97 protein-coding genes, 1 tRNA gene, 4 pseudogenes and 3 riboswitches (1 of these 105 cut by a window edge) are annotated in these 112,308 nt (G+C 66.1%); of the genes and pseudogenes, 57 read left to right on the top strand and 45 right to left on the bottom strand.

From position 1 onward, the window contains the following. Positions 1 to 198: 198 nt before the first annotated feature. The 5 genes and pseudogenes from SNOV_RS24400 to SNOV_RS24130 all read left to right on the top strand — a co-directional run. Positions 199 to 366 (top strand): annotated as a pseudogene (locus SNOV_RS24400) (hypothetical protein); the annotation flags it as partial. A gap of 1 nt (position 367) precedes the next feature. Further along, positions 368 to 451, top strand: a complete 84-nt coding sequence (locus tag SNOV_RS24395) for a hypothetical protein (RefSeq protein ID WP_417872112.1) — start codon at positions 368 to 370, stop codon at positions 449 to 451. Positions 452 to 836: 385 nt separating this feature from the next. Next, positions 837 to 1,691: a helix-turn-helix transcriptional regulator gene (locus SNOV_RS13300; protein WP_013167467.1), complete on the top strand. Its 855-nt coding sequence runs from the start codon at positions 837 to 839 to the stop codon at positions 1,689 to 1,691. Between the two features lie 630 nt (positions 1,692 to 2,321). Further along, positions 2,322 to 3,137, top strand: coding sequence for a sulfotransferase family protein (locus SNOV_RS13295; RefSeq protein ID WP_013167466.1), 816 nt, complete (start codon positions 2,322 to 2,324; stop codon positions 3,135 to 3,137). Between the two features lie 107 nt (positions 3,138 to 3,244). Next, on the top strand, positions 3,245 to 9,637 hold the full coding sequence (locus SNOV_RS24130; RefSeq protein WP_041782266.1) for an autotransporter domain-containing protein: 6,393 nt from the start codon (positions 3,245 to 3,247) through the stop codon (positions 9,635 to 9,637). Positions 9,638 to 10,311: 674 nt separating this feature from the next. Here the strand turns inward: SNOV_RS24130 and SNOV_RS13285 are convergent. The 3 genes and pseudogenes from SNOV_RS13285 to SNOV_RS13280 all read right to left on the bottom strand — a co-directional run bounded on the left by SNOV_RS13285 (position 10,312) and on the right by SNOV_RS13280 (position 13,436). Next, positions 10,312 to 12,566, bottom strand: a pseudogene (locus SNOV_RS13285) (hypothetical protein). Between the two features lie 359 nt (positions 12,567 to 12,925). Beyond that, complete coding sequence (locus SNOV_RS23495) at positions 12,926 to 13,201, bottom strand: hypothetical protein (RefSeq protein ID WP_144295989.1); 276 nt, start codon at positions 13,199 to 13,201, stop codon at positions 12,926 to 12,928. 19 nt (positions 13,202 to 13,220) lie between these two features. After that, positions 13,221 to 13,436 (bottom strand): helix-turn-helix domain-containing protein, encoded by a 216-nt coding sequence (locus SNOV_RS13280; RefSeq protein ID WP_013167464.1) that lies wholly within the window; start codon positions 13,434 to 13,436, stop codon positions 13,221 to 13,223. Between the two features lie 158 nt (positions 13,437 to 13,594). Here SNOV_RS13280 and SNOV_RS13275 point away from each other — a divergent pair, with 158 nt between their 5' ends. After that, the gene (locus SNOV_RS13275) at positions 13,595 to 14,260 is read left to right on the top strand and encodes a hypothetical protein (protein ID WP_041782264.1); all 666 of its coding nucleotides are present in this window, start codon (positions 13,595 to 13,597) and stop codon (positions 14,258 to 14,260) included. Here the strand turns inward: SNOV_RS13275 and SNOV_RS23005 are convergent. Continuing rightward, positions 14,250 to 14,552, bottom strand: a pseudogene (locus tag SNOV_RS23005) (HNH endonuclease); the annotation flags it as partial. The gene SNOV_RS13275 and the pseudogene SNOV_RS23005 overlap by 11 nt on opposite strands. A gap of 138 nt (positions 14,553 to 14,690) precedes the next feature. On the opposite strand from SNOV_RS23005, the gene SNOV_RS23000 reads away from it, so the two are divergent. The 6 genes from SNOV_RS23000 to SNOV_RS13245 all read left to right on the top strand — a co-directional run bounded on the left by SNOV_RS23000 (position 14,691) and on the right by SNOV_RS13245 (position 23,995). Next, on the top strand, positions 14,691 to 15,542 hold the full coding sequence (locus tag SNOV_RS23000) for an HNH endonuclease (RefSeq protein WP_210160634.1): 852 nt from the start codon (positions 14,691 to 14,693) through the stop codon (positions 15,540 to 15,542). A gap of 228 nt (positions 15,543 to 15,770) precedes the next feature. Next, positions 15,771 to 18,413 (top strand): type I restriction endonuclease subunit R, encoded by a 2,643-nt coding sequence (locus SNOV_RS13265; RefSeq protein ID WP_210160633.1) that lies wholly within the window; start codon positions 15,771 to 15,773, stop codon positions 18,411 to 18,413. Continuing rightward, positions 18,413 to 19,933, top strand: coding sequence for a restriction endonuclease subunit S (locus tag SNOV_RS22660; RefSeq protein ID WP_013167461.1), 1,521 nt, complete (start codon positions 18,413 to 18,415; stop codon positions 19,931 to 19,933). Before SNOV_RS13265 ends, SNOV_RS22660 begins: the two co-directional genes overlap by 1 nt. After that, positions 19,930 to 21,609 carry a DUF262 domain-containing protein gene (locus SNOV_RS13255; RefSeq protein ID WP_013167460.1) on the top strand — a complete coding sequence of 560 codons (1,680 nt, stop codon included), beginning with the start codon at positions 19,930 to 19,932 and terminating at the stop codon, positions 21,607 to 21,609. Before SNOV_RS22660 ends, SNOV_RS13255 begins: the two co-directional genes overlap by 4 nt. 7 nt (positions 21,610 to 21,616) lie before the next feature. After that, positions 21,617 to 23,065, top strand: a complete 1,449-nt coding sequence (locus tag SNOV_RS13250) for a class I SAM-dependent DNA methyltransferase (RefSeq protein ID WP_013167459.1) — start codon at positions 21,617 to 21,619, stop codon at positions 23,063 to 23,065. A gap of 558 nt (positions 23,066 to 23,623) precedes the next feature. Continuing rightward, a complete protein-coding gene (locus SNOV_RS13245; protein WP_013167458.1) occupies positions 23,624 to 23,995 on the top strand; it encodes a helix-turn-helix domain-containing protein in 372 nt (123 codons plus the stop codon). Positions 23,996 to 24,075: 80 nt separating this feature from the next. Here SNOV_RS13245 and SNOV_RS22995 read toward each other — a convergent pair whose 3' ends face one another. Further along, complete coding sequence (locus tag SNOV_RS22995) at positions 24,076 to 24,321, bottom strand: helix-turn-helix transcriptional regulator (RefSeq protein ID WP_013167457.1); 246 nt, start codon at positions 24,319 to 24,321, stop codon at positions 24,076 to 24,078. A gap of 371 nt (positions 24,322 to 24,692) precedes the next feature. On the opposite strand from SNOV_RS22995, the gene SNOV_RS24125 reads away from it, so the two are divergent. Beyond that, complete coding sequence (locus tag SNOV_RS24125; protein ID WP_244412754.1) at positions 24,693 to 25,106, top strand: hypothetical protein; 414 nt, start codon at positions 24,693 to 24,695, stop codon at positions 25,104 to 25,106. Positions 25,107 to 25,566: 460 nt separating this feature from the next. On the opposite strand, the gene SNOV_RS22655 is transcribed toward SNOV_RS24125, so the two are convergent. From SNOV_RS22655 to SNOV_RS13225, 3 genes are all read right to left on the bottom strand, one after another. Beyond that, positions 25,567 to 26,193, bottom strand: a complete 627-nt coding sequence (locus SNOV_RS22655) for an NYN domain-containing protein (protein ID WP_013167455.1) — start codon at positions 26,191 to 26,193, stop codon at positions 25,567 to 25,569. Between the two features lie 136 nt (positions 26,194 to 26,329). Next, positions 26,330 to 26,764 carry a hypothetical protein gene (locus SNOV_RS23490; RefSeq protein ID WP_013167454.1) on the bottom strand — a complete coding sequence of 145 codons (435 nt, stop codon included), beginning with the start codon at positions 26,762 to 26,764 and terminating at the stop codon, positions 26,330 to 26,332. A 450-nt stretch (positions 26,765 to 27,214) separates the two neighbouring features. Beyond that, positions 27,215 to 28,093 carry an IS1595 family transposase gene (locus SNOV_RS13225; protein WP_013167453.1) on the bottom strand — a complete coding sequence of 293 codons (879 nt, stop codon included), beginning with the start codon at positions 28,091 to 28,093 and terminating at the stop codon, positions 27,215 to 27,217. Positions 28,094 to 28,498: 405 nt separating this feature from the next. On the opposite strand from SNOV_RS13225, the gene SNOV_RS13220 reads away from it, so the two are divergent. The 8 genes from SNOV_RS13220 to SNOV_RS13185 are packed head-to-tail and all read left to right on the top strand — an operon-like array spanning position 28,499 to position 39,020. Next, positions 28,499 to 29,104, top strand: coding sequence for a restriction endonuclease subunit S domain-containing protein (locus tag SNOV_RS13220; RefSeq protein ID WP_013167451.1), 606 nt, complete (start codon positions 28,499 to 28,501; stop codon positions 29,102 to 29,104). Next, positions 29,101 to 30,618 carry a type I restriction-modification system subunit M gene (locus SNOV_RS13215; RefSeq protein ID WP_013167450.1) on the top strand — a complete coding sequence of 506 codons (1,518 nt, stop codon included), beginning with the start codon at positions 29,101 to 29,103 and terminating at the stop codon, positions 30,616 to 30,618. Before SNOV_RS13220 ends, SNOV_RS13215 begins: the two co-directional genes overlap by 4 nt. Beyond that, on the top strand, positions 30,611 to 31,636 hold the full coding sequence (locus tag SNOV_RS13210; protein WP_013167449.1) for a virulence RhuM family protein: 1,026 nt from the start codon (positions 30,611 to 30,613) through the stop codon (positions 31,634 to 31,636). The genes SNOV_RS13215 and SNOV_RS13210 overlap by 8 nt, the downstream gene beginning before the upstream one ends. Beyond that, positions 31,560 to 32,807, top strand: coding sequence for a restriction endonuclease subunit S (locus SNOV_RS22650; RefSeq protein ID WP_081440976.1), 1,248 nt, complete (start codon positions 31,560 to 31,562; stop codon positions 32,805 to 32,807). Before SNOV_RS13210 ends, SNOV_RS22650 begins: the two co-directional genes overlap by 77 nt. After that, positions 32,807 to 34,234, top strand: coding sequence for a Shedu immune nuclease family protein (locus SNOV_RS13200; protein WP_013167447.1), 1,428 nt, complete (start codon positions 32,807 to 32,809; stop codon positions 34,232 to 34,234). Before SNOV_RS22650 ends, SNOV_RS13200 begins: the two co-directional genes overlap by 1 nt. Positions 34,235 to 34,267: 33 nt before the next feature. Further along, positions 34,268 to 35,095, top strand: coding sequence for an HAD family hydrolase (locus SNOV_RS13195; RefSeq protein ID WP_244412752.1), 828 nt, complete (start codon positions 34,268 to 34,270; stop codon positions 35,093 to 35,095). Beyond that, positions 35,092 to 38,307, top strand: coding sequence for a type I restriction endonuclease subunit R (locus tag SNOV_RS13190; RefSeq protein ID WP_013167445.1), 3,216 nt, complete (start codon positions 35,092 to 35,094; stop codon positions 38,305 to 38,307). The genes SNOV_RS13195 and SNOV_RS13190 overlap by 4 nt, the downstream gene beginning before the upstream one ends. Beyond that, positions 38,304 to 39,020, top strand: coding sequence for a M48 family metallopeptidase (locus SNOV_RS13185; protein WP_013167444.1), 717 nt, complete (start codon positions 38,304 to 38,306; stop codon positions 39,018 to 39,020). Before SNOV_RS13190 ends, SNOV_RS13185 begins: the two co-directional genes overlap by 4 nt. A 67-nt stretch (positions 39,021 to 39,087) precedes the next feature. On the opposite strand, the gene SNOV_RS13180 is transcribed toward SNOV_RS13185, so the two are convergent. After that, positions 39,088 to 39,357 (bottom strand): conjugal transfer protein TraD, encoded by a 270-nt coding sequence (locus tag SNOV_RS13180; RefSeq protein WP_013167443.1) that lies wholly within the window; start codon positions 39,355 to 39,357, stop codon positions 39,088 to 39,090. Position 39,358: 1 nt separating this feature from the next. Continuing rightward, positions 39,359 to 39,685: a conjugal transfer protein TraD gene (locus SNOV_RS13175; protein ID WP_013167442.1), complete on the bottom strand. Its 327-nt coding sequence runs from the start codon at positions 39,683 to 39,685 to the stop codon at positions 39,359 to 39,361. A gap of 172 nt (positions 39,686 to 39,857) precedes the next feature. Between SNOV_RS13175 and traA the strand changes: the two genes are divergently transcribed. Continuing rightward, on the top strand, positions 39,858 to 42,815 hold the full coding sequence (gene traA / locus SNOV_RS13170) for a Ti-type conjugative transfer relaxase TraA (protein WP_013167441.1): 2,958 nt from the start codon (positions 39,858 to 39,860) through the stop codon (positions 42,813 to 42,815). Between the two features lie 129 nt (positions 42,816 to 42,944). Next, the gene (locus SNOV_RS13165; RefSeq protein ID WP_013167440.1) at positions 42,945 to 43,148 is read left to right on the top strand and encodes a helix-turn-helix transcriptional regulator; all 204 of its coding nucleotides are present in this window, start codon (positions 42,945 to 42,947) and stop codon (positions 43,146 to 43,148) included. A 195-nt stretch (positions 43,149 to 43,343) separates the two neighbouring features. Here SNOV_RS13165 and SNOV_RS22990 read toward each other — a convergent pair whose 3' ends face one another. Beyond that, positions 43,344 to 44,540 carry a tyrosine-type recombinase/integrase gene (locus SNOV_RS22990; protein ID WP_244413003.1) on the bottom strand — a complete coding sequence of 399 codons (1,197 nt, stop codon included), beginning with the start codon at positions 44,538 to 44,540 and terminating at the stop codon, positions 43,344 to 43,346. A gap of 283 nt (positions 44,541 to 44,823) precedes the next feature. On the opposite strand from SNOV_RS22990, the gene SNOV_RS23685 reads away from it, so the two are divergent. The 6 genes and pseudogenes from SNOV_RS23685 to bhcD all read left to right on the top strand — a co-directional run bounded on the left by SNOV_RS23685 (position 44,824) and on the right by bhcD (position 48,745). Further along, positions 44,824 to 44,902 (top strand) — tRNA-Ser (locus SNOV_RS23685). Continuing rightward, a complete protein-coding gene (locus SNOV_RS13160; protein ID WP_049785730.1) occupies positions 44,894 to 45,418 on the top strand; it encodes a type 2 periplasmic-binding domain-containing protein in 525 nt (174 codons plus the stop codon). The genes SNOV_RS23685 and SNOV_RS13160 overlap by 9 nt, the downstream gene beginning before the upstream one ends. A 17-nt stretch (positions 45,419 to 45,435) precedes the next feature. Continuing rightward, positions 45,436 to 45,588 (top strand): annotated as a pseudogene (locus SNOV_RS22985) (NAD(P)-binding domain-containing protein); the annotation flags it as partial. Positions 45,589 to 45,619: 31 nt separating this feature from the next. Then, positions 45,620 to 46,570: a beta-hydroxyaspartate dehydratase BhcB gene (bhcB, locus tag SNOV_RS13155; RefSeq protein ID WP_013167436.1), complete on the top strand. Its 951-nt coding sequence runs from the start codon at positions 45,620 to 45,622 to the stop codon at positions 46,568 to 46,570. 37 nt (positions 46,571 to 46,607) lie between these two features. After that, complete coding sequence (bhcC, locus tag SNOV_RS13150; protein WP_013167435.1) at positions 46,608 to 47,783, top strand: 3-hydroxy-D-aspartate aldolase BhcC; 1,176 nt, start codon at positions 46,608 to 46,610, stop codon at positions 47,781 to 47,783. Next, positions 47,783 to 48,745: an iminosuccinate reductase BhcD gene (gene bhcD, locus SNOV_RS13145; protein WP_013167434.1), complete on the top strand. Its 963-nt coding sequence runs from the start codon at positions 47,783 to 47,785 to the stop codon at positions 48,743 to 48,745. The genes bhcC and bhcD overlap by 1 nt, the downstream gene beginning before the upstream one ends. Positions 48,746 to 49,108: 363 nt before the next feature. On the opposite strand, the gene SNOV_RS13140 is transcribed toward bhcD, so the two are convergent. The 10 genes from SNOV_RS13140 to SNOV_RS13095 form a co-directional block, all read right to left on the bottom strand. Further along, positions 49,109 to 49,543: a lipid-binding SYLF domain-containing protein gene (locus tag SNOV_RS13140; protein WP_013167433.1), complete on the bottom strand. Its 435-nt coding sequence runs from the start codon at positions 49,541 to 49,543 to the stop codon at positions 49,109 to 49,111. A gap of 230 nt (positions 49,544 to 49,773) precedes the next feature. Further along, positions 49,774 to 50,724 carry a LysR family transcriptional regulator gene (locus SNOV_RS13135; RefSeq protein ID WP_013167432.1) on the bottom strand — a complete coding sequence of 317 codons (951 nt, stop codon included), beginning with the start codon at positions 50,722 to 50,724 and terminating at the stop codon, positions 49,774 to 49,776. 99 nt (positions 50,725 to 50,823) lie between these two features. Further along, complete coding sequence (locus SNOV_RS13130) at positions 50,824 to 51,498, bottom strand: DUF1028 domain-containing protein (RefSeq protein WP_013167431.1); 675 nt, start codon at positions 51,496 to 51,498, stop codon at positions 50,824 to 50,826. A 19-nt stretch (positions 51,499 to 51,517) separates the two neighbouring features. Beyond that, positions 51,518 to 51,931: a RidA family protein gene (locus SNOV_RS13125; protein ID WP_013167430.1), complete on the bottom strand. Its 414-nt coding sequence runs from the start codon at positions 51,929 to 51,931 to the stop codon at positions 51,518 to 51,520. 76 nt (positions 51,932 to 52,007) lie between these two features. After that, positions 52,008 to 53,528 carry a 4-hydroxyphenylacetate 3-hydroxylase family protein gene (locus SNOV_RS13120; RefSeq protein ID WP_013167429.1) on the bottom strand — a complete coding sequence of 507 codons (1,521 nt, stop codon included), beginning with the start codon at positions 53,526 to 53,528 and terminating at the stop codon, positions 52,008 to 52,010. Positions 53,529 to 53,728: 200 nt separating this feature from the next. Then, the gene (gene argE, locus SNOV_RS13115; RefSeq protein ID WP_013167428.1) at positions 53,729 to 54,877 is read right to left on the bottom strand and encodes an acetylornithine deacetylase; all 1,149 of its coding nucleotides are present in this window, start codon (positions 54,875 to 54,877) and stop codon (positions 53,729 to 53,731) included. Continuing rightward, complete coding sequence (locus tag SNOV_RS13110; RefSeq protein WP_013167427.1) at positions 54,874 to 55,572, bottom strand: ABC transporter ATP-binding protein; 699 nt, start codon at positions 55,570 to 55,572, stop codon at positions 54,874 to 54,876. Before SNOV_RS13110 ends, argE begins: the two co-directional genes overlap by 4 nt. Then, entirely contained in the window at positions 55,559 to 56,371 is an 813-nt protein-coding gene (locus tag SNOV_RS13105) for an ABC transporter ATP-binding protein (RefSeq protein WP_013167426.1), read from the bottom strand. The genes SNOV_RS13110 and SNOV_RS13105 overlap by 14 nt, the downstream gene beginning before the upstream one ends. Positions 56,372 to 56,373: 2 nt before the next feature. After that, complete coding sequence (locus SNOV_RS13100) at positions 56,374 to 57,549, bottom strand: branched-chain amino acid ABC transporter permease (RefSeq protein ID WP_013167425.1); 1,176 nt, start codon at positions 57,547 to 57,549, stop codon at positions 56,374 to 56,376. Next, positions 57,549 to 58,466, bottom strand: coding sequence for a branched-chain amino acid ABC transporter permease (locus SNOV_RS13095; RefSeq protein ID WP_013167424.1), 918 nt, complete (start codon positions 58,464 to 58,466; stop codon positions 57,549 to 57,551). The genes SNOV_RS13100 and SNOV_RS13095 overlap by 1 nt, the downstream gene beginning before the upstream one ends. A 305-nt stretch (positions 58,467 to 58,771) precedes the next feature. Here SNOV_RS13095 and SNOV_RS13090 point away from each other — a divergent pair, with 305 nt between their 5' ends. The 3 genes from SNOV_RS13090 (at position 58,772) to SNOV_RS13080 (ending at position 62,761) form a co-directional block, all read left to right on the top strand. Next, positions 58,772 to 59,935: a branched-chain amino acid ABC transporter substrate-binding protein gene (locus SNOV_RS13090; RefSeq protein WP_013167423.1), complete on the top strand. Its 1,164-nt coding sequence runs from the start codon at positions 58,772 to 58,774 to the stop codon at positions 59,933 to 59,935. Between the two features lie 252 nt (positions 59,936 to 60,187). After that, positions 60,188 to 61,474 carry a flavin-containing monooxygenase gene (locus tag SNOV_RS13085; protein ID WP_013167422.1) on the top strand — a complete coding sequence of 429 codons (1,287 nt, stop codon included), beginning with the start codon at positions 60,188 to 60,190 and terminating at the stop codon, positions 61,472 to 61,474. 171 nt (positions 61,475 to 61,645) lie between these two features. Beyond that, positions 61,646 to 62,761, top strand: a complete 1,116-nt coding sequence (locus tag SNOV_RS13080; RefSeq protein ID WP_013167421.1) for a PLP-dependent cysteine synthase family protein — start codon at positions 61,646 to 61,648, stop codon at positions 62,759 to 62,761. A 42-nt stretch (positions 62,762 to 62,803) separates the two neighbouring features. On the opposite strand, the gene SNOV_RS13075 is transcribed toward SNOV_RS13080, so the two are convergent. Continuing rightward, positions 62,804 to 63,709 (bottom strand): DUF3313 domain-containing protein, encoded by a 906-nt coding sequence (locus SNOV_RS13075; RefSeq protein WP_013167420.1) that lies wholly within the window; start codon positions 63,707 to 63,709, stop codon positions 62,804 to 62,806. Between the two features lie 539 nt (positions 63,710 to 64,248). Here SNOV_RS13075 and SNOV_RS13070 point away from each other — a divergent pair. Together SNOV_RS13070 and SNOV_RS13065 are read left to right on the top strand one after the other, a co-directional pair. Beyond that, positions 64,249 to 64,974: a response regulator gene (locus tag SNOV_RS13070; protein WP_041782257.1), complete on the top strand. Its 726-nt coding sequence runs from the start codon at positions 64,249 to 64,251 to the stop codon at positions 64,972 to 64,974. Next, positions 64,971 to 66,203, top strand: a complete 1,233-nt coding sequence (locus tag SNOV_RS13065) for an ATP-binding protein (protein ID WP_013167417.1) — start codon at positions 64,971 to 64,973, stop codon at positions 66,201 to 66,203. The genes SNOV_RS13070 and SNOV_RS13065 overlap by 4 nt, the downstream gene beginning before the upstream one ends. A gap of 41 nt (positions 66,204 to 66,244) precedes the next feature. On the opposite strand, the gene SNOV_RS13060 is transcribed toward SNOV_RS13065, so the two are convergent. Then, positions 66,245 to 67,564, bottom strand: a complete 1,320-nt coding sequence (locus tag SNOV_RS13060; RefSeq protein ID WP_013167416.1) for a PQQ-dependent sugar dehydrogenase — start codon at positions 67,562 to 67,564, stop codon at positions 66,245 to 66,247. Positions 67,565 to 67,773: 209 nt separating this feature from the next. Here SNOV_RS13060 and SNOV_RS13055 point away from each other — a divergent pair, with 209 nt between their 5' ends. Then, the gene (locus tag SNOV_RS13055) at positions 67,774 to 69,375 is read left to right on the top strand and encodes a DHA2 family efflux MFS transporter permease subunit (RefSeq protein WP_081440975.1); all 1,602 of its coding nucleotides are present in this window, start codon (positions 67,774 to 67,776) and stop codon (positions 69,373 to 69,375) included. A 163-nt stretch (positions 69,376 to 69,538) separates the two neighbouring features. Further along, positions 69,539 to 69,934 carry a PRC-barrel domain-containing protein gene (locus SNOV_RS13050; RefSeq protein ID WP_013167414.1) on the top strand — a complete coding sequence of 132 codons (396 nt, stop codon included), beginning with the start codon at positions 69,539 to 69,541 and terminating at the stop codon, positions 69,932 to 69,934. A gap of 149 nt (positions 69,935 to 70,083) precedes the next feature. On the opposite strand, the gene SNOV_RS22980 is transcribed toward SNOV_RS13050, so the two are convergent. After that, positions 70,084 to 70,368 carry a hypothetical protein gene (locus SNOV_RS22980; protein WP_013167413.1) on the bottom strand — a complete coding sequence of 95 codons (285 nt, stop codon included), beginning with the start codon at positions 70,366 to 70,368 and terminating at the stop codon, positions 70,084 to 70,086. 338 nt (positions 70,369 to 70,706) lie between these two features. Between SNOV_RS22980 and SNOV_RS13045 the strand changes: the two genes are divergently transcribed. From SNOV_RS13045 to SNOV_RS13030, 4 genes are all read left to right on the top strand, one after another. After that, positions 70,707 to 71,246: a TRAP transporter small permease subunit gene (locus SNOV_RS13045; RefSeq protein WP_013167412.1), complete on the top strand. Its 540-nt coding sequence runs from the start codon at positions 70,707 to 70,709 to the stop codon at positions 71,244 to 71,246. A 60-nt stretch (positions 71,247 to 71,306) separates the two neighbouring features. Then, complete coding sequence (locus SNOV_RS13040; RefSeq protein ID WP_013167411.1) at positions 71,307 to 72,719, top strand: TRAP transporter large permease; 1,413 nt, start codon at positions 71,307 to 71,309, stop codon at positions 72,717 to 72,719. A gap of 366 nt (positions 72,720 to 73,085) precedes the next feature. Next, positions 73,086 to 74,339, top strand: coding sequence for a multidrug effflux MFS transporter (locus tag SNOV_RS13035; protein ID WP_013167410.1), 1,254 nt, complete (start codon positions 73,086 to 73,088; stop codon positions 74,337 to 74,339). A gap of 111 nt (positions 74,340 to 74,450) precedes the next feature. Then, entirely contained in the window at positions 74,451 to 74,858 is a 408-nt protein-coding gene (locus SNOV_RS13030) for a DUF1236 domain-containing protein (protein ID WP_013167409.1), read from the top strand. 71 nt (positions 74,859 to 74,929) lie between these two features. Here the strand turns inward: SNOV_RS13030 and SNOV_RS13025 are convergent, their stop codons facing one another. Next, complete coding sequence (locus tag SNOV_RS13025) at positions 74,930 to 75,478, bottom strand: NUDIX hydrolase (RefSeq protein WP_013167408.1); 549 nt, start codon at positions 75,476 to 75,478, stop codon at positions 74,930 to 74,932. A gap of 73 nt (positions 75,479 to 75,551) precedes the next feature. Here SNOV_RS13025 and SNOV_RS13020 point away from each other — a divergent pair, with 73 nt between their 5' ends. Next, positions 75,552 to 75,950, top strand: a complete 399-nt coding sequence (locus SNOV_RS13020) for an MAPEG family protein (protein WP_013167407.1) — start codon at positions 75,552 to 75,554, stop codon at positions 75,948 to 75,950. Positions 75,951 to 75,964: 14 nt separating this feature from the next. Continuing rightward, the gene (locus tag SNOV_RS13015; RefSeq protein WP_013167406.1) at positions 75,965 to 76,531 is read left to right on the top strand and encodes an RBBP9/YdeN family alpha/beta hydrolase; all 567 of its coding nucleotides are present in this window, start codon (positions 75,965 to 75,967) and stop codon (positions 76,529 to 76,531) included. A gap of 119 nt (positions 76,532 to 76,650) precedes the next feature. On the opposite strand, the gene SNOV_RS13010 is transcribed toward SNOV_RS13015, so the two are convergent. After that, a complete protein-coding gene (locus tag SNOV_RS13010) occupies positions 76,651 to 76,857 on the bottom strand; it encodes a hypothetical protein (RefSeq protein ID WP_013167405.1) in 207 nt (68 codons plus the stop codon). Positions 76,858 to 76,950: 93 nt separating this feature from the next. Further along, positions 76,951 to 77,733: a phosphatase PAP2 family protein gene (locus SNOV_RS13005; protein ID WP_013167404.1), complete on the bottom strand. Its 783-nt coding sequence runs from the start codon at positions 77,731 to 77,733 to the stop codon at positions 76,951 to 76,953. Between the two features lie 327 nt (positions 77,734 to 78,060). Here SNOV_RS13005 and SNOV_RS13000 point away from each other — a divergent pair, with 327 nt between their 5' ends. The 6 genes from SNOV_RS13000 to SNOV_RS22645 all read left to right on the top strand — a co-directional run bounded on the left by SNOV_RS13000 (position 78,061) and on the right by SNOV_RS22645 (position 84,058). Continuing rightward, the gene (locus SNOV_RS13000; protein ID WP_013167403.1) at positions 78,061 to 80,370 is read left to right on the top strand and encodes an MHYT domain-containing protein; all 2,310 of its coding nucleotides are present in this window, start codon (positions 78,061 to 78,063) and stop codon (positions 80,368 to 80,370) included. A gap of 249 nt (positions 80,371 to 80,619) precedes the next feature. Further along, positions 80,620 to 80,737, top strand: a riboswitch (TPP riboswitch). Continuing rightward, positions 80,727 to 81,782, top strand: coding sequence for an FAD-dependent oxidoreductase (locus tag SNOV_RS12995; protein WP_335328985.1), 1,056 nt, complete (start codon positions 80,727 to 80,729; stop codon positions 81,780 to 81,782). It overlaps the preceding riboswitch by 11 nt. Then, positions 81,760 to 81,957: a sulfur carrier protein ThiS gene (thiS, locus tag SNOV_RS12990; RefSeq protein WP_013167401.1), complete on the top strand. Its 198-nt coding sequence runs from the start codon at positions 81,760 to 81,762 to the stop codon at positions 81,955 to 81,957. Before SNOV_RS12995 ends, thiS begins: the two co-directional genes overlap by 23 nt. Before the next feature lie 16 nt (positions 81,958 to 81,973). Continuing rightward, a complete protein-coding gene (locus SNOV_RS12985; RefSeq protein WP_013167400.1) occupies positions 81,974 to 82,789 on the top strand; it encodes a thiazole synthase in 816 nt (271 codons plus the stop codon). 8 nt (positions 82,790 to 82,797) lie between these two features. Next, positions 82,798 to 83,403 (top strand): thiamine phosphate synthase, encoded by a 606-nt coding sequence (locus tag SNOV_RS12980; RefSeq protein WP_013167399.1) that lies wholly within the window; start codon positions 82,798 to 82,800, stop codon positions 83,401 to 83,403. 223 nt (positions 83,404 to 83,626) lie between these two features. Beyond that, entirely contained in the window at positions 83,627 to 84,058 is a 432-nt protein-coding gene (locus SNOV_RS22645; protein ID WP_013167397.1) for a YybH family protein, read from the top strand. On the opposite strand, the gene SNOV_RS12970 is transcribed toward SNOV_RS22645, so the two are convergent. The 5 genes from SNOV_RS12970 to SNOV_RS12950 all read right to left on the bottom strand — a co-directional run bounded on the left by SNOV_RS12970 (position 84,046) and on the right by SNOV_RS12950 (position 89,647). After that, positions 84,046 to 84,597: a DUF2087 domain-containing protein gene (locus tag SNOV_RS12970; protein ID WP_013167396.1), complete on the bottom strand. Its 552-nt coding sequence runs from the start codon at positions 84,595 to 84,597 to the stop codon at positions 84,046 to 84,048. The genes SNOV_RS22645 and SNOV_RS12970 overlap by 13 nt on opposite strands. A gap of 375 nt (positions 84,598 to 84,972) precedes the next feature. Next, positions 84,973 to 86,343 carry an NAD(P)H-dependent oxidoreductase gene (locus SNOV_RS12965; RefSeq protein ID WP_013167395.1) on the bottom strand — a complete coding sequence of 457 codons (1,371 nt, stop codon included), beginning with the start codon at positions 86,341 to 86,343 and terminating at the stop codon, positions 84,973 to 84,975. 380 nt (positions 86,344 to 86,723) lie between these two features. Beyond that, entirely contained in the window at positions 86,724 to 87,959 is a 1,236-nt protein-coding gene (locus SNOV_RS12960; RefSeq protein ID WP_013167394.1) for a coiled-coil domain-containing protein, read from the bottom strand. A 144-nt stretch (positions 87,960 to 88,103) separates the two neighbouring features. Beyond that, positions 88,104 to 88,670, bottom strand: a complete 567-nt coding sequence (locus SNOV_RS12955) for a DUF1134 domain-containing protein (RefSeq protein ID WP_013167393.1) — start codon at positions 88,668 to 88,670, stop codon at positions 88,104 to 88,106. 149 nt (positions 88,671 to 88,819) lie between these two features. Continuing rightward, positions 88,820 to 89,647, bottom strand: a complete 828-nt coding sequence (locus SNOV_RS12950; protein ID WP_013167392.1) for a 3'(2'),5'-bisphosphate nucleotidase CysQ family protein — start codon at positions 89,645 to 89,647, stop codon at positions 88,820 to 88,822. Between the two features lie 136 nt (positions 89,648 to 89,783). Here SNOV_RS12950 and chpT point away from each other — a divergent pair, with 136 nt between their 5' ends. From chpT to copM, 4 genes are all read left to right on the top strand, one after another. Next, on the top strand, positions 89,784 to 90,431 hold the full coding sequence (chpT, locus tag SNOV_RS12945; protein ID WP_013167391.1) for a histidine phosphotransferase ChpT: 648 nt from the start codon (positions 89,784 to 89,786) through the stop codon (positions 90,429 to 90,431). A 123-nt stretch (positions 90,432 to 90,554) separates the two neighbouring features. Further along, positions 90,555 to 91,766, top strand: coding sequence for a chemotaxis protein CheW (locus SNOV_RS12940; protein WP_013167390.1), 1,212 nt, complete (start codon positions 90,555 to 90,557; stop codon positions 91,764 to 91,766). Positions 91,767 to 92,013: 247 nt separating this feature from the next. Then, the gene (locus SNOV_RS12935) at positions 92,014 to 92,424 is read left to right on the top strand and encodes a hypothetical protein (RefSeq protein WP_013167389.1); all 411 of its coding nucleotides are present in this window, start codon (positions 92,014 to 92,016) and stop codon (positions 92,422 to 92,424) included. 309 nt (positions 92,425 to 92,733) lie between these two features. After that, the gene (gene copM / locus SNOV_RS12930) at positions 92,734 to 93,045 is read left to right on the top strand and encodes a CopM family metallochaperone (protein WP_049785828.1); all 312 of its coding nucleotides are present in this window, start codon (positions 92,734 to 92,736) and stop codon (positions 93,043 to 93,045) included. A 350-nt stretch (positions 93,046 to 93,395) separates the two neighbouring features. Here copM and ctrA read toward each other — a convergent pair whose 3' ends face one another. Continuing rightward, complete coding sequence (gene ctrA, locus SNOV_RS12925; protein ID WP_013167387.1) at positions 93,396 to 94,097, bottom strand: response regulator transcription factor CtrA; 702 nt, start codon at positions 94,095 to 94,097, stop codon at positions 93,396 to 93,398. A 520-nt stretch (positions 94,098 to 94,617) separates the two neighbouring features. Between ctrA and SNOV_RS12920 the strand changes: the two genes are divergently transcribed. Beyond that, positions 94,618 to 95,016: a flagellar export protein FliJ gene (locus SNOV_RS12920; RefSeq protein ID WP_013167386.1), complete on the top strand. Its 399-nt coding sequence runs from the start codon at positions 94,618 to 94,620 to the stop codon at positions 95,014 to 95,016. A 3-nt stretch (positions 95,017 to 95,019) separates the two neighbouring features. Here SNOV_RS12920 and SNOV_RS12915 read toward each other — a convergent pair whose 3' ends face one another. Next, positions 95,020 to 95,634, bottom strand: a complete 615-nt coding sequence (locus SNOV_RS12915) for a GNAT family N-acetyltransferase (RefSeq protein ID WP_013167385.1) — start codon at positions 95,632 to 95,634, stop codon at positions 95,020 to 95,022. A gap of 265 nt (positions 95,635 to 95,899) precedes the next feature. On the opposite strand from SNOV_RS12915, the gene SNOV_RS12910 reads away from it, so the two are divergent. Further along, positions 95,900 to 97,000 (top strand): sulfate/molybdate ABC transporter ATP-binding protein, encoded by a 1,101-nt coding sequence (locus SNOV_RS12910; RefSeq protein ID WP_013167384.1) that lies wholly within the window; start codon positions 95,900 to 95,902, stop codon positions 96,998 to 97,000. 151 nt (positions 97,001 to 97,151) lie between these two features. Here the strand turns inward: SNOV_RS12910 and tmpT are convergent, their stop codons facing one another. The 4 genes from tmpT to recQ form a co-directional block, all read right to left on the bottom strand. Then, positions 97,152 to 97,790 (bottom strand): thiopurine S-methyltransferase, encoded by a 639-nt coding sequence (gene tmpT / locus SNOV_RS12905; RefSeq protein ID WP_013167383.1) that lies wholly within the window; start codon positions 97,788 to 97,790, stop codon positions 97,152 to 97,154. 92 nt (positions 97,791 to 97,882) lie between these two features. Continuing rightward, a complete protein-coding gene (locus tag SNOV_RS12900; RefSeq protein ID WP_013167382.1) occupies positions 97,883 to 98,845 on the bottom strand; it encodes a YVTN family beta-propeller repeat protein in 963 nt (320 codons plus the stop codon). Between the two features lie 335 nt (positions 98,846 to 99,180). After that, positions 99,181 to 99,723, bottom strand: coding sequence for an SRPBCC family protein (locus SNOV_RS12895; protein ID WP_013167381.1), 543 nt, complete (start codon positions 99,721 to 99,723; stop codon positions 99,181 to 99,183). A gap of 127 nt (positions 99,724 to 99,850) precedes the next feature. Beyond that, the gene (gene recQ, locus SNOV_RS12890) at positions 99,851 to 101,686 is read right to left on the bottom strand and encodes a DNA helicase RecQ (protein ID WP_013167380.1); all 1,836 of its coding nucleotides are present in this window, start codon (positions 101,684 to 101,686) and stop codon (positions 99,851 to 99,853) included. Positions 101,687 to 101,822: 136 nt separating this feature from the next. Here recQ and cbiB point away from each other — a divergent pair, with 136 nt between their 5' ends. Next, positions 101,823 to 102,797: an adenosylcobinamide-phosphate synthase CbiB gene (cbiB, locus tag SNOV_RS12885; RefSeq protein WP_013167379.1), complete on the top strand. Its 975-nt coding sequence runs from the start codon at positions 101,823 to 101,825 to the stop codon at positions 102,795 to 102,797. Positions 102,798 to 102,875: 78 nt separating this feature from the next. Here the strand turns inward: cbiB and SNOV_RS12880 are convergent, their stop codons facing one another. From SNOV_RS12880 to SNOV_RS12850, 7 genes are all read right to left on the bottom strand, one after another. Further along, complete coding sequence (locus SNOV_RS12880) at positions 102,876 to 104,345, bottom strand: cobyric acid synthase (RefSeq protein WP_013167378.1); 1,470 nt, start codon at positions 104,343 to 104,345, stop codon at positions 102,876 to 102,878. Positions 104,346 to 104,370: 25 nt separating this feature from the next. Further along, positions 104,371 to 104,622 carry an NINE protein gene (locus SNOV_RS12875; RefSeq protein ID WP_013167377.1) on the bottom strand — a complete coding sequence of 84 codons (252 nt, stop codon included), beginning with the start codon at positions 104,620 to 104,622 and terminating at the stop codon, positions 104,371 to 104,373. Positions 104,623 to 104,865: 243 nt separating this feature from the next. After that, positions 104,866 to 105,480: a cob(I)yrinic acid a,c-diamide adenosyltransferase gene (gene cobO, locus SNOV_RS12870; protein WP_013167376.1), complete on the bottom strand. Its 615-nt coding sequence runs from the start codon at positions 105,478 to 105,480 to the stop codon at positions 104,866 to 104,868. Then, positions 105,477 to 105,983, bottom strand: coding sequence for a bifunctional adenosylcobinamide kinase/adenosylcobinamide-phosphate guanylyltransferase (cobU, locus tag SNOV_RS12865; protein WP_013167375.1), 507 nt, complete (start codon positions 105,981 to 105,983; stop codon positions 105,477 to 105,479). Before cobU ends, cobO begins: the two co-directional genes overlap by 4 nt. A 16-nt stretch (positions 105,984 to 105,999) precedes the next feature. Next, positions 106,000 to 106,617 carry a HupE/UreJ family protein gene (locus tag SNOV_RS12860; RefSeq protein WP_013167374.1) on the bottom strand — a complete coding sequence of 206 codons (618 nt, stop codon included), beginning with the start codon at positions 106,615 to 106,617 and terminating at the stop codon, positions 106,000 to 106,002. Between the two features lie 53 nt (positions 106,618 to 106,670). Next, positions 106,671 to 107,384 carry a CbtA family protein gene (locus SNOV_RS12855; RefSeq protein WP_013167373.1) on the bottom strand — a complete coding sequence of 238 codons (714 nt, stop codon included), beginning with the start codon at positions 107,382 to 107,384 and terminating at the stop codon, positions 106,671 to 106,673. A gap of 19 nt (positions 107,385 to 107,403) precedes the next feature. Next, on the bottom strand, positions 107,404 to 107,589 hold the full coding sequence (locus tag SNOV_RS12850; protein WP_013167372.1) for a CbtB domain-containing protein: 186 nt from the start codon (positions 107,587 to 107,589) through the stop codon (positions 107,404 to 107,406). Positions 107,590 to 107,621: 32 nt separating this feature from the next. Next, positions 107,622 to 107,838, bottom strand: a riboswitch (cobalamin riboswitch). A 66-nt stretch (positions 107,839 to 107,904) separates the two neighbouring features. Further along, positions 107,905 to 108,111, top strand: a riboswitch (cobalamin riboswitch). 108 nt (positions 108,112 to 108,219) lie between these two features. On the opposite strand from SNOV_RS12850, the gene cobW reads away from it, so the two are divergent. Next, positions 108,220 to 109,278: a cobalamin biosynthesis protein CobW gene (gene cobW / locus SNOV_RS12845; protein ID WP_013167371.1), complete on the top strand. Its 1,059-nt coding sequence runs from the start codon at positions 108,220 to 108,222 to the stop codon at positions 109,276 to 109,278. Between the two features lie 155 nt (positions 109,279 to 109,433). Continuing rightward, positions 109,434 to 112,308 carry the 5' portion of a cobaltochelatase subunit CobN gene (cobN, locus tag SNOV_RS12840; protein WP_013167370.1) on the top strand. The gene runs 608 nt beyond the window's last position, so 2,875 of the gene's 3,483 nt are visible here — the first part of the coding sequence; it begins with the start codon at positions 109,434 to 109,436; its stop codon lies off the right edge, out of view.

Genomic DNA, 112,308 nt, shown 5'->3' with positions numbered 1-112,308 from the left:
GGGAATGCCCTCCAGAGCCGGCATCTCCGGCTCTGGAGCTAGAAAATGAGGCTTCGCCCACCAACAGACATTCTCGATGTCGGCTATGGGCCAGTGTCTGCCTTGGTCGCTCATCGGCGGTAGGTCCGCTTCTCGTTTGAAGTCCCCAATAGCGGGCAGTCTCCCACCGGCCCCAAACCAGTCATCAATTCCTTGACGATGGGGCCGCCACGATCTGTAAATGCAAGGATCAAGCACATCCGAGGAGCCAGAGACTTACAACCTTTGACAATCCGCGTGGCGCGCCCAAGTGATAATTTAAAAGACCTTCGCCAATTTTACTGTTCCGGTCTTGGGCTCGAATTGCTATACGAGTTCACGGGGCACGATGGTTTATTGGGATCAAAATGGGAAAATCTTCGAAGACCCTGATGGTTACAGGATAGTCCTACAACACGCTGCTCGGGATTAGGCCCCGCTGACCGCCGCTGGCGCTTGTCGCAGATTCAACTCATCCGCCGTGCCGGTTCCAGCGTGCTACCGATACCGTTTCTATGACATCGAGCAGATGCTTGCTTCTTTCCGGTATCGTCCCAAGCGCCGCTGATCGGCGCCCCAATTGATCTTATCTGGCTTCCGCGCCGCGGGAGCCTTGGAGCCCACGATGTGACGCCGGGATCGAACGCGTCGGAACTGCGGGCTTCACAATTCCGGCGATTTCTTCCGATGCTCGCCATTTTCACCCCAGGCAATCAATCGGCGTTCCCGGCCTCGCCGGAAGACACAAAAATTTCGCGCCTGCTCTGGTCTTGCCGTAGCATGCGGACCGGTAAGCGTTCCGATGGGATGATGATGCAATGCGGCTGCGAGATCAGGCCATCACTCGGAAGAGTGAAGCGAACGAGGCGGATCTCCCGGGCGAGATCATCAAGCTCTACGAGGCGGAGGCCGATCTGATCAGCCTGCCCGAAGTTCTGTTCGCCGGCGTTGGCCGCCTGATCGACGCCGATGTCGTGACCTATTCCGAATTTCATCACGCCAGCGGAGAGTTCCGCTCGCTGCTATCGATCGAGGACGACCCTTCGCGGCGCGCCGAGGCGATGGCCGCTTTCGCCCGCCACATGAACAGCCACGATTTCTGGCGCTGCCATCCGGCCTTCTTCGGCGAGCGGGCGCTACGTGAATCGGACTTCTTCGGCGAGGAGGAGTTCGCGACCCTGCCGATCGCGCGCGAGGTGTTCCTGCCTTCCAGGGCCCGGCGCATCATGTCGATCGTCATGCAGAACGAGGACTATGTGCTGACCATCTCCGGGCACCGCGTGATCGGACGCGCCGCGTTCAGCGACCGGCAGCGGGATTTATTGGAAGCCTACCGGGCGCACGTTCTGCGCAGCTACCGGCAGGCCTGCGACCGCACGCTCGCCTCGATGACGCCCACCGACCGGCTGCGCATCGCCTTTCCCGAGCTCACTCCGCGCCAGCTCGAAGTGGCGTCCTGGGTCGCCAGGGGCAAGTCAAACGAGGATATCGCGACGATCCTCGATGTCGGCATCGAGACGATCAAGGCGCATGTAAAGGCGATCCACGCCAAGATCGGCGCCGACGGACGCCTTGCCATCGCCGTGATGGCGCATACCGTCCCGCCCTTCACGCGCATGCCGCCCTTGTGGCGGATCGGTGAGAAAGTCTGGGGCGGACATCCGCCAGTGTGAACGGCAAGTTGGGGCGACCATGACGCGCCAAAGGACCAAACTGCTGCCGCGGTAGCCGCCCTGCACGAGGGACGTGTGGATGTTCTCTATGTGGCGTCCGGCATAGGCGGGCGGACGATCACGGGGGGGCTCGCCGGAGGAGAGTCCCATGGACGCTTCCGGACATCCACCAGCACACGGCCTGCCATCTGTCCACTACAGCAGCGGATGATCGAGAACATGACCGTCCGCCGGTTTAGCGAGCACACCAAGCGGGACTATGTCCGCCAGGTCGCGGAGTTCACCGCCTACCGCCGCGCGAAGCGCGGCGGCCTCGCGGGCGCGCTCGACATTTCCTCTCTTACTCCTTCGGGGAATGGCCTATCCCGGCGACAGCATCGCATCATCCGCATACCGGGGTGCACACGAACCTGCATGTCGCGGCATGGTCGCGACGCGCGAAAGGTCTTGTGCCGCCGGACTGAGGGCAGGTTGTTTGCTTGGGGTTGGAATGGTGCAATTCGCAGCAATTCGTGGTCAGCGGAAGAACCGGGAGCGTCACCGTCGAGGGCCAGGCACTGTATCGCCGTTCGCCTTTTATGCCTGAGCCGTGACTCCGGTTAGGTGGAAGCAATCGGCACGCGAGGCGGCATGCAGCACGGCATCCATTTCATCTCGGGCCTGCCGCGGGCGGGCTCGACACTGCTGGCTGGCATCCTGCGCCAGAATCCGGGCGTCCATGCCGCCATGAGCAGTCCGGTCGGCGCCCTGTTCACCGCCCTGCTCCGGCAGATGAGCCAGGAGAACGAGTTCGCCCTGTTCATCACGGAGGCGCAGCGCGAGGCCATCCTCGCCGGCCTTTTCGAAAACTATTACCGGGACATCCAGGCTTCAAAGCTGGTGTTCGACACCAATCGCCTGTGGTGCAGCAAGCTGCCGGCGCTGGCGGCGCTGTTCCCGGACGCGAAGGTGATCGCCTGCGTGCGCGACATACACTGGGTGCTCGACAGCCTAGAGCGGCTGGTCCGGCGCAACAAGTTCGAGCCGTCCAAGATCTTCAGCTTCGAGCCCGGCGGCACGGTCTACAACCGGGTGGACGGGCTGCTCGGCATGAACGGCATGGTCGGCTTCGCCTATAACGCGCTGAAGGAAGCCTATTTCGGCGAGCAGGCCGACCGGCTCATGTTGCTGACCTACGAAACGCTGACGCGTGAGCCGGCCAGGGCCATGGCGGCGGTCTACGACTTCATCGGCCAGCCGCCATTCGCCCACGACTTCGATCACGTCGACTACGCGGAGGAGGAGCTGGACGCGCGGCTCGGCACGCCGGGCCTGCATCGCGTCGCCGCCAGGGTGCAGCACGTCGAGCGGCAGACGATCCTGCCGCCCGACCTGGTCCGCCGTGTCGAGAACGATGCGTTCTGGAGCGACACCAAGCGCAATCTGCGCGGCGTGCGGGTCGTCTAGTGGTGGCAGCGCGGCCCAAGCCTCACTTGGACCGGCCAGACGTTCCGATCGCCCCCACGCGTGGGCGGATTGACACTGCGGTTCGCCAGGCACGGTTCCTAAAATCCTTGCGCGATCCTCCCGGCCGTGCGCGCCGGCTGAGATGGGCGCTCATCGGCACGACGGCGCTGGTTGCCGTCGCTTTGGTGGGGACTCTGCTCGTCGTGCCAGCGACGCCGGTCTTTGCCGATGGCGGCGCCGGCGGCGCCAGCAGCGACGGCAACCCCGGCGCCCCCGGGGGCGCCGACAGCGTGACAGGCGCCGGCGTCGACGGCTCCACCTACGCCAATAACGGCTATGGCGGCGCCGGCGGTGGCGGCGGTGGTGCCGGCGTCAGCGGTGGCTATGGTGGCACCGGCAGTTATGACGGCACCGATGGCAGCCCCGGCGCTGGCGGCCTTCCGGGTGCCGCCGGCGGCGGCACCGGCGGGAATGGCGGCGGCGGCAAGGGCGGCGCGGGCGGCGGCGGCGGTGGGGGCGGGGCGCACGGCTTTTACGGGAGCACGCTGCCGGGCGGCGATGCGACCGGCGGCAATGGCGGCAATGGCGGCGAGGGCAGCGGCGCGGTTTTTTATCACAAGGGCGGCGGCGGCGGCGGCGGCGCCGGTGGCTTCGGCGCGGTCGTCACCGGTTCGGGTTACCTCGGCCAGATCACCGGCGACATCACCGGCGGCAATGGCGGCACCGGCGGTTACGGCGCGGGTGTCGACTCCGGTTACGGCGGCGGGGGCGGTACCGGCGGTATCGGCCTCGTGCTCACTGGGACCAGCCAGGTCGGGATTGGCGCGTCCTCGACCATTACCGGCGGCTCCGGCGGCTCCGGCGGCTCCGCCAACACGGATACCAGCGCCAGCAGCGGAAGCGGCGGGGTCGGCGTCTACTCATCTACCGGCGCCACGATCACCAATGGCGGTTCCATCAGCGGTGGCACCGGCGGTGCTGGCATCGACGGCGGCAATGGCGGCTACGGCGCGGGCGGCGGTGGCGGTGGCACCGGCGTCTGGCTCTCGGGCACTGGAGCCACCCTGACCAATAACCTCACGATCACCGGCGGGACCGGGGGCACCGGCGGCGACGGTGGGTACGGCGGCATCGGTCGCGGTGGCGACATCGGCACTCCGGGCGGTGCCGGCGGCAGCGGCGGCGCCGGCATGCTGCTTTCGGGCACTGGCGCCACCCTGACCAACAACGGCACGATCAACGGCGGCGATGGCGGTATCGGAGGCAACGGCAACTACGCCGGGAGCCGCGGCGGTGATGGCGGCGATGGCGGCGCCGGCGGCATCGGCGTCTCGCTCTCCGGCACGGGCGCCACCCTGACCAATGGCGGCACGATCAATGGCGGCACCGGTGCCGACGGCGGCAGCGGCGGCTACGGCCCCGACGGAAATGGCGGCGGTGGCGGCCCCGGTGCCGGCGGCGCCGGCGTCTCGCTCGCCAATGGCGCCACACTGATCAATTACGGCACGATCAACGGCGGCGGCAGCGCCCTCGCGCCAGGCACCGGCGTGTCGGTGAATGGTGGCACCGTGATCAACGGCGGCACGATCAACGGCGGCACGAGCCCGCTTCTCCCCAGCTACCACGTTGATGCCATCACTTTCGCAGGCAGCGGCAACCGGCTGGAACTGCGTGACGGCTTCGACATCCAGGGCAATGTGAACGCCAATAGCGGAACCGACGACACGCTGGCGCTGGGCGGGACGTTGAACGGGACCTTCGCGGTCGGCGCGATCGGTGCGACCCAGCAATATCAGGGCTTCGAGAATTACGAGAAGACGGGGACCAGCACCTGGACGCTGACGGGCACGACGGGCGCCGTCACTCCCTGGACGATCAGCCAGGGAACGCTGTCGATCTCCGCCGACGCCAATCTCGGCGACCCCTCCGGCGGGCTCACCTTCGACGGCGGCGTGCTCGAGAACAGCTCCAGTTTCACCACCGCGCGCGCCATCTCCCTGGAAGCCGACGGCGGCGCGCTGCAGATCGGTGCCGACCTGACGGTGAGCGGCGTCATCTCCGGTGCCGGCGCGCTCACCAAGGCGGGCAGCGGCACCCTGACGCTCACCAGCGCCAACAGCTACACCGGCGGCACGACCATCAACGCGGGCACGCTGCAGATCGGCGACGGCGGCACGGCGGGCTGGATCCTCGGCGATGTCGCCAACAACGGCGTGCTCGCCTTCGACCGCTCGGACGGCGTCACCTTTGCTGGCGCCATCTCCGGCAGTGGCGCCCTTCAGCAGAACGGCACCGGCACCGCCATCCTCACCGGCGCCAGCACCTACAGCGGCGCGACGAGCGTCAATGCCGGGACGCTGATCGTGAACGGCTCGCTCGGCGCCGGCACGGTGAGCGTCGCCAATGGCGCCACGCTCAGCGGCTCCGGCAGCGTCGGCGGTGCGGTGACCGTGCAGAATGGCGGCACCCTCGCCGGTACGCATGGAGCGACGCTGGGCATGGGCGCCCTCGCGCTCAGCGCGACCTCGAACGTCGATGTCGTGCTTGGCAGTCCGAGCGGCACCCTGTTCGACGTTAACGGCGACGTGACGCTCGACGGCACGCTCGACATCACCGGCGCCCCCGGCCTGGGCACGGGCGTGTATCACCTGATCGAGTACGACGGCACGCTTACCGACAACGGGCTGGCGCTGGGAAGCGTGCCGCTCGATTTCACGACCGCGATCAACATCGCCACCGCCCAGCAGGTGAACCTCACGGTCTATGCCGATCCGACCAAGACGCAGTTCTGGCAGGGCGGCTCGACCCCGGTCGGGGGCAGCGGCACCTGGAACGCCACCAATACCAACTGGCTGAACGCCGATGGCAGCATGTCGACGCTCTGGGGCGGGGTGCAGGGGATTTTCCACGGCACGCCCGGCATCGTGACGGTGGAAGGCACGCAGGCCTTCGAGAGCCTCGAATTCGTTGTCGACGGCTACAAGCTGGTCGCCGGCAGCGGCGGCGCGCTGGCGCCCACGGGTATGGCGGACCTGTGGGCCGAAGGCACGCGGACCACCGCAACCCTCGCCACCCCGATCATCGGCACGGGCGGCATCGTCAAGATCGGGGCCGGCACCATCGTGCTGACAGCGAACAACACCTACACCGGTGGCACGGTCATCAACGCGGGCACGCTGTCGGTGTCGGCCGACAATAATCTCGGCGCGGCGACCGGCGGCGTGGCCTTCGACGGCGGCACGCTGGGGAACACGGCGGCCTTCACGACCGGGCGCGCCATCACGCTGAACGGTGGCGGCGGCACCTTGCGCACCACCGCCGATCTCACCGCCTCCGGCGTCATCTCCGGTGCCGGTGCGCTCACCAAGACAGGTGCCGGAACGCTGACGCTCACCGGAACCAACAGCTACACTGGCGGTACGACAATCAATTCGGGGACGCTGCAGATCGGCGACGGCGGCACGTCGGGCTCGATCGTCGGCGATGTCGTCAATAACGGCGTGCTGGCCTTCAACCTGTCCAATACGCTCGCCTTTGCCGGCGTCATCTCCGGCAGCGGCGCCCTTCAGCAGAACGGTACGGGCATCACCATCCTCACCGGCGCCAGCACTTACAGCGGTGCGACGAGCGTCAACGCCGGGACGCTCAACATTGCCGGCTCGATCGGCGCGGGCGCGGTGAGCGTCGCCAATGGTGCCACGCTGACCGGCACCGGCAGCATTGGCGGCGCGGTGACCGTGCAGAACGGCGGCACCCTCGCCGGGGCGAGCGGAGCGACGCTGGGCATGGGCGCACTGGCGCTCAACACGACCTCGAACGTCAATGTCGTGCTCGGCGCGCCGGGTGGCACCCTGTTCGACGTCGCCGGCGACGTGACCCTCGACGGCACGCTCGACATCACGGGCACCGCAGACCTTGGCACTGGCGTGTATCACCTGATCGAATATGGCGGCAGCCTCACCGACAACGGGCTGGCGCTCGGAAGCGTGCCGCTCGATTTCACGACCGCGATCAACACCGCCACCGCCCAGCAGGTGAACCTCACGGTCTATGCCGATCCCACCAAGACGCAGTTCTGGCAGGGCGGCTCGACCCCGGTCGGGGGCAGCGGCACCTGGAACGCCGCCAATACCAACTGGCTGAACGCCGACGGCAGCATGTCGACGCTCTGGGGCGGGGTGCAGGGAATTTTCCACGGCACGCCCGGCATCGTGACGGTGGAGGGCACGCAGGCCTTCAAGAGCCTGGAATTTGTCGTCGACGGCTACAGCCTCGTCGCCGGCAGCGGCGGGGCACTGGCGCCGACGGGCATGGCGGACCTGTGGGCCGAAGGCACGCGGACCACCGCAACCCTCGCCATCCCGATCGTCGGCACGGGCGGCATCGTCAAGATCGGCGCCGGCACCATCGTGCTCGCGGCGGACAACAGCTACACCGGCGGCACGGTCATCAAGGCCGGCACGCTACAGCTTGGCAACGGCGGTACGTCGGGCTGGATTCTCGGCGATGTGCTGAACAATGGTGTGCTTGCCTTCGACCGTTCGGACGACGTCACCTTCGCCGGCGTCGTTTCCGGTACCGGCGCGCTTGCCAAGATTGGCGACGGCAGTCTGACCCTCACGGGCGCCAACGCCTACACCGGCGGCACAACCATCGGCGCGGGGACGCTGCAGATCGGCGACGGCGGCACGTCGGGCTCGATCGCCGGCGATGTCGTCAACAACGGCGTGCTGGCCATCGACCTGTCCACCACACTCACCCTGGATGGCGCCATCTCCGGCAACGGCGCCCTGCAGCAGAACGGCACGGGCACCACGATCCTCACCGGCGCCAGCACCTATACCGGCAGCACGACCGTCAGTAGCGGTGCGCTGATCGTGAACGGCTCGATCGGCGCGTCGAGCCTGCTCACGGTCGATGCCGGCAGTCTCATAGGCGGCACCGGCACGCTGCCCGCGACCATGATCAACGGCGGCACGCTGGCGCCCGGCAATTCGATCGGGACGATCAGCGTGCAGGGCAATCTCGCTCTGTCGAGCGCGGCGACCCAGCAGATCGAAGTCTCCGCGACCGCCGCCGACCGCACCGATGTCAGCGGCACGGCAACGCTCGGCGGCACCGTGCAGGTGGCGGCCACGCCCGACGATTACGGGCTCCACGCCAGCTACATCATCCTTCATGCCGACGGCGGCGTGAACGGGGCCGAGACGCTGTCGGCGACGGTCAACTCCGTGTTCCTCGATCCGACGCTCAGCTTCGACGCCAACAATGTGTTCCTCAATCTCACGCAACTGCCGTTCAACTCGATGGCGTGGACGCCGAACCAGCGCGCGGTCGCCGATGCGCTGCAGGTAAGCGGCACCCGCAGCGCGCTTGGCGCCGCGGTGTTCAATCAGATTACCGGCGCAGGCGCCCGGCAAGCCTTCGATGCGCTGTCGGGCGAGGTGCATGCGAGCGCAGCAGGCGTGATGCTCGACGAGTCGCGCTACCTTCGCGACGCCGTGCTCGGGCGCGCGCGGCAGGCCTACGGTGATATCTCCGGCCCGCTGGCGGCGCTTGCGCCTGAGGTGGCGGCCGTCACCTTTGCGCCGGCGGCGCCGCAAGGCTCCGCCGCGCTCGGCTACGGGGCAGCCGGCGCGCAGCCCGTGGCGCCACCCCCGAGTCCCGATGGGCCCGTGTCCGCGACCTGGGCGCAGGCGATCGGCGCCTGGGGACGGCTCGACGGCGACGGCAATGCCGCCACTCTCGACAGTAGCGTCGGCGGCCTCATCAGCGGGTTCGACGTCACCTTCGCCGACAGCTGGCGGCTCGGCCTTGCCGCCGGCTATACCCAGACCTCGCTGGACGTGGATGCCCGCAATTCCTCGGCCTCCGTCGGCAATATCCATCTCGCGCTCTATGGCGGCACCCGGCAGGGCCCGTGGGGCCTGCGCGGGGGCGCCGCCTATACGTGGCACCAGCTCGACACCTCGCGCTCGGTCACCTTCCCGGGCTTTGCCGAGCTCGCGACCGCGGACTACGCCGCCGGCACCGCGCAGCTGTTCGGCGAGGTGGGCTATGCCATCACGCTCGGCGACGCCGCGCTCGAGCCGTTCGCCAGCGTCGCCTATGTCAACCTGCGCACCGGCGGCTTCACCGAGACGGGCGGCGTCGCCGCGCTCAGCGCCGCCGATCAGTCGCTGGACGCGACCTTCACCACGCTCGGCCTGCGCGGCTCCGCTCTGCTCGGCGTGGCGAACGGCGTGGCGGTGACCGCGCGCGGCACACTCGGCTGGCGGCACGCTTTCGGCGACGTGACGCCGGAGCTAACGTTTGCCTTGAGCGGCGACGTGCCATTCACCATCGCCGGCGTGCCGATCGCGCGCGACGCGGCGGTGGTGGAGGCGGGCCTCGACATAGCCATCAGCCCCGATGCCAGGCTCGGCATCGGCTATTCAGGTCAGCTCGCCGGCGATGCCGAAGATCACGGCGTACGCGGCAACTTCGTCTTGAGGTTCTGAAAGACGGGACGGCTCTGCAAAACGTCGAATACCCGGAATTCAAGGCGGATATTCAAGCGACGACAGTCGGCTCGTGTCGGTCTCGGTCAAGGCGAGCCGACCAGCGGGGTTGCGGCGCTGCGCGGCAATCCTGCCCATGAGGAGCAAAGACCATGACGACCGCTACAATCGAAACGGCCGCCGCAACGCGTCGTGAGCGGCGAGACGGTTTCATTCCGCTCAACAAGCATCCGCGCAACGCCCAGAAAGAAGGCCCGCATAGCGAGGCGTCTGTCAAAGCAAAGAAGTTGCGGAAGCCTGGAGGCGCGGACTGTGAACCGTCTCGAAACAGTTGGGGAATTCGTCTCTCGGCTGTCGGCGGTGAAGTGAGCTGTACGCCATTCGACGTGCTGCGCTCGCTAGCACTATCCGATGACCGGACGTTCCGAACGACTGCATCGGGTCAGTTTCGGCCTCGGACATTCATCGGCGACATGTCGGCTTCTCGTTTTGAAGTCCCTGATAGCGGACAGTCTGCCACCGGCCCCGATTGCACCGTTCCCCTCCTGAGTGAGCGGCTCGTCAATCTGCCCCTACGGCGCTTCCGGCCCTGCTGCTGAAGCGGATTGCCAACGTGGGAACACGCCATCGCGTAGCGCGGGCGGCGAGAGATTCGCACATCAGGCGTTCTACCCTCACGCCGCTGCCCACACCTTGTTGAGAATCTGGGCCGCGAGAGCCGCCTTGTCCTGCGGCAGGAATCGGCCGTAGTGCTTGGCGACCATCTCGGGGGTGTCCTGGATGGCATAGCTCGCCTGCTCATAGGAGCCGGTCTTCTTCAGGATGTGAGTCGCGAGCACGTCGCGGACATTGTGCGGGCCGTGCGGCAGGAGGCCCTTGATGGCGCCGCGGCCGGTATAGGGGTTGTGGATGCCATAGCGCTGGATGGCCAGACGCCAGGCCTCGTAGAAGGTGTTTTGGCAGTACGCGGCATCCTTGCTGGTGGGCTTTACCGTCTTGACGAACAGCGTGCCCGGATCGGCGGCATGCTTCAGCAGCACCCGCTGGTGCCGGTCGATATAGGCCTCCAGATAGCGATAGAGCTCGCCGAGGTCCGGCAGGATCAGCCGGAACGGCTTGCTGCCGAAGAAGGACGAGTTCGCGTTCTTGAAGGCGACAGAGGGGATAAGCACCTCCCATCGCGCTCGCTCCAGCGCAACTCGCCGCGCTTCATCTCCGCGAGGCGGCGCTCCGAGGTCGGCAGCCGGCCGCGCGGACAGACGAGGAGTTGACGCAGGTTCTTCTGCCGCAGCCCGAGATGCAGGCCGAGCCGCAGCATGAGGAAGGCTCGCACCGCCTCGGCCGCCGCGCGCGGGTAGCGTTTTTCGTCCGGCATCAGCCGCAGGATCTCCTCGGTGATCTTGCGATACTCCGCGACAGGGCTCTCTGCCTCCAGAACCGCGATGATCGGCTCGAAGGGATCACGGTGGATGCGGGCCACGCGCTGGACCTCCCGCGCGCGGGCGAGGCCGTGGCGATGCATCTGCTCGCAGGCCGCGTCCCAGTCAGCACGGGCCGTGGCAACGTCGTGCTCGGTGATCAGATTGGGAATAGGGCGGATGCGTTCCGCCAACTGCGGGCTCTGCCGCAGCCAGCCTGTCTCGGCGCGGGTGAGCGCGGCAGCGATCCGCAGCATGTCGACTTCCCACGCGGTGTAGAAGCCGCGCCGACGCTCCCGCCATTGGATGTACCAATCCCACACGATCGGGAAGACCAGAAGACCGAAGCTCAGGTTTTCTAGCGGCACGCCGAAGCCATGGACCGCGCCGCTGGGTGACGCGGCCAGCGCGCCGAACATCAATCCGAGATGTTCGACCTTTTGCGACGCCGTCTCTTCACCCCAGACACCGCTGCGCTGATAGCCAAACGCTGTCAGCGTCGCCGTCTTGAAGCGGACGAGATCGGCCATCTCCTCGGCCAGCTGGGGCGGCGCATCTAGCGCCACACTCGCGAGGTCCGGGTCCGGCAGCGATCCATCCTCCTCCCGGCAAAACCGGTACAGCCCGCGCGGCCGGGAGGATTGGTCGAGCAGGCCGGGAAAGCGGATCGAGTAGCGCTGCTTCATGGCGGCAGCCTGGAAGCGCCGATAGTCGGTCGTTCCCGAAATCACCACGCGCTGTACCCACTCAAGGATCTCCTCCCTCTCCTTCAACGGGCGCCGATCAAAATCATGCGGCAGGTGCCAGGCGAGGCGTCGTCGCTCCGCGCGGCTGATGCCGGCAATGGTCCCCGCTGATGTGCAGCGGTTTCCATTCGGCAGCTTCGAGCGGAAGTAGCCCGGCGGCAGGCGGTAGCGCCGCTCGATGAGCTCCAGCGCCGCGAGGCTTCGCGAGGCGCGCGGCACCTTCACGCCGCGGCGCCACAGGTTGAGTGCCGTAGCATCGACCTGAGCCGCGCTCGCCTCAAGGACACGGGCGAGATGCTTCGCCGTATCGCCGTGGCGGCGCATGTGAAGATCGAGCGCATCGGCGAATGACGGCGGGTCCGTCCAGGGCCGGCCTTCGCTCTCGGGGAACTCGACAATGGGCTTCGCCCGAGGGCCGCGTCGGCGCGGCGCAGCGTCGAGCCGCTCAGCACCACGCTGAAGCGTGCACCTCTCCGAGCCGGACGGTTGCCGGCGCGCCGCGGCACGCTTCACCGTGACGTGGCCGCGGCGCGCCAACTCACGACGTAAGGCATCAAGGCCGGGCGCAAGCACGGGGCCGGCGCGCTGCAGATCGGCGTAATCCACATCACAGGCGTGAGCGATCGCGTGCCAGTCATAATCGCGCTCCGTCAGGGGTGGCGGCACGCGCGCGGCGAGGAGATCAAGGAGCCAGTTCTGGAACAGGTCGGCGTCGCGGGGCGACAGGACGGTCGTGGCACGCTGCTGGCAGAACTTCACCAACATGCGCGCGAAGCTCGTACGGGGCATCGGCGGTCAGTGCAGGCACGTTGTGGAGAGGCGACTCGCCTCGGTCAGGGGCGGCGTTCTGCCGAGAAGCCGTTCGCTCTGCTACGCCTCAGAAGTGGCAGGCCTCGCGATCCAAAACCAAGAGGCGATGGTCCGCAGGCCGGCATCAGACGGCAACAATGTGCGGCTAATCGTTCAGCCAACAAGATTCCAGATAAGCCCACACATTGCTCTAGAGCGGCGCAATGTGTTGAGATCAGATAAATAATGAGCAAACGCAACGACCCAACCGCCGCGCAATGTGTGCGCTTTTATCCTGCCATCAAGCTCCCTCGCTCCGTCGGGCCTAGACTAGATCACGTCACATCGCTGCGATACGTCGACAGAGCGACAGAAAACACGCCGTGGGCGCCGAGCACCATCGACTTTACCTCAAGCTCTCCGAAGCTACGACGCCTGACTGTTGCATCGGCCGCCGCGTGGGCAGCGACGTTGCCATTCATCGCGATGCCTCGCGCGAAGCGGCTGTCGGTGACGCGCAACCGAAGCACGTAAGAGCTGCGGTCGCGTTGCACAGAACCTGCAAAGGAACTGCAGCCGAACCGCGCTGAAGCCGCAGCGATCTTGCGCAAGAATTACGCTCGCGGAGGGCTATTCCGACTCTGACGGCTTGCGGAAGCGCACACCGGCGCCGCCGCCATTTTCCGGAATGAACTCAATGCCGGCGGCTTCGAGCGCCGCTTGAAGACGCTCAACCGTTGCCGCTTTCAATGCCTCGCCGCGCTCGAAACGGGTCACGGTTTGTGTGGAAACGGCAGCCTGGTTCGCCAAATCGCGCACGCCCAAGCCGAGAGCGGCGCGGGCCATTTTGCATTGCGCAGCATTCATATGAATCACGACACTGTAGTGATTTTTGATTGCTGTTGATTCATGTCGTCGCTATCCTTCTGCGCCTTAAGCGGCCGGACACGTGTTTGCCCCACGTATCCGGCCTGACCACAACCAAGCTGCGTGGAGCTCGGATCATGGCTGATTCTGAGATTAGCATGAGTCTGTCCCGACCATCCCGGAGGGACCTTCTCTCTGCCGCCCTGGCGACGGTCGGCGGCTCTTCCTTCAACAGTTCGGCTGCAGCCGCGCCGCAGGATGGCGGCGCGACAGATGCCGCCATCGGCGCGTGGAAGGCGTGGCGGGCAGCGCATCGGCGCACGCTCGCTCTCTGCCGGAAACAGCAACGTCTGGAGTCCGAACTCGCGCGGGAGATCGGCTTTCCGCAGGTAGTTTTTGTTGCGGCCGAGTTGCGGTCTGCGGTCCGCATCAGCTCTCTGCGGCAGTTCGACGAGCTTGCGGCCGATCTGCCGTCACTTTGCTCCCGACGCGACGAAGCCGCTGCCGCGCTGCGCGCACATCAGCAGCGGTGGGACGACGCAGATCGCGCCATCGGCTACTCCGTTACCCGGCAGCAAGAGGAGGCGGCTTCCGGCGATGAGGAGCGCCTGATTGCAATGCTCTTTGCAGCGGACGCCAGTTCTCTGGGTGGCCTCTCAGCGAAGCTCGACGTTCTGATCGCAGTCGGAGCCGATGGCGCCGAAGGGCGGCACTTTCCCTGGCCCGAGCTGCGGCGCATCCGCAGGGATGTTGCGCGCTTGATGCAGTTGCGGCGTCACGATGCCGTCGGCTTCACTGCTTGAGGCAGTGCTCACGATGCCAAAGCAGGAAGTGGGGATGCGGACGCTCGAACGCCCGTTGCGGGGCAATTGCGCGTCCGCTCCAATTGATGAAGGCGCGCACGCCATCGGGATCGTTGGCGTGCCGGGAAACCAGCACGTCGCGATCGTCCGTCAGACTGATGAGCCCGCGATCAAACATCCAATGCGCCGTACCTGACAGAGCCAGTCCATTGCTGACGATATCCTGGCCGTTCGTCCGAACCGGCTGAATATGCGCAGCCGCGACCTTGGCCCGCCCGGTGCACGCGATGAGACATGTCCGTTGTCATATGCGATCGAATTGGCCACGCTGATACCTCTCATCTGTACCGAGGTGTCATACGTGCCCGCATTCTGGCTGACTTATAAGCCGCTCAGCAGTGCCGCTCCTAGGGGATGGCCGCCGGAACAAATGGACAGGCTGGTCAGCAACTTCCAAGCTGACAGCAATGGCGCAACGCCTTTGTGGAGGATAGCGTCATCGAAAGCCGCTTCTGTCGGCGATCGTGTTTACTTGTTCCAACAAGGGTCCGGTCCGAGAGGGGTTTTCGGGATCGGCGAACTTATCGAGGCTCCCCGTAGACAGCCAGATCCCACCGACATTGATGCGGGGGTTACCGAGCGCGCCCGAATAAGGCTTATGCATCTCGTAAACCCAAGGAGCGGGTTCCTGCTCGATTACGACGCAATAGCGGACATCATTCCTCAGTCTTTGTTAGATGCTCAGCAAAGCGGCAATCGCGTGCCCGAGGAAGTCTCGCGAGAGCTTGAAAATCGACTTGCGCCCATCGCCGGCGCCGCTCGGCCCCTTGGTGCGCATGATGCCGACGCCTCTGAATTTGACCCCAGCAGCGTCAATGATGATCAAGAAAGAGCTCTTCGCGCCATCCGGATCCGCAGAGGGCAGCCAGCCTTCCGCGAGGCTCTCATGTCTGCCTATGGAGGAAAATGCGCAATAACAGGCTGCGCCGTTGAACATGTATTAGAAGCTGCACATATTTATCCCTACGCAGGTCGAACAACAAACCACCCATCGAATGGATTGCTTCTGCGAGCCGATCTCCACACATTATTTGATTGCTATCTGATAGCCATTGAACCCACCACGAGAGAGGTGGTGGTGGCAGAGGAACTGAGAAGCTCCCCTTACATGAAGTTGGCCGGGCGCCGATTGCGCACACCGCGCGATGTGACCAGCACCGCGTCCAAACGCAGCCTTGAAATGAGGTATGCGGCCTTCAAGGCCAAGGGTCGCTTATCGTAGGCATCTGTCTCACTTGCAGCGTGATTGGCGCCTCCACAACGTCCTAGCGGAGTATCGAATGAAACTCGCGGCGACATTGCCAGCGAGGTCGATACCGCTCACATTGCTTCGAGTTTCACGTCACATTGCGTCATGCTCGAATCAGCATTTCATCCAGAAGATCAGGCCCGATCGTTGATCGATCGGCGGCTTCTTGCGGCTGGGTGGCTTGTTCAGTCAAAAGCGGAGATGAATCTGGGCGCGGGCCTAGGCATCGCGGTGCGCGAATTCCAGACCGCCTCCGGCCCCGTTGATTATGGGCTCTTTGTTGATCGCCGGCTCTGTGGCGTTGTCGAAGCCAAGGCCCAGGGAACCACGCTGTCCGGATTTGCCGAGCAAGCAGCCCGATACATCGCGGATGCGCCCAAGCACCTCATCCGCGAGGAGGGGCAAGTTCGCTTCGAATATGTTGCGTCCGGAACGGAAACGCTGTTTCGCGATCACAGCGATCCTGCGCCCGTGTCGCGCCGCGTCTTCTGGTTTCATCGCCCGGAAACCCTGGACCTGTGGCTGAAGCAGTCCCTCACATCGCGCGCCCGGCTCCAGATCTTGCCGGAAGTGGTGACGGACGGTTTGCGTGCGTGTCAGATCGACGCCGTAATGGCGCTAGAACGGAGCTTGGCAGAAAACCGTCTTCGGGCGCTGGTGCAAATGGCAACCGGTGCGGGCAAGACATTCACCGCTTGCACACTGAGTTGTCGTCTGCTCGCCCATGCCGGGTTCAAACGTATCCTGTTCCTGGCGGATCGCGCCAACCTCGTGCGCCAGACGCGGGACGAGTTTCTCGCCTACCGCCCACCAGGAACGGGTCGGTCCTTCTCGGAACTCTACAATGTCCAGAAGCTTGGCGCCGCCGGCCTCGACAAGGATGCACAAGTGGTCGTCGCCACCATCCAGCGTGTCTACTCGGTGCTGGCCGGACGCGAAATGGCCGAGGATGAGGAAGAGGTGTCGAGCTTCGAGGTCGGGGGCGCAGATGCCGAACGGCTGGTGAGCTATAATCCGGCGCTTCCAATCGAGAGCTTCGATCTTGTGATCACGGATGAGTGCCACCGCTCGATCTATGGGACGTGGCGCCAGGTGCTGGAATATTTCGACGCTTTCACCGTCGGCCTTACCGCCACACCCTCCCTGCACACGCTCGGCTTCTTCGGCCGGAATCTCGTGGCGCAATATCCCTATGAGCGCTCGGTCGTCGATGGCGTGAATGTTGGCTTCGAGATTTTCCGTATCCGGACGGAGATAGGGGAGCGCGGCGCCACAGTGAAGGCCGGCTACGATCTCCCGGTGCGCGACAAGCGCACGCGCGCGCAGCGCTACGAGACGCTGTCGGAGGATTTCAGCTACACGCCCGAGCAGATTGATCGCTCCGTGCTGGTGCCGAACCAGATCCGCACCGTGCTGGAAACCTACCGTGACACGCTCTTCACCGAGCTTTTTCCGTCCCGCCGCGAAGTGCCGAAAACCCTGATCTTTGCCAAGGACGATCACCACGCCGAGGAGATCGTAACCCTCGTTCGCGAGGTGTTTGGCAAGGGAAATGACTTCGCCAAGAAGATCACCTACCGCACCGATGGCGCAGACCCCGAGTCGCTGATCCGCTCCTTCCGCAACGATTATAACCCCCGCATCGCGGTCACAGTGGACATGATCGCGACCGGCACGGACGTGAAGCCGATCGAGGTGCTGATCTTCTTCCGCGACGTAAGGTCGGAACTCTATTTCGAACAGATGAAGGGGCGCGGTGCGCGGACCATCTCCCCCGAAAAGCTGCGCGAGGTGACGCCCGACGCCGAGGCGAAGACCCGCTTCGTGCTGATCGACGCGGTCGGCGTATCGGAAAGCCTGAAGACCGTCTCGCAGCCGCTGGAGCGCGACCGCGTCATCTCCTTCGACCGGTTGATTGACGACGTTGCTGCCGGGCGTCGCGATGATGATGCCTTCACGACGCTGGCCGCGCGGCTGGCGGCGCTGGACAGGCGCATCGGCGACAAGGACCGTGCGGCGATCGTGAAGGCGTCGGGCGGAATCGATCTCGCGGGGCTTGCCGCACGGCTGCTTGATGCGGTGGACCCGGATGCGCTCGCCGAGCGTGTGCCGAAGGACGCCCCCGAGGCCGAGCAGCGCAGGGCGCGCGAAGCGGCGAAGGACGCCGCCGCCATTGCGTTCGATGATCCCGTGCTGCGACGGCTGCTGAAGGATGTGAAAGCCTCTGCCGATATCCGCATCGACACCATCTCGACCGATGCCGTGACCTCCTCCGGTTGGGACGCGAGCCGCGCCGGCGAGACGGTCGACAAGTTCCAGCGCTTCCTGGAGGAGCGGCGCGACGAACTCGCGGCGCTTCAGATCCTGTACCGACTCCCCTATGCGCAGCGGCGCCTCACCTATGAGGCGCTGGACGATTTGCGCCAGGCGCTAAAGCGGCCGCCCTGGCTCCTTGAGCCCATCGACATCTGGCGGGCTTACAGGCGCATCGCTTCGGACAAGGTGCGCGGCAATCCGGCGGGCACGCTAGCCGACATCGTCATGCTGGTGCGCTACGCGATCGGTGAGGCCGACACGCTGGAGCCGCTGCCCGCGCTCGTCGCCGGGCGGTTCAATTTGTGGCTCGGGCGTGAGGAAAAGGCCGGGCGCAGCTATACCGACGCGCAGAAGGCTTGGCTGGTGGCGATTCGCGACCATCTCGCCGTCAATATTGAGATCGGCATCGGGGACCTGATGGAAGCGCCTGAATTTTCCGCCCGCGGCGGCCTCATCCAGGCACGTGCACTGTTTGGCACCCGGCTGCCCGCGCTGCTTGATGACCTGACCGACGCGCTGGTTGCGTGATGGACGCGTGGACGCCGAATAGCGCCGGCCTGGCCCAGGATGAGCCGTGGGAGTTGCCTGAGGGGTGGGCTTGGGTTCCGCTCAAGATGCTCAGCAATTTCATCGGTCGCGGTCGAGGGCCGACCTACGTTGAGGCTGGCGGCGTCCCTGTCGTGAATCAGAAATGCATAAGATGGCACCGGCTTGAACCGCGCCATTTAAAGCTAACGTCTCGCGACGCCTTTGACCGGCTACCGCCGGAACTCTACATCAGAGCGGGAGATCTCCTTTGGAACTCGACCGGCACAGGAACTATAGGTCGTGCGCTCATTTACGACGGTTCGATTGCCGAGCTAACGGTCGACTCCCATGTCACCATTGTTCGCCCTTCATCGATTGACCCCGCCTATCTTGGCCACTTCGTCGAAACATCGCGAGTGCAACACCTCGTCGTCGACGGCCATGTTGGTTCGACCAACCAGCAGGAATTGCCGCGGTCGTTCGTTGAAGAACTTATTGTCCCTCTCGCTCCCCTCGCCGAACAGCGCCGCATCGTCGCCCGCATCGATGGGCTGTTTGCCGAGATTGCGGAGGGTGAGGCAGCACTGGAGGAGGCGCGCAGGGGGCTCGACACCTTCCGCCGAGCCGTGCTGAAAGCGGCCGTAACCGGCGAATTGACGAAGGATTGGCGCGAGAGGAACCCTGTCGCCGAAACCGGTCACGACCTCGTCGCCCGTATGCGCGGTTCCATGTCAAAGAACAAACGTCTGCGGACGGCGTGGACTCCCCGCACGGATTTGCCAGAATTGCCCGACACTTGGGCGTGGTGTGCTGTTCATGAAGCAGGTGATGTGCAGTTGGGAAGGCAGCGCGCGCCGCAGCACCACACGGGGGCGCACATGCGTCCCTACCTGCGCGTCGCCAATGTGCTCGAAGACAGGCTAGACCTTTCGGACGTGAAACTGATGAACTTCACTCCGGAGGAGTTCGAAACCTTCGCACTGAAGGCGGGTGACGTCTTGCTCAACGAAGGTCAGGCCCCCGACCTCCTCGGCAGACCAGCCATGTATCGAGGAGAAATCGAGGGCTGCTGCTTTCAGAAAACACTTCTGCGTTTTCGAGCCAGCGAGCTGGTTGACGAGAATTTCGCGCTGCTTGTCTTCCGACATTATATGCATTCGGGGCGCTTCAAGCGTGAAAGCCGGATCACCACAAACATCGGACATCTGACGCAGGTGCGGTTCGTTGAAATGGAGTTTCCTATCCCGCCCCCCGCCGAGGTAGCCGTAATCCTACGCCGCGTCTCCGAAGCGCTCGCCGCCAGCGCCGACACACTGGCCATGCTGGACGCGGAAGCCGCCGACGCCGCGCGGCTGAAACAGTCAATCCTCAAGGCCGCCTTCGAAGGCCACCTCGTGCCGCAAGACCCGGCCGATGAGCCAGCGAGCGCTATGCTGGCGCGGTTGCGGGCCGCAAACCCACCTGTCGCGCGCATCAGGCGCGGGCGGCGCAAAACTGTTTCTGAGAAGGCCAAGTCATGACCCGCCACACGATTGAAGCCAGCGAGAAGCCGATCCTCGACATTTTCTGCGACAAGTACCTGTTCCGCATTCCGTCCTATCAGCGGCCCTATGCCTGGACGACGGAGCAGACCAGCGAGCTGCTCGATGACATCATCACCGCGTGTGGCGAAGGTGGTGACGTCGCGAATGCAAGTCCGTATTTCCTTGGCAGCATTGTTCTCATCAAGGATCCGCAGAAGCCGGAGGCCGATGTCGTCGACGGCCAGCAGCGGCTGACGACGCTGACGATTCTGCTCAGCGTGCTCCGAGACCTGTCAGCGCCGAAGATTGGCGCGGCCATTCATAACTACATCTGCCAAACCGGCGATCCTATCAAGGGCACTTGCGACGTTTTCCGTCTCACGCCGCGCGATCGCGACGCGGAGTTCTTCCGTGCGAACATTCAGGCAGAAGCAGGGACGAATGCACTTCCTGACGTTCGTCAGTTCCGGGATGCCCGCGCCCGCATGATCGAGAACGCGACATTTCTGCGCGGTCGGCTTAAGGACTCATCTGAAGAGAGTCTTCGACGCCTCACCATGTATATTGCGCAGCGCTGCTATCTGGTAATCGTCGCGGCTTCCGATCAGGAATCCGCCTTCCGGATTTTCTCGGTTCTCAATTCACGCGGTCTCGATCTTTCGCCGGCCGACATTCTGAAGGCTGAGATCATCGGGGCGCTGCCGGTAGGCAAGCAGGATGCCTACACCGCGCAGTGGGAGGACATTGAGGACGAACTCGGTCGCTCACGTTTCGCCGAACTCTTCGGCCATATCCGCATGATTCATCGTAAACAGAAAATGCAGGGAACGCTGATCGCCGAATTCCGCGAGTTCGTGCCCACGCGCAAGGACCCGGCGAAGTTCATCGAAAACGAACTGTCGCCCTATGCCGACGCCTATGAAGAGATCACGGATAGAGCGTTCGAGAGCTACAAGCATGCTGACGAGATAAATCGACAGCTGACGCATCTTTCCAGGCTCGACAATTTTGATTGGCAGCCGCCCGCGATTGAAGTGATCGCCAAACGCCGTAGCGATCCCGATTTCATTCTTCGCTTTCTTTCCGATCTTGAACGGCTCGCTTATGGCCTGTTCCTTATGCGGAGTGATCCGTCCGACCGCATCCGCCGTTACGGGCGGCTGCTTGGCTGGATCCAGACTGGCGATGACCTCTTTAGCGATGCATCGCCGCTGCAACTTGACGATGCCGAAAAGAAGGCTGTCCGAAGGAGCCTGGACGGGGACATCTACACGGTGACGCGCATCAGGTTGCCGCTTCTGCTTCGGCTTGATGAGCTGCTCTCAGGTGGCAGCGCCGTCTACAGCTCGCCAATCATGACCGTGGAGCACGTCCTTCCTCAGAATCCCAAGGCAGGAAGCCATTGGCTAACCGACTTTCCGACCGAGAGTGATCGCGATCTGTGGGTTCACAAATTGGCCAACCTCGTAATACTGACGCGGCGCAAAAACTCTCAGGCCGGAAATCTCGATTTTCAGGATAAGAAATCCAAGTATTTTTCGATGAAAAATGGCGTTTCGAATTTTGCATTGACAAGCAAAGTCCTCGCTGAAAGCGAGTGGACTATCGACACGCTCAAGCGTCGACAGAATGAACTGATTGGCGCTATTGAAAAGCTTTGGCGTCTGGCGTGAGGACAACATGAACGCCCAATCCCTCGTCGCCAAGGTCTGGAACTTCGCGCATGTGCTGCGCGATCAGGGTGTGTCTTATCAGGCCTATATCAGTCAGATTTCCTATCTTCTGTTCCTCAAGATGGATGAGGAGCGCGTCACTCTTATCGGCGAAGCCTCGATGCTGCCGGACGGCTCGCGCTGGGACAACATCAAGGGTTTGTCGGGCGAGGCATTGAATTCCGCCTATGTGAAACTGCTCGGCACGCTTTCAAAGCAGGGCGGCATCATCGGCGCCATCTTTCTCAAGGCGCAAAACGAGATCCAAGACCCAGCCAAGCTGAAGCGGCTCGTGGGCCTGATCGACAGCGAAACCTGGCTCGGCCTGCCGGTCGATGTGAAGGGTGACATTTATGAGGGCCTGCTCGCTCGCAACGCTGAGGATGTGAAATCCGGCGCCGGACAGTACTTTACCCCACGTGCCGTGATCGACGCCATGGTCGAGGTGGTCGATCCTGAACCCCAGCAGACTGTTCATGACCCGGCATGCGGCACTGCAGGATTCCTGCTCGCTGCGTGGGAGCATATGAAAAAGCATCCGCGCGCGCAGGACAAGGCGACCTATCTGGCGCTTAAGAACAAGTTCTCGGGCGTCGACATCGTGCCGGAGGTGGTGCGTCTCGCCGCGATGAATCTCTATTTGCACGGAATTACAGGCGTCGATTCCATTGTCGAGGCAAAGGATGCTCTGCTCGGAGCGGGCGGTAAGAGCTACGACATCATCCTTACCAATCCACCTTTCGGCAGAAAGCAGAGCTACCGGATCGTCCGCGACGACGGCGAGATCGACAACGAGCGCGAGGATTACGACCGACAGGATTTTTTCGTCACTACCTCGAACAAGCAGTTGAACTTTCTTCAGCACATCATGACCGTGCTGGCTCCGGATGGCGAAGCCGCTGTGGTGTTGCCTGACAATGTGCTGTTCGAGGGGGGCGCAGGCGAAACGATCCGTCGCCGGCTGCTGCGTAATTTTGACTTTCACACGCTGCTGCGTCTGCCCACCGGGATCTTCTACAAGCAGGGCGTGAAGGCGAATGTGCTCTTCTTCGACAAGAAGCCTCCGTCCGACGAAGCGGCCACTAGAGATTTGTGGATTTATGATCTGCGAACCAATCAGCGCTTCACGCTGAAAGAGCGCCCAATGGTGCGAGCCGATCTCGACGATTTCGTCCAGTGCTATCGGCCGGGTCGGATTTTCGAGCGTGAGGAAAGTGAGAGGTTCAGGCGCTTCCCGCTTGATGCATTGCTCGCCCGCGACAAGGTCAATCTCGATATCTTCTGGTTGAAGGACAACACGCTGGATGATCCCGATCTGCTCCCGTCGCCGGACGAGGTTGCGGCTGAGGTAGTAGAGAGCCTTGAGGTCGCGCTTGATCGCTTTCGGGGCGTGGCCAAGCAATTGGGACAGGCATAGTCAGATCTCAAGGAGCGCGGCGAACTAAACTAACGCAATTTCAATGACATACGTGTTCGCAGTTTCACCTCGATCGGCGCGCCAGCAACCTCAAGGGTTTGCTCTGTACTGGGCTAAAGTTCTCCATTTTCGTTGTCGAATTCGTTGTCATTTGTTTGCGATGGGTCGCGCCTGCCCTTGCGTTGGCGCGCGAGCCGTGTGCTGCAGCTGGTATATCCGAGGGCGGCAAATAGCGATTTTTCCAAGGATGGGCTCGTGGGTTCGAATCCCATTCGCCCGCCTCATGTTCTGGACAGGTGCGCGCGTGAGCGAGTTGCTTGCGCGCGGCTGTCCGATTTTCAGCTCGATGCCGGCATCGTCGCCATTCGAACCTTGAAGCGGTGACGCTTCAGTGTACGCGAGATGCCAGTCCCTCTGGCCTTGGTGACCGATATCGCGGACCATGTGCGGGACGCTTACCTCTCGCCTCTTCTGACCGCTGCTATGGCACCTTCATTTCGCCGAAGGCGGGTAGGTTCGATTATCCGAGTTGCCCCGTGTGGGCCAAGGAGGGCCGCCATGAATAACCAGATAATCACCACCCCGTCTGGCGACCGTCTGGTTGTCCTGCCGGAGGCCGACTATCAGGCGCTCGTCGCCGCCGCTGAAGATGCCGCCGACATCGTGGCCGTGTGCCGTTTCAAGGAGCGCCTCGCCAGCGGTGAAGAAGGGCTCGTGCCCGCTGCCATTGTCGATCGACTTGTGGCCGGCGAGAATGCCATCCGCGTTTGGCGGGAGCACCGTGGCCTGTCCGCTAGTTCGCTCGCCGAGAAAGCCGGCATTGCGCGAGCCTTCCTATCGCAGATCGAGACCGGGAACCGCGACGGCACCGTGGCAACGCTCAAGAAGATCGCCGATGCCCTGTTGGTGACGGTCGACGACCTGATTTGAGTGACTGGCCGCGGTCGGCAGGGCGTGGTCTAGCTCATCCGCCAAGGATCTGCGGCCTCGAAAATGCGCCACAGACGCGGTCAATCAGATGCTGATGGCTTGCGGAAGCGCGCACCCGCACCGCCGCCATTCTCCGGAATGAACTCGATGCCGGAGGCTTCGAGCGACAGTGCGAGCGCCTGGATGATCGATGCAGATATGGAGCCTGAACCTCGCTCAAACTGCACGATCGTGCGCAATCCGACCTTTGATAAGTCAGCCAAATCCTGCTGCGAGATATCAAGCAACGCCCGCGCGGCACGGACTTGAGCTGGCGTAACCTTCATCAATCAACACGTCTCGTTTGCGCAAAATGCGCAGATATGCCCATAATGAGAAGCGGCTGAGCGAGTGCTGACACACTCACCCAGCCTAACCACAACCCTAGCTGCTTGGAGCTCGGATCATGGCTGATTCTGAGATTACCACGAGTCTGTCCCGGCCATCCCGGAGGGACGTTCTCTCTGCCGTCGTACTGACAATAGGCGGAACCTCTTTCAAAGGTTCGACTGCATCCTCGTCGCTAGATGACGGCGCAACTGATGGGGCCGTTTCTGCGTGGAAGGCGTGGCGCACCGCTCATCGGCATACGCTCGCCCTGTGTCGGAAGCAGCAGCGTTTAGAGTCCGAGCTCGTGCGAACGGTAGGATTTCCGCAGGTGGTTCTTCATGCAGCCGAGCTGCCATCTCCGGTGCAGCTCGGCTCACTGCGGCAGTTCGACGAACTCGCGGCGGGCCTGCCATCGCTCTGCTCACAGCGCAACAAGGTCGCTGCCACGTTGTGCGCACATCAGCAGCGCTGGGACGACGCGGACCGCGCCATTGGCTACACTGCCACCAAACAGGAAGAGGCGTCTGCTTCCGCCGATGAAGAGCGACTGATCGCGATGCTTCTTGCGGCAGACGCCGCCTCTCTGCACGGCCTCTCGGCGAAGCTTGACGTCCTAATAGCCGTCGGCGCTGACGGTGCCGAGGGGCGGCATTTCCCATGGCCGGAACTGCGGCGCATCCGCCGGGATATTGTACGATTGGCGCAGTTGCAGTCGCAAACGACCGCCACCATCACTGCTTAAGCAATGCTCACGATGCGGACGCTCTAGCGCCCGTTTCAGGGCAATGGTGCGTCCGCTCAGGTTGAGCTTACCAACTCGTTCGCCAATATGCCTGAGTTCCTTGTAAATATTTTGATTTTCACCCTCAATTTAAATCAATAAAAACCGCGATTCTGTGATCGATAGGGCGCTCCGGCAGCGCGTTATCTCCAGTGGTCTTATCACATAAGCTTACCCGTATCATAAATTAACGTAGATGAAAGTTGATCAAAACGCCAGGTTTTGCTCCCGTATCATATTCGAAGGCGATTATCCCCTTGACGCAAGTACAAACATTTCAAGAGTTGTAGTAATATAATTCCAAGATAGAGACACCCCTGAGACGCCGGTTCGAACCCGGTACGCCCGACCAATCGGGCGTTCGTCTAGCGGTTAGGATACGGGGCTTTATCGGGGCCGCTCCCTTCGGGTGAGCGGCCCTTTAGTTTCCGTGTGGGCCATAAATGGCGGGGCGAGCGGCAATGAGATGACCGCGCCCGTCTCTAAGTTCGTCTGGCAATGCGTGTTGGCGAAGTCGCCCCGCCGTCAGTTCGGCCACGCCGCTGCATGCCTGTCCAAGCTCTCGCGCCGCATTGAGGCGCTTAGGTGGGGCAATCATGAAGATGATTGTTTCGGGGAAACGGTCTCGGATGCGACGCACCATGGGCACCTGATCGCTGTCCGCCGTTATGAGGAGGACGCGCTCTATGCCCCGCTCATAGCAGTCGGACATCACCTCTATCGCAATGGCCACATCAGTTTGCTTTTCCTCGCGCAGCTTACAAAACCGCTCGTGAGTGAAGCAGTGCTTGTGAACCTTGTCGAAGCGCGACAGCACCACCTCAACGCCTGTCGCCCCTAGAGCCTTCACGTAGTTCACGTGTCGCTGGCGCTTGGCGTGTTCCCACGTGTTGAACGCGGTGAAGAAGACCGTTCTGACAAGAACGTCGTCTGGCGCGAGATAGGATTCGGCGAGAGACCTCAGATTCAGCCATTTTAGGCGGGCGTCGCCTAGCGCATCAACCGCGTGATAAAGATTGAAGCCGTCGACGTAGCAGGCCACCCTCATGCGTGGCCCCCAAATGTAAAGAGGCCGCCCGGTTGCCCGAGACGACCTCTTATCCGACGAGTCCTGCCCGCCGGGGTGATGACAACAATATGGGAACGTTCGCGGGATACGTCCAGCCGATACATTTCCAGACTCATCAGCGGAAAATGTCAGGCGATGAATCCTCCGGGGAAGGCGGATCGCCAAGGGACACGGCCCAATAGCCCCTACCCTCGATATTCTCGAAACGATCTTTCTCGCGCCAGAGGATCGTTCCGATGTAGCGGGGCTTGTCGTCGCTCGAAACGTCGATGCCCATGGCCTCGATACGTTCCACCAATTCGCCACGCTGAACCGGCCGATTTAGCTCCTTGATCACCTTCCATGCGGCGTCTGCGATCTCAGAAGGGCGCCCCCGGCGGCGTTTAGGCGAGTCGCTTTCATCCTCAGACTGCCGACCATGATTCGGCTCAGCGACATCATCGCCCTCGCCAAAAAGTTCGTTATGCAGCCTGATGAATTGCTCTACCTTGGACAGTTCATCAAGAAGTTTTTCTTTTATTTTCAGTGCCTTAGATAGGGATTCGTTCATTTTTCGTTCTCCTCACCGCCTCGCCGGTATTGAATCCACAATGCACCCACTCAAGGCGCCTTGCAACCGGGAACCGAATGTGAGATTTTGAGATGGTGGCGACGCGCCACAAAGGCCCCGGATGATCCGGGGCCTCCGTGCATGCGGCATACGCGCCATGGGAGCGCGAGATTGGAGGTAGATTATGGGGAGTGGCGTCCCCGGGAAATTTGGATGGCTGGTACCCATCCTATTTCCCCTGCTCTTGAGATAGAGTCAGGACGGCGGGGCTGTGCCCCGCCGTTTCTTTTTGCTACCATTGTTGACGAGAAAAAGCAAGGACTCGTCGCATGATAACCCTCGCGGAGGCCCTTAAAGAGGGGCGATTGCATGAGTTCGTCGCCCAAGAAGAGGCGCGGGGCGTAGGCCCCGCCGAAAGGGGCGATCTCGACCGCGCGTTAGAGGCCGTGATCAGACAGCCCCAATCAGCAGATCGAACATCGCGTTCCGCATCGCGCGGTGGTTCGACCGGAAAGCGAACTCGCTGAGGTATCGATCCATGTACTTGGGGCTGACGTGAATGTGCGTCGAGCGGACGGAAGCCTTAAACAGTCGCCAGAAGGCTTCGACGCTGTTCGTGCTGTGCGTCGCGCCGTGGCGGTAGTCGTAGTAGCTCCACTCCTTGGCGCCGTGCTTCACCTGCCCATGCACGTAGCCGTCGCCCTCCAGTAAGCCGTAGGACATCAGTTCGTCGGTGGAGACGACAGAGCCCGGCTCAACGTTCCGGTTCACCACGTCACGCAGGGTTGCCTTCTTCACGTCCGGGATAACCTCGGTCGTCAGTCGCCCGCCGCGTTCCTTCATGCCCATAACGATGGTCTTGCCAGCGGCGCCGCGACCACGCTTGCCGGGGCGGTGACCGCCGACGTAGGCCTCATCGGCTTCAACGTGACCCTGGAGCATGGCGAAGCCGTCCGCCTTCTCCATAAGCTGGCGGATTTGCTGCCCCATGCGCCATGCGGTCTTGTAGGTGACGCCGAGGGTGCGCTCAAGCTCCTTGCCGGAAACGCCGTGGCGGGTCACCACGAACAGGTAGATCGCATAGAACCAAGTTTGGAGAGACGTGCGGCTGTCCTGAAAGATCGTGCCTGCGCAGGGATACACGTGGTCGCCACAGGCGGCGCACGCAAACGCGCGGCGCTCGCTCATCTTATGGAAGGTCGCTTCCTTGCCGCAGCGCTCGCACACATGGCGCATGCCGTACCGCACCTCCATGATGTGGTTGAGGCAGGCGTCATCATTGGGGAAGCGGGCGAAGAACTGGCGGACAGTGAGCTTTTCGGACGACATGGCAACAACCTCTGTTGTCACCAATATGCCAAAAGCTCATACTTGCGTCAAGGGGATAATCGTCTATTCGAAAGTCCGCTTTAAAATTGGTGTTTCTGCGGGAGAGATTATTCTCTGATGGTGTTGAAAAAATTCGCGCTGAGGGCGGAGCGCCCGATGTGAACCGATTGGCGCTGTCTGCTTGCGAATGCGGGGAGGGGGGCGATTCAGTGTCTGGGCGCGGTCGAACGCTTGCTTTCTTCATGGTTCCGATGACCTCGGCGGACCGCCCGATAGGGGCGATCACCATGTTTCGCGCGCACTGGATACGCTTTCTTGCTGTACATCGCCCTACAGAAGAATCGGATTGACATCCGATGCTCCGTCGGTAAGTTTCTCTGTAGCCGGCTCTACAGAGATTGATCAATGCGGCTCGCGGACGTCTGCGCCATTCAGACCGGCTACACCGCTCGCGGCAGATTGGAGCCGGCGGCTGCTGAGGGTGTGCTTGCAATCCAGTTGCGGGACATCTCTCCCAATGGCCTCGTCGATCCGGAACGCCTCGCTCGCGTCCAGCTGGAAGGCTTGGCAGACCGCTATTTCGTGCGCCCTGGCGATGTGCTGTTCCGTTCGCGGGGTGAGCGCAACACGGCCTCCGCCTTGGATGGGCGTCTGCGAGAGCCAGCACTTGCAGTGCTTCCTCTGATGGTGCTGCGTCCGAATCGCGAAGTCATAACGCCCGAATATCTAGCGTGGGCCATCAACCAGCCCCCCGTACAGCGTCACTTCGACCTAGCTGCACGTGGCACGAACATCCGGATGATTCCCCGATCCAGCCTCGATGACCTCGAACTCGATGTCCCTGACATCAAGACTCAAGAAGCGATCGTCGCCCTCGATGCGCTGGCCGAACGGGAGCGGGAGCTGTCTCAGTTCGCCGCAGAGACGCGACGACAGATGATGGGCCTGGTCCTCGTTGAGCGAGCGAGCAGGCTGCGCACTCGGACGAGAAAAGGAAGGTCGCCCCAATGAATGATCATCTTACCCAGCAACAGGTTAACCAGACGGTCTGGGCCGCTTGCGACACCTTCCGGGGCGTTGTCGATGCGGGACAGTATAAAGACTACATCCTCGTGATGCTGTTCCTGAAATACATCTCCGACCACTGGAACGACCATCTCGAAATCTATCGTAAGCAATTTGGAGGGGATGAGACCCGGATCCGCCGGAGGCTGGAACGTGAGCGCTTCGTCCTCCCCGAAGGTGCCAGCTTCTACGATCTCTATGAAGCGCGGAACGAACCCAATATCGGCGAGCTCATCAATATCGCGCTGGAGCGGATCGAGGATGCCAACCGCACCAAGCTCGAAGGCGTGTTCCGGAACATCGACTTCAACTCCGAGGCAAATCTGGGGCGAGTCAAGGACCGCAATCGCCGCCTCAAGAACGTGCTGGAGGATTTCGCCAAGCCCGCGCTCGACCTGCGCCCTTCGCGGGTAACAGAGGACATCATCGGCGAGTGCTACATTTATCTCATCTCGCGCTTCGCCTCCGACGCGGGCAAGAAGGCCGGCGAGTTCTACACGCCCTCTGCTGTCTCCCGCCTGCTCGCGAAGCTGGCGGCTCCCAAGCCGGGTGATACGATCTGCGACCCTGCCTGCGGGTCCGGATCGCTACTCATCCGGGCGGCCGAGGAGGTTGGGTCCGAGAACTTCGCTCTCTATGGCCAAGAAGTGAACGGCGCGACATGGGCGCTGGCACGGATGAACATGTTTCTCCATGCCAAGGATGCCGCGCGTATCGAGTGGTGCGACACGCTCAACAGCCCCGCACTGGTCGAGGGCGACCACCTGATGAAGTTCGACGTGGTGGTAGCCAACCCCCCGTTCAGCCTCGACAAGTGGGGCGCGGAGAGTGCGGACACCGACCAGTTCAAGCGTTACTGGCGCGGCATCCCGCCGAAGTCCAAGGGCGACTACGGCTTCATCACCCACATGATCGAGATCGCCAAGCGCCTGAGCGGCCGGGTGGCCGTCATCGTGCCGCATGGCGTTCTGTTCAGGGGCGGCGCCGAGGGGCGTATCCGTCAGGCGCTGATCGAGGAGAACCTGCTTGACGCCGTGGTGGGCCTGCCCGCCAACTTGTTCACGACCACGGGCATCCCGGTGGCCATTCTGGTCTTCGACCGCTCTCGCGAACAGGGCGGCGTCAACGAGGACCGGCGAGACGTCCTGTTCATCGACGCCGGCAAAGAGTTCACGCCGGGCAAGACCCAGAACGTGATGGACGAGGCGCATATCAGCAAGGTGCTGGAAACCTACGCTGCGCGGTCGGAGATCGAGAAATACTCACACCGCGCCAGTCCGGAAGAGATCGCTGAGAACGACTTCAACCTCAACATCCCCCGCTACGTCGACACCTTCGAGCCGGAGGAGGAAATTGACGTGGCCGCCTTGCAGAAGCAGATCAACATCATCGAGGCCGAACTGGCCGAGGTGCGGGGCAAGATGGCCGGCTACCTGAAGGAGCTGGGCGTCGATGTCTGAAGGAGAACTGATCCTTTACAGCACCGAAGATGGCGCCGCGACCATCGGCCTGCGAGCCGTGGACGGCACCGTTTGGCTGAGCCAGCGGGAGATCGCGGAGTTGTTCGACAAGGATGTGCGCACCGTGAACGAGCACATCCGCAACGTCTTCGCCGAGGGTGAGTGCGATCCGGGGGCAACTATCCGGAAATTCCGGATAGTTCAAACCGAGGGCTCGAGGCAGGTCGAGCGCGAGGTCGACACCTACAACCTCGACGTCATCCTGTCGGTCGGTTACCGGGTCCGCTCGGCGCGCGGCACCCAGTTCCGTCGCTGGGCCACCACCGTTTTGCGCGAATACCTAGTCAAGGGATTCGCCATGGATGATGCCCGGCTGAAACAGGCCGAGCAATGGGACTATTTCGACGAGTGGCTGGCCCGCATTCGGGACATCCGCGCCTCGGAGAAGCGCTTCTACCAGAAGGTGCGCGACCTCTACACAACCGCTATCGACTACGACAAGACGTCCGAGCAGGCGCAGGCCTTCTTCAAAAAGGTGCAGAATAAGATGCTCTGGGCCGTTACGGGCAAGACAGCCGCAGAGCTGATCGAGAACCGCAGCGATCCGAACGCCCCGAATATGGGCCTGACCAACTGGAAGGGCTCAGTCGTGCGCAAGGGCGATGTCGGCACCGCCAAGAACTACCTCAAGGCCGAGGAGGTCGAGGAACTCAACCGCATCGTCGTGATGTACCTCGACTACGCCGAGGACCAGGCGAGGCGCCGCCGCCCGGTCGCCATGGCCGAATGGGCCGACAAGCTCGACGCCTTCCTGTCCTTCAACGATCGCGACGTGCTGACCCATGCCGGGCGGCTGCGGATGGAGGTGGCACAGAAGCTGGCCGCCGAGCGGTTCGAGGTGTTCGACGCCAACCGCCGCGCCGCCGAAGCGCTGGCGGCGGATGACGAAGATATCGCGCAGCTGGAGGAGATGGAGAAGGCCGCTAAGGGGCGGAAGAAGGGGGGCGACGATGCTTGACGGGTGGAAACGCAGATCCCTAGCGGACCTTCTTGAATTCCGAAATGGGATGAACTTCACGCAGGCATCGCAAGGCGCACGGGTCAAGATCATCGGGGTTGGCGACTTCAAAGACAAGGAAGTGCTCAACGATTTCTCGGAGACCCCTTCGATCACACTTAATGGCAAGCTCAACCCGGATGACCTTCTCAAAAACGACGACTTATTGTTTGTCCGCTCGAACGGGAACAAGGCGCTGATCGGTCGCTGTGTATTAGTTAGCGGGATAACAGAGCCTATTTCTTTCTCCGGGTTCACGATCAGGGGACGTGTCAAATCTGATGAGATTAACCACAGCTTTGCATCAAAGCTCGTCCGATCACCACTGTTCAAAGAGCATTTGCACCGAATGGGTGGTGGCTCGAGTATCAACAACCTTAGTCAGGATACGCTGTCCGAGTTCTGCTTCTCTCTCCCTCCGCTTCCCGAACAGCGCAAGATCGCCGAAATCCTGCGGACATGGGACGAGGCCATCGAGAAGCTGGAGGCGCTGCGGGCGGCGAAGCTGCGGCGGATCACCTCGGTGCGCCAACGCCTGTTCGAGGCCGCGTTCGCATCGCACAATCGGTTGCAGCGCGCCAGGGACATATTCGAGCCCGTCTCGGAGCGCGCCCGTCCCGACTTGCCGCTGCTCGCTGTGATGCAGGACATTGGGATCGTCCGACGTGACGAACTCGACCGCCGCGTGGCTATGCCCGATGGCGACACCTCAAGCTACAAGGTCGTCCGTCCCGGCGACTTCGTGATCAGCCTGCGTTCGTTCGAAGGGGGGCTGGAATACTCGACAATCACCGGGCTGGTCAGTCCCGCCTACACGGTCCTCCGGCCGACAACCGAGGTCGTCGGCGACTACTACCGCCACTTCTTTAAGTCCCGCAGCTTCATCGGGCGCCTAGACAAACTGATCTTCGGCATCCGCGATGGCAAGCAGATCGCCTTCCGCGACTTCGGCGACATGCCCATCCCGGCACCGCCTGTGTCTGAGCAGAAAGCCCAGACAGGTGCGCTTGGCTGCCTCGAAGCCGACCTCGCGCTTGAGAATGTTCGGATCGAAGCACTCACCCGACAGAAGCGCGGGCTTATGCAGAAGCTGCTGACGGGCGAATGGCGCGTGAACGTGGAGGCCGACTGATGGCGCTCGGCTTCCGGCAGCATGACCCCGCGCGTGACGGCACCCTTGAGGTCGAGGAGGTTCATCCGAACTTCGTCGAGGTCTATTTCGTGCCGCCGGAACATAGTCTGCGCGCGGCCAATCTCGACCCAAAGAAAGCGAAGCAATACCGGACCAAGCTGCTAGACATCAATGGCCAGCACAGGTTCCTGACGATCTATCCGATCAACACTTTCGGCGACAAATCCGACTTCCTGAAGCCCAAATATGGTCAGGTGGAGCGGATCACGCTCGACGACACACATATAGTCTTTTCGGGGTTCGATGAAGCCGTGCCCACGGAGGCCGAAGGTGTGCTGGATGTCCTGGAAAAGCTGCCCTCGGCCTTCACCAAGGACTACGCCTACGGGCTAGGCCTCGCGAAACCGTATCGGTTCATTATCGATGCTGTGGAAGAACTGTCGGCCAGCAGAGAGATCGTCATCGCAAGCGATCAACTCACAGGACCAGACGCGAAGGACGCCCAAATTTTCTATATCTCAAAGCAAGACTTCGAGCAGGCGCGGCGCGCCCTGAACAGCATTGATAACCTCGCTCAGACCGCCGCGCGTGCCGTGAAGGAAACAACGGCTCACAACATCATCGCAGAACGGCTTGGCGTGCCAAAGCTGGAACCGAAGGCAGGCCGACACCCCTATCGAAAGCTCTTCACCGCCGTGGCGCAGGGCAAAGAGGAACTGTCCGAGGAAGACCAGAACGCCGTTATCGGTGCCCTGAGCAGCCACGCCGCGAGCATAGCCGAAGAGCATCCGGAAAAACTCGCCAAGCTGCGCGGGGATATCGAGCTTGTAACGCTCGAAGCGTTGATCAAGCGATATGAGGAAATGCTCGGCGAGAACCTCGCTGAGGGCCGCTGGCAGGATTTCTTCAATGAGAATCCCTTCATCCTGAACATGGCCTTCGGCTATCCAGTCATCAAAGTACGCGACCAAGCCTCAGTTGGCGGGCGGAAGCTGTCAGGGGATGGGGAGAAGATCACTGATTTTCTGGTCAAGAATAGCCTGACCAACAACACCGCGATCTTCGAGATCAAGACACCGCAGACCGCGATCCTCAACAAGACGCCGTTTCGCGATGGCGTTTTCACACCGTCGGCCGATTTGTCGGGATCGATCAATCAGGCGCTGGATCAGAAGTACCAGTTTCAGAAGCAGATTGCCCAGATCAAGGACAACACCCGGCTCTATGACATCGAGTCCTATGCCGTGCACTGCTGCCTTGTCATCGGCAGGGCGCCAGATGGTGACGACCGAAAAAAGTCCTTCGAGCTATTTCGGCGTAATTCTAAGGACGTGGAAATCGTGACGTTCGATGAACTCCTCGAAAAGCTTAGGCAATTGAGCGTCTTCCTGCGCGTTGCAGATGCTCCCCAAAAAGCCAAGGACTGAAAGGCGCTCCCAATGGCCAGAAAACACATAGAGATGGCGATCGCCTACGACTTCGACGGCACGCTGGCGGACGGCAACATGCAGGAACACCAGTTCCTGCCCGACATCGGCATGAAACCGGCTGCGTTTTGGGCCGAGGTGAAGCGTCTGACAAAGGAGCATCAGGCCGACGAAGTGCTCGTCTACATGAACCTGATGTTGCGCAAGGCAGCAGCTGCCGGCGTTCCCGTCAGGCGCGACGATTTCAAGGCGCGGGGCAAGGCGATTCAGTTGTTCGAGGGGGTCGAGGACTGGTTCGACCGCATAAGCGGTTACGGCAGAGCGCATGGTGTCCGCATCACTCACTATCTCATCTCGTCAGGGAATGCCGAGATTTTCGCCGGGACGCCGATCGCCTCGAAGTTCGCGCAGGTTTATGCGTCGAAATTTATGTTTGACGAAAACGGCGTGGCCGCGTGGCCGGCGCTTGCCGTCAACTATACGACAAAGACGCAGTACCTGTTCCGCATAAATAAGGGCGCCTTCGACCTCAGCGATAACAGCAAGGTCAACCAGTTCGTCGAGAAGCGTGACAGACCCGTGCCCTTTGAAAACATGGTGTTCATCGGCGACGGCTCGACTGACATTCCGTGCTTTCGACTCGTGAAGGAACAGGGCGGCCTTTCTGTCGCGGTGTTCAAGCCCCACACCAAGGGCGCGCGAGGCAAGGCCGACAACTACATCAAGGATGGCCGGGTGCACTGCGCCGTGCCAGCGATCTACACGGACGGCGGTGAACTCGATCGCGTCATCAAGGCCAACATAAACGCCGTCGCGGCATGCGCGGCGCTGTCCGGGCTGCTTGCTGAGGGCCCGCAATGACCTTCGATGCCGCCGAGAAGCACCAGTCTCAGATCCCCGCGCTGCAGCTCCTGGTGGCGCTGGGGTTCACGCCGCTTTCCCAGACGGAAGCTGTGCGCCTCCGCGCCGGTCGTCTGCGCAATGTGGTGCTCGATGACATCCTTGCGGACCAACTCCTGCGGATCAACAGCTTCAGCTACCGCGGCCGGGAGTATCCCTTCGACCTTGAGGATGCGCACGAGGCCATCCGGCGGCTAAAGCCCACACCTGACCGGCAAAAGGGACTGCGCGGCACCAACCAAGACATCTACGACACGCTCGTGCTCGGGACGACGATCACCAAGACGATCCAGGGAGACTCGAAATCCTACTCATTCCGCTACGTCGATTGGGAAACCCCATCTAACAACGTCTTTCATGTGACGGCCGAAGTTTCTGTCGAGCGGACGGCCAGCACCCAGACCAAGCGGTGTGATATCGTCGCCTACGTGAACGGCATCCCGTTCCTCGTGATCGAGAACAAGCGGCCGACCGAAAGTCTGAAAAAAGCCGGTAGCCAGCTGATCGGCTATCAGAACGAGGACAACATCCCGCAGTTGTTCCACTTCGCGCAGCTTCTCATGGTGATGAACCGTGTCGAGGCGCGCTACGCCACCGTGGGCACGCCGCGGCAGTTCTGGCAGACGTGGCGGGACGAGGAAGACCGGGACGAGATTATCGATCCGCTGGCCAATCGGCCGCTCAGGGCGGCTGAGGCCGACGCGGTCTTCTCGGGCGACTTCGCCTTTGCCCGCGCGCATTTCCATGCCCTGGCCGCCGAGGGTGCGCGCGCGATCACGGCTCAGGACCGCGCAATCTATGCGATGTGCCGGCCGGACCGCCTGCTGGACCTGGTCCGTCGCTTCACCGTGTTCGATGGCGGCGCACGCAAGGTCGCGCGACACCAGCAGTTCTTTGGGATCCGGAAGGCTGTCGAGCGCGTCCGCCAGTTCAATCTGGACGGCCGCCGAAAGGGCGGCGTGGTCTGGCACACTCAAGGATCGGGCAAGTCGCTGACCATGGTGATGCTGGGGCGCTCTCTCGCGCTCGATAAGGCGATCCCCAATCCGCGCATCCTGATCGTCACCGACCGCGACGATCTCGACAAACAGATCAAGGACACGTTCAAGTCCTGTGAGCTGGAACCTGTTCGGGCGACCAGCGGCGCACATCTGATCGAGCTGATCCGAAACCGGACACCACTCGCGACGACCATCATCAACAAGTTTGATACGGCGGCCAAAGCTGCCGAGGACGTCGACGTGGATGCCAACGTTTTCGTCCTGGTCGACGAGAGCCATCGCTCGCAGACTGGCCGTTTTGGCGGTCACAGCCAGTTCGCCACTCGGATGCGTCGGCTGCTGCCGAACGCTTGCTATCTCGGCTTCACCGGAACGCCGCTACTGAAGAAGGAGAAGAATACCCTCTCGACCTTCGGAGGCCTGATCCACAAATACGCGATCGACGAGGCTGTCGCCGACGGGGCCGTTGTGCCACTCCTCTATGAGGGACGGCTGGTCGAACAGCAGGTTAATGGTGGTGTAATCGACAGGTGGTTCGACAAGATCAGCGATGGTTTGACCCCCAGCCAGAAGGCCGACCTGAAGCACAAGTTCTCCCGCATGGATGCGCTGTCAAAGACAGGCCAGGCGATCCGGGCGAAAGCCTTCGACATCTCGGAGCACTTCCGCCAGCACTGGCAAGGCACGGGATTCAAGGCGCAGCTTGTGGCGCCATCCAAGGCGGCAGCCGTCCGCTTCAAGGAGGTGCTCGACGAGATCGGGCACGTCACCAGCGAAATCGTCATCTCGCCGCCCGATGACAACGAGGGCAACGAGGAGGTCGACAAGGAATCGAAGGACCTCGTGCGTGGGTTCTGGGCGCGGATGATGGTCCGGTACAAGACTGAGGACGAATACACCCGGCAGATCATCGATGCATTCAAGGGGTCGGGCGATCCGGAGATCCTCATCGTCGTGTCGAAGCTGCTCACCGGGTTCGATGCCCCGCGCAACACGGTGCTCTATGTCTGCAAGTCGCTACGCGAGCATAACCTGCTGCAGGCTATCGCCCGCGTGAACCGGCTCTATGAAGATGGTGCGACCGAGAAGCAGTTTGGCTTCATCATCGACTATGAGGGGCTGCTCGGAGAGCTCGATACAGCGCTGACGACCTACAGCGCCTTCGAGGGTTTTGACGCCGCCGATCTCGCCGGCACAGTCCACGACGTGCGCGAGGAAATCCGGAAGCTGCCCCAGTTGCATGATCAACTCTGGGACCTGTTCAAACCGGTCAAGAACAAGAAGGACATGGAGCAGTTCGAACAGTTCCTGGCCGACGAAGCGATCCGGCAGGAATTCTATGAACGACTGAAGGCGTTCAGCCGCTGCCTCCATATCTCGCTGTCGTCGGACAAGCTGTTCGACGTCTTTGGCGAGGCGAAGATCGACGCCATGAAGAAGGATTGGAAGCAATTCTCCGAGCTGCGGCGCTCGATTCAACTGCGCTACCAAGAGACCGTCGACGTCAAGGAGTTCGAGCCAAAGATCCAGAAGCTGCTGGACGACCATGTGGTTGCCATGCCGGCCGAAACGATCATCGAGATGGTCAACATCAACGACCCGGACGCCCTGAAGGCCGTGGTGGAGGAAACGGGCGTCTCCGAGGCGTCGAGGGCGGACCGGATCGCCAGCGCGACGCGACGGACCATCACGGAAAAGATGGACGAGGACCCGACCTTCTACCGCAGCTTCTCGGAGCTGCTGGAGGAAACCATCCGCGACTATCGGGCCAAAAGGATATCCGAGCGCGATTACCTCAAGAACGTAGTCGATCTGGCCAGCAAGGTCGCCCGCAAGGACCGGGGGCGCGAGGTACCGGATGCGATCAAGGGCAATGACGATGGGCAGGCGTTCTTCGGGATCCTTGAAGGTGCGTTTGCGGCCTATGACGGCAAATCGATTGAGGCGAATGAGGTCGCGTCCATCGCGCTCACGATCATCGACATCATAAAGTGCCATCACATCGTCGACGTTTGGTCCAACGAGGTCGCTCAGAATAAGATGCGCAACGCCATTGACGATTATTTCTTCGATGTCCTGCGTGATGGACGCGGAATTGGACTGCCTGTCGAACTAATGGACGACCTTGAGCTGAAGATTATGGATCTGGCGCGGGCGCGGTTTCCGGGATGAAGGCGGAGCGACATAGCGTCCAATACGGTGAACACAGGATCGTTTTCTCCATACTGCGCCGTGAGCGAGCGACGCTGGAGATCGCAGTAGAGCCTGACGCCTCGGTTGTCCTCGCTGCCCCGCAGGATGCGCCGCTCGTTGCAATCGAAGATAAGGTGCGCAAGCGGGCCGCGTGGATTCTGCGTCAGCAGCGATATTTCATCCAATTTCTTCCACGCACCCCAGATCGCCAATATGTGGCTGGCGAGACCCATCTCTACCTCGGACGTCAGTATCGGTTGAAGGTAGTCCCGCACGTTCAAGCGACGGTGAAGCTCGTTCGTGGCTTCATCGTGGTCCAAACGCATAGGCCCGAGATGACGGAGGTCACGCGGGAGCTTATGGAGGTTTGGTATCGAGAGCGTGCGCATACGAAATTTGGTGAGCGCCTTGAAGTTAATCTTCTGCGCTTTCCCGCGCCTGAGGACTTTCGGCCAAGAGGGTTGGTTGTCCGCCAGTTGCGGCAGCGATGGGGTTCGATGTCACCTGGATGTCGATTATTGCTCAATCGACGACTAATCCAGGCTCCGCTGCATGCTATCGATTACGTCATTACTCACGAGCTATGCCACATCGCCGTGCCGCATCACGGACCGGAATTCTTCGAGCTATTGAGCCGCGTGCTACCCGATTGGCGTGAGCGCAAGCAAAAACTCGAGGCTCGGATGGCCTGAACATCACTTCGAAAGGGACCCAGATAGACAGAATTGCAGAGTACGAGCGGCTCCGCGGTGCCTGTCATCAGTCAAGTTCCACGGTCCCAGTCCTGAGCGGGGCGAGAATTTCGCCGTGACGTTCAGCCTCGAACGCCTGCTTTCCCTTCGCAGCCCACAGCGCCAGCGCCTTGGCGCGCTCATCGCTTTGGAGCTTGTCGGCCATCCAGAGCAGTGCGCCGTAGATCATGGCGCGATCATCGCCGGTGAGGTCCACGATTCCGGCCTTAACCACGAGGCCGCCGAGTTCGATCAGATGCCGCGTGCGCTTGCGGCGCTCCACCTGCCAGTCGCGCATGTCATGCCGCGCCCGTGCTGCCTGATGGCGATTGAGTGCCGCCCGGTTGCGCCGGAGGGCTGACTGTGTCGCCGTCAGATGCCGCTGCAGATCGGCGTGCCCGTCCTTGAAAGAACGCCGCGCCACGCCGCGCCCACGCCTCCCTCCGTCCCGGGTCCTTGGTCTCGGCGAGCACGAGCAGCGCGCCGGCCAGTTCCTCCGCCGTGAGTGCGTCCGCGCCGGTGGCGATCACTAGATCGCCGAGCTGCTGTACCTTACGGGTCTTGAGCTCTCGCGCCTTGTCTTCCAGAGCCTTCAGCTCCGTATCGAAGTCCCGTGGCTTGCGCATGGTCTTCTCCATCAGCAATCGATGCAAGGATGATAGTTTAGCGCATGCCGGAAGGCTTTAATGTCGTCGGGACAGACTGGGATGGCCTCGTCACTCCCGAGATTTTTTCGAGGGAGGGCGCGCTTATACGTCGTTCCGACGTGCGCTTCGCCGTGCTGATGTTCGGATCGCGATGGCGATCTATCATCTTCACGTCAAGGTCATCGGCCGCAAGGCCGGCTCCAGCGCTGTGGCGTCCGCCGCCTACCGCTCGGCCTCACGGCTGCGCGATGCGCGGATCGATCGCGTCCAAGACTTCTCAAGTAAGCGCGGCGTCGTTCATTCCGAGGTTCTGCTGCCGGATAGGGTGCCTGAGATGTGGAGCGACCGCGAGCGACTGTGGAACGATGTCGAAGCCTTCGAACTGCGCAAGGACGCCCAGCTCGCCCGTGAGGTCGAGTTCGCCCTGCCGCGCGAGATGAGCCAGGCGCAGGGGATCGCGCTCGCCCGTGATTTCGTTGAGGCGGAGTTCGTCGATCAAGGGATGGTCGCCGATCTCAATGTGCATTGGGATGTCGGTGAGGACGGCATGGCCAAACCCCATGCCCATGTCATGCTCACCATGCGCTCGGTTGACGAGGACGGTTTCGGCCCGAAGGTGCGCGAGTGGAATGCGACCCAGATGCTCGAGCGCTGGCGCGAACGCTGGGCCGCGCTCGCCAATGAGCGGCTGGCCGAACTGGACATTGACGCACGCATCGACCATCGCAGCCTTGAAGCGCAGGGCATCGCGCTGGAGCCGCAGAGCCAGATCGGTGCGCCCGCGCAACGCATAGAAAGAGAGGGGATCGGGGCCGCCGATCGGGCCGAGGTTCAACGCGAGATCGCGCGCGGCAATGGCGTGCGCATCATCGCCGATCCGGCACTGGCACTGGACGCCATCACCCATCAGCAATCGACCTTCACCCGGCGCGACATGGCGCGCTTCGCGCACCGTCACAGTGACGGGATCGAGCAGTTCAACGAGGTGATGGGCGCGATGAGCCGCGCACCCGATCTCGTCGAGCTCGGTAAGGATGGACGCGGCGGGGACCGCTTCACCACCTGCCAGATGATCGAGGCCGAGCAGCGTCTGCACAGGGCTGCCGGGCTCATGGCGGAACGCGAACGCCATGCCGTACAGGATACAGAGAGAGAGGCGGCTATTCAGCGTGCTGAGCAGCGTGGCCTTGTTCTCTCCGGTGAGCAGTCTGACGCGCTGGCGCACATCACCGGCGAGCGCGATCTTGGCATTGTCGTCGGTTATGCCGGGACGGGGAAGAGCGCCATGCTCGGTGTCGCGCGCGAGGCCTGGGAGGCGGCCGGCCTGGAGGTTCGCGGCGTCGCGCTGTCCGGCATCGCGGCGGAGAATCTGGAGAGCGGATCGGGCATCACGTCCCGCACCATTGCCAGCCTGGAACATGGCTGGAGCCAAGGCCGGGATCTGCTCACCTCACGCGATGTGCTGGTGATCGACGAGGCCGGCATGGTCGGCACGCGCCAGCTGGAGCGCGTGCTCTCCCATGCCGCGGATGCCGGCGCTAAGGTCGTGCTGGTCGGGGATCCGCAGCAGTTGCAATCGATCGAGGCGGGTGCCGCGTTCCGCTCGCTGGTCGAGCGTCACGGCGGTGCGGAGATCGGCGAGGTGCGCCGCCAGCGCGCAGACTGGCAGCGCGACGCCACGCGCGACCTGGCGACTGGCAAGATCGGCGAGGCTATCGAGGCCTATGAGAGGAATGGCATGGTCTATGCCGCTCAAACGCGGCAGCAGGCGCGGGGCGACCTAATCGAGCGCTGGGACCGCGACCGGCAGGCCGCACCAGACCGTAGCCGCATCATTCTCACCCACACCAATGACGAGGTTCGCGCCCTCAACCAGGCCGCCCGCGCGCGGATGCGGGAGGCCAACGATCTCGGCGAGGAGGTGCGCGTCACCGTCGAGCGCGGGGAACGTTCCTTCGCCCGTGGCGACCGCGTGATGTTCCTGCAGAATGAGCGCGGGCTCGGGGTGAAGAACGGCACGCTCGGCACCCTCGAAGAGGTCAGCGCGCAGTCCATGTCCGTGCGTATTGATGATGGCCGATCCGTCGCCTTCGACTTGAAGGACTACGATCGCATCGACCATGGCTATGCCGCCACCATCCACAAGGCGCAGGGCATGACCGTGGACCGTACCCATGTGCTCGCCACGCCCGGCATGGATGCCCATTCCAGCTATGTCGCGCTGTCGCGCCACCGTGACGGCATGGAGTTGCACTTTGGCCGCGACGACTTCGCGGATAGGGACCGGCTGGTGCGCACCCTGTCGCGTGACCGGGCCAAGGACATGGCGTCGGACTATGCGCGCTCCGATCCGGCGCAGGACTATGCCGAGCGCCGCGGCATCACCTTCCGCCAGCGTGTCGTCGAGATCGTGCGCAAGGTCCCGGAAAAGCTGCGCGACCTCGTCGACACGCTCAGGCCGTCCGTAGACATTGCACAAGACGCACCAGCCCTGCGCGAGGAGCTAGGAAACAAAGTCAGGCCACTCACCCAGGAGCCTCCCGAGGATCCAGAGATGGTGCTGCGGCAGGCCCGCACCCGCGCGCTCGTTCGGCATGCTCGGGCGTGGGACGCGATCCTCACCACGGCCGATGCAATCGGCCAGGGCACACCCGAGCAACTGCGTGAACTCACCGCCGCCCGCAAGGCCTTCGAGGAGCTACGCCCTCATGGCTGGCGGGATGCGGAAGTGGCCTACGAGAAGAACCCGGAGCTGGTGCACGAGGCGGCCGGCGGCAAGCTCAATCGCACCATTCGCGCCCTCCAGCTTGAAACGGAAATCCGCACCGATCCGGAGCGCCGCGCCGGTCAATTTGTCGAGCGCTGGAAGAAGCTCGACCAGCAGCGTCAACGCCAGTACAGCGACGGCGATTACTCCGGCTACAAGGCTACCCGCGTCCAGATGGGCGACATGGCGCGGAGCCTGGAGCGCGACCCGCAGCTGGAATCCCTGCTCGCCACGCGCAAGAAGGAACTCGGCATCAGCTTTGAAACCGGCCGCAGTCTTGGCCGCGAGCTCGCTCGCAGTCACGGCATCGACTTCGATCGCAGCCGTGGCCTTGGTCTCTAGAACCGTCCGATATGCCGCCGCCGGCACGCCAGAAAACACCGGTGCCGTTCATCATCTTGCCGGTCAGCAGTTGCTTGCCTTGTCTGGAGCAGGCGCCCTCAGGCGCATCCAGCAGGAGGCAGCACCGCCATGCAGACACCAGAGCGTATCATCCGCCTGAAGACCGTCCTCGCCCGCACCGGCCTGTCCCGTTCCACCATCTACCGCAAGATTGCAGAAGGGACCTTCCCCGCACAGCTGAAGATCAGCACCAACGGCGCCGGCTGGCGGGAATCCGACATCAACCGATGGGTTGCGGATCCGCCCCGGTGGCGGGCAGGGGATGGTGTTTAGTTTGCCGAAGATCGCGTGGGACGCTACGGCCCATGCATCTGTGGTGACATTCAGGAAGAAATCGTGCTGAATCGCACGCCGCTATTTCGCTCCGTCGATGTAGAATAGCGGCTTACCTTCGTATGATGAAGTCGTGCTAAACGCTTAAACTGCGCCTGATAGTGAGAACGCTGCTCGGACATTGGTTACGAACGGTCAGCCGCCCTCCGTCGCCGAGCGTGGTGATCGGACACGATTTGGGGCCCGATGAGAAGCCGCGGCCCGTCGACTAGGATGAAGGCCTTTATTACTGCTCCTTGCCGCGGCGCCACGCGTTGTGCCTACAGGATCGAGCTTGAGGTCGGGGGCTGTGCTGCGGATGACGTCCGCCACATATGAGGGCGCCAGGTGGGCATAATGCTTCTCGACCATTCGGGTGTCCGCGTGGCCAAGCGCCCGCGCCACAACCATGAGCGGCGCACCGGCACGGACCATAGTGCTGGCGTAAGAATGGCGCAGCTCGTGCAATGTGATGTCGGAGAGGCCGGCTGCTTCCAAGGCTGCGTGGAAGGCCCGCTGGTAGGTAGCCGGCCTCCAAGCTTCATCGTTACGGGTCAGCATGGGTGCTGATCCAGATCGGCCGCCTGCAAGCAGCGAGAACAATGCTCGTCCGCCAGTCGTCAGCGGAACGTGCCGTGCCTTTCCGCTCTTGCTCTCCGCAATGAAGATTGAGCCGTTAGCGGCGTCGAAATCGCGCACCAACAAGCGCGCCAATTCGCCGAAACGCGCACCCGTCAACAAGGCCGCGGCGATCAGGTTGCGCACGTCGCCCTCGGCGTTGTCCAGCAACTGTTGCTGCTCTCCGTCTGACAGAAAGCGCACCCGGGCTGCGGTCGTGCCGCGGTAAGGTTTCACCAGTCGCCAAGCGGTGTCGTCGTCAACGAGGCGTTGATCTCTGGCCCAGTTCAGGGCTGCCTTGAGGGTTGTCAGAGTTCGGTTTGCAGTATCGCGCCTGCGCCGCGTCGCTTCCGGATCGTTGGGATCAACAGGACGCAAGTTAGGTTTGGCCGCATGTTTCCCCGTCCGGACCTTTCGCGGTGCAGCCGCCATGGCGTCACGCCATCGGCGGATTTTGTCGACTGTCAGTTCCGAGATGCGCAGCTTGCCCAGCTTCGGTCTGATGTGCAGGCCGGCACGGGACTTCGCGTCATAGATCGACTTCATTCCCTCCGCAGCGCGAGCCTCGAAGTAGCGATCGAGGATCGCGTCGACGGTGAGAGCAGGGGAGGCGTCAGAACCAGCCTTGATGGATTTCGCCCAAGCACGGGCGGCGTCCTTTGCCTGTTCATGAGTCAGGATGCTGGTACCGTCGGCTGACGCGACGTCATCGGCTCGCCCGAGCCTTGTCTGCATGCGCAAGCCGTGCGCGTTCCGTGAGGCTGCAAGCCATGTGCCGCCGCGGCCGTTGGACCCGCGGCCGCGGCGATAGCCCAAGCGGACACCAGGGCCAATCAACTCCCATTCCGGAGCATCTGACCGTGGCAACTCCGACCGGCTAGTGCGACTTGATAGGGTGCTACGACGTCGAGACATGGCGCATTTTCGTTGCCGAATTCGTTGCTAACTATGGCATGGAAGCGGCTTGGACGCAATGAGACGAATTGTAATGAAATCTAGTATTAGCAAGGGTTCTCGTGCGGTATCACCGCAGGTCACTAGGTGCCAAATATCGCCCTCTCACGGCGAAAACCGGGGTTCGATTCCCCGTGGGCGCGAAGGACGGCACCTGCGACATCGCCTTCAGGGCTGCCTATCCGAGCCGTGCTGCCGATTTCCTGTTCAGTCCGCCCTATCTTCTCATCGAAGGCGCGTATCTCGTGGAAGCGCGGATGACGCTGTCGGGCCCGGCCGAGGTCGATGCGGCCGGCCGCAAAATTGCGGCGACAAAGGGCACCGCCTATGCGCAATATCTCGCCCGCAATCTGAAGCAGGCGGAGTTTGTTCTGAGTGACGACGCGTTCGCATCCTTCCGCGCGGGCGGCATCGACGCGGTGGCCGGCATCCGGCAGCCGCTGGTCTCATACGCCGCCGCAAATCCCGACATTCGTGTGCTGGCGGAGCGCTTCATGGAAATCAGTCAGGTTGTCGCGCTGACGCGCGGCAAGCTGCGGGCGGCAGGCTTCGTCGGGGTCACGATTGAAGAACTGAAGGCGAGCGGGTTCGTACGGGGAGCGCTCGACCGCAGCGGTCATGCCGATGTGCTGGTCGCGCCCGCAGCGGCCGGCAGCTAGGAAGTTGGGAGGATAGGATGGCGAAGGTTGGATTTGTCGGTCTGGGGATCATGGGCGACCCGATGGCGGGCCACCTCATCGACGCGGGCCACACGCTCTATCTGTATGACATCAAGCCGGTGCCGGCGGAGCTGACCGACAAGGGCGGCGTCGCCTGCGCCACCGTCGCGCCGGATGCGTGAGACCTGAGAAAGCCGAGCCATGTACATACCGACCCTTGACGACATGATCGCGGCGCGTGCCCGCATCGACGCGCACATTCACAACACCCCGGTCCTGACCTCCCGCATGCTGAACGAGCTGACGGGCGCGGAACTGTTCTTCAAGTGCGAGAACTTCCAGAAGGCCGGTGCCTTCAAGGCGCGCGGCGCGTCGAACGCGGTGTTCGGCCTTTCCGACGCGCAGGCGGCCAAGGGCGTCGCCACCCATTCGAGCGGCAATCACGGCACCTGCCTGAGCTACGCCGCCGGGCGCCGTGGCATTCCCTGCACCGTGGTGATGCCGCGGACGGCGCCGCAGGCGAAGAAGGACGCCGTGCGCGGCTATGGCGGCCGGGTGGTCGAGTGCGAGCCCTCGACCTCCTCGCGCGAAGCGGTGTTTGCGGAAGTGGTCGCCCAGAGCGGGGCCGAATTCGTCCATCCCTACAACGACCCGCGCGTGATCGCGGGACAGGCGACCTGCTCGGCCGAGCTGATCGAACAGGTCGCGGACCTCGATGCGGTGATCGCGCCGATCGGCGGAGGCGGCATGGTCTCGGGCACCTGCCTGACGCTGTCGAACCTCGCCCCCGGCATCAAGGTCTATGCCGCCGAACCGCTGAACGCCGATGATGCCGCCCGCAGCTTCCGCGCCGGCCACATCATCGCCGACGACGCCCCGGACACCGTGGCGGATGGCTTGAAGGTGCCGCTGAAGGAGCTCACCTGGCACTTCGTGCGCAACCATGTCACCGACATCCTCACGGCGACCGAGGAAGAGATCGTCGACGCGATGAAGCTGATCTGGAAGCGCATGAAGATCGTCATGGAAGCGTCCAGCGCGGTGCCGTTGGCGACGATCATCAAGAATCCCGAGGTCTTCGCCGGCAAGCGGGTCGGCGTCATCATCACCGGCGGCAACGTCGATCTCGACAAGCTGCCGTGGAATACGTGATCTCGGAATTCATGACCTTGGAACTGAGGAGGCACCCATGAACGTCAAGACGGACATCTCTCCGGACTTTTCCGGCTACGAGGTCGGCTACGACATTCCCGCCGTCCCCGGCATGAGCGAGGCGGACATCCAGACCCCGTGCCTGATCCTCGATCTCGACGCGCTGGAGCGCAACATCCGCAAGATGGGCGACTACGCCAAGGCGCACGGCATGCGCCATCGCAGCCACGGCAAGATGCACAAGTCGGTCGACGTGCAGAAGCTGCAGGAGGCGCTCGGCGGCTCGGTCGGCGTGTGCTGCCAGAAGGTGGCGGAGGCGGAGGTCTTCGCGCGCGGCGGCATCAAGGACATCCTGGTCACCAACGAGGTGCGTGACGCGGCCAAGATCGACCGCCTCGCCCGCCTGCCCAAGTTCGGCGCTACCGTCACCGTGTGCGTGGACGACGTGAAGAACGTCGCCGACATCTCGGCGGCGGCGGTCAAGCACGGGACCGAGCTCGGCATCTTCGTGGAGATCGATTGCGGCGCCGGGCGCTGCGGCGTCACCACCAAGGAGGCCGTGGTGGAGATCGCCAAGGCCGCCGCGGCGGCACCGAACCTCACCTTCAAGGGCATCCAGGCCTATCAGGGCGCGATGCAGCACATCGACAGCTATGAGGCGCGCAAGGAGAAGCTCGACGCCGCCATCGCCCAGGTGAAGGAAGCGGTCGCCGCGCTCGAAGCCGAGGGGCTGAAGCCGGAATTCGTCTCCGGCGGCGGCACCGGCTCCTACTATTTCGAGTCCAACTCCCACATCTACAATGAGCTGCAGTGCGGCTCCTACGCCTTCATGGACGCCGATTACGGCCGCATCCACGACAAGGACGGCAAGCGCATCGACAAGGGCGAGTGGGAGAACGCGCTGTTCATCCTCACCTCGGTGATGAGCCACGCCAAGCCGCATCTGGCCGTCTGCGACGCCGGCCTCAAGGCGCAGTCGGTCGATTCCGGCCTGCCTTTCGTCTATGGCCGCGACGATGTGAAATACATCAAGTGCTCCGACGAGCACGGCGTGATCGAGGACAAGGATCACGTCCTCAAGGTCAATGAGAAGCTGCGGCTGGTGCCGGGGCATTGCGACCCGACCTGCAACGTCCATGACTGGTATGTCGGCGTGCGCAACGGCAAGGTCGAGGTGGTGTGGCCGGTCTCGGCGCGCGGGAAGGGCTATTGATGTACGTCGTCGCCGAAAAGGACATTGCCGGCCTGATGACTCCCGAGGCGGCGTTTGAGGCCATCGAGGCGGTGTTCGCCTCGATGGCGCGCCGCCAGGCCTACAACTTCCCCGTCGTGCGCGAGGCCATCGGGCACGCGGACGCGCTCTACGGCTTCAAGGGCGGCTTCGACGGCGCGGGCCTGGCGCTCGGCCTCAAGGCCGGCGGCTACTGGCCGCACAATCAGGAGCGCGGCCTGATCAATCACCAGTCGACGGTCTTCCTGTTCGACCCTGACAGCGGCCGCGTCAGCGCAGCGGTGGGCGGCAACCTGCTCACCGCGCTGCGCACAGCGGCGGCGAGCGCGGTGTCGATCAAGTACCTCGCGCCCAAGGGCGCCAAGGTGCTCGGCATGATCGGCGCCGGCCACCAGTCGGCGTTCCAGATGCGGGCGGCTGCCCGCGTGCACCCGTTCGAGAAGGTGATCGGCTGGAACCCGCATCCGGAGATGCTGGGCCGCCTGTCGGACACCGCCGCCGAGCTCGGCCTGCCCTTCGAGGCGGTGGAGCTGGAGCGGCTCGGCGAGGAGGCCGACGTGATCATCTCGATCACCTCCTCCTTCGGTCCGCTGCTGATGGATGATCATGTAAAGGGCCCCACCCACATCGCCGCGATGGGCACCGACACCAAGGGCAAGCAGGAGCTGGATCCCGGGCTCGTCGCGCGGGCGCGGCTGTTCACCGACGAGATCGCGCAGTCGGTGAGCATCGGCGAATACCAGCACGCCGTCGCGCAGGGGCTGATCACGCAGGACCGGATCGGCGAGCTCGGCGCCGTGGTGACCGGCGACGATGCCGGCCGTGGCGACGCCGAGGTGACGATCTTCGATGGCACCGGCGTCGGCCTGCAGGACCTCGCGGTTGCCGCCAAGGTGGTCGAGCTGGCCAAGCAGAAGGGCATCGCTCAACAGGTCGAGGTGTGAGCGGCGGTCCACGTCCCGAAGACGCCAACGGCCGTCGCCTCACCCTTCCGCCCGCGGCGGGATCAGACGCTTCGCGCCCTGCATGGCTCCGCGTCTGCCCCGTCGCTCAGCACGCCCCGGAGGAAGAATCCAACCGTCAGAGCGAACTCACAGCTGGGTAGAATTGGGGCAACGTCACGGGCGAACGGCGCCCGCGCTTCCTCGACCGCGGGGCGGCCTATCTGCGCGTGGCTCCAGTTCGAAGTGGGCTGCCGCAGAGGATCTCAGCAGCCACACCTCGTTGCCGAATCGGCGGGCGACCTCGCCGGGCCGATGAAGGCGTGGGCGAAGTTCATCGCGGGCGCCGATACTCCATGGAAATCCTCACTTCAGCGACAAAGCCAGTCCGCTCAAATCAAGGCTGACGATTACGCCCTTTTGCTCGCCGCCTAGCTCCAGAATGGCGCCGTTCTGGTTGGTCAGGACGACGACTTGCGCGCCCTTTCCGAGGGCGGCGCCAGCACCGCCCTGGGCATAGACCCCCGAAACGTCAGACGGACGGCGGATATTTCTGACCGTTCCATGAAGTCGCGTCTCGGAAGCGCCGAAGGTGAAGCCATAACTCAGCCCGCCGACCGAGAGCGGATACTTGCGGCCCTGAAACGTCAGAACGCCGTCTCCGGCTGATCCGCCGACCACGAACCCGGCCTTTACGATACGGATGCTGATTGAGCCGTCAGCGGCGCTCGCCATCGATACGGCGCCGATCAGCGCTGCCAATGCGAGGAGCCCGACCCTTAGTACCGACAAGACTTTCATCGACGATACCTTCCAAGCTGGAGCGATGCGCCATGTTGCCCATCGCTAGACAACGCTGATTGCGGCGGTTCGTTTCTCGACAATCACCCGCGAGACTGAACGCCCTTTCGTCGCACCAGGGCTAATATAGCGTGCGCGCGTCCCGCTGAGGAGCGGCCCGCCAAAACGCTGACGCCGTGATCTTTGGCTGGCAATCAGCGCCCTGCGGCCTTCATTAACGGCCGCAGGGCCTATGGCTTCTTGAGGCGGCGGTCGATGGCGGGGGCCACCATGCCGGGTATGTAGGCGTCGGAGATGAACGACCGGCAATGCGCCTCGAACATCTGGATGAGCCGCGATTTCTTGAACTGATCGACCGTCGCCGTGCCGATGACCATCGGGCGGTGCTCCCCCGCAAGTCCCACCCTCACCACCCGCCGTCCATCGAGCGCGAGATCGGAGCGCGGCCGGACGTTGGCGAGCGTATAGCCATAGCCGTTGGCGACCATGGTACGGACCACTTCCTGATGCGCGGAGCGCGAATGGATCTTGGGTTCCAGCCCTTCCTTGATGAACAGAGCGAGGAAATATTCGGAGCTGATCGGCAGATCGAGCAGGATGAGCGGCTGCTCAGCCAGCTCTTGCAGGCTCACCGCCGACAGCCGGGCAAAGGGATGCGCCTCGCTCACCACGACATGGGCGGGCAGGCTGGCAAGCGGCGTGAAGGTGATGCCGTCGGGTATCTGCAGGTCGTAGGTGATGGCGATGTCGATATCCGCCCGTCTCAGGCCGTCGAGCAGCCACTCCTGGTTGGCTTCGACATGGCGGATCCGGGTATCGGGAAAGGCCGAGGTGAAGCCGTGGGACAGCTCCGGGATGATCATCGGCGCCAGCGTCACCATGCAGCCCACGGAGAGCTGCCCGCGGACCTGGTCCGTGGCCTCGGAGGCGACGGCATAGAGCCCCTCCGCCTGCTCGACCAGATGCTTGGCCTCTGCCAGCAGCTTGCGGCCCACCGGCGTCAGCGACAGGCCCTGCGCGTGATGGCGCACGAAGAGCTGGACGCCCAGTTCCTGCTCGAGATGGCTGATGGCCGTGGAGATCGACGGCTGGGAAATGCTGATGCGTTCCGAGGCGAGCGTGATCGAGCCGGTCTCGCCGGCGGCGATGAAATATTCGAGCTGTCTCAGCGTGTAACGCATAGGGCTTCCATAGCCTGTTCCGGCCGGCCGTGCGAGCGACGCCGGCGCTCCGGCCCGGCGGCGCAACCGCCGGGCGGAAAGGCTGATGCAGCCTCGAGACTATTCGTCGCCGGGAACGCCGTAGCTGGGAGCGGCGACCGGCTCCAAAGCGCGCTGCACATAGGCGTCCATCTGCGGCCTGTAGAGCGCCCACAGGGCGGCGAGGCGGCCGATCGGGTCGGTCTCGTCCCAGTCCACGCGCAGGTCGGCGATGGGCCAGGCTTCCTCTCCCGCCATCAGCAGGCCGGCGGAGTGCACGGGCCCGGCTTCGCCCCCAGCGGCAAGGCCGGCCTGAAGGGCGGCGATCAGCCGGTCGCCCAGCTCGCCTTCCGCTGTCTCGAACGCTGCCACCATGACGGCCGGGACCGTGGGGGCGGCGAGCAGGTTGCCGGCGGCCACGCAGTCGCGTCCCTCCGCCACGCCCCATGTGCCGAGCGTGCCGGAGCCGGAGAAGGTGGAGGTCCGGCCGGCGGCATCGACGGCGGTGAGCTGGCGGTGGTCGATATGGGCGCGCGAGGCGGCCAGCGCCTCGAGAGCGGCCGGCGCGGAAGCGCCGAGCGCCATCAGGTCGAGCGCCGCCGGGCCCAGCCGCGGGTCGGTGATGTTCTGGGAGCACACGGCGCCGACGCCCGCGCGCACATGGGCGCAGCGGGCGGCCACCGCCGGCGATGAGGAGGAGATGGCGACGCCGAAGCGGCCCGTCTTCGCGCAGCGCGCGGCGATGGAAAAGGTCATGGCTTCAATCCAGACGCTGTCAATCCGGGATCACGGCCGTGGCGTCGATCTCGACCAGCCAGCTGGGGCGGGCGAGGGCGACCACGACAAGGCCGGTGCACACCGGGTGCACGCCTTTGATGTACTCGCCCATGGTGCGGTAGACCGCCTCGCGATGGCGCACATCGGTGAGATACACCACGAGCTTGCACACATGCTCCATCGTGCCGCCGGACTCTTCGACGAGCTGGCGGATGTTCTGCATCACCTTGTGGGTCTGGGCGATGGGGTCGCCGATGCCCACGTCTTCCGCCGTGTCGAGGTCCTGCGGGCACTGGCCGCGCAGGAAGATGGTGGTGCCGCGCGCGACCACCGCCTGGGCGAGATCGTTGTCGAGGCGCTGCTCGGGATAGGTCTTGGCGGTGTTGAACGGGCGGATGCGGCGGTGGATCATTTCATTACCTCGAAGTGACGTCAGGTCGTGGAAGGCAGTGTCGGGCGGTCCGTCTTCAGTCCGGTATCGGGGCGGCTCACTCGGCCGCCGCGCGGTTCATGGACGGGTCGAACCATCGCGAAATGGCGCTGTCGCCGGCCGTTCGCGTCGCGGTTCCCAGCACCCGGTCGGAAAGGCCGGCGGACTTCTTCACCAGTTCCAGCGGGCCGTCCCAGTCGAAGTTGCGGTAGACCGCGGCGAGATGGGCGAAGGGCGGGGACTGGGCGAAGAGCTGGAAGGTCAGGCGGTGGCCCGCATAGTCCGAGTTCAGGATGTCGCGGGCGAAGGCCAGCAGCTTGCGCCGGTCGTCCGCCACCCAGTCCTCGTTGACGGTGTAGAACTTGTCGAGCCACGGCTTGGTGTCCGGGTGCGCGAAGGCCGCCGCGTCCGGCGTCACGCAGATCTGGCCGCCGCACAACTCACGCGCGACGTGCATGATCTCGTGGAGTTGGGAGCAGGCCAGCACCCGCCCGGCATAGAGCAGCGACTGGTTCGGCATCAGCAGCCCGCCGGGCGAGCGTTCGGCGAGGGTGACGGCTGCGGTCAGGTGGGCATTGATGCCTTCCCGGTAGACCGCGAGCCGGGAGAGCTTCTCCTGCACCGCCTGCTGCCGGTCGAGCCCGGTCTGGCGCACGTTGAACAGGGCCGCGCCGATGAGCATGTCGGCGAACATCAGGTTGCGCTGCACGAAGGCGAAGGCCGAATAGCGGTGCAGCGTCGCGCGGATGAACATCGCCGCCCGGGTGTGCCGGTAGAACAACACGTTCTCCCAGGGGATCAGCACGTCGTCGAAGATAACGAGGGCGTCCACCTCGTCGAACCGGTTGGAGACCGGATAGTCCTCGATGGGCTTCTGCCCGGCGAAGCCGGTGCGGCAGATGAACTTGATGCCCGGCGAGCCGAGATCGCAGATGAAGCCCACCGCATAGTCCGAATAGGCGCTGTCGCCCCAGTTGGCGATGGTGGGCTTGGTGAAGGCCTGGTTGGCGTAGGCGGCGGCGGTCTCGAACTTCGCCCCGCGCACGACGATCCCGGCATCCGTCTCCTTCACCACATGCAGCAGCATGTCCGGGTCCTGCTCCTGCGGGGGCTTGGAGCGGTCGCCCTTCGGATCGGTGTTGGCCGAGACGTGGAACGGGTCGGTGTGCAGCACCTTGTCGATGTGGTTGCGGATGTTCTCCGAGAAGCGCGGGTCGACTTCGTTGAGCACGTCCTGCCCGTCGAACAGCGACCACATCTCCCCGACGGCCTCATCCCCGACGCGGGTGACGACACCGCCGACATCCTGCAGCACGCAGTCGGTGGCGCGCCGCTTGTCCCACCAGTCCTGCTGGGTGATGGGCAGCTTGTTGCCGATGCCGTTGACCTCGCCATCCTGGGTGAAGGTCATCACGTCGCGGGTCTTGGCGTCCCACTGCATGTCGTAGATGCGCGCACGTATGTCGACGAGCGGCTTGAACATGGGGTGGGACGGGACGTCCTTCACCCGCTCGCCGTTGACGTAGACCTCGCGGCCGTCGCGGATCGACTCGAGATACTGCGCGCCCGTGCGGATCATGAGGTGACCTTTATGGAGTGGCAGGGATCCCGGGGCGGTCCGGCCGGCGGCTGTGCGTCCATGGGGTTCGATCTTGGCGCGGTGCCGATACCAAGGGAAATAGTCGTTTCCGGCCCCTTGCTTCGGAAAGACCGAAGCATCCGGCCTTCGGTGCGACATTCTTCCTAGGCAAGCGGCGCCATGGAAGAAGGCCGGCCGGCTTAGGCGGCCAGCCGGTCGAGCAGGCGGTCCATCATGCGGTCGCACGAGGCGAGCTGGTCGAGGCTGATGAACTCGTCCGGCTTGTGCCCCTGATCCATCGAGCCCGGCCCGCAAATGACGGTCGGGATGGAAAGGCGGCTGTCGAACAGCCCGCCTTCCGTGCCGAAGGCCACCTTGAAGGTCGCGGGATCCTCGACCAGAAGCCGCACGAAATCGACGATGGGCGCATCGGGCGGCGTGGCGAGGCCGGGATAGGTGTTCACCACGTCGACCGTGATGTCGGCCTGCGGAAACGCCGCCTTGCGCTGCTCCACCAGCTTCGCGGCGCCGTCCATCAGCCGGTTCAGGATCTGCGAGGCGTCGTCCTGCGCGATATTGCGGATCTCGAAATCGACCGTGCAGCGGTTCGGCACGATGTTGAGCGCCGTGCCGCCGCCGATCACGCCGGCATGCACCGTCGTGTAGGGAATATCGTAGTCGGGATCGCGCACGCCCTCAGTGGCAAGGCGGTCCTGCTGCTCGCGCAGCACGCCGACGAAGTCGCAGGCCAGATGGATCGCGTTGAGCGCCCTGGGAGCCAGCGCGGAATGTCCCTCCACGCCGCAGCAGGTGGCGCGCGCCGCCAGCTTGCCCTTGTGGCCCGTGGCGATGCGCAGCGAGGTCGGCTCGCCGACGATGCACATAAGCGGGCGCACCGGCGCCTGCTCCATGCGCTCGATCAGCGAGCGCACGCCGACGCAGCCGACTTCCTCGTCATGGCTGAAGGCAAGGTGCAGCGGCGTCGAAAGCTCGCGCCCCGCCGTCCGCTCGGCGAGAGCGAGCGCCGCGGCGACGAAGCCCTTCATGTCCGCCGTGCCGCGCCCATAGGCGCGCCCGTCCTCGACCCGCAGGCGGAACGGATCGCTGCTCCAGGCCTGGCCCTCCACCGGCACCACGTCCGTATGGCCGGAGAGCATGATGCCGGGCCGGTCGGCCGGGCCGATCGTGGCGAACAGGTTGGCCTTGCGCCCGTCCGGCGTCGCGACGATCTGCGCCTCGATCCCGCGCGCGGCGAGGAAATCCTGCGCGAAGGCGATCAGCTCGCGGTTGGGATCGCGGCTCACGGTCGGGAAGGCGATGAGCCGGTCGAGAAGTTCGAGCGTGTTCATAGGTACAGATGACGCACCGCGTCGTTCTCCAGCAGCTCCGAAGCCTTGCCGGAGGCGACCACGCGCCCCTTCACCAGCATGATGCCGCGATGGGCGATCGACAGGGCGGTCTCGGCGTTCTGCTCGATGAGCAGCACCGTCGTGCCCCGCCGGTTGATCTCCGCGACCGTGTCGAAATATTCGTCGATCAGCTTCGGCGAGAGGCCGAGCGAGGGCTCGTCCATGATGACGAATTTCGGCCCCCCGACCAGCGCGCGCGCCAGCGCCACCATCGCCTGCTCGCCGCCGGAGAGCGTGCCGGCGCGCTGGCTGATGCGCTCGCGCACCCGCGGGAACAGCTCCAGCATGGCCTCCAGCCGGTCGGCGAAGCGCCCCTCGGCCCGCTGCGCCTCGAAGCCGAGGCGGATATTGTCGCGCACGCTGATGTCGGCGAACAGGCGGCGGCCTTCCGGCACGAAGCCGATGCCGAGCGCGCTCAGCGCCTCGGTCCGGGTCTGGCCGAGCTCCTGTCCCATGATGCGGATGCGGCCGCCGGCCAGCGGCAGCAGGCCGGAAATGGCGCGGAAGGTCGTGGTCTTGCCGGCGCCGTTGGGGCCGAGAACGCAGACCACCTCGCCGGTCTCGACCTTGAAGGAGACGTCGCGCAGCATGGCGACGACGCCGTAATTGGTGTCGACCTTGTCAAGCTCCAGCATGCTGCGCCGCCTTGCGTCCGAGATAGGCTTCCTGGACCCGCGGTATCTTGCGGATCTCCTCGTAGGGCCCGTCGGCCAGCTTCTGCCCGTAGTCCAGCACCATCACCCGGTGCGGCAGGCTCGCCACCAGCCGCATGTCGTGCTCGATGATCATCAGCGCGAGGTCGGGTCGCTGCGCACAGACGGCGCGGATGTCGTCCATCAGCGCGTCGGTGTCGGCGTCGTCCATCCCGGAGGAGGGCTCGTCCAGCAGCAGCACCTTGGGATCGGTGGCGAGCGCGCGGGCGATTTCGAGGCGCCGGCGGTCGGCCTGCGCCAGCTCGCCGGCCGGGCGGTGGCGCTGCTCGTGCAGGCCGCGCGAGACGCTCTTCAGCAGCGTCTCGGCATGGACGGCGGCGGCGTCCAGCTCCGCCTTGGCGCGCCCGCGCCGGAAGATGGCGTCGAACACGCCCGACTTCGTATGGGTGTGGCGGCCGATGATGACGTTGTCGAGCACGCTGAGGTCGCCGAACAGCCGGCTCGACTGGAAGGTGCGGGCGATGCCGCGCGCGACGATCTTGTGCGCGGGTACGCCGTTCAGGCGCTCGCCCTCCAGCCGCACCTCGCCGGAGGACGGGATGTAGATGCCGGTGATGATGTTCAGCAGCGTCGACTTGCCGGCGCCGTTCGGCCCGATGATGCCGAGGATCTCGCCGCGCTTCAGCGTGAAGGCGACTTCCGCCATGGCGACGAGGCCGCCGAAGCGCATCGTGAGATTTTCGCCCTCGAGGACGACGGGGGAGGAGGCAGTAAGGCCCATGGTCAGTGTCCGTAGCGACGCAGGCGCTGAGGGAAGAGGCCCTGGGGCCGGATCATCAGGAAGACGATGACGGTCACGCCGAAGAACAGGATCCGGTAGTCGGAGAAGGCGCGCAGCTTCTCGGGCAGCAGCGTCAGCAGGAAGGCGCCGACGATGACGCCGAGGATGTTGTCCATGCCGCCGGCGATCACCATGGTCATGATCGTGACCGAGACCAGGAAGGTGAAGTTGTCCGGCGAGATGAAGCCCACGTAGAAGGCGTAGATCGTGCCCGCGAAGCCGGCGAGGAAGGCGTCCACCGCGAAGGCCAGCACCTTGTACCAGGTGACGTTGATGCCCTGGCAGCGCGCCGCCAGCTCGTCGGTGCGCAGCGCGTTCCAGGCGAGGCCGACGCGGGAATCGTGCAGGCGTCGGGCGAAGACGATGGAGATCAGCACCAGCAGCGCCGAGAGGTAGTAAAAGTTCGCCTGCGACGGCAGTTCCTGGCCGAAGATCACCAGCGGGGAAGCGAAGGAGTGGCCGAACAGCTCGGGGGCGGGAATGCCGACGAGGCCGTTCGGGCCGCCGGTGAATTCCAGATTGTTCAGGAGCTGGTGGATCACCACACCGAAGGCGATGGTGACGAGGGCCAGATAGCTGTCCCGCGTGCGCATCGAGGGGATGCCGAGCAGGAAGCCGAAGATGGTCGCCACCACCGCGGCCACCGGCAGCGCCAGCCAGAAGCTGATGCCGAAATTCAGCGCCAGCAGCGCCGACGCATAGGCGCCGATGCCGTAGGAGGCGCCGGTGGCGAAGTTCGGGATGTTGGCGCTGCCGAGCTGGAAGTTGAGCGCCAGCGCGAGCACCGCGTAGAGCATCGAGATGACGCACAGGTGCAGCGCGTAGGTGTTCCCTTCGAGGACGAAGGGGAACGCCAGCACGATGGCGATGCCGAGCAGCAAAGCGAGGCGCGAATGGCGCGCGAAGGCGGCCTCGACGCGGGCTTCAAGCGAGGGCACCCGTTCCATGAGCACGAGCGCCGCCCCGAAGATCAGCAGCAGGCCGATGACGAGGCGCCAGTCGTCGATCAGCAGGAACTGGCGCAGGAACAGGGCGCCGGCGAGCTGGACGGCGATCACCGTGAGGGCGCTGACGACCGGATTGGACGTGTCGCGCGGCAAGGCCAGGCTCTCCGCCATCAGACTTTCTCCACAAGGCTGCGTCCCATCAGCCCGGACGGGCGGAACACCAGAACGCCGATGACGAGCAGGAAGACGAACACCAGACGGTAGGAGGCGCCGTTCGGCACGGTGGCCTGGACCAGCGTGTCCAGCCCCGCGATCAGCAGGCTGCCGATGATGGCGCCCGGCATCGAGCCCAGCCCGCCGACCACCGCGGCCGAGAAGCCGATGAGCCCGACATCGATGCTGAAGTCGAAGCGGGCCATGCCGGCATAGCTGGAGAAGAACAGGCCGCCGACGGCGCCGATGGCGGAGGCGACGAAGAAGGTGGCGCGGAAGATGCGGCCGGGATTGATGGCCATCAGCCGGGCGGCGTCGCGGTCCTGCGAGACCGCCTTGATGTGCAGGCCGAGGCGCGTGCTGTTGAGCATGAAGAACAGCGCGCAGACGGCGAGCACCGACACGACGATCACCGTCACGCTGAACAGGGGAATGGTGAAGCCGGCGAGCGTGACGTTGCCCTCGACGAGGCGAGGGAAGGCGTGCGGGTTGCTGCCGTTCGGGAAAAGGTGGCGGATCAGCTCGCGCAGCACGATGCCCAGCGCCACCGTCGCCACCAGCGCCATCATCGCGGGCGCCTGCCGGAACCTCTGGATCACCACGAGGTCCAGCAGCACGCCGATCACCCCGGTGATGGCGATGGCGACCAGAAGCGCGAGGAGGAAGGTGCCCAGCGAGCCGGCATCCCCGAGCGCGGAGCCGATGGCGGAAATGACGGAGAGCGCGAGAAACGGCGCCAGCAGCGAGACGTCGCCATGCGAGAAATGGATGATGTTCAGCACGCCGAACAACAGGCTGAACCCGACGGCGATGAGCGCATAGATGCTCCCCAAGGTGATCCAGTTCAATAATTGCTGGAGGAAGAGCTCGCTCATGGTCGGCCTCTTGGGTGGCTCTCTGCTTAGGGTCGCGCGTGGGGCGGACACTGCCCCAAAGCAGCGCGGGATCAGAATAGTTTTTTCTAAATCAATGGGTCCGATGTTTTGAAGACTGGGCTTCCTGCCGGCGGCTCTCCGCGCGTGAGAGAGGCTTGATTAGGGAAATCCAAGGTCAACGGTTCCAAAGTTCCGATTTTCTTTCTGATGGCGGCAAGTCCAGATTTCGGCGCGTGGGAGGTCGCACGCCTCCCGGCAAACCGTGAATGGTCGCGCCTACTGGCCATTCCAGAGGAGAAAAAATCATGGCCTTCGTGTCTGCCGAGCGCCAGAAGCGCTCCCTTCTTTCGCAGCGGCCCCTGCGTTTCGCCGCTCTCGCCGCGGTCTTCGCCTTCGCGGGCATTGGCGGGGCTGCCCCGCTGCAGGCTCAGGAGACCGTGAAGATCGGCTTCATCGGTCCGCTGAGCGGCGGCAACGCCCAGCAGGGCATCGCGGCTCGCAACGGCTTCCAGCTCGCCATCGACCAGGCCAACGCCGCCGGCGGCCTGCCTTTCAAGATCGAGCCGGTCATCCTCGATGACGCGGCCAATCCGCAGACCGGCGTCGCCGCCGCCCTTAAGCTGACCAACGATCCCAAGGTCGTCGCCGCGACCGGCCACTGGAACAGCGGCGTCGCGCTCGCCACCATCCCGGTGTTCAGCCGCGCCAACGTGCCCTTCGTGGTCTGGGGCGCGATCAGCCCGAAGATCACCGAGAAGAACAACCCGATGGTATCGCGCGTCGTCACCACGCTGGTGAACACCAATGCCCCGCTCGCCAAGTGGGCGGTCGGCAATATCGGCAAGCGCATCGCCATCGTCTCCGACACCAGCGACTACGGCGCCGCCAACCTCGCCAACTTCAAGAAGTTCTTCGAGGCCGATGGCGGCACCATCGTCGCCGCCGAGAGCGCCCCGGTCGGCACCACCGATTTCCGCGCCCTGCTCACCAAGATCAAGGGCGAGAACCCGGACGCCATCTATTTCGGCGGCGTGGTGGCGGAAGCCGGCCTGGTGCGCCAGCAGATGGTGCAGCTCGGCATGAACCAGCCGATGATCGGCGTCGACGGCTTCTACGACCCGGAGTTCCTGAAGATCGCCGGCGCGGCCGCGAACGGCACGATCTCGGGCATCGCCAAGGAAGTCGGCAACGCCAAGCTCGACGCGATGACGACCGCCTATCAGGCCGCCAACTTCGCCGAGCCGGTCGGCTCCTACACCAAGAACGCCTATGACGCCGCGAACATCATCATCGAGGCGCTGAAGACCGCCGGCACCAAGGACAAGGCCGCCATCGCCAAGGCCATTCGCGGCATCGAGTTCGATGGCGCCCTGGGCCACACCAGCTTCGACGAGAACGGGCAGACCAAGCGCGAGGTCGAGCTTGAGCTGCGCGAAGTGAAGAACGGCGAGTGGGTCGTTCGCCCTTGAGGTGAAACCAGCGTCGGCGCGCACCTTGCAAGGATCGCGCGCCGATGCGGCTGCCGTGCGCATCCGGCTCCGATTCCCGATGAGACCGGCCAGGCGGCGGGAAACGTGGACGTTTTGAAGTCACGGTATTGCGGGTCGCCGCAGTGGTTAGGTTTATCCTAGCCAGCTTAAAGCATGTTTCTAATTTATCTTATGAAGACCCAATAATAAAATCGCTTGATGATTGCCGGACAACTCGCAAAGGACAGCACAATGTCAGTCGAAAAAATCGATACGCTGGTCATCGGCGCTGGACAGGCCGGCATAGCGATGAGCGAGCATCTGAGCAACAACGGCGTGCCGCACCTTGTGCTGGAGCGCTCCCGGATTGCCGAACGCTGGCGGTCGGAGCGCTGGGACTCGCTGGTGGCCAACGGCCCCGCCTGGCACGATCGCTTTCCCGGCCTCTCATTCTCCGATGTGGACGCCGGCATTCAGCCCAACGATTTCGTCCCGAAGGAGAAGGTGGCGGACTATTTCGTCGCCTATGCCCGGAAGATCGACGCCCCGATCCGCTGCGGCGTCGAGGTGCTCAAGGTCGAGCGCAACAGCGGCGGCTCGGGCTTCCGCGTCGAGACTTCCGCCGGCGTGATCGAGGCCAAGCGGGTGGTCGCCGCGACAGGTCCGTTCCAGCGTCCCATCATCCCCGCCGCGATCCCGGCCGCGCCGGGCATCACCCAGATGCACTCGACCGGCTACCGCAATCCCGGCCAGTTGGCCGAAGGGGCTGTGCTGGTGGTCGGTGCCGGTTCCTCCGGCGTTCAGATCGCCGAGGAACTGCTGCGTGCCGGCCGGCGCGTCTATCTCTCGGTCGGGCCGCACGACCGTCCGCCCCGCGCCTATCGCGGCCGTGACTTCTGCTGGTGGCTGGGGGTGCTCGGCAAATGGGACGCCGCGGCGCAGGAGCCCGGCAAGGAGCATGTGACCATCGCCGTGAGCGGCGCCAATGGCGGCTATACCATCGATTTCCGCCGCCTGGCCGCGCAGGGCATGACGCTGGTCGGCAAGACCGAAGTCTGCCGGGACGGCGTGGTCACCTTCGCGCCCGACCTCGCCGTCAATCTGGCGCAGGGCGACGACAATTACCGCTCGCTGCTGGACGAGGCCGATGCCTATGTCGCCCGCAACCACCTCGACCTGCCGGAAGATCCCGAGGCGCGCGCCCGCGTGCCGGACTCCGCCTGCGTGACCGATCCGATCCTCTCGCTGGATCTGGCCGCCGCGGGCATCACCACGGTCATCTGGGCGACCGGCTTCGCGCTGGACTATGGCTGGATGCATGTCGATGCCTTCGACGCCAACGGCAAGCCGAAGCACCAGCGGGGCGTGTCGACCGAGCCCGGCATCTATTTCCTCGGCCTGCCCTGGCAGTCGCGGCGGGGATCGAGCTTCATCTGGGGCGTGTGGCACGACGCCAAATATCTGGCGGACCAGATCGTGATCCAGCGCAACTACGCCTCCTATGACGAAGAGATGCGCCTCGAAGCCGAGAGCGTCTGACGTTCGTCACGACCATGGGCGGCTATCGGGAGGTCGCTTGCGGGACTCCAGATAGCCGCTTTCCTATTGCGGGTTCCCTGCCGAACGGCGCCGCCCGGCACGACCACTTATGGGCGAGGCCCAGCAGGTGCTGTATCAGAAGCTGCTTCGACCGCAGACTGAGAGCCCGCAATGACGAACCTCACCCAGGTCTCGCCCCGCCCCGCATGCCGCGCCCCGCAGCCGCGCGACTGGGTGTGCACCGCCATCCAGCGGATCGAGGCGGACATCAACCGCTCCGCCGACACGCATCTCATCCGCGTGCCGCTTCCCGCCCTGCCGGGGATCACGTTCTATCTGAAAGACGAGTCGAGCCACCCGACCGGAAGCCTCAAGCACCGGCTGGCGCGCTCGCTCTTTCTCTATGCGCTGTGCAATGGCTGGGTCGGGCCGGAAACCCTCATCGTGGAGGCGTCCAGCGGATCGACCGCCGTGTCGGAAGCCTATTTCGCCCGGCTCATCGGCCTTGATTTCGTGGCGGTGATGCCCCGGACCACCTCGCCGGAGAAGATCGCCGCCATCGAGTTCCAGGGCGGCCGCTGCCACCTCGTCGACGATCCCAAGACCGTCTATGGCGAGGCCGCCGAACTCGCCCGCAAGGCGGGCGGCTTCTATATGGACCAGTTCACCTTCGCCGAACGCGCGACGGACTGGCGCGGCAACAACAACATCGCCGAATCGATCTTCGCCCAGATGTCGCAGGAACCCGATCCGGTGCCCAGCTGGATCGTGACCGGCGCGGGAACCGGAGGCACCTCGGCGACGATCGGGCGCTATATCCGCTACCGGCGGCACCAGACCCGGCTCTGCATCGCCGATCCGTCGGAATCGGTGTTCCATCGCAACTACGAGGATCATTCGGTCCTCGAGGTGGAGCGCTGCCTTTCCATCATCGAGGGCATCGGCCGCCCGCGCGTCGAACCCTCGTTCATTCCCGAGGTGGTCGACCGGATGATCACCGTTCCGGACACGTTGTCCGTCGCCGCCATGCGCGTCATCAGCGACATGCTCGGCCGCCGCTGCGGCGGCTCGACGGGCACCAGCACCTATGCCGCGCTCCGGCTGGCGGAGGAAATGGCGGAAGCGGGCGAAACCGGGTCGATCGTCTCCATCCTCTGCGACTCCGGCGAACGCTACGCCTCCACCCTCTACAACGACGCCTGGCTCGCCGCGCGTGACATCGCCATCGCGGCGCCCATGGCGCAGTTGGAGGATTTCCTGAAAGGCAGGGGGAGCCTTCCCCTCTGATTTCCCTGCGGGGAGGGCGCCCCGGCGCGTGCCGGCGCCCGGCTATTGCGCGGCTGCCTGCGCCGGCTCGGCCGCCATCGGTTCCTGTTCCGGCGGCGGTTCCGTGCTGCGCGCCACCTTGGCGCCCTGATCGGTCCATTCGGGCGGCAGTCCGAGCTGGCTCCCGACGACGCCGGCAAGGCCGGGATAGCGCCCGTAGCGCTCGCACTCCGCATATTTGGGCGGCAGGCCTATCGCCGAGTTGATCTTCTGCCAGGAGGGGAGATCGATGCCCGATTTGCCGAAGGGGCTCTCGCCCTTGACGAGCAACTCGCCGAAATCCTCGCCGAAGGCGTCCGCCAGCTCATAGGCGTCGCTCGCCTTGGAGGCCCTCGGCGAGTTGAAGAAGGCGTTTGCACCCCGGGCCCAGAGCATCGACGCCTCCTGCACGCCCATGGGATTGGTGGCTTCGGCTTCCATCGAGAGATTGCCCAGTCCGATTGGAATGCGCGGCGTCGGGACCGGCACGGACATGTCCACGAAGTTCATGCCGATCGACGCGGCGGCGGAAATGCCGGCCGCGACCTCGTCGGTATCCGTCGCCTGGGTCACGGTTGCCCGCACGGTCAGGTCCGCCGGCTCGCCCAGCGCCACCAGCGTGAAGCGATCGCTGAGACTGACGCACAGCCCGCGATTGACGGCATTGGCGATGAGCGCCCGCTGCGGGGGCGTCAATTTGGGCGCGATGGTCGGGGGAAAGCTCGTGGGGATGATCTTGACCGTCCTGGCGGCGAGGACCGCCTCCTTCTGGACCTTCAGGCGCGATTTGGTGACCAGCCCGTCCGACGCCGTCATGGCGTCATAGGACGACAGCCCCATGCCCGGCACCAGCGGCGCGGGAGCACAGCCGGCCAGCAGGCCGGAGATGGCCAGCAGGCCGGCGTATCCGGCATCACGAAGCGGTCGCATCGGAGGCTCCCCGCACACATGAGAGGCCCGGCTTGAGAGCGTGTGCGATGCGGCTGCGCGTCAGGGCTGCCGGGCCCGCGCCATCCGGCAAGAAAAACCCGGCGATATACTGGAGGCTGAACGATGCCAGCGTTGCGGCGATGGAGATAAAGCTGCCGACGGGCCCCGAGTGGACCGCATAACTGGACGACAGGTCGGCGTACAAGTAGAAACTCAGCGTAGTTAAGTTACGAAACGCGTGTGATCGGGCGCCAAGTCTTCGGTTTTCCCCGAATACGATAGATTCCGTCTCGCAAATAACGCGCATCCAGCGCCTCCCGGGATTGCCCAGTGCTGACAAGTATTGCACTGAGGTATCGGTACCCGGCCTTGTGGATTAAAATCTGGCTCTAAATGTCCGAATGCGTCTGCGTGAATTATTTTGATGTCGAAACATGTCTGGCGGCGTTTTCGGCCGGTGTTGACATACAAAAGCCCTGACTGGCCCGCTACGGCAGGACGTCCAAACCTTGGAAGAGACAGGCCGTTCGCAGCAGCCCATGAGCACGCAAGCGCCGCAAATTCTCGTTGCCGACGACGACAGCGAAATCCGCAAGCTCCTTGCCCGATACATGCGTGAACAAGGTTTCCGCGTTCAGCTCGCGTCGAGCTGTGCCGAGGTCAATGAGAAGATCGTGGTCCACCAGCTGGATCTCATCATTCTCGACGTGATGCTGCCGGACGGGTCGGGCCTGGACCTCTGCCGCGATCTGCGGGCCGGGCGGTCGAACATACCGATCATATTGCTCACCGCGCTGCAGGAGGATGTCGACCGCATCATCGGGCTCGAGATCGGCGCCGATGACTATCTCGGCAAGCCCTTCAATCCCCGCGAACTCGCCGCCCGGGTGCGCGCGGTCCTGCGCCGGGGCGTGAATGCCCGGCCTGAATCCCGCTCGACGGGCCTCTACCGGCTCGAGAACTTTTTCGTCGATGCCTCCTTGCGCTCGGTGACCGACGCCGCGGGCACCGCCATCGCGTTGACCGGCGCGGAATTCGATCTGCTCATCATCTTTCTCGACCGGCCGGGGCGCGTGCTGTCCCGCGAGCAGTTGCTCGATCTCACCGGCCGGAGCGTCGACGTGCTGGACCGTTCGATCGACGTTCTCGTCAGCCGCCTGCGGCGGAAACTGTCGAACGAGGGGGCCAGCCAGATCTTCAAGGCGATCCGCAACGGCGGCTATCAGCTCGCCGCGAAGGTCAGCACCGTCGACAGGCCGGCATGAAGACGCTCCGCGCCAAATTCGCCCTGCTGCTGGTGGTGTCGATCGTCGCCGTGGTCGCGCTGATCACGCTCGCGGTGATCTATGTCTTCACGACGCCGAAGGAAATCGAAGTCGACCTCCTCGCCAAGCAGTTCATCACCATGGAGCGGCTGGCAAAGCAGAGTCCGAACACCGGCGATCTCGCCCGAGCCCCCGCCGCCGGCGCCCTCGACGGCGATCAGACCGAACTCCTGCGCGCGGCGACCGAGCGGCTGGGGACGCGCATCGACCTTCTCGTGACGCACAGGGCGGACGACTTCCGGTTTCGCGCCGTCTCGCTGCCCGTCGGGCCGGATCGCTGGATCATCGTGGACATCGATCCACCGTCCGATCCGGAATTATTGGTGTGGCTGGCGCTGATGAGCCTCGGTGTCGGATCGGTCGCGGTGAAGGCGGCCAATCGCATGAGCCGGCCTCTGGCGCTTCTGGAGAGCGCCGTGGAATCGGTCAATGCGGACGGGACGCTTCCCGTGCTCGCCGAGCAGGGGCCGGCCGAGGTGCGCGCGACCGCGGCGGCGATCAACGCCCTTTCCGCCCGCCTGAAACAGGCGATCGAGAGCCGGATGCGCCTGGTCGCCGCGGCCGGCCACGATCTCCGCACGCCGCTGACGCGCATGCGGCTGCGTGCGGAATTCGTCTCCGGCGACGAGGAGCGGGCGCTGTGGCTGAGGGACATCGACGAGCTCCAGCGTATCGCGCACAGCGCCATCCAGCTCGTGCATGAGGAGACGACGAAGACACCGGCGGAGACGCTCCGCCTGGACGAACTCGTCGGCAACATCGTGGAGGAGCTGCGCGAGCAGGACTACGCGATCGAGATGGCCGAGACCTTCCCGGTCTCCGTCAGGGCCAGCCACCTGACCTTGAGCCGCGCCTTGCGCAATCTCTTCATCAACGCCGCGACCCATGGCGTGCGGGGCCGCGTGATCGTGACGTGCGGCGAGACGGCGAGGATCACCATCTCCGACGAGGGGCCGGGCATCGCGCCGGAGATAGCGGACGAGGTGTTCGAGCCGTTCTTCCGCGCCGACCGGGCGCGGAGCCAGAACATCCCAGGCGCGGGTCTCGGCCTCACCATCTCCCGCGAGATCATCCGCAAGGCCGGCGGCGACATCACCCTCGCCAACCGGCCGGGCGGCGGCCTGGTGCAGACGGTCGAACTGCCCGCCGTCGCGGCCGCTATGGGGTGATCTGCAGCGAAGCCCGGACCTTGGCGCCCGCTCTAGGTGCGCTAGTGCGGCGTGACTCGCCAGATGCAGTCGCCCACATCGTCCACCACCAGCAGGCCGCCGCGCTTGTCGACGAGCACGCCGACCGGACGGCCGAGCGCCTTGCCGTCGACGCGGAAGCCGCCGAGGATTTCCTCCGGGCCGCCGGCGGGAGCGCCGTCGCGGAAGGGGATGAAGATCACCCGGTAGCCCGAGGGCGGGTTGCGGTTCCACGAGCCGTGCTGGCCGATGAACACGCCGTCCTTGAACCGCGCGCCGAAGCGCTCGTCGTCGACGAAGGTAAGGCCGAGCGAGGCGGTGTGCGAGCCGAGCGCATAGTCGGGTTTCAGCGAGGACGCCACGAGATCGGGCCGCTGCGGCTGCACCCGCTCGTCGACGATCTTGTCGTAATAGCAATAGGGCCAGCCATAGAAGGCGCCGTCCTTCACCGAGGTCATGTAGTCCGGCACCAGGTCGTCGCCGATCTCGTCGCGCTCGTTGACCGCGGTCCAGAGCTCGCCCGTGACCGGGTTCCAGTCCATGCCGACCGGATTACGCAGGCCGCCGGCGAAGACGCGCACCGCGCCGGTCGCGATGTCGACCTCGAGGATATTGGCGCGGTTCACCTCCTCCTGCATGCCGAACTCGGCCACGTTGGAATTGGAGCCGACGCCGACATAGAGCTTTGTGCCCGCCTTGTTGGCGACGAGGCTCTTGGTCCAGTGGTGATTGCGCCCCGCCGGCAGGTCGCAGACCTTCACCGGCGCCGCGTCGATGCGGGTGGCGCCCGCCACATAGGGAAAGCGCACCACCGAATCCGCATTGGCGACGTAGAGCTGATCGCCGACCAGCGCCATGCCGAAGGGCGAGTGCAGGTTCTCGATGAAGGGCAGCTTGACCTCGGCGATGCCGTCGCCATCGGCGTCGCGCAGCAGGGTGATGCGGTTGGCACTCTTCACGCCGGCGCCGGCGCGCACCATGACGAAGCCCATCACCCACCAGCGCGGGCTGAACTTGGCCGCCGAGGGCGGGGCCGCCGTCTCGGCGACGAGTATATCGCCATTCGGCAGCTCGTAGATCCAGCGCGGATGGTCGAGGTCTTCGGCGAACGCCTCCACCTTGAAGCCGGCCGCGGGCTTCGGCTTCTGCCCTTTGCCCCAGCCGATCGCGGGGGCGATCTTCATGATCGGGATGAGCGTCGGCTTCGGCTTGGGCAATTGCGGGAGCGAGCCATAGCCGGCGTCCTCGTCGAGCGCCGGCGCCTTGCGCAGTGCGGTGAGCAGATGGGCGACCCCGGTCACGCAGGCGCCGAGGAAGCCGCTGATCTTCACGTAATTGGCCATGACAGCTCCGAATGTGCGTTGCGGCGATCTAAGGCCTCAAAGGTACTCCTGGGCAATCCCCACTTTGTGCAGAACGGCCCGGCATTGCCGGTTAGCCCGATGGTCGGATGACGGCGACGATGGGATCGTCTTCCGATCTTCGGTCACAGGCCCATATGGCTCTCGCGCGCGGCCGCGATGCCTTGACTTGGGGAGGTCCCACGCTCGTGATGGGAAGCCGAACATCCTTCGCTCGAGGGGCACGTCCGTTGCCAGCCTTCAGCGAGAGCCTTCCTTCGGGAGACAGTGCGCCGGACCGCGTGCCCGCGCGCATATGGATCGGCTTTGGCGCGCTGTGCCTCGGCATGTTCATGGCGGTGCTGGACATCCAGGTGGTGGCGACCTCGCTGCCCACCATCCGCACCGCGCTCGCCATTCCTGCCGACATGATGAGCTGGATCCAGACCGCCTACCTCATCGCCGAGGTGATCGCGATCCCGCTGACCGGCCTGCTGACGCGCGCGCTCGGCATGCGCGTGCTGTTTGCCCTCGCCGTGGGCGCTTTCACGCTGGCCTCGATCGGCTGCGCGGCGAGCATGGGGTTCGCCTCGCTGGTCACCGCACGCGTGGCGCAGGGCTTTTTCGGCGGGATGCTGGTGCCGCTGGTGTTCTCGGCGGTGTTCCTGCTCTTTCCGTTCCGGCTCCAGGGCTTCGCGACCACCATCGCCGGCCTTTTGGCGGTGCTGGCGCCCACCGTCGGGCCGGTTGTCGGCGGCTGGATCACGCAGACTACCTCGTGGCACTGGCTGTTCCTCATCAATGTCGCGCCGGGCATCCTTGCCTGCGCGCTGGGGCTGGCCCTCCTGGCGCGCGAGGCGGCCGACCGGGCGCTGCTGCGTACGCTGGACATCGCCGGCCTCGCGCTGCTGGCGATCTGCCTCGCCAGCCTGCAGATCGGCCTGAAGGAGGCGCCGCAGCGCGGCTGGCTGGCCGCGCCGGTTCTCGCTCTGCTTGCCGCCAGCGTGCTCGCCGGCGCGGTGTTCGTGCGGCGAATGCTGGTCGGAACGACGCCGATCATTCAGCTGCGCACCTTCCGGGACCGCGGCTTCGCCATCGGCTGCGCGCTCAGCTTCATTCTCGGCATGGGGCTGTACGGCACGGTCTATCTGATGCCGGTATTCCTCGCCTTCGTGCGCGGGCACGGGCCGCTGGCCATCGGCATGGTGATGCTGGTCACCGGCGTGACGCAATTCGTCACCTCGCCGGCCGCGGTGGCGCTGGAGCGGCGCAGCGATGCGCGGCTGCTGACCATCCTGGGCTTCGCGCTGTTCGGCGTGGGGCTCGCCATGAGCGCGTTCTCGACCCGCGAGACCGATTATGACGGCATGTTCTGGCCGCAGGTCGTGCGCGGCGGCGCGATCATGCTGTGTCTGCTGCCGCCGACCCGCCTGGCGCTGGGCGCCCTGCCGCCCGAGGCGGTGCCGGACGCCAGCGGCCTGTTCAACCTGATGCGCAATCTGGGCGGTGCCATTGGCATAGCGCTGATCGACACGGTGATCTTCGGGCGCAGCCCCGTCCATGCCGAAGCGCTCAAGCAGCGGCTGCTCGCTGGAGACACGGCCGCCGCCGATCTCGTCGGGCTGCCGGCCGATGCGCTGCACGGTGCGGTCACGGGCCCGCTCGACCCGGCCATCGAGGCTTTCGTCCGGCCGCTGATCGAGAAGGCCGCGATGGTGCAGTCGATCAACGAGGCGTGGCTCATGCTCGCCTGCTGCACCTTCGCCGGCTGCGCCCTGGCGCTGCTGGCGCCGGCGCGAAGCGGGCGACGCTAACGGCCGAACCCGATTTAAGTGATTGACGGCGCGGCGGGTTCCAGCTCGGGATGATCTTTTTCTCCCCTTCGTTGCACCCCGATTTCACGCCGGAACGCTGGCCCGCCACCCGCGTTGAGCACGCGACGCCGGCGTGGCGTCCAATTGTTAGGGAGTATGCTTGATGCGCGCGAACATCATCGGCCTTGCCGCGGCGGCGGCCCTGCTTTCCGCCCCCGCGCTGGCGCAGACGCCGATCACCGAGACCGCCAACGTCGCCGTGGGCCCGAGCGACGCGCTCGCCTCCAACCTCGTCGGGCTCGACGTCAACAACGCCGCCAATGAGGATGTCGGCGAGATCGAAGACCTCGTGCTCGACAGCTCGATGAATGCGAAAGGGCTGGTGCTTTCGGTCGGCGGCTTCCTCGGCATGGGCGACCGCTATGTCGTGGTCCCGCCGAATGCGGTGAAGGTGACGTTCGACGGCTCCGCCAAGGAATGGAAGGGCACCAGCACGCTGACGCGCGAACAGCTCAAGGCGATGCCCGAGTTCAAGTACGAAGGGAAGTTCGACGACTGATCCCCGCTTCCGCGCCGGTCATGACCCCGCTCTCCGCCGGAGGGCGGGGTTTTTTCTCGCCACCTCCGGGCCGCAAACGGCGACGCGGCACGCAACAGCCCTCGCGCGCGTCCGGGACGCGCGCGCAGTCGCCGGATCGTTCGCGCCCGCTATTCCATGATCCGGGGCGTGCCGCAGTTCGGCGGGGCGCAGTCCGGCAGCTTGATGTCGGCTGCGGTTCCCTCCGGCGGCGGTCCCGGCGGGGGCTGCACCACCCCGGTCACCGGATTCGGCGCGGACGGGTCCCACGGTTGTTCCCGAGTGGGGCTGCCCGCCGGCGGCCGCGACATTCCCGGGCGGTCGGATTGCTGCCCTGCGGTCTGTGCGAACGCGGGAGCGCCGGCGGCCGCCAGCATCAGCGATCCAGTCACAAGCGAAATGACGGATTTCATCATGGTCGTCCCCTCCCTGGAGAGGCAACGCGGCGTGAGGAACGCTGTTCCTCGTGACGGGCGCCTTAAGTCCGCGCACTCCTTTTCCTCTATCGGCGGCAGTCTTGCCGCCTGGTTTCGCTCGCCGGTTGCCGTAACGGCACGTCTGCCCGACGGCGCCGGCCGCCCGCGGGCATATGCGCAACACCTTGCCACCGTTTGATCTCCTTAAAGCCCGGTGTGGCGCGGGGCGGGTTAAATTGCCTGAGACGATGGTCTATCTTGCCCTGATCGGCGGAGGCGGCGATGCAGCCCTTTCGACCGCAACGACAAAAGTCGACGGCAAGCGAGGGGGAATGCGAATGGGTGGGCTGCTGGCCTTCAGCCGCGCCATTGACGCGTTGAACGAGAGGTTCGGGCGTCTCGCGGATTACTGCGTGCTGATCGCCTGCCTCATCAGCGCCGGCAACGCCACGGTGCGTTATCTGCTCAGCTATTCGACCAACGGGCTGCTGGAAATCCAGTGGTACCTGTTCGGCGCGGTGGTGCTGCTCGGCGCGCCCTACACGCTCCAGCGCAACGAGCATGTGCGCGTCGACCTGCTCTACATGTCGCTGTCGCCGCGCGGGCGGCTGTGGATCGACACGCTGGGCTTCGTCCTCATCCTGATCCCGGCGGGCATCTACCTCACCTTCCTGAGCTTCCCCTTCTTCTGGCAGTCCTTCGTCTCCGACGAGATGTCGCAGAATGCCGGCGGGCTGATCCTGTGGCCGGCCAAGCTCCTGCTGCCGCTCGGCTTCGCGCTGCTCACCGTGCAGGGCATCTCGGAGCTGATAAAGCGCGTGGCCGCGCTCACCGGCGCGATCGAGATCGAGACCGAATACGAGAAGCCGCTGCAGTAGCGGCGACCCGCGCCGCCCCGTCCCGCCCGATCTCCCGATCCCACCAGCCGCGAGCCCTTCATGTTCTCCTACGGCGTGATGCCCCCGCTGATGTTCGCCGGCATGATCTGCTTCATGATCATCGGCTTCCCGGTCGCCTTTTCGCTGGTCGCGGTGGGCCTGTTCTTCGGCACGATCGGCATCATCACCGATCATTTCCACCCGAGCTTCCTGCAGGCGCTGCCGCTGCGCTTCTACGGCATCATCTCCAACGACCTGCTGCTCGCCATCCCCTTCTTCACCTTCATGGGGGCGATCCTCGAGCGCTGCGGCCTCGCCGAGGACCTGCTCGAGGGTACCGGCAAGCTGTTCGGCCGGATACCGGGCGGCCTCGCCTATGCGGTGATCGTGGTCGGCGCGATCCTGGGCGCCATCACCGGCACGGTGGCGGCCTCGGTCATCGCCATGGGCGTGATCTCGCTGCCTGTCATGATGCGCTACGGCTACGACCAGAAGCTCGCCACCGGCGTCATCGCCGCGTCGGGCACCATCACCCAGCTCATCCCGCCCTCGCTGGTGCTGATCATCCTCGCCGAGCAACTCGGCAAGCCGGTGGGCGACATGTATCTGGGCGCCATCGGCCCGTCGCTGCTGCAGGTGGCGATCTTCATCGGCTATGTGTTCGTGCTCTCGCTGGTGAAGCCGCACCACATGCCCCCGCTGCCGCCCGAGGCGATCGGGGAGGGCGGCTGGCCGCTGATCCGCCAGGTGCTGTGGGGCATGATCCCCTCCATCGTGCTGATCATGCTGGTGCTGGGCACGCTCGCCATGGGCCTCGCCACCCCGACCGAGGCCGGCGCCATGGGCGCGGTCGGCGCCATCGTGCTCGCCGCGCTGCATCGCCGCCTCACCTGGGCGCTGGTGCGTCAGGCCATGTCCTCGACCATGCGGCTGACCGCCATGGTGGTGTTCATCCTCATCGGCGCCACCGTGTTCAGCCTGGTCTTCCAGGGCATGGACGGGGCGCTGTGGATTGAGCACATGCTGGCGCAGCTGCCGGGCGGGCGGGTCGGCTTCCTGATCTTCGTCAACATCTTCGTCTTCTTCATCGCCTTCTTCCTCGACTTCTTCGAGATCGCCTTCATCATCGTGCCGCTTTTGGTGCCGGTGGCGATCAAGCTCGACATCAACCTGATCTGGTTCGGCGTGCTGCTCTGCGTGAACATGCAGACCGCCTTCATGCACCCGCCCTTCGGCTTCGCGCTGTTCTACCTGCGCGGCATCGCCCCCAAGTCGATCCGCACCTCGCAGATCTACTGGGGCGCGATCCCGTGGCTGGCGATGCAGCTCATCCTGGTGGTGGTCGTCATCATGTGGCCGGAGGCGGTGACCTACTGGGTCAGCGCGGGTCCGACGGTCGATCCCTCGACCATCGAGCTCAACATCCCGCAGATCGACGCGCCGGGCCTCGACATGGGCCCGCCGCAGTTCTGAGGCGGGCTCTTACTCTGCTGCCATAGGAGCTACGTCATCCTGAGGTGCCCGGCGCAAGCCGGGCCTCGAAGGAGGCTCGTCCGGGCGCACGGTATCCCGACGGAGCGCCGTCATGGCCGGGCTTGGCCCGGCCATCCACGACTTCTGTGATGCCTGCGCACCCGATCCAAGTCGTGGATCCCCGGGCCAAGGATCGGCCTGCGGCCGTCCGGGATGACGTTTCCGCCGCTTCGGCCTCTCAAAACTCGCGGTCTTGTGAGGTTTTTTGCGACGATTGCCCTCGGATGTGGCTTCCAGCCCATAGGGAGGGGCGCGCTTTTGCGCGATAAGGCGAGCCTTGCCCGCCTTCCCAGCTTTGGATTGACGATGAAAAGGTCTGCCCCCGCGCCGGAGAACCCTCATCCCGGCATGGGTTTCCGCGAATTCGTGGCCTTCATCGCCGGGCTGATGGCGACCAACGCCATCGCCATCGATTCCATGCTGCCGGCGCTGCCGCAGATCGGCCAGTCGCTCGCCATCGACACCGCCAACCACACCCAGCTCGTCATCACCGCCTATCTGCTCGGCTTCGGCGGCGCCCAGCTCATCTACGGCACGCTGGCCGACCGCTTCGGCCGCCGCAAGGTGCTGCTGTTCGGCCTCGCGCTCTACACCATCGCCTCGGTCGGCGCGCTGTTCGCCGGCTCGCTGGAGGTGATGCTGGCGGCGCGGGCGCTGCAGGGCGTCGGCTCGGCGGCGACGCGCATCCTCGCCATCACCATCGTGCGCGACTGCTATTCCGGCTCGCACATGGCGCGGGTGATGTCGCTCGCCTTCCTGGTCTTCCTGTCGGTGCCGATCCTCGCCCCCTCCATCGGCCAGGCGATCATGCTGGTCGCGCCATGGCGGGCGATCTTCCTGATGCTCTGCCTGCTGGGCGGCATCCTATTCGTGTGGACGCTGACGCGGCTGCCCGAGACGCTGCATCCCGAGGACCGCTCGCCGATCTCGCTCGGCGCCATCACGCATGCCTTCGACCTGATCATCCACAGCCGGGTGACGGTCGGCTACGTGCTGGCCATGACCATGGTGATGGGCGGCCTGTTCGGCTTCATCAACTCGGCCCAGCAGGTATTCGCCGACGCCTTCAAGTCGGCCGAGCTGTTCACGCTGATCTTCGCGATGATCGCCGTGTTCATGGCGGCGTCCTCGCTGCTCAATGCCCGAGTGGTCGAGAAGCTCGGCATGCGCCGGGTCTCGCATACGGCGCTGTTCGGCTATTGCGCGGTGACGCTGGTGCACGCCGCCGTCGTGCTCGCCGGCGCCGAGAACATTTGGACGTTCTCCGCGTTGCAGGGGGCGATGATGTTCTTCTTCGGCCTCATGGTGTCGAACTTCAATTCGATGGCCATGGAGCCGGTGGGTCACATCGCCGGAACGGCGTCGTCGGTGCTCGGTTTCGTCTCCACCGCCGGCGGGGCGCTGCTCGGCTTCGCGCTCGGCCAGCATTTCGACGGCACGACGCTGCCGCTGACCATGGGCTTCGTCATGCTGTCGCTTGCCGCGGTCGCGTTCGTGCTGTTCGCGGAAAGAGGACGCCTATTCTCGGTCGACGTATCCGTCTCCGATACCGCAACGTAGGCGCGGCTTTCTCCGACCATTGCGAGCATAACGTTCCTATTGATGGAACTGAATCTCGCTAAATCCGTTGTATCGCAGCGAACAACGGGTAAGGGGCATTAGGAGATTACCATGATACGTCATGCGATTATTGCGGCTTCGCTGCTCGTTGCTGCTCCTGTGGTAGCGAATGCTCAGGATGGTGCCGGTACTGCGGCCGGCGCGACCACCGGCGCTGTCGGCGGCGCGATCGTCGGCGGCCCGGTAGGGGCCGTGGTCGGCGGCGTGGCCGGCGCGGTGATCGGCGGCATCTCCGACGATCATCGGGCGCGCTTCCGCCAGTACGTCGTGCAGGAGCGCGTGCCGTCCTACACCTATCAGCGCGAGGTCGTGGTCGGCACCGAGCTGCCCACCAGCGGCGTGCGCTACTACGAGGTGCCGGCCGAATACGGCACCACGCAGTACCGCTACACCGTGGTGAACGACCGTACCGTGCTGGTCGATCCGTCGACCCACCGCGTGGTGCAGATCATCAACTGACGATCCGCCACGGATGATCCGGCGCCGAGCCGCACGCTGCCAAGCGCGCGGCTCGGACGCTTATGGAAAGGTCAGGCATTCGCGGATGTGACGCCGCGCTCGGCCCGTTGCCGCCGGTTCTCGTCGTCGTCGGGCGCGGAGCCGGACTGGCGCGTCAGGCGCCTTGCCTCCCGCGACTGGCCGAATTCGAGGATGAGCGCGCCGAGCTCCGGCTCGTCGACCAGCAGCGCGGCGTCCTCGGCGGGGAGCCAGACCTGCGAGCGCTCGTGCCGCTCCCGCCATTCGGCGAGCTGGCGGCGCACGGCCAGCGGATAGACCGCGACCTTCACCAGCGCGAAGAAGCCTTCGAGCCGCTTCCAGTAGCGGTATTGGCCGATCGGCTTGCGGCCGATCTCGCCGATCACGCCCGCCTCCTGGCGCGCCTCGATCTTGGCCGAGGTCCAGCTCTTGCGGTTCTTCATCGGCCAGCCCTTGGGGATCACGACGCGCTGCGTCTCGCGCGACGTCATCACCAGGACCTCGATCTCGCCGTTCTCCGCGATGCGAAAAGGCAGGGCCGCTATCTGCTCCAGCGGGCGCCCGTCCGTCGGCTGCCTTTTCTTTTGTTTCTGCTTTGCCATGATGGGTTAAATGTAGCGCGCCGCGCCCGAATTGCGATGGTTTTCGGACTTTTCCCCTGCGGTTGATTCTATCATGACGATGCAACTCACGCTGCTTGCCTGGACGCTGGTGCTCGCTCTGGTACAGGTGCTCCTGCCCGCGATGCTGCGCAATGGAGAGACCGGCATCGCCTATAATGCCAGCCCGCGCGACGAGCCCGGCCCGCCGGTCGGCGTGGTCACGGCGCGGCTGCGGCGGGCGCAGGCCAACCTTTTCGAGACGCTGCCGATTTTCGCCGCGGCCGTGCTGATCGCGCATGTCGCCGGGCGCGACGGCGACCTCACCCTGTGGGGTGCCTGGCTCTATTTCGGCGCGCGCATCCTCTATCTGCCGCTCTATGCCTTCGGCGTGCCCTATCTGCGCTCGCTGGTGTGGACGGTCTCCTTCGCCGGCGTGCTGATGATCCTGTTCGCCGTGCTGCGTCCGGCCTGATTCGGGGGAGTGCTATGCCTGTGGATTTCGCGTCCTTCGATTTCCTCGTCGTGCCCGGCCGCGAGAACGCGCCGGCCGAGCACTGGCAGTCGCACTGGCTCGGCGCCTTCGCCAATTCGACGCGGCTGATCCAGCAGGACTGGAGCCGGCCGGAGGTTGGCGCGTGGACCGGGCGGCTCGATCAGGCCGTGCGCGCGGCCCCGCGCCGGGTGGTGCTCGTCGCCCATTCGGTCGGGGTGGCGACGGTGATCCGCTGGACGGCGGCGCAGCCGGAGTTGGCGAGGGAGAAGGTCGCCGGCGCCTTCCTCGTGGCGCCGACCAATGTCGACGATCCCGACCCGTCCTTCGACGTGGTGCGCAATTTCTCACCCATGCCGCTGGGCCCGCTGCCCTATCCGGCGCTGGTCGTCGCCTCGCGCGACGATCCGCGGGTGAAGCCCGACCAGGCGCGCGCCTTCGCCGACGCCTGGGGCGCCGAGCTCGCCGATGTCGGCGAACTCGGCCATATCGGCAGCGCGGCCCGGCTCGGGCTGTGGCCGACGGGACTGGTGCTGCTGGGCGGGCTGCTGGCGCGGATCTGACGCCGTGGGCCGGCGAGGGTGCCAGCCCTTCCCTCATCCCCGGGCTTGACCCGGGGACCCAGCTTTTCCGCCGGCGCATGGCGTGCCGGCCATGAGGGTGGAAGTGGTAGGGTGAGCGGTCAGTGCTGCGCCAGCATGAGGGCGAGCGCCTGCGCCACCTGCTTGGTCACGCGGCGCTTGTAGCGGCGGTGGACGAGCTGGCCGTTATGGAAGACGTCCTGCTCGACATAGAGGTTGGTGCCGTCCCAGCGCAGGACGTTGTCGGACTCGGTGGTCTCGATCACGCCCATCTCGGGGATCAGGTGCCCCTCGGCGGTGTTGCCCATGCGTTTCTCCTGCTGTGACGGGTGGCTCTGCCGGCCCCCTCCGGCATGATGATAGCCGACTGTGGGGCGAACGCCATGGCGCTTCCATACGGATCATCCCGCAGGCGGCGGCTCGCCGGCCGGGGCGTCGGTTTCGATCTTGCCGCGCCGCTGCAGGATGAGGGCGAGGGTCCAGCACAGCAGCGCCCAGGCGCCGCCCGCGCACCAGCCGGCGAGCACGTCGGTCGGCCAGTGGACGCCGAGATAGATGCGGCTTAGCCCGATGATGAGGGTGAGGGCGACGGCGATGCCGATCACATAGGCCTTGAGCCGGCGCTTCGCTTCCGTGCGCACGATCAGCGCGCCGAGCGTCAGGTAGGTCACGGCGGCGCCCATGGCGTGGCCGCTGGGAAAGCTCATCGTCGACACGTCGACCAGATGGGCGACGAGGTCGGGGCGGGGGCGCTCGAAGCCGAGCTTGAGCAGATAGCTCAACGTCCCGCCGCTCACGGTCGCCGCCAGCACGAACAGCGCCGCCGAGCGCTTGCGGTCCACCACCAGGAAGCCGGTCACCATGAGGGTGATCAGCGCCAGCACCGTGGTGCTGCCCAGCGCGGTGATGTCCATCATCATGATCTCGAGCCAGCGCGGCCCGAGCGGATCGGCCGGATCGCCCGGCGCGCGGAAGGCCAGCAGCACCGTCTCGTCGAAGCCGTGGGTCTCGCCCTCCACCACCTCGTCGGCGATGGAGGCGAAGATCCACAGGCCGAGGGCGGCGCCGGTGAGCGCGACAAGCACGCTCAGCTCCGACAGCGCCCAGCGGGTCAGGTCGCGCGGCCGCAGCCGCGCCAGGCGCTGGAAGGCGGGAAGCGAGGTGAATCGGGCAAGATCCGGCATCGGACATCCATGTGCAGGCTTGGCGGGGCATCGGCAAGAGGAGCACGACCGGCGCCATCTTCCCACAGGGAACCGGAAGCCCTCCTTACGTGTTCCTAGGCTTAGGCGAGAGGAGGGGCCCATGCTGAAGGGTGGAATTCTGTGGCTGATCGGCATCCCGCTGCCGATCATCATCGCGCTCTGGCTGTTCGGCTATCTGAGCTGACCCGTGCCCGCGAGCCGTGTGGAAGGATGCGATTTGCGCGTCGGTATCGGTGTCCGGCAGACCCTTCCGCGCGCTAGCATGCGTGAATATGCGTCTGCGGGAAGAAAGTACCTGGTCGTGACATGAACGTTATCGGTAGCCACGATCAGGCGCTGGTCGCGCTCTCCATCCTCATCGCGGTCGCGGCGTCCTACACGGCGCTGGACCTCGCCGCCCGCGTCCCAAAATCCTCCGGCCATGTGCGCAATGGCTGGCTGGCGGCGGCGGCGCTCGTGCTGGGCGGCGGCATCTGGGCGATGCATTTCATCGCCATGCTGGCGCTGAACCTCTCCGTGGCGGCGTCCTACGACATCAGCCTGACGGTGCTGTCCTTCCTGCTGGCGGTGGTCGCCACCGGCATCGCGCTCTATGCCGCGAGCCGCGTCGTGCTCGGCTATGCCGGCGCGGCGTTCAGCGGCGTCTTCATGGGGCTCGGCATCGTCGGCATGCACTATGCCGGCATGGCGGCGATGCGCATGCCCGGCCTGCTGTCGCACGACATGATCTTCGTCGGCGCCGCCGTGGTGCTGGCGATCGGCGCCTCCATGGTGGCGATCTGGCTGGCCTTCCGCCGCCACTCCATTCCCCAGCGGCTCGCCGCGGCGGTGGCGCTCGGCATCGGCATCGCCGGCATGCACTATGTGGCGATGGTCGGCGTCACCTTCACGCCGCATGAGGGGCCGCACGCGACCTTCGGCAGCGAGGGCGGCATCGGCAACGTCGAATTGGTCATCGTGGTGACGGCGGCGACCTTCGCCATCGTCATCGCCGCGCTGCTCGCCGCCATGTATGACCGCCGCTTCGCCGTGCTGGCCGAGCGCGAGGCGGCGATGTGGCGCGAGGGCGAGGAGCGCTACCGCAACCTCTACCGCCGCACGCCGCTGCCGCTGCATTCGCTCGGCCCCGACGGGCGGATCGAGCAGGTCAGCGACCGCTGGCTGGAGCTGCTCGGCTATCGCCGCGAGGAGGTGATCGGCCGGCTGCTCACCGATTTCATGACCCCCGAATCCGCGCGCGTGCGCATCGAGGAGCACTGGCCGCAGCTGCTGGGCAGGGGCGAACTGCACGACGTCGAGTACCAGCTCGTCACCCACGACGGGCGGACCCTGAACTGCATCCTCTCCGCCGTCGCCGAGCGGGACTCGCAGGGGAAGCTGGTCAAGACGCTGTGCGGGCTGATCGACGTCACCGAGCGCCGCACCGCCGAGGAGGCGCTGCGCCAGGCGCAGAAGCTGGAGGCGGTCGGCCAGCTCACCGGCGGCATTGCCCACGACTTCAACAACCTGCTCGCCGTGGTGCTCGGCAATCTGGAACTCGCCGCCAAGCGCGCGCCGAGCGACCCGCGCCTGCAGGCGCTGCTCGGCAACGCCATCCAGGCGGCGCAGCGTGGCGCGGCGCTCACCCAGCGCATGCTGGCCTTCGCCCGCCGCCAGGACCTCAAGCCCGAGCCGGTGGACGTGCCCGACCTCGTGCTCGGCATGGCGGAACTGCTGCGCCGCTCCATCGGCCCGAGCGTGCGCATCGAGACGCATTTCCCGCTCGGCCTGCCGCGCGCGCGGGTCGACGCCAACCAGCTCGAACTCGCTCTGCTCAACCTCGCCGTCAACGCCCGCGACGCCATGCCGGAGGGCGGCACCATCACCATCGCCGCCCGCGAGGAGACGGTCGACGCGCCGGCCGACGAGGCCGACCGCCCGCCGCTGCGTGCGGGCCGCTATTTCTGCCTGTCGGTGACCGACAGCGGCAGCGGCATGGATGCGGAGACGCTGGCGCGCGCTACCGAGCCGTTCTTCACCACCAAGGGCGTCGGCAAGGGCACCGGCCTCGGCCTCGCCATGGTGCACGGCCTCGCCGCCCAGTCGGATGGCGGGCTGATGTTGGCGAGCCGGCCGGGGCGCGGCACGACGGCGACGATCTACCTGCCCATCGCCGAAGAGGCGCGCAATGCCGGGCCGTCTCCCGCCGTGCCGGAGGAGGACCTGTTCGTGCCGCCCGGGGAGGGCGGGGCGCTGCGCGTCCTCGTCGTCGACGACGACCCGCTGGTGCTCTCGGCGACGGGCGCGATGCTGGAGGACCTCGACTGCCTCGTCACCGAGGCTGCGTCCGGGCAGGAGGCGCTGCGCATCCTGGAGACCGGCGTCGCCTTCGACGTGGTGCTGACCGACCAGGCCATGCCCGGCATGACCGGCGTGCAGCTTGCCGCGCTGATCGCCGCGCGCTGGCCGGACCTGCCGGTCATCCTCGGCACCGGCTATGCCGAGCTGCCGCCCGAGGCCAAGGCCGGCACGCTGCGGCTCGGCAAGCCGTTCAGCCGCGAGACGCTGCGCCGCGCCGTCATCTCGGCGACCCGCCCGCCGCCGGACAACGTCGTCCCGCTGTCGCGGCTGGGGTGAGGGGGGCGGCGTTCTTCAAGGCGCTTCTTCTCGATGGCCCTCATCCTGAGGTGCGAGCCAAAGGCGAGCCTCGAAGGATGCTCGTCCGGGTGCGCTTCACTGACCATCCTTCGAGGCTCGCTGCGCGAGCACCTCAGGATGAGGGCGTGTTGTAGCCAGGCTCATCTAGCTCAAGGCTCCATCCGGCAAAGTCCGGACCCGGAATATTGTCGACGCCAGCGTGACATTCTCCGGCTTCGTGACTATATCAAGTCAGTCCGGGGGAGCCTCGTCAGGAGGCTGAGAGGCCATCGGCGCGCAAGCGGCATGGCGACCCTTCGAACCTGATCCAGTTGAGACTGGCGGAGGGAGGAATGATGACGTCCCCGCACACTCAATCGACCGAAGGCGCCCGCCGCGCCGATAACGCCATGCGTGTAAAAATCGTCGGCGCCGGCGTCGCCGGGCTGACCTGCGCCCATGCCTTCGCCAAGAGGGGCGCGCAGGTGACCATCGTCGAGCGCAAGGCCGGCTCCGGCCAGGGCTGCTCCTGGTTCGCCGGCGGCATGCTGGCGCCCTGGTGCGAGCGCGAGAGCGCCGAGCCGATCATCGCCGAATTGGGCTTCGAATCCCTCGACTACTGGCGCGAGGCGGTGCCCGACGTGCCGCGCGAGGGCTCGCTGGTGCTGGCGCCGGCCCGCGACCTGCCGGAGCTGAAGCGCTTCTCCCGCCGCACCGAAGGCTATGAGTGGCTCGACGGCGCCGGCATTGCGAGCCTTGAGCCGGACCTTGAGGGCCGCTTCGAGCAGGGGCTGTTCTTCCCCACCGAGGCGCATCTGGAGCCGCGCAAGGCGCTCGCCGCGCTGACCGCGAAGCTGGTCGGCGAACATAACGTCGCCATCCGCTACGAGGCCGACGGCTTCGAGAGCGACGAGGAGATCGACCTGACGGTCGACTGCCGCGGCCTCGCCGCCCGCGACCAGCTCGCCGACCTGCGCGGCGTGAAGGGCGAGATGCTGGTGCTCTATTCCACCGAGATCGCGCTGAAGCGCCCGGTGCGCATGCTGCACCCGCGCATCCCCGTCTACATCGTGCCGCGCGGCGACGGGCATTTCATGATCGGCGCCACCTCGATCGAGAATGACGAGCGCGGCCGGGTGACGGGCCGCTCCATGCTGGAGCTGCTCTCGGCCACCTATGCGCTGCATCCGGCCTTCGGCGAGGCGGAGATCGTCGAGATCGGCGCCGATGTGCGCCCGGCCTTCCCCGACAACCTGCCGCGGCTGCGCAAGCGCGGCAACACGATCTATGTGAACGGGCTCTACCGCCACGGTTTCCTCGCCGCGCCCGCCTTGGCGCGCCGCGCGGCGGAAGTGGCGTTCGACGGGGCGTATTTCCCGGAGGTGATGGATGAAGATCATCGTCAATGGTGAGCCGGCCGATACCCGCGCCGGCACCCTCGCGGACCTTCTGAGCGAGCTCGGGCTCAAGGGCGCCAAGGTCGCCACGGCGCTGAACGGGGCGATGGTGCGCGCGGTCAAGCGCGAGGCGACGGCCATAACCGATGGCGACCGGGTCGAGATCCTCGCCCCGATGCAAGGTGGCTGAGACGGAGGCTGATGAGATGGATGCGATGACGCAGGCGCCCGGCACGCTCGCCGATCCGGTCGAGTTCTACGGCACCAAGGTGAATTCGCGCCTGCTGCTCGGCACGGCGCAGTACCCCTCGCCGGCGATCCTGTCCGAGGCGATCCGCGCCTCGGGGGCGGAGATCGTCACCGTCTCGCTGCGCCGCGAATCCGGGGCTGCGAAGGCGGGTCAGAGCTTCTGGCAGCTCATCCGCGACCTCGGCGTGAAGGTGCTGCCCAACACCGCCGGCTGCAAGACCGTGAAGGAAGCCGTCACCACCGCCGAGATGGCGCGCGAGCTCTTCGGCACGCCCTGGGTGAAGCTGGAGGTGATCGGCGAGGACGACACGCTGCAACCCGACGTGTTCGGCCTGGTCGAGGCGGCACGCATCCTCTCCCGCGACGGCTTCGAGGTCTTCCCTTACACCACCGAAGACCTCGTGGTGGCGGAGAAGCTAATCGGCGCCGGCTGCGAGGTGCTGATGCCCTGGGGCGCGCCGATCGGTTCCGGCCGCGGCCTCAACAACCCCTACGGCCTGCGCTCGCTGCGGGCGCATTTCCCCGGCCTGCCGCTGGTGGTCGACGCCGGCGTCGGCGTGCCCTCGCATGCGGCGGCGGCGATGGAGATGGGCTATGATGCCGTGCTCCTGAACACCGCCGTCGCCAAGGCCGGCGACCCGGTGCGCATGGCGCGCGCCTTTGCCCGCGCCATCGAGGCGGGGCGCGAGGCGGTGCTTGCCGACCCGATGGAAGTGCGCGACATGGCCGCGCCCTCGACGCCCGTCATGGGCCGCGCGGTATTGGGCCAGTGAGTGGGATCATGAAACTCGACCCGTTCTACCTCATCGTCGACCGCGCCTCCTGGCTGCCGCGGCTGCTGCCGCAGGGCGTGAAGCTGGTGCAGCTGCGCGCCAAGGACAAGGAGGAGGCGGAGCTGCGCCGCGAGATCGCCGAGGCGCGCGCGGTGTGCGAGCGCTACGGCGCGCAGCTCGTCGTCAACGACCATTGGCGGCTCGCCATCGAGGAAGGCTGCGACTTCGTCCATCTCGGCCAGGAGGACCTCGCCGCCGCTGACCTGACGGCGATCCGCAGCGCCGGGCTCAAGCTCGGCATCAGCACCCATGACGAGGCGGAGCTGGAAGTCGCGCTGCTGGCACGGCCGGACTATGTGGCGCTCGGCCCGGTCTACCCGACCATATTGAAGAAGATGCGCTGGGCGCCGCAGGGGCTGGAGCGCGTCGCCAAGTGGAAGAAGCGCGTCGGCGACCTGCCGCTGGTCGGCATAGGCGGGCTCACCATCGATCGCGCGCAGGGCGTGCTGGAGGCGGGCGCCGACAGCCTCGCCGTCGTCACCGACGTGCTCCTGAACGACAACCCCGAGCGCCGCGCCCGCGAATGGGTGCTGGCCACACGCGAGATGGCGTAGGGTTCTGCGCTTCCATTTAGTCGTCATCCCGGACGATGGGGAAGAGAGTGCCGTCATGGCCGGGCTTGGCCCGGCCATCCACGTCTTTCCGCCGCGATGGACCCAAGTCGTGGATGCCCGGACCAAGTCCGGGCATGACGACGTGAAGGTGGATGAGGTGTGAAGCCCTCGCTCCGCAACCGCGTCGCGGTGCTATGATCCCCCGCCGCCGGGGGAGACTTCCATGAAGCGCCTGTTGCCGATCCTCGCGCTCTCAACGCTGTTCCTCGCCGGCTCCGCGCTGGCCGACGACGCGCAGGCGATCCGCCAGCGGCTCGCTGAGTGGACCACGGCCTTCAACACCGGCGACAAGGCGACCGCCTGCGACCTGTTCTCGAAGACGCTGGTCTCCGACTATCGCGGCCAGGGCGAGGCCGGCTACGCGGCGCGCTGTGCGCTGATCACCAGGGCGCTCGACGACAAGGCCCGCCGCTTCCGCTACGCGGCGGACATCAAGGAGGTCATCGTCTCCGGCGACCTCGCGGTGGTGCGGCTCACCTGGACGCTCACCATCGAGCCCGGCGGGGCGAAGAGCGTCGAGCCGGGGCTCGACGTCTTCGCCCGGGAGCCGGACGGCAAATGGCGAATCATCCGCTACATGGCTTACGAGGAGTGAGGCCGCCCGCGTAACCGCGCCAGCAGCACGGAGAGCTCCGGCGGCGGCTCGCGCTCGATGCGGGCATATTCGCGCCCGTCGCGCGTGCGGCGCATCAGGCCGAACTCGACCATCTCGCGGCGCAGGATCGCGTGGTCGCCGAACAGGTGCCAGTCGTTCAGCCGCTCGTTCACCTCGCGCTCGGTGGAGACGATGCCGGCCGGCAGATGCGACCACATCACCCACAGGCAGAGAATCTGCAGGTTGCGCTTCTTCGGCCAGCGGATGAGCCGCCCTTCGGCATCGAACAGCCGCGCCGCCTTCTCGCAGCGGGCGTGATCGGCCAGCGGCGCGGCCGGCGGGGGCGGCGCGTCGAGCCGCTGGCGCGCCTGCGCATCCGCGCGCAGGTGCTGGAAGTTGCGGAAGCCGGCGCCGCGCGCCAGCAGGTTCAGCAATTCGACATGGCCCGGCGCGTGGCCGAGCTCGGCGATGCCTTTGTGCAGCGTGCGGGCGAGCGCGGAAATATCCGGCGCCTCGAAGGCCAGAAGGGTTCTGGACATGACCAATCCTCGTTCGTGCCCTCTGCGAGGAGATGTCGGGGTTGCCGTCTTGCGACCGGGCACAAGGATGGTGCGGGTCCGATGGGTAGATGCAGGTTTAGCTCCCCTTGCGGGGCGGCAACGCCTCGGTGAACTGCAGACCGTTGGCCGAGGGATAAGCGAAGGGCGCCGGGAAGTCCAGCGGGCTGAATACCAATGTCCCTCATCCTGAGGTGCTCGCGCAGCGAGCCTCGAAGGATGGTCGCTATAGTGCACCCGAGCGAGCATCCTTCGAGGCCCGGCGAACGCCGGGCACCTCAGGATGAGGTTGCTGCAACTGAGTCAGGAAGAGCGGCCGGTCCCTCTCCCGATGGGGAGAGGGAAAGAAAGAGGCACCTACTCCGCCGCCGCGCTCACGCCACTCGCGAACGACCGCTCCATCTCGCGGCGCAGGCGGATGGCGGGGGTGTCGGTGGCCTCGACGTCGGCCCAGCCGACGATCTCGCCCTCGGCGACGTCGCGCTTCAGCGCCATGTGGTGGGCGAGGCCGATGGGCAGGCCGCCCTTGGCGAGCGAGGTGGAGGCGGGGAACAGCTTGCCCCACACCGTGTAGCCGCCTTCGCCGTCCAGCATCTCGCCGGCCTTCAAGGGGCGCTTGGCCACCGCCACCACGTCGGCATTGAAGGCCTCGGTCACGCCGGTCGGTTCGCCACGCAAGGCGGCATTGGCGACGCTCACCCCGAGCTCCAGCCCGATCATGTGATAGGGCCGGTAGAGCGCGGTGTAGCGGCCGGAAGAGTCCGTCACCACGCCGTACTCCTTGAAGCAGCGGCGGGCATAGTCGCCGCGCGCCGACGGGTCGGCCTCGAACACCACATAGACGCCCCAGCGCAGGTCGCGGAACACCGGGCGGCCGTCGCGCTCCAGCGAGGAGATGGTCTCCACCGTGCCGGACCGCTCCAGCACGCCGCCATGCTCGCGGGGACGGAGAATGGTGGCGAGGTCGTCGACGCCGCAGGGCGGGAACAGCAGGCCGTCCGAGGGTGCCGCCAGCCCCGCCGCATTGGCGATCGCCGCCATCTCGATGGACGACTTGGTGCCGTCGGCGAAGGAGTTGAACATCTGAGGATTCATGCCGCCCTTGGCCGCTTCCTCGGGCGTGAGGCCGTAAAGGCCCCAGATCGTGTCCGGCGTCGATTTGTGGAAGCTCGGCAGGTACTTGGTGCCCTTGCCGGCGCAGACCACGCGGAAGCCGCAGGTGCGCGCCCAGTCGACCATCTCGCACACCAGCGCCGGCTGGTCGCCATAGGCCATGGAATAGACCACGCCGGCCTTGCGGGCTCGCTCGGCCAGCAGCGGGCCGACCAGCACATCCGCCTCCACCGTCACCATGACGATGTGCTTGCCATGTTCGATGGCTTTCAAGGCATGGGCGGCGCCGGCGGCCGGATTGCCGGTGACCTCGACCACCACGTCGAGCCCGTCGGCGGCGATCAGCGCGTTCGCGTCCTCGGTCAGCATGGTGCGGCCGGTGCGCAGCGCCTCGTCGAAGGAGGAGGCGATCACCGCGTCCGCGTCCCAGCCGGTCGCCGTCAGCGCGGCGCGGGCGCGGGGAATGGACAGGTCGGCGATGCCGTAGAGGTGCATTCCCGGCGTGGTGCGCACCTGCGACAGGAACATGGAGCCGAACTTGCCGGCGCCGATGACACCGACGCGGACCGGGCGGCCTTCATCGGCGCGCGCCTTCAGCATGCGGGCGAGATTCATGGGGGCGTTTCCTTGGGACGTTTCCTGGGGGCGTTTCTTTTGGGGGGCCGGCAGCTTCTTGTTGGCTGCCCTAGCGTCGCCATCCTGAACGAGCGACCGGCAATCGCCAAGTCGGCCGTCATCCCGGGCTTGGCCCGGGGATCCACGACTTGGCGGGCGCTCCAAGCGGTGCTGAAGGCGTGGATGGCCGGGCCAAGCCCGGCCATGAGAGTGTGAGGGTGGGAACGGCCAAGTCGGCCGTCATCCCCGGGCTTGGCCCGGGGATCCACGACTTCTGATGAGTGCGCATGCAAAGACGTGGATGCCCGGCACAAGGCCGGGCATGACGTTCAATGGAAGATCAGCGGGCAGCCGAGAGGGCCGGGCGCACCCGCGCCGAACTACTCCGCCGCGTGATTCGCCGCCGGTTCCTCGGCCTTGCGCAGCGCGATGATGCGGTCGGCGAGCGAGGGCGCGGCGCCGTTGGCGGCGGGCGCGTGGCCGGCGAGCAGGGCGTCGATCGGCGAGCCCGGGCCTTCCAGCCGCGCGGTGAGATTGGCCACCTCGGCGGCGATGTCGCTGATGCGATCGCGCAGCAGCGCCGTGTCGGCGGCGGGATCGCCGGCCGACGGCGCCAGCGCCGCGGCGCTGCCGTCGAGCTGCTGCTGCAGGGCCGTGCGGTCCTCGCGCGCCTTGGCGAGCGCGCCGTCGAGCATCACCTTCTCGGCACGCAGCATCTGGATGGTGTCGGCCGCCTCGCGCGCCAGCGCCTCGGCCTTTTGCTGCGCCTCCAGCGCCGCGCCGGTGATGCGGGCGGCTTCGGCCTCGGTGGTCGCGCGCGCCGTCTCGGCGGCATGGGTGCGGGCGTCGAGCTCGGCGACGCGGGTGATCAGCGCGGCGCGCTCGCTGCGCAGCGTCGTCGCCTCCTCGGCGACCGCCTCCAGACGCGCCTCGACGTCGGTCAGCCGCTCCTTCATGTCGCGGTTGCGGCCGACCTCGATCGACAGGCTCTCGGAGGTGTTGCGCAGCGTGGCGCGCTCGGCGGACAGATGCGCATTGGTGGCCGCGAGATGCCGGTCGAGCTCGGCGATGCGGTCCTTCAGCGTGTCGCGCAGCGTGGTGAGGGCGACATGCTCGACCTTCAGCTCTTCCTCGCGGGCGCTGGTCTCTTCCAGCGCGATCTTCGTGCTGTCGAGTTCCGTGCGCGTCTCGTGCAGGGCCGCGCGAGTCTCCTCGAGGTCGCGGGTGCGGATGTCGAGATTCTCGGCCAGCGATTCCTTGAGGACGAGGTTGTCGCGGTGCTCGATCTGTAGCGCCGACAGGTCGGTGGAGAGCTGCTCGATGGTGACGGCGCGGGCGCGCAGCTCCTCGGCCTGGCGCGTCACCTCGCCCCATTGGCTGGCCGCTCGGGCCTGCAGCTTGCCGACCTCCACTTCAAGGCGGCGGACATCGGCGGCGAAGATGGCGCGCTGCTCGTCCTTGTCGGCGAGGATCTCCGCGGTCGTGGAAGGGATGGCGCCCTCGATGCGCTTGCGCGTGAGGCGCACGGCACGCCGCCACACCGCCGGCAGCGCCAGCAGGGCCAGCAGCGTCGCCGTCAGGAAGCCGATGGCGGAATACATGATCACTTCGATCATGCGGCGGTCTCACCTCGAACGCGGTATGTGCGGCTCGTGGAGCCGGACTGCCGGCCCCGGCGATAGATGGGGGCGGGCGACACTAGGTTACAGATACCAAAGCGGCCCGGATAGCCCGGCCGCCCGGCGATGGAGCGGGCGATTTCAGAAAGGATTCCAGGTCGCCGTGGGGGTGAACTTCAGATAGCCGATATTGGCGCCGAGGCGCACGCCGACGCCGGAGCGGATCGGCACCACCACGATGTTGTCGGCGGCGAGCGCCGTCATGCCGAAGCCGGCGACGAAATAGGCGGAGCCGGAAATGCCGCCGAAGCGGCGGAAGATGTCGTTGATCGAGTTCAGATTGTACACCAGGATCATGGTGCGGGCGCCGTCGCCGCCGAAGTCCCAGCCGAGCGAGGGGCCCTGCCAGAATACCTTCACGTCGCCGGCGTTGCGCGTGTAGAGCGTGCCCTCACCGTAGCGCAGGCCGCCGACGAAGGCGCCCGAGCCCTCCTGACCGAGGATGTAGCCATTGGGCTGGCCCCACTGGCTCGTCGCCTTCTCGATCGAAAGCGCGAGACCGCGCGAGACTTCGCCGAAGAAGCCGTGGCCCTGCTGCACCAGCTCGTCGCGCGAGTAGGTGTTCTGCTGGGCGTGAGCCGGGGCGGCGGCGAAAGGCAAGGCGGCAAGCAAGGCAAGGCAGGCAATTAGAGCGCGCAAAGTCGGCATCGTCGGTCCCGCAGTTGATCCAACAATCGGGTGGCGTAAGGCCGCGACGGGCCAGGCAACCAGCTCCCGAACTTATCATTAGCACGGAGTGCGACCTTAGGAAGGCGTGTCGCAGCGGCAAAAGGCCGGTTGCGATCAAGGTGTGGTCATCAGGCCGCGGCGCCGCGGGCGATGAATCCGTGGACGCGATAGGCCGCTTCGGTGCGGCCATAGGGCAGGGGGCTGCCGTCCGGCCGGCACACGCTGCCGCCCGCCGCCCGCACCAGCGCATGGCCGGCGGCGACGTCCCATTCGCACACCGTGCCGAGGCGCGGATAGATGTCGGCGCGGCCCTCGGCGACGAGGCCGAACTTCAGCGCCGAGCCGCAGCTGATGCGCTCGGCGACGTCGAGCTCGGCCAGAATCGCTTCGGTGCCGGCGTCGGGATGCGAGCGGCTGGCGACCGCGACGAGGCCGCGCTCGGGGGTGGGGCGGCAGCGGATCGGCGTCCACAGGCCGGCATCGGGTTCCAGCCCGGCGGCGAAGGCCGCGCCGCCGGCGGCCGTGGTCATGCCGGCATAGAGCCGGGCGACGGCGGGAGCGAGGACGATGCCGAAGGCCGGCACGCCGCCGATGACGAGGCCGATATTCACCGTGAACTCGCCGCTGGCACCGATGAATTCCTTGGTGCCGTCGAGCGGATCGACCAGCAGGAAGGCGTCGGCGGGCGCTTCGCCCGTCCCCAGTGCTTCGCCCTTGCCCTGCGCCACCGCCTCCTCGGCGATGACCGGCACTCCCGGCAGGATGCGCGCGAGCTCGGCATGCAGCAGCTCCTCGGCGGCGAGGTCCGCGGCGGTGACCGGGCTCTGGTCGGACTTGGCGTTGACCGTGATGCCCTCCGCGCGGATGCGCAATATGACCTCGCCGGCCTTGAGCGAGGCCTGCGCCAGCGCGGCGAGCAGGCTCAGATCGGCGGCGGACGACGACGGCAGGGACATGGCAAGCGGGTTCCGGGAAGCGGGGCGACAATAGGGCGCGCAAGGTTGGCGTGCCCGGGAGCGCGGTGTATCACAGCCCGCGTGCCGGCCGCACGCCCCGCGGCCGATTCGCAAGGCAATTCTCTACAGGGACGCGATGACGACCGCCATCGACCTCGACAAGCTCGACCTCGCCGCGCTCCTGTGCTCGCGCGTCTGCCACGACGTGATCAGCCCGGTCGGCGCCATCGTCAACGGGCTGGAAGTGCTCGACGACGAGGACGATCCGAGCATGAAGGCGTTCGCGCTCGACCTCATCGCCAAGAGCGCCAAGCAGGCCTCCGCCCGGCTGCAATTCGCCCGCCTCGCCTTCGGCGCGGCCGGCTCGGCCGGGGCGCAGATCGACACCGGCGACGCCGAGAAGGTGGCCCGCGGCTTCATCGAGGACGACCGCACGAGCGTCGAATGGCATGTGCCGCGCGTGCTCTCGCCGAAGAACAAGGTGAAGCTGCTGCTCAACCTGATGGTGGTCGCCACCTCGACCATCCCGCGCGGCGGCAAGATACTGGTCATCGCCACCGGCGAGGGCGACGAGGGCGGCTTCCGCCTGACCACCGAGGGCAGCCATTCGCGCATCCCGCCGCATCTGATCGCCCTCCTGGCCGGCGAAGCCCCGGAAGGCGGTGCGCTCGACGCCCATGCCATCCAGCCGCACTACACCGGGCTTCTGGCGCGCGCGGCCGGCTACCGGCTCAGCCTCGGCCATGCCGGCGAGAGCGTCGAGATCGCCGCCGAGAAGGCGTGAGCGGCGAAGCCGGCGCGATTCCCGCTGCGTCACTTCTTTCAGACGACGTTAACGTGATCGGAGGACACTTCGCTTTGCGCGCCTAAAAGGCGTGCGCGTTGTGTCCAGTGCTTCCGGTCGCCCATGGTCCCCGTCGACACCCATTCCGCCGCGCTGCGCGGCCCCGTTCCGGGCGATGTTGCCGGCGAGGGTCCGCTCGCGGCTCTCGCCGCCCGTTCCTTCCGCGCGCTGACGGCACAGCCTGCGCGGGCGTCCTCGGCCGAGCCGCGTCCCGCGCCGGTGCGCGAGGAAATGCTGGTGTTCTCGCTGCGCGGCATGCGCTTCGCCCTGCCGGCCGCCCAGGTCGTCGAGGTGATGACGGTCGCCGGCGAGCGCTGGCAGCGGCTCGTCGCCATGTCCGCCGCCGGCACGCTCGGCGCCAGCGGCCTGCCGCTGATCCGTCTTTCCGCCCGCATGGGCCTCGCCGTGCCGCCCTCAGTGCAGGGCGGGCTGGTGCTGTTCGGCTCCAACGGCAAGGTGCGCGCCACCGTGCTGATCGACGACCTGCCGGCGCGCCAGCGCGCCGCCGTCGAGGCCATGCCGTCGAGCTGGCGCGACCGTTTCTCTCCCTGCGACGACATGATCGGCGGCATCGCCGTGCTGCCGGACGGTGCGCAGGCGGCGATCCTCGACCTGTCGATCGGCGTGGCGACGCCGCGCATGGAAGCGACCGCCGCCGAGGCGCACGACACCGCGCACCTCCTGGTGCGGGCCGGGCGGGCGCAGCCGGAGGCGGTGCGCATCGCCGCGCTGCGCGGCGCCACCCTGCTCGACGAGATGCCGGGCGTCGCCCTGTTCCCGTCGCTCCGCCGCGGAGCGCGGGTGCTGCTGCATCTCGGCGAGGACGAGGCGGTCGCCGTCGACGAGGTGATCGGCCTCGCGCCGCGCGGGCGCATCGAGCGCGTCGGCGGCCTGCGCTTCCTCGCCACCGATGCCGGGCGCTACCGGCTGCTGGAGCCGGCCGACGCCGCCCCGGCGAGTGCGCCGCTGCGCGTGCTGGTGACCGCCCCGGAAGGTGCGGCCCGCGCGGGGATGCGCGAGCTGGTGCGCGCCATGGGCCATGACGTCTCGCTTGCCGACGATCCGCGCGCGGCGCGCCTCGCCGGCGGGCGCTTCGACGTCATCCTGGTCGATCTCGACGCCTATGCCGACATCCGCGACGCGGGCGTCGAGGCGACCGACGCGGCCCGGCGCATCGGCTTCGCCAAGGACGGCGTCGCCGTCCCGCAGGGCTTCCACCGCGTGGTATCGGCGAGCGACGAGGTGGCGCTGATCCTCGCGCTGCTCCAGCGCTGAGCGGCATGCGCTGAACCAATTCTCTTACAACAGGCTCTCATCCCCGGGCTTGACCCGGGGATCCAGACTTTCCGCCAGCACCCCGGTCCCCTGGGTCCCCGGGTCAAGCCCGGGGATGAGGGAAGGGGAAATGCCGATAGTTCTCCCTGCCACCTGATCACAGCTGCGCCATCCGTGTTTCGACCGGCTGTGCACCGCGCCTTCGGCTGCTAGTTATGGCGTGGGACTGTTCCCACGGATGTCGTGCATGCGATTGCTGCGCCTTCTTCGCCTGATGGTCGGGCTCATGGTGATGGCCAGCCTCATGGCCGGCCCGGCGGCTGCCGCCACGGCGATGGCGGCACGCATCATGCCGTGCCACGAGCCGGCATTGCCGGCCGTCGCCGCCGATCCGGGCGATCATGCCGGCCATTCCATGCATTCCGCCGAAGCGGCGCCGGTTATGGCGGGGCAGGGCGGCACGCTGCTGCACCCGCCGGCGCCCGACGCGGTGCGGCTGCACATGTGTTGCGTGCTCAGCCAGCTCATCGCGCCGCCGCTGGCGGTGCCCGGCCTGACGCTGCCGGCGCCCCGGCTGCTCGCCCTTTCCCCGCCCGACACGGCGCCGCTGCCCGGCCTCGCCTGGCCCGCGCCGGTGCCGCCGCCCCGCCTCGTTTGATCTGTCGAGCAAGCCCGCGCGGCCATACCGGCCCGCGCATCCTCATTTGATCCGACGGAGACGATCATGAACACTCTCACCAAGGCAGCGCTCATCGCCGCCAGCCTCGCCGCGCTTCCCGTCCTCGCCATCGCGCAGAACGCGCCGACGAACCAGCAGAACATGCCGATGGGCCAGGGGAACATGCCCATGGGCCAGGGCAACATGCCGATGGGCCAGGGCAACATGCCGATGGGCCAAGGGAACATGCCCATGGGCCAGGGCAACATGCCCATGGGGCAAGGCAACATGCCGATGCAGCACGACAACATGCCCATGGGGCAGGGCAATATGGGGCCGGGCATGATGATGGGCCATATGGGCGGCGGCGCCTCCGCCAAGGCCTTCGAGGACGCCAATGCCCGCATGCACAAGGACATGGCGATCACCTATAGCGGCAACACCGATGTCGACTTCGCGCGCGGCATGATCCCGCACCATCAGGGCGCGATCGACATGGCGAAGATCGAGCTGCAATACGGCAAGGATCCCGAGCTGAAGAAGCTCGCGGAGGAGATCATCAAGGCCCAGGAGAGCGAGATCGCCTTCCTGAAGGCCTGGATCGAGAAGAACGCGAAGTAGCGCGACACGGAAGCCGTCATCCCGGACGGCCGCCGTCCGGGATGACGGCTATCGACAGAGCACCGTCATGCCCGGCCTTGGGCCGGGCATCCACGACTTTGGCCGTTCTCGGTAAGAAGGCGTGGATGGCCGGAACTCGGACATATCCGAGTTCCGCGGCTAAAACCGACGTCGGCAATAAGCCGACTTCGGGCCAAGCCCGGCCATGACGTCGCGCGAGCTTCGCTTCGGCCGGGATGGGGGCCGGAAAGCGGCGCTGAGCCCGCCCAAAAACAAAAACCCCGCCAACGTGGCGGGGCTTTAGTTGGGCGGGCGCGTTGTGGCCTCGCCGCTCGGGATGTCGTCTCAGCTTACGCCGGGATGCGCTGTTCCTGCTCGCCCATCTCGCGCAGGACGTAGCCGCGGCCCCACACCGTCTCGATGAAGTTGTGGCCCTGGCTGGCGTTGGCGAGCTTCTTGCGCAGCTTGCAGATGAACACGTCGATGATCTTCAATTCCGGCTCGTCCATGCCGCCATAGAGATGGTTGAGGAACATCTCCTTGGTCAGCGTGGTGCCCTTGCGCAGGCTCAGGAGCTCCAGCATCTGGTACTCCTTGCCGGTCAGGTGCACGCGGTTGCCGGCGACCTCGACCGTCTTGGTGTCGAGGTTGACCACCAGGTCGCCCGTGGTGATGACCGACTGCGCATGGCCCTTGGAGCGGCGCACGATGGCGTGGATGCGCGCCACCAGCTCGTCCTTGTGGAACGGCTTGGTGAGGTAGTCGTCGGCGCCGAAGCCGAGGCCCTTCACCTTGTCCTCGATGCCGGCGAGGCCGGACAGGATCAGGATCGGCGTCTTCACCTTGGCGACGCGCAGACCCTTGAGGACGTCATAGCCCGACATGTCGGGCAGGTTCAGGTCCAGCAGGATGATGTCGTAGTCGTAGAGCTTGCCGAGATCGACACCCTCTTCGCCGAGATCGGTCGTGTAGACGTTGAAGCTCTCGGATTTGAGCATCAATTCGATGCTCTGCGCGGTCGCGCGGTCGTCCTCGATGAGCAAGACGCGCATGCCAATCCCCTTCCCTCGCCATGGCCCCGGGGGTATCAGCGCTCAATCGGACGACTCCGGACCGAACGTGACCCCTCCCGCGCCCGGCCGACACACCGATTCGTTACTTCCGGCAATAGAGGTAACAAACTCCGATTCCCGAGCACAAGCGGGGACTCAAAAAATCTTCGAGTCTTGCCGCAAGGTTCTGTTCAGGAACCCGAATTCATCGATCTGGCCGTTCGAGTCGAATCTCAGAAAGTATGCCTAAGTGAGTCAGCCGACTCTGCTTTCGTGCGTCGTCAGCCATCCACACCGGACGATGCGTCGATCATTAACGAGGCCGGTAAACAAATCGTTTCCATCCTGCTGAAGAGTCGGGCTTTCCGGTCGCCGGCTACCTTTTCCACCGAAAGGGTAAGGAAGCGGCAATATCTCTGCGCCAAGATCAGCTCTGCCGCCGCGTAAGGGCGGCTCGATCCGGCTGCGTTCATGCCTGCGGGGGCGGCGTGGCGGAGTCCGAGGAGCGGAGTAGCCGGCCATGAAGTCGCTCGACACACTCATCCGCCTCAAGCGGTTCCAGGCGGAGGAAAAGCGCCGCCATTTCGCGCAGATCGAGACCATGATCGCCGATTTCGACCGCATGGCGCGCGATCTGGAACGCGAGATCGATGCCGAGGAGCAGCGCTCCGGCATCACCGATGCGCAGCATTTCGCCTATTCGACCTATGCCCGCGCCGCGGCGACCCGCCGCGACAATCTGCTGCGCTCGGCCGACGAATTGAAGGGCCGGCAGGAAGAGGCGCGCCTCGCCTATGAGGAAGCCCTCGACGACCTGAAGAAGGTCGAGGCGCTGGGCGAGCGCGAGCGCGCCGACGCCCCCGTCGAGATCCCCCCGCGTAACGTCGCCGGCCGCGCCCGCGCCGTGATGGGCGGCTGAGGCTTATCTCTCCACCACCGGCACATGCGGCGCGGCGTCGCGGCGCAGCAGGCCCGACAGGCGCGGGTCGTCCGTCACCTCGATCGCCTGCGCATAGGGCCGGAAGCCCGCCTTCATGTAGAAGCCGAGCGCGCCCTGCAGGTCGTGCGTGCAGGTGTGGACATGCACGCGCCTCGGCGCGCGCGCCCACGCCAGCGCCAGCGCCCGGTTCATCATGAAGCGGCCGGCGCCCGAGCCGACCAACTCCGGCGCCACGCCGACGAAGGCGAGCTCCACCTCGCCCGGCACGCGGAAGTCGAGCTCGATGAAGCCGGCCTCGACGCCGTCCTTCTTCAGCACATGCACCGAAACGTCCTTATCGGTGATGATCGCGGCGAGCTCCTCGTCGGGCAGGCGCAGGCGCGAGAACCACAGCCACTCCTCGCCGATGCGGCGGAACAGGGCGCGATACCAGCCGATGTCCGGCGCCGCGACAGGCTCCAGCGTGAGCCCGGCATCGCCGCGCTCGGGCAGCGGCGCGGGCGGCGCGGTCATCTCCAGCATGGTGACCACCGCCGCCACCTTGCCGGGCGGGAGCAGCGTGTAGCCGTCGAGGTCGAGGGGAAGCGGGTCGCTCATGCCGCGAGGGATACAGGCTCGAGAGTCTGTCCACAATGCACCGTCATCCTGAGGTGCTCGCGCAGCGAGCCTCGAAGGATGTTCATTACGCGCACCTGACGAGCATCCTTCGAGGCCCGGCTTTCGCCGGGCACCTCAGGATGACGGTGTTCCTGGTGGAGGATGACTTCCGCAGGCTTTGCGCCATATCGCAGGGGTTCACAGCCGCAAATTTTCAGATATCTTGCGGACAATTCCATTTAGTACACCAATTAAGAGTGAATTCATGACCGTCGCGGTGACGATCGACCAGGTCGGCAAGAGTTTCGGCAGCGGCGCGCCGGCGCTTTCCGACGTGTCGCTCGAGGTCAAGCCGAGCGAGCTGGTGGCGCTGCTCGGCCCGTCCGGATCGGGCAAGACCACGCTTCTGCGCATCGTCGCCGGGCTGGAGCAGCCGAGCCATGGCCGCGTGTTCTTCGACGGCCAGGACGCGCTCTCGGTCCCGGTGCGCCGGCGCGGCATCGGCTTCGTGTTCCAGAACTACGCGCTGTTCCGCCACATGAACGTCGCCGAGAACATCGCCTTCGGCCTGCGCTCGCGCCCGCGCGCCGAGCGGCCTTCGGAAGGCGAGATCAACAAGCGCGTCGCGGAACTTCTCGCGCTCGTGCAGCTCGATTCCTATGGCGGGCGCTTCCCGGCGCAGCTATCCGGCGGCCAGCGGCAGCGCGTGGCGCTGGCCCGCGCGCTGGCGATCGAGCCGAAGGTGCTGCTGCTCGACGAGCCCTTCGGCGCGCTCGACGCGCTGGTGCGCAAGGAGCTGCGCAAATGGCTGCGCGAGCTGCACGACCGCACCGGCCACACCACGCTTTTCGTCACCCACGACCAGGAGGAGGCGCTCGAGCTCGCCGACCGCGTGGTGGTGATGGGCAAGGGCCGGATCGAGCAGGTCGGCACGCCCGACGACGTCTATGACCAGCCGGCCACCGCCGCCGTGTTCGGCTTCATGGGCGAATCCAGCCGCATCGAGGTCGAGGTGAGGGACGGCGTCGCCGTCGCCGGCTCCACCGCCATCGCCGCCGCCACCCAGCCGGTGCCGGACGGGCCGGCGCTGCTCTATGTGCGCCCGCACGACGTCTCGCTCGGCCTGCCGGGCACGCCGGGGCTGAAGGGCGCGGTGCGCGGCTTCCGCCGCCACGGTGCCATCCGCCGGGTGGAGGTGGAGGTGGGCTCGGCGCTGTTCGAGGCCGACATCGCCCCGACCGTGCGGGTGCCGATCGGCGAGCCGGTGGCGGTGCGGCTCGACCGCGCCCGCCTGTTCCCGCCCGCCGGTCCCGGCGTCGACACCAAGGCCCCGCCGGCCCAGCAGCCGGGCGACTACGCGATCTGAGGCCTCAGCTACTTTCGCAGGCTCTTCCCAACTTCCCTCATCCCCGGGCTTGACCCGGGGACCCAGGGGACTGAGTGCGCCCGGTCACTGGGTGGCCGGGTCAAGCCCGGCCATGAGGGAAAGGGGACTGGCCGCAGTCAATGCGGCCCCCTCAGCGCCGCTCCATCAGCCAGACTTCCTCGAAGATCGGCCCGACGCCGCGTATGCCGCCCTTCACCTCATGCCGGCCGAGGCCGCGAATGTGGTAGGCGGCGCCATAGTGCCGGCGCACCTCGTGCTCGGGCACGCAGAAGGGCGGGCCGACCAGCAGCGAGGGGTCGTAGTCGAAGGTGATCAGCAGCTGCGGCGCCGCATGTGTCATGTGGACGAGGTGCCCGGCATAGCGCTCGCGCATCGGCTCGGGCAGGGCGACCAGCGCCGCGCGGTCATAGACGGCGTCGACCGTGCCCAGCGCCTCGCGGCCGAGATCGAAGAAATCGCCGACGAAGATGGTGAGCCCGTCCGCCTCGAAAAGCTCCAGCGGCCCGACCTCGGTCACGCGCGGCTCGACCTTCAATTCGTCGAAGAGCTGCTCGATGGCGAGCCGGCTGAGCTCGATCGCCGCGACCTCGTAGCCGCGCCCGCGCAGCCAGCCTATGTCGAGGCTCTTGCCGCAGAGCGGCAGGAACAGCCGGGCGCCGGGCGCGAGGCCGAGGGCGGGAAGATTGTGCACCAGCAGCGGATGCGGCTCGCCGCCGTGGAAGGCGATCTCGTTGCGCTCCCATTTGTCGTGCCAGAACTGCTTTTCCATCTCGGTCGGCCCTTCCGTGTCGAAGGCCCGTCGCTGCGGGCCGCGTGTGTAACGGCACCTCAGGATGAGGGCTCAAGAAAGGCAAGTCTCCCTCAGGGCTGCGTCTTCCGGATGAAGGCGCCGAAGGCGCGCGGCCCGTCGGCGACCTCGATCTGCCGGACCACCTTAAGGCTCGCCGTGTCGATGACGTCGAGCGTGTTGGCCTCCCAGCAGGCGACATAGACCAAGGCGCCGTCGCGGCTCGCCTCGATGCCCTCGGGATAGTCGCCGACCGCGATCTTCGCCACCGGCGCCAGCGTCTCCAGATCGAACACGCTGACCGTGGAATCGTACTGGTCGGTGACGAAGGCGCGGCCCTTGGCCAGCGCCACCGCATAGGGCCGCTGGCCGACCTTCGCCGTGCCGATGAGCTTGCCCGCCGCGATGTCGATGATGCTGACGTCGTTGGAGGCGACATTGGCGGTGTAGGCGCGCTTTCCTTCCGCATCGATGGTGACGCCGAAGGGGCGCCCGCCCACCTTGATCGAGGCGAGGCGGGTCAGGCTCGCCGTATCGATCAGGCTCACCGCGTCGGAATCGCGGTCGGCGGAGAGGAGCAGGCGGCCGTCCGGCGTCACCGCGAGGCCGGAGGGGGAATCGCCGACCTTCACCTCGCCCTTGACCGCGCCGCTCGCCGCATCCACGGCAATGACGCGGTGTTGGTACCAGTCGGCGACATAGGCCGGGCTGCCGGAAGGGTGCACGGCGACGCCGAGCGGCCCGCCGCCGACGTCCACGCGGTGCTCCACCTTGCGCGTGGCGGCGTCGAGGATGCTCAGCGCCTTGCCGTCGGGCGAGGTGACGAAGGCGCGCTTTCCGTCCGGCGAGACGGCGATGCCGGCCGGCTTGCCGGGGATGGGGAGGGTGGCGACGACCTTGTTCGTTGGCAGGTCGACGACGGACAGCATCTCCGCCGGCTGCGAGGTGACGAAGGCCTCGTCGGCGGCGGCGGGAAGCGCGAGGAGCGTGCAGGCGACCAGGGCAAAAAGGCGGGTGAGGGGGACTTGCCTCGCCATGCGGCCGGGAGGATGAGCCGCACGGCTTTCCCCCTCACCCGATCCCTCTCCCGGGCGGGGAGAGGGAGCCTTGAAGCGTTCTGCCGTGAAAGGCGCGGATGCCCGGGCCAAGCCCGGGCATGACGGCGTTCCTGTCATGACCGTTGGTCCCGGTGCGCCGTCATCCATGTTTTCTGTGCGATCCAAGGCGGCGTGCATGTGAGCATCCTTCGAGGCTCGCTGCGCTCGCACCTCAGGATGAGGATGCTCTCTGGAGGGACCTCATCCTGAGGTGCCGCCAAAGGCGGCCTCGAAGGATGCTGAAGCCGGGCGCGCATTCGGCGCAGGCCCAGCCCTCAGCTGCCGCCCTCGATCTGCTTCTTCAGCGATTCCAGCCCGGCCTTGTAGAGCCCGGTCACCGCCTTGATGGCGGCTTCGTCGTTCAGCTCCGGCGGCGGGTCGTTGTTCGGGTAGCCGCGGTAGAAGGCGCCGCGCCACTCGACCTCGGACTTCTTGCCGTCGTCCGCCGGCGTCACGACCAGCCAGGACGAATAGTTCGTCACCGGCAGCACGGCCACGTCGACCTTGTTGATCCGGTACATGAGGGTCATCTTTTCCGGCTCGAGCTTGGCGACTTCCTCGTCGACCGTCGCACCGTTCTTCAGCGTCAGGGTGCGCGTGGCGCCCTGCGCGTTGCCGCCGGTGCCCTCGGTCTTGGCGACGACCGGAATCCAGCCGCCGTCCTGGAAGTTCGACACCACCGCCCAGACCTTCTCCGGCGGGGCGTTGATCTCGATCTTCTCGGAGATCTTCTGGCGGGTCGGGCCATGCGCGCCGGCGCTGACGGCGGCGAGAAGGGTCGTGGCGGCGAGGGCCGCGGTGAACAGTTCGAGCTTCATCATTTCCATCCCGGAACAGGTGTCATTCCGGACTTTTCGTCCGTTGCACCGCAGTCTAGGGACAGAATCCGCCCGCGTGAACTCTTTTGCGTGTGGAAAACTTCCCGCGCGCTATTCTTAGAATTCTCTAAGAGAATTCTTTGAGAATCTTAAGAAAGGCGATGCCGAAGGCTTCCAGCTTGGCGGCGCCGACGCCCTTGATCCCGGCGAGTTCGGTGCGCGTGCGCGGGTGCTCTACCGCCATCTCCTCCAGCGTGCGGTCGGCGAAGACCACATAGGCCGGCACGTTGCGCTCGGCGGCGAGCTCGCGGCGCAGCGCCTTGAGCTTGCCGAGCAGCGCCGCCTCGGCCGGCGCCAGCTCCGGCCCGCTTTCCGAACGGGCGAAGCGCTGGCGCTTGGCGCGCGAGGGCGCGCGCAGGGTGACGGCGCGGGTGCCGCCGAGCACGGAGACGCCGGCCTCGGTGAGGGTCAGCGCGCCGAAGCGTTCGGGGTCGGCATGCAGCGCGCCGGTGGCGACGAGCTGGCGCAGCAAGGCGCGCCATTCGGTCGCCGGCTTGTCGGCGCCGGTGCCGAAATCGGCCAGCCGGTCGTGGCCGCGAGCGGCGATCTGGTCGGTGCGCTGGCCGGTGACGACGGAGGCGATATAGGCCGCGCCATAGCGCTCGCCGGTCGCCCGCACCAGGCGCAGCACGAGCTGGGCGTCGCGCGAGGCGTCGACCACCTGCGGCGGGTCGCGGCAGACGTCGCAGGTGCCGCAGGCCTTGGCGCGCTCGCCGAAATAGCCGAGCAGCACCGCGCGCCGGCAGGTCACCGCCTCGCAGAAGCCGACCATGGCGTCGAGACGGCGGGCCTCCACCATCTTGCGCTCGGGCGGGGAGGGCTCCTCGTCGAGGAAGCGGCGGCGGGTGGCGATGTCGCTGGCGGAATAGAGCAGCTGCGCCTCGGCCGGGGCGCCGTCGCGGCCGGCGCGGCCGATTTCCTGGTAATAGGCCTCCAGCGTGCCCGGCGCGTCGGCGTGCAGCACGTAGCGCACGTCGGACTTGTCGATGCCCATGCCGAAGGCGACGGTGGCCACCATGACGATGCCGTCCTCGGCGAGGAAGACCTCCTGATTGGCCGCGCGGACCTCGGGCGTGAGGCCGGCATGATAGGGCAGCGCGCGAATGCCGGCGGCGGAAAGGCGCTCGGCGGTCTCCTCCACCTTCTTGCGGGAGATGCGGTAGACGATGCCGGAGACGCCGGCGCGCGCCCGCACGAAGCCCTCGATCTGCCGCGCCGGGTCCTTCTTCGCCTCGACGCCGATGAAGATGTTCGGCCGGTCGAAGCCGGAGACGAAGACCCGTGCCTGCCCGCCGAACAGCCGCTCGACGATGTCGTCGCGCGTCGCCTTGTCGGCGGTGGCGGTGAGCGCCACCAGCGGGATGCCGGGGAAGATCTCGCGCAGCTTGCCGAGGCCGAGATATTCGCCGCGGAAGCTATGCCCCCATTGCGAGATGCAGTGCGCCTCGTCCACCGCCACGAGGCCGAGGGTGAGGCGGGACAGCGCCGCCAGCATGCGCTCGGTCAGCAGCCGCTCGGGCGCGAGATAGAGCAGGCGCACCTCGCCCGCCGCCACGCGGCGCCAGATGGCGACGTTGTCCTCGCGGGACTTCCCAGAATGGATGGCCTCGGCGGCGACGCCCTGCAATTTCAGCGCGTTCACCTGGTCGTCCATCAGCGCGATCAGCGGCGAGACGACGATGGAGAGCCCGCCCAGCACCAGCGCGGGGAGCTGGTAGCACAGCGACTTGCCCGCGCCGGTCGGCATCACCGCCAGCGTCGGCACGCCGGCGAGCACCGAATCCACCACGTCCTGCTGGCCGGGGCGGAAGCGGTCGAAGCCGAACACGTCCTGCAGCCTAGCGCGCTTCAGCTGCTCCATTTCCGGCGGCAGCAGGCCGAGCGAGGTCACGGGGGCGTTCATGCGGCGCGCAGCATCCGGTTGATGGGCGCGGGAAGCCGCGCGGCGGGTCTTGATGGCACGCGCGCGGACGGAAATGGTGGTACGCGCGGCCGGCAGATTCGATGCGTACCGGAAGCCTTCAAGAGAATCACTTCCGATGGCCCTCGACCTTACTCTCGGTTTAACCCTGGCGGCGCTGCTGATCGAGGCCGTGATCGGCTATCCCCGCATTCTGCTGGAGCGGGCGGGCCATCCGGTGATGTGGATGGGCCGGCTGATCGCGGCGCTCGATCGCGAGATCAACCTCGACACCGACAGCCCGCGCCACCGCAGGATCGCCGGGGTGGCGACGCTGGTGCTCATCGTTGCGCTCGCCGGCACGGCCGGCTTCGTGACGCAGAAACTGCTGCTCATGCTGCCGCTCGGCTTCCTCTATGCGGCCTTCGCCGGCTCGACCCTGCTCGCCCAGCGCAGCCTGCACCAATATGTCGCCCGCGTCGCCGACGGGCTGGAGGAGAGCCTGGAAGCCGGCCGCCGGGCGGTGTCGCACATCGTCGGCCGCGACCCGGACAAGCTCGACGAGGGCGGGGTGGCGCGGGCGGCCATCGAGAGCCTCGCGGAGAATTTCTCCGACGGCGTCGTCGCGCCGGCCCTGTGGATGGGCGTCGGCGGGGTCGCCGGCGGGGCGATCTACAAGGCGGTGAACACCGCCGACAGCATGATCGGCCACAAGGACATCAGGCACACCGATTTCGGCTGGGCCTCGGCGCGCTTCGACGATCTCGTCAACCTGCCGGCCTCGCGGCTCGCCGGCATGGCGGTGGTGATCGGCGCGATCTTCGTGCGCGGCGCCTCGGCGCGCGCGGCGTGGACGGCGATGCGGCGCGACGCGGCCAAGCACCGCTCGCCCAATGCCGGCTGGCCGGAAGCGGCGATGGCCGGCGCGCTCGGCATCGCCATCGCCGGCCCGCGCCACTATGGCGGCAAGCTCTCGGTCGACGGGCTGATGGGCGAGGGCGGGCGCTATGAATGCACGAGCGCCGACATCCGCCGCGCGCTGGCGCTGTACCGGGCGGCGGACGGCGTGGTGGTGGGCGCGCTGGCGATACTGACGCTGGCGGTGGTGATCTGACACAGAGCACCCTCATGCCCGGCCTTGGGCCGGGCATGAGGGTGCCTTGCTTCATGGGTCGGTCGGGATGACGCGAGGCTAGCGCGCCAGCTCCAGCAGCCGGTCCAGGTCCACATAAGCGGCGAGGTGGGCGGCGAGGGTGTCGAGCGTGGCGTCGACGCCATCCTCATAGCTGAGCCCGCTCGGCGGTGCGCCGAGCAAAGCGAGCCAATGCGCGCGCTGGCGGTCGTCGGCGAACAGGCCGTGCGCATAGGTGCCGACGACGCGCCCGTTCGGCGAGACGGCGCCCTCCGGCCCCTCGCCGTCGATGACGGCGAAGGGGCGCGCGCGGCCCGGCCCCTCGGTCACGCCCATATGCATCTCATAGCCGGCAAAGGGGATGCCGTCCGCCGAGCCGGTGATCGCCACCAGCCGCTTCTCAGCCGTCAGCACGGTGTCGACCTCCAACAGGCCGAGGCCCGGAACGGTGCCGGGCGGACCTTCCACGCCCTCGGGGTCGGTGAGCGTGCGGCCGAGCATCTGGTAGCCGCCGCACAGGCCGAGCACGCGGCCGCCGCGCCGCACATGGGCGCGGATGTCGATATCCCAGCCGGCGCGGCGCAGGTCGTCGAGGTCGGGGATGGTCGATTTCGAGCCGGGCAGGATGACGAGGTCGGCATCGCCCGGCAGTGCGGTGCCGGGGCGCACGCGCACCACCTCCACCGAAGGCTCGGCGTCCAGCGGGTCGAGATCGTCGAAATTGGCGATGCGCGGCAGGATGGGGACGGCGATCTTCACGCGCGCGCCCGGCTTGGCCGGCCGCGCGGCGTCGAGCGCCAGCGCGTCTTCGGCCGGCAGGCGGCCGGCCTCCGCGAAGAAGGGGATGAGGCCGAGCGCCTCCCAGCCGGTGCGCGCGGCGATCTCTTCCATGCCGGAGGCGAACAGCGCGGGGTCGCCGCGGAAGCGGTTGACCAGGAAGCCGCAGATCATCGCCGCGTCGTCCTCGGGGAGCACCGCCTTCGTCCCGACCAGGCTGGCGATGACGCCGCCGCGGTCGATGTCGCCGATCAGGATGACCGGCACGTCGGCGGCGCGGGAAAAACCCATATTGGCGATGTCGGCCGCGCGCAGATTGATCTCGGAGGCCGAGCCGGCGCCCTCCACCAGCACGAGGTCGGCCTCGGCGCGCAGCTTCTCGTAGCTCTCCAGCACTGCCGCCATCAGCGAGGGCTTCAGCTTCTGGTACTCGCTCGCCCTCGCATTGCCGCGCGCGCGGCCTTGCACCACCACCTGCGCGCCGATCTCGCTCTGCGGCTTCAAGAGCACCGGGTTCATGTGGACGGAGGGAGCGACCCGCGCGGCGCGGGCCTGTAGCGCCTGCGCACGGCCGATCTCGCCGCCATCGGCGGTGACGGCGGCGTTGTTCGACATGTTCTGCGGCTTGAAGGGGCGGACCTTGAGCCCGCGATTGGCGAAGGCGCGGGCGAGGCCGGCGACAATCAGCGACTTGCCGACATCCGAGCCGGTGCCCTGGAACATCAGGGCGCGCGCAGAAGAGGGCGCGTTCATCGCGCGCCCTCAGGGGACGAGGAGATCAGCCGTGGTGATGGCCCTGGCGCGAGCCGTAGTCGCGGCCCTCGAGGTAATCCACGCGGCGCTCCAGATTGGCCTCGCGCACCATGCCGGGGATCAGGAACAGATCGATGATCTGGCCGATGCCGAGCAGGCCGATGGTGAGCAGCCAGAGCGCGCCGGTCCAGTAGCGGCCGGTGTAGAAGCGGTGGATGCCGCAGATGCCGATCAGGCCGAACAGCCAGAACAGGTAAGCGACAGGGGTGGAACGCATCGAAGCGTTTCTCCGTGAAAGCGCCACGCCGCATTGTCCGGCGTCGCCCATGACATAGGAATGTCGCTGCGGAATTGCGAGATCGCACCGTGCAATTCCTTGCCGTCACGCGAGGAGTCCGGCTGGTCATTGCATCTCTTCCCTCATCCCCGGGCTTGACCCGGGGACCCAGTCCTTTTGCCTCGCCCGTGAAAGGGTATGCGCCGCCGCAAGCTCGAACCGCCGGGCGGACAGGAGGGCGCATCAGAACTCGATGCCCTTCTGCGCCTTCACCCCGGCTTTGAAATGGTGCTTCACCAGGCTCATCTCGGTGACGAGGTCGGCGGTCTCGATCAAGGCGGGCTTGGCGTTACGGCCGGTGACGACGACGTGGAGCCCCACGCGGCGTGCGGCGAGCACGGCCACGACGTCTTCCACCGGCAGGTAATCGTAGCGCAGGGCGATGTTGAGCTCGTCGAGGATGACGAGACCGATGCTCTCGTCCGCCATCAGTTCGCGCGCCTTTTCCCACGCGCGCCCGGCGGCGGCGATGTCGCGGGCGAGGTCCTGCGTCTCCCAGGTGAAGCCCTCGCCCATGGCGTGCCATTCCACCCGGTCGCCGAAGGTCTTCAGCGCGTCGCGCTCGGCCGAATGCCAGGCGCCCTTGATGAACTGGACGACGCCGACGCGGCCCCCGTGCCCCAGCACGCGCAGGGCGAGGCCGAAGGCGGCGGTCGACTTGCCCTTGCCGGCGCCGGTATGGACGATCAGCAGGCCCTTCTCGACGGACTTCTGCGCCACCTCGGCGTCCTGCACCGCCTTGCGCTTCTCCATCTTGGCGCGGTGGCGGGCGGCTTCCTCTTCGGAGATTTCGCTCATCCCTTCACCCTCATAGGAAGGCCGGCGACCATGAAGATCACGGTGCCGGCGCGGGCGGCCACCATCTGGTTCAGCCGGCCCTGCGCGTCGCGGAAGCGGCGGGCCAGCGCGTTCTCCGGCACGATGGACAGCCCGACCTCGTTGGAGACCACGATGGTCTCGCCGTCTCGCGCGGCGAGCGCCTCGGCCAGCACCGCGCTCTCGGCCTCCACATCGGCCTCGGCCAGCATGCGGTTGGTCAGCCAGAGCGTCAGGCAGTCGACCAGCACCGGCCGGCCGGCGGGCAGGCCCTTGAGCGCGCCCGCAAGCTCGTGCGGCGCGTCGAGCGTTTGCCAGCTCATCCCACGGCGGGAGCGGTGGAGCGCGATGCGCTCCCCCATCTCCTCGTCATAGGCCTCAGCGGTCGCGATATAGCTCCACGGGCCGGGCAGGTGCTCGACCAGTTCCTCGGCGTGCCGGCTCTTGCCGGAGCGGGCGCCGCCGAGGACGAGGGTGAGCGCCATGGCGCGGAAGGTCCGGTCAGCCCGGAACGACCTGGCCGATCACCGCCGCGAAGCCGATGCCGGCCACGGCCGCGCCGGCAAGGCGCGGGGCGAGGGCGGAGGCAGCGCGGCTGGCGACCAGCGCGACGCCGATCGACAGGGCGGACTGGATCAGGACGAGGCCCGCCAGATAGGCATAGAGCGGCGTCGGCTCGGCGCCGACGATCGACTCGCCATAGGCATAGCCGTGGAACAGGCCGGCGATGGCGAACAGCACCGCCCAGGCGCCCGTGGCGACGCGCTCTCCGCGCGCCAGCAGGAAGCCGGCCAGAAGCACGCTGGCGGCCACGACCAGCTCGGCCGCCGGCAGGTCGACGAGCGAGAGGTGCACGCCGACGCCCAGCGCGGAGGCGGCGACGAAGACGATCGGCAGCCAGAGCGGCATGCCGCCCAGTGCGGTGGCGACGCCCACCGCCACGAGGAAGGCGAGGTGGTCGGGGCCGATCACCGGATGGGCGAGACCGGAAATGAAGCCCTCGCCGAAGGTCGAGGGCATTTCGCCGCCCATGGCATGGTGGGCGAAGGCGGGGGACGAGGCGACAAGCGCCAGCGCGGCGGTCGGAATGACGGCGGCGCGCCGAAGGATCGGGTTCATCGAAGCTCCTCGGTCCTTCTCGTCGAAGGACCAGTCAGGGAGAAATAAGGGGTTCAGGCGCCGTGCGCGGCGAAGCGCGGGCGCAGCCAGCCGGCGAGGCCGCCGAGCAGCACCCAGAATATGAGGCTCACCGTCACCGAGGCGACCACGAAGCTGTGGTGCAGCGCCTCGGGGATCGGCGTCTCGTAGCTGTCGGGCTGCGGCGCGCCGATCAGCTGCGGCGCCAGGATCAGGGCGATGCCCAGCACGGCGAGCAGCGGCGAACGGCCGAAGACCACGAGGGCGAGGCCGGCGGCGGTCGCCGCGGCCGTGCCGATCCACCACATCTGCCGCGCGGCGACGTCGGCGGCGGGCATGGCCGGAAGTTCCGGCGGCAGGCCGAGCCCGGGTGCCAGGGTGAAGGCGGCAAAGCCCGCGAGACCCCAGAGCAGGCCCTGCCGCCAGCCGGTGAGCCCGCCGGTGAGCTCGCTCGCCGCGACCAGCAGCAGCGCGAAGCCGAAGCCGGTCAGCACGGTGAACAGCACGGTGAGGCCGTTGCGCTCGATGCCGTCGGCCGGCGCCCATTCCTCGCCGTCGTGGGAGTGCTCATGCGCGGCGGTACCGGGCGCGTGCTCGTGCGAGACGGCTTCCTCGGGGGCCGAGCCCTCGAAGGTCTCGGCCTGCACGATCAGCGGCACGGTGGTGAAGAGATGGATGGCGGCGACCACGACGCCGGTGCCGATGCCGGCGAGCGCGGCGACGAACAGAATCGTCCTGAAAAGCGACATGGCTGCACGTCCCCGCCGTTCAGTGGCAGGGGAAGGCAGCGGCGTGACGCACGTCGTGCGTCGCGTTGTGCATCGGCCCGATCTGCGAGAAGCCGACGCCGCCGACGACGAAGATGCCGAGCAGGGCGGCGAGCGTGATGGGAATCGCGCGCGCGGCGACCGACTGGGACGAGGCCGCCGTGGTGCGGCTGTGCGGGTTGTTCATGGCAGGCTCCTTTGACCCTCCACCCGAGGGTCGCTGCGGTTGTGTCGCCGGCCGGTCTCCTGGCTCGCGGGTCTCGGCCCTTCCCCGCCTTCCCGGCTTGCGCCAGTGGCTGATGGAGGAGGGCTCGCCGCTCACAGTTGCGGGGGCAGCCGCGGATTCGACATCGACCTTGAAGGAAGGTTTCCGTCCCACCGCGTTCCCGTCTTGCGTCCCGTGCGCATCACGGGAACCGACGACTCCCGCGACTATAGCGGCCAAATACCGCGCCGCAATGGGGATTGGCGGGCCGGTTTGACATTCCCCGGCAAGGCTCCTTTAGTGGCGGCGATCGACGGTTCCCGCTCTCGGGCGGGATGAAAAGGGAATGCGGTGCGGGGTGCCCTCGGGTGTTCCTATTCCGCGGCTGCCCCCGCAACTGTGAGCGGCGAGCCCGCGCCTGAAGCCACTGGAGACCTCTCCGGGAAGGCGGCGACGAGGCGGCGACCCGCGAGCCAGGAGACCTGCCGGAGATTCGGTCGTGTCCGTCGGCGGGGTGCCCGACGGCCAGGCAGAGCCGCCTGATCGCGGCTTCGCGCGGAGAATGCCCTCCGCGACCGGCGCATCCCGAGAACCCGTTCGTGGAGACGCCGCATGACCGCCGCTTCGACCAGCCTTTCCCGCGTGCCCTGCACCATCGTCACCGGCTTCCTCGGCTCGGGGAAGACGACGCTGATCCGCCATGTGCTGGAGACCGCCAGGGGCAAGCGGCTGGCGGTGATCGTCAACGAGTTCGGCGATGTCGGCATCGACGGCGAGATCCTCAAGGGCTGCGGCATCGACACCTGCCCGGAGGAGAACATCGTCGAGCTGGCCAATGGCTGCATCTGCTGCACCGTGGCCGACGATTTCGTCCCCGCCCTCGACGCCATTCTGTCGCGCGTGCCGAAGGTCGACCACATCCTGATCGAGACCTCCGGCCTCGCGCTCCCTAAGCCGCTCGTGCAGGCCTTCCACTGGCCGGCGATCAAAAGCCGGGTGACGGTGGACGGCGTCGTCGCCGTGGTGGACGGCGCGGCGCTGGCCGACGGGCGCGTGGCGCATGACTATGACGCGCTGGCCGAGCAGCGAGCTAGCGACGCCTCGCTCGATCATGACGACCCGATCGAGGAAGTGTTCGACGACCAGATCGCCTGCGCCGACCTCGTCATCCTCACCAAGGGCGACCTGATCGACGACGCCGGCAAGGAAAAGGCCCGCGCCGCGCTCGACGCCGAGCTGCCGAAGGGCGTGCGCGTCGTCGCCATCACCGAGGGGCGGATCGACCCGGCGGTGCTGATGGGCCTCGGCGTCGGCACCGAGGACGACATCGAGAACCGCCGCACGCACCACGACGACGAGGCCGAGCACGACCACGACGATTTCGACAGCGTGGTGATCGAGGTGCCGGAGATCGCCGAGCCCGCGGAGTTCGCCGCCCGCATCGCCCGCGCGGCCGAGGAGGCCGAGGTGCTGCGGGTGAAGGGCTTCCTCGCCGTGACGGGCAAGCCGATGCGCCTGCTGGTGCAGGCGGTAGGCCCGCGCGTGGCGCATCATTTCGACCGTGCCTGGGGCGCCGAGCCCCGCCGCGGCCGGCTGGTCGCCATCGGGCTGAAGGGTTTCGATGCGGCGAAGGTGGAGGCCATCCTCGCCGGCGAGGCGGTGGCGGCGTGAGGGTGCGTGCCACACAATACAACGTCATCCTGAGGTGCCCGGACGTCGTCCGGGCCTCGAAGGAGGGTCGTTGCGGCGCGCGGCTGCACCATCCTTCGAGGCTCGCTTCGCTCGCGCCTCAGGATGACGGTGCACATAAAGGCGGCTAGGCACCCATGCACATCCTCACCACCACCTCGACCAGCCTCGACGACCTCGTCGAGCCGGTCGACCTCGGCCAGACGCCGGGCGAGGTGGTGGTGCTGTCCTTCACCGACAGCGACCTCGGCGCGCTCGCGCGGGCTCAGCAGGCCGAGCCCGAGCTTCCCAGCCTGCGCCTGGCCAATCTGCGCGACCTGCGCCATCCCATGTCGGTCGACCTGTGGATCGACGGCGTTGCGGTGCATGCCCGCATCGTCGTGGTGCGGCTGCTCGGCGGGCTCGACTGGTGGCGCTACGGCGTCGACCGGCTGAGCGCGGAGGCGCGGGCGAGGGGCTTCGCGCTGGCCGTGCTGCCGGGCGAGGACCGCGACGACCCGCGCCTCGCCGAGGCCTCGACTTTGCCGGCTTCAGAGCTGGAGGCGCTCCTCGCCTATTTCCGCGCCGGCGGCCCGGCGAACATGCGTGCCCTGCTGCGCCGTCTGGCGGGCCATGCCGGGCGTGAGATGCAGGCCGCGCCGCCGCGGCCCGTGCCGCTGGCAGGGGAATATGAGTGGGAGCGTGCTTCCCCCTCACCCCCCAACGACCTCATCCTGAGGTGTTCGGCCGACGGCCGAGCCTCGAAGGATGCTGAAGCAGGGGGCGCTCCGCGTGAGCATCCTTCGAGGCTCGCTGCGCTCGCACCTCAGGATGAGGGCGAACCCGGTGAAGGCACCGCCCCCACTGTCCCCGTCATCTTCTACCGCTCCATGTGGCTGGCCGGCGATACGGCGCCGGTCGACGCGCTGTGCGATGCGCTGGCTGCGCTCGGGCTGTCGCCCCGCCCGATCTTCGTCGCCTCGCTGCGCGAGCCCGCCTCCGCCGCCTTCCTGAAGGACGCGCTGGCGGCGATGGAGCCGGCCGTCATCGTCACGCTCACCGCCTTCGCCGCCGCCGATCCGGGCGAGGAAACCGTGCTCGACGCGCCCGGCGTGCCGGTGCTGCAGGCCATCGTCGCCACGACGAAACGCGAGGCCTGGGCGGAAGGCGTGCGCGGGCTGACCAGCGCGGATTTGGCCATGCACGTCGTGCTGCCCGAGCTTGATGGGCGCGTGCTGGCCGGCGCGCTCTCCTTCAAGGCGCCGGAGGCGACGCCCGCCGTGCCGGGTTTCACCGCGCTGGCGAACCGGCCGGAGCCCGACCGTGCGGCTGAGGTGGCCGAGCGCGTCGCCGCGCTGGTCCGGTTGCAGGCCACGCCGCGCGACGAGCGCCGGGTGACGGTGCTGATGCCCGACTACGCCGGCGCCCCCGGCCGCACCGGCTGGGCGGTCGGGTTGAATGTGCCGGCGAGCGTGCGGGCGCTGCTCTCGGACATGAAGGCCGCCGGCTACACGGTGGAGGACGTGCCGGCGGATGAGCGGGACCTTCTTGATCGGCTGACCAAAGAACACCCTCATCCTGAGGTGCGAGCGGAGCGAGCCTCGAAGGATGTTCGTCCGGGCGTTCGAGACGAGCATCCTTCGAGGCCCGGCTGGCGCCGGGCACCTCAGGATGAGGGTGTTCTTGAACTCGAGAACTACCGCGCCGCGCTCTCCACCCTCCCACCCGCCGCCGTCGCCGCCATCCACGCCGCCTGGGGTGCGCCGGAGGACGATCCTGATCTAGCAAAAGGCGCCTTCCGCTTCCGCGCGGCGCGCTTCGGCCATGTGACCGTCGCCATCGCGCCGGATCGCGGCTCCCGCGCCGAGCGCCGCGCGCAATATCACGACCCCGCGCTCCCGCCGCGCCACGCGCTTCTCGCCTTCGGCCTCTGGCTCCAGCGCTCCTCCGACGCGCTCGTCCATATGGGCGCGCATGGCACGCTGGAATGGCTGCCGGGCAAGCATGTCGCGCTCACGCAGCGCTGCTTCCCCGAGCTGCTGCTGGGCGCGCTCCCGGTCGCCTATCCCTTCATCGTCTCCAATCCCGGCGAGGCGGCGCAGGCCAAGCGGCGCATCGCGGCGGTGACGCTCGGCCATCTGCCGCCGCCCACAATCGAGGCGGGGCTGGCCGGCGAGGCGGCGGAGCTGGAGCGCCTCGTCGACGAATATGCGCAGGCCGACGGGCTCGACCGCCGCCGGCGCGAGCGGCTCGCCCGGCTCATCGTCGAGGAGGCCGAGCGCACCGGTCTTGCCCGCGACGCCGGCCTTGCCGTGGACGTGCCGCCGGACGAGGCGCTGAAGCAGATCGACGCTTTCCTCTGCGACATCAAGGAGATGCGGCTGAAGGACGGCTTCCACGTCTATGGACGCGGGCCGTGCGGACAGGCCGAGCGCGACGGGCTGCTCGCCGCGCTGGACGGCCGTCGCGTCCCCGCCGGGCCGGCCGGCGCGCCGGGGCGCGGGCGCAGCGACGTGATGCCGACCGGGCGCAATCTCTTCACCGCCGATCCCCGCGCGCTGCCGACGCCGACCGCCATGGACCTCGGCCGGCTCGCTGCCGACGAGGTGCTGCGGGCCTATGCGCAGGCGCATGGCGACTGGCCGCGCGCGCTGGTGCTGGATCTGTGGGGCAGCGCCACGCTGCGTACCGGCGGCGAGGAGATCGCGCAGGGGCTGGCGCTGATCGGCGCGCGCCCGACATGGGACCCGGCGACGGGCCGCGTGACCGGCATCGAGGTGCTGCCGACCGCGCTGCTCGGCCGCCCGCGCGTCGACGTCACCTTCCGCATATCCGGCCTCTTCCGCGACCTGTTCCCGGCGCAGATCGCGCTTCTCGACGCCGCCCTGCGCGCGGTGGCCCGGCGCGAGGAAACGCACGACGAGAACCCCTTGAGGGCGGCCGGCGAGGGCGCGCCGCGCATCTTCGGCACCGCGCCGGGCGCCTATGGCGCCGGCTTAGAGGCCGGCGAGATCGAGCGGGAAGCGCTCGGCG

It is taken from the genome of Ancylobacter novellus DSM 506, from assembly GCF_000092925.1.
Classification (GTDB): Bacteria; Pseudomonadota; Alphaproteobacteria; order Rhizobiales; family Xanthobacteraceae; genus Ancylobacter; species Ancylobacter novellus.
Note: the sequence above shows the minus strand (reverse complement) of the source record. Positions and strands in the feature narration are given on the sequence as shown.

What these genes read in the sequence shown, in the direction of transcription:
- SNOV_RS24395 (WP_417872112.1), top strand. Translation starts at nt 368, where the DNA reads ATGGTTTATTGGGATCAAAATGGGAAAATCTTCGAAGACCCTGATGGT.
- SNOV_RS13300 (WP_013167467.1), top strand. Translation starts at nt 837, where the DNA reads ATGCGGCTGCGAGATCAGGCCATCACTCGGAAGAGTGAAGCGAACGAG.
- SNOV_RS13295 (WP_013167466.1), top strand. Translation starts at nt 2,322, where the DNA reads ATGCAGCACGGCATCCATTTCATCTCGGGCCTGCCGCGGGCGGGCTCG.
- SNOV_RS13280 (WP_013167464.1), bottom strand. Translation starts at nt 13,436, where the DNA reads ATGGCCCGCGCCGCTCTCGGCTTGGGCGTGCGCGATTTGGCGAACCAG.
- SNOV_RS13275 (WP_041782264.1), top strand. Translation starts at nt 13,595, where the DNA reads ATGGCTGATTCTGAGATTAGCATGAGTCTGTCCCGACCATCCCGGAGG.
- SNOV_RS23000 (WP_210160634.1), top strand. Translation starts at nt 14,691, where the DNA reads ATGGACAGGCTGGTCAGCAACTTCCAAGCTGACAGCAATGGCGCAACG.
- SNOV_RS13265 (WP_210160633.1), top strand. Translation starts at nt 15,771, where the DNA reads ATGAATCTGGGCGCGGGCCTAGGCATCGCGGTGCGCGAATTCCAGACC.
- SNOV_RS22660 (WP_013167461.1), top strand. Translation starts at nt 18,413, where the DNA reads ATGGACGCGTGGACGCCGAATAGCGCCGGCCTGGCCCAGGATGAGCCG.
- SNOV_RS13255 (WP_013167460.1), top strand. Translation starts at nt 19,930, where the DNA reads ATGACCCGCCACACGATTGAAGCCAGCGAGAAGCCGATCCTCGACATT.
- SNOV_RS13250 (WP_013167459.1), top strand. Translation starts at nt 21,617, where the DNA reads ATGAACGCCCAATCCCTCGTCGCCAAGGTCTGGAACTTCGCGCATGTG.
- SNOV_RS13245 (WP_013167458.1), top strand. Translation starts at nt 23,624, where the DNA reads ATGAATAACCAGATAATCACCACCCCGTCTGGCGACCGTCTGGTTGTC.
- SNOV_RS22995 (WP_013167457.1), bottom strand. Translation starts at nt 24,321, where the DNA reads ATGAAGGTTACGCCAGCTCAAGTCCGTGCCGCGCGGGCGTTGCTTGAT.
- SNOV_RS22655 (WP_013167455.1), bottom strand. Translation starts at nt 26,193, where the DNA reads ATGAGGGTGGCCTGCTACGTCGACGGCTTCAATCTTTATCACGCGGTT.
- SNOV_RS23490 (WP_013167454.1), bottom strand. Translation starts at nt 26,764, where the DNA reads ATGAACGAATCCCTATCTAAGGCACTGAAAATAAAAGAAAAACTTCTT.
- SNOV_RS13225 (WP_013167453.1), bottom strand. Translation starts at nt 28,093, where the DNA reads ATGTCGTCCGAAAAGCTCACTGTCCGCCAGTTCTTCGCCCGCTTCCCC.
- SNOV_RS13220 (WP_013167451.1), top strand. Translation starts at nt 28,499, where the DNA reads ATGCGGCTCGCGGACGTCTGCGCCATTCAGACCGGCTACACCGCTCGC.
- SNOV_RS13215 (WP_013167450.1), top strand. Translation starts at nt 29,101, where the DNA reads ATGAATGATCATCTTACCCAGCAACAGGTTAACCAGACGGTCTGGGCC.
- SNOV_RS13210 (WP_013167449.1), top strand. Translation starts at nt 30,611, where the DNA reads ATGTCTGAAGGAGAACTGATCCTTTACAGCACCGAAGATGGCGCCGCG.
- SNOV_RS22650 (WP_081440976.1), top strand. Translation starts at nt 31,560, where the DNA reads ATGACGAAGATATCGCGCAGCTGGAGGAGATGGAGAAGGCCGCTAAGG.
- SNOV_RS13200 (WP_013167447.1), top strand. Translation starts at nt 32,807, where the DNA reads ATGGCGCTCGGCTTCCGGCAGCATGACCCCGCGCGTGACGGCACCCTT.
- SNOV_RS13195 (WP_244412752.1), top strand. Translation starts at nt 34,268, where the DNA reads ATGGCGATCGCCTACGACTTCGACGGCACGCTGGCGGACGGCAACATG.
- SNOV_RS13190 (WP_013167445.1), top strand. Translation starts at nt 35,092, where the DNA reads ATGACCTTCGATGCCGCCGAGAAGCACCAGTCTCAGATCCCCGCGCTG.
- SNOV_RS13185 (WP_013167444.1), top strand. Translation starts at nt 38,304, where the DNA reads ATGAAGGCGGAGCGACATAGCGTCCAATACGGTGAACACAGGATCGTT.
- SNOV_RS13180 (WP_013167443.1), bottom strand. Translation starts at nt 39,357, where the DNA reads ATGCGCGACTGGCAGGTGGAGCGCCGCAAGCGCACGCGGCATCTGATC.
- SNOV_RS13175 (WP_013167442.1), bottom strand. Translation starts at nt 39,685, where the DNA reads ATGCGCAAGCCACGGGACTTCGATACGGAGCTGAAGGCTCTGGAAGAC.
- traA (WP_013167441.1), top strand. Translation starts at nt 39,858, where the DNA reads ATGGCGATCTATCATCTTCACGTCAAGGTCATCGGCCGCAAGGCCGGC.
- SNOV_RS13165 (WP_013167440.1), top strand. Translation starts at nt 42,945, where the DNA reads ATGCAGACACCAGAGCGTATCATCCGCCTGAAGACCGTCCTCGCCCGC.
- SNOV_RS22990 (WP_244413003.1), bottom strand. Translation starts at nt 44,540, where the DNA reads ATGCAGACAAGGCTCGGGCGAGCCGATGACGTCGCGTCAGCCGACGGT.
- bhcB (WP_013167436.1), top strand. Translation starts at nt 45,620, where the DNA reads ATGTACATACCGACCCTTGACGACATGATCGCGGCGCGTGCCCGCATC.
- bhcC (WP_013167435.1), top strand. Translation starts at nt 46,608, where the DNA reads ATGAACGTCAAGACGGACATCTCTCCGGACTTTTCCGGCTACGAGGTC.
- bhcD (WP_013167434.1), top strand. Translation starts at nt 47,783, where the DNA reads ATGTACGTCGTCGCCGAAAAGGACATTGCCGGCCTGATGACTCCCGAG.
- SNOV_RS13140 (WP_013167433.1), bottom strand. Translation starts at nt 49,543, where the DNA reads ATGAAAGTCTTGTCGGTACTAAGGGTCGGGCTCCTCGCATTGGCAGCG.
- SNOV_RS13135 (WP_013167432.1), bottom strand. Translation starts at nt 50,724, where the DNA reads ATGCGTTACACGCTGAGACAGCTCGAATATTTCATCGCCGCCGGCGAG.
- SNOV_RS13130 (WP_013167431.1), bottom strand. Translation starts at nt 51,498, where the DNA reads ATGACCTTTTCCATCGCCGCGCGCTGCGCGAAGACGGGCCGCTTCGGC.
- SNOV_RS13125 (WP_013167430.1), bottom strand. Translation starts at nt 51,931, where the DNA reads ATGATCCACCGCCGCATCCGCCCGTTCAACACCGCCAAGACCTATCCC.
- SNOV_RS13120 (WP_013167429.1), bottom strand. Translation starts at nt 53,528, where the DNA reads ATGATCCGCACGGGCGCGCAGTATCTCGAGTCGATCCGCGACGGCCGC.
- argE (WP_013167428.1), bottom strand. Translation starts at nt 54,877, where the DNA reads ATGAACACGCTCGAACTTCTCGACCGGCTCATCGCCTTCCCGACCGTG.
- SNOV_RS13110 (WP_013167427.1), bottom strand. Translation starts at nt 55,572, where the DNA reads ATGCTGGAGCTTGACAAGGTCGACACCAATTACGGCGTCGTCGCCATG.
- SNOV_RS13105 (WP_013167426.1), bottom strand. Translation starts at nt 56,371, where the DNA reads ATGGGCCTTACTGCCTCCTCCCCCGTCGTCCTCGAGGGCGAAAATCTC.
- SNOV_RS13100 (WP_013167425.1), bottom strand. Translation starts at nt 57,549, where the DNA reads ATGGCGGAGAGCCTGGCCTTGCCGCGCGACACGTCCAATCCGGTCGTC.
- SNOV_RS13095 (WP_013167424.1), bottom strand. Translation starts at nt 58,466, where the DNA reads ATGAGCGAGCTCTTCCTCCAGCAATTATTGAACTGGATCACCTTGGGG.
- SNOV_RS13090 (WP_013167423.1), top strand. Translation starts at nt 58,772, where the DNA reads ATGGCCTTCGTGTCTGCCGAGCGCCAGAAGCGCTCCCTTCTTTCGCAG.
- SNOV_RS13085 (WP_013167422.1), top strand. Translation starts at nt 60,188, where the DNA reads ATGTCAGTCGAAAAAATCGATACGCTGGTCATCGGCGCTGGACAGGCC.
- SNOV_RS13080 (WP_013167421.1), top strand. Translation starts at nt 61,646, where the DNA reads ATGACGAACCTCACCCAGGTCTCGCCCCGCCCCGCATGCCGCGCCCCG.
- SNOV_RS13075 (WP_013167420.1), bottom strand. Translation starts at nt 63,709, where the DNA reads ATGCGACCGCTTCGTGATGCCGGATACGCCGGCCTGCTGGCCATCTCC.
- SNOV_RS13070 (WP_041782257.1), top strand. Translation starts at nt 64,249, where the DNA reads ATGAGCACGCAAGCGCCGCAAATTCTCGTTGCCGACGACGACAGCGAA.
- SNOV_RS13065 (WP_013167417.1), top strand. Translation starts at nt 64,971, where the DNA reads ATGAAGACGCTCCGCGCCAAATTCGCCCTGCTGCTGGTGGTGTCGATC.
- SNOV_RS13060 (WP_013167416.1), bottom strand. Translation starts at nt 67,564, where the DNA reads ATGGCCAATTACGTGAAGATCAGCGGCTTCCTCGGCGCCTGCGTGACC.
- SNOV_RS13055 (WP_081440975.1), top strand. Translation starts at nt 67,774, where the DNA reads ATGGGAAGCCGAACATCCTTCGCTCGAGGGGCACGTCCGTTGCCAGCC.
- SNOV_RS13050 (WP_013167414.1), top strand. Translation starts at nt 69,539, where the DNA reads ATGCGCGCGAACATCATCGGCCTTGCCGCGGCGGCGGCCCTGCTTTCC.
- SNOV_RS22980 (WP_013167413.1), bottom strand. Translation starts at nt 70,368, where the DNA reads ATGATGAAATCCGTCATTTCGCTTGTGACTGGATCGCTGATGCTGGCG.
- SNOV_RS13045 (WP_013167412.1), top strand. Translation starts at nt 70,707, where the DNA reads ATGGGTGGGCTGCTGGCCTTCAGCCGCGCCATTGACGCGTTGAACGAG.
- SNOV_RS13040 (WP_013167411.1), top strand. Translation starts at nt 71,307, where the DNA reads ATGTTCTCCTACGGCGTGATGCCCCCGCTGATGTTCGCCGGCATGATC.
- SNOV_RS13035 (WP_013167410.1), top strand. Translation starts at nt 73,086, where the DNA reads ATGAAAAGGTCTGCCCCCGCGCCGGAGAACCCTCATCCCGGCATGGGT.
- SNOV_RS13030 (WP_013167409.1), top strand. Translation starts at nt 74,451, where the DNA reads ATGATACGTCATGCGATTATTGCGGCTTCGCTGCTCGTTGCTGCTCCT.
- SNOV_RS13025 (WP_013167408.1), bottom strand. Translation starts at nt 75,478, where the DNA reads ATGGCAAAGCAGAAACAAAAGAAAAGGCAGCCGACGGACGGGCGCCCG.
- SNOV_RS13020 (WP_013167407.1), top strand. Translation starts at nt 75,552, where the DNA reads ATGACGATGCAACTCACGCTGCTTGCCTGGACGCTGGTGCTCGCTCTG.
- SNOV_RS13015 (WP_013167406.1), top strand. Translation starts at nt 75,965, where the DNA reads ATGCCTGTGGATTTCGCGTCCTTCGATTTCCTCGTCGTGCCCGGCCGC.
- SNOV_RS13010 (WP_013167405.1), bottom strand. Translation starts at nt 76,857, where the DNA reads ATGGGCAACACCGCCGAGGGGCACCTGATCCCCGAGATGGGCGTGATC.
- SNOV_RS13005 (WP_013167404.1), bottom strand. Translation starts at nt 77,733, where the DNA reads ATGCCGGATCTTGCCCGATTCACCTCGCTTCCCGCCTTCCAGCGCCTG.
- SNOV_RS13000 (WP_013167403.1), top strand. Translation starts at nt 78,061, where the DNA reads ATGAACGTTATCGGTAGCCACGATCAGGCGCTGGTCGCGCTCTCCATC.
- SNOV_RS12995 (WP_335328985.1), top strand. Translation starts at nt 80,727, where the DNA reads ATGACGTCCCCGCACACTCAATCGACCGAAGGCGCCCGCCGCGCCGAT.
- thiS (WP_013167401.1), top strand. Translation starts at nt 81,760, where the DNA reads ATGAAGATCATCGTCAATGGTGAGCCGGCCGATACCCGCGCCGGCACC.
- SNOV_RS12985 (WP_013167400.1), top strand. Translation starts at nt 81,974, where the DNA reads ATGGATGCGATGACGCAGGCGCCCGGCACGCTCGCCGATCCGGTCGAG.
- SNOV_RS12980 (WP_013167399.1), top strand. Translation starts at nt 82,798, where the DNA reads ATGAAACTCGACCCGTTCTACCTCATCGTCGACCGCGCCTCCTGGCTG.
- SNOV_RS22645 (WP_013167397.1), top strand. Translation starts at nt 83,627, where the DNA reads ATGAAGCGCCTGTTGCCGATCCTCGCGCTCTCAACGCTGTTCCTCGCC.
- SNOV_RS12970 (WP_013167396.1), bottom strand. Translation starts at nt 84,597, where the DNA reads ATGTCCAGAACCCTTCTGGCCTTCGAGGCGCCGGATATTTCCGCGCTC.
- SNOV_RS12965 (WP_013167395.1), bottom strand. Translation starts at nt 86,343, where the DNA reads ATGAATCTCGCCCGCATGCTGAAGGCGCGCGCCGATGAAGGCCGCCCG.
- SNOV_RS12960 (WP_013167394.1), bottom strand. Translation starts at nt 87,959, where the DNA reads ATGATCGAAGTGATCATGTATTCCGCCATCGGCTTCCTGACGGCGACG.
- SNOV_RS12955 (WP_013167393.1), bottom strand. Translation starts at nt 88,670, where the DNA reads ATGCCGACTTTGCGCGCTCTAATTGCCTGCCTTGCCTTGCTTGCCGCC.
- SNOV_RS12950 (WP_013167392.1), bottom strand. Translation starts at nt 89,647, where the DNA reads ATGTCCCTGCCGTCGTCGTCCGCCGCCGATCTGAGCCTGCTCGCCGCG.
- chpT (WP_013167391.1), top strand. Translation starts at nt 89,784, where the DNA reads ATGACGACCGCCATCGACCTCGACAAGCTCGACCTCGCCGCGCTCCTG.
- SNOV_RS12940 (WP_013167390.1), top strand. Translation starts at nt 90,555, where the DNA reads ATGGTCCCCGTCGACACCCATTCCGCCGCGCTGCGCGGCCCCGTTCCG.
- SNOV_RS12935 (WP_013167389.1), top strand. Translation starts at nt 92,014, where the DNA reads ATGCGATTGCTGCGCCTTCTTCGCCTGATGGTCGGGCTCATGGTGATG.
- copM (WP_049785828.1), top strand. Translation starts at nt 92,734, where the DNA reads ATGCCCATGGGGCAGGGCAATATGGGGCCGGGCATGATGATGGGCCAT.
- ctrA (WP_013167387.1), bottom strand. Translation starts at nt 94,097, where the DNA reads ATGCGCGTCTTGCTCATCGAGGACGACCGCGCGACCGCGCAGAGCATC.
- SNOV_RS12920 (WP_013167386.1), top strand. Translation starts at nt 94,618, where the DNA reads ATGAAGTCGCTCGACACACTCATCCGCCTCAAGCGGTTCCAGGCGGAG.
- SNOV_RS12915 (WP_013167385.1), bottom strand. Translation starts at nt 95,634, where the DNA reads ATGAGCGACCCGCTTCCCCTCGACCTCGACGGCTACACGCTGCTCCCG.
- SNOV_RS12910 (WP_013167384.1), top strand. Translation starts at nt 95,900, where the DNA reads ATGACCGTCGCGGTGACGATCGACCAGGTCGGCAAGAGTTTCGGCAGC.
- tmpT (WP_013167383.1), bottom strand. Translation starts at nt 97,790, where the DNA reads ATGGAAAAGCAGTTCTGGCACGACAAATGGGAGCGCAACGAGATCGCC.
- SNOV_RS12900 (WP_013167382.1), bottom strand. Translation starts at nt 98,845, where the DNA reads ATGGCGAGGCAAGTCCCCCTCACCCGCCTTTTTGCCCTGGTCGCCTGC.
- SNOV_RS12895 (WP_013167381.1), bottom strand. Translation starts at nt 99,723, where the DNA reads ATGAAGCTCGAACTGTTCACCGCGGCCCTCGCCGCCACGACCCTTCTC.
- recQ (WP_013167380.1), bottom strand. Translation starts at nt 101,686, where the DNA reads ATGAACGCCCCCGTGACCTCGCTCGGCCTGCTGCCGCCGGAAATGGAG.
- cbiB (WP_013167379.1), top strand. Translation starts at nt 101,823, where the DNA reads ATGGCCCTCGACCTTACTCTCGGTTTAACCCTGGCGGCGCTGCTGATC.
- SNOV_RS12880 (WP_013167378.1), bottom strand. Translation starts at nt 104,345, where the DNA reads ATGAACGCGCCCTCTTCTGCGCGCGCCCTGATGTTCCAGGGCACCGGC.
- SNOV_RS12875 (WP_013167377.1), bottom strand. Translation starts at nt 104,622, where the DNA reads ATGCGTTCCACCCCTGTCGCTTACCTGTTCTGGCTGTTCGGCCTGATC.
- cobO (WP_013167376.1), bottom strand. Translation starts at nt 105,480, where the DNA reads ATGAGCGAAATCTCCGAAGAGGAAGCCGCCCGCCACCGCGCCAAGATG.
- cobU (WP_013167375.1), bottom strand. Translation starts at nt 105,983, where the DNA reads ATGGCGCTCACCCTCGTCCTCGGCGGCGCCCGCTCCGGCAAGAGCCGG.
- SNOV_RS12860 (WP_013167374.1), bottom strand. Translation starts at nt 106,617, where the DNA reads ATGAACCCGATCCTTCGGCGCGCCGCCGTCATTCCGACCGCCGCGCTG.
- SNOV_RS12855 (WP_013167373.1), bottom strand. Translation starts at nt 107,384, where the DNA reads ATGTCGCTTTTCAGGACGATTCTGTTCGTCGCCGCGCTCGCCGGCATC.
- SNOV_RS12850 (WP_013167372.1), bottom strand. Translation starts at nt 107,589, where the DNA reads ATGAACAACCCGCACAGCCGCACCACGGCGGCCTCGTCCCAGTCGGTC.
- cobW (WP_013167371.1), top strand. Translation starts at nt 108,220, where the DNA reads ATGACCGCCGCTTCGACCAGCCTTTCCCGCGTGCCCTGCACCATCGTC.